At 63.1% G+C, this 114,403-nt stretch carries 103 protein-coding genes and 1 tRNA gene (2 of these 104 cut by a window edge); 49 read left to right on the forward strand and 55 right to left on the reverse strand.

The features are described 5' to 3' along the window. On the forward strand, positions 1-213 hold the final stretch of the coding sequence (locus AFIDRAFT_RS08110; RefSeq protein ID WP_009338711.1) for an enoyl-CoA hydratase/isomerase family protein. Its footprint begins 573 nt before the window's first position; the window shows 213 of its 786 coding nt (coding positions 574-786); its start codon lies beyond the left edge, outside the window; it ends in the stop codon at positions 211-213. A gap of 53 nt (positions 214-266) precedes the next feature. After that, on the forward strand, positions 267-749 hold the full coding sequence (locus AFIDRAFT_RS08115) for a MaoC/PaaZ C-terminal domain-containing protein (RefSeq protein WP_040298155.1): 483 nt from the start codon (positions 267-269) through the stop codon (positions 747-749). Here the strand turns inward: AFIDRAFT_RS08115 and AFIDRAFT_RS08120 are convergent. After that, a complete protein-coding gene (locus AFIDRAFT_RS08120) occupies positions 658-1,317 on the reverse strand; it encodes a UbiX family flavin prenyltransferase (protein WP_009338715.1) in 660 nt (219 codons plus the stop codon). The two genes, AFIDRAFT_RS08115 and AFIDRAFT_RS08120, sit on opposite strands and share 92 nt — an antisense overlap. A 104-nt stretch (positions 1,318-1,421) precedes the next feature. After that, positions 1,422-2,330, reverse strand: coding sequence for a LysR family transcriptional regulator (locus AFIDRAFT_RS08125; RefSeq protein ID WP_009338717.1), 909 nt, complete (start codon positions 2,328-2,330; stop codon positions 1,422-1,424). Between the two features lie 116 nt (positions 2,331-2,446). On the opposite strand from AFIDRAFT_RS08125, the gene AFIDRAFT_RS08130 reads away from it, so the two are divergent. Then, positions 2,447-3,820, forward strand: a complete 1,374-nt coding sequence (locus AFIDRAFT_RS08130) for a UbiD family decarboxylase (protein WP_009338719.1) — start codon at positions 2,447-2,449, stop codon at positions 3,818-3,820. Between the two features lie 62 nt (positions 3,821-3,882). Here AFIDRAFT_RS08130 and AFIDRAFT_RS08135 read toward each other — a convergent pair whose 3' ends face one another. Further along, positions 3,883-4,554 (reverse strand): GntR family transcriptional regulator, encoded by a 672-nt coding sequence (locus AFIDRAFT_RS08135; RefSeq protein ID WP_245258137.1) that lies wholly within the window; start codon positions 4,552-4,554, stop codon positions 3,883-3,885. A gap of 286 nt (positions 4,555-4,840) precedes the next feature. Here AFIDRAFT_RS08135 and AFIDRAFT_RS08140 point away from each other — a divergent pair, with 286 nt between their 5' ends. The 9 genes from AFIDRAFT_RS08140 to AFIDRAFT_RS08180 all read left to right on the forward strand — a co-directional run bounded on the left by AFIDRAFT_RS08140 (position 4,841) and on the right by AFIDRAFT_RS08180 (position 15,770). After that, the gene (locus tag AFIDRAFT_RS08140) at positions 4,841-5,845 is read left to right on the forward strand and encodes a zinc-binding dehydrogenase (protein ID WP_502685478.1); all 1,005 of its coding nucleotides are present in this window, start codon (positions 4,841-4,843) and stop codon (positions 5,843-5,845) included. 37 nt (positions 5,846-5,882) lie between these two features. After that, positions 5,883-6,311 (forward strand): PaaI family thioesterase, encoded by a 429-nt coding sequence (locus AFIDRAFT_RS08145; protein WP_009338727.1) that lies wholly within the window; start codon positions 5,883-5,885, stop codon positions 6,309-6,311. Between the two features lie 14 nt (positions 6,312-6,325). After that, a complete protein-coding gene (locus tag AFIDRAFT_RS08150) occupies positions 6,326-7,228 on the forward strand; it encodes a VOC family protein (RefSeq protein WP_009338730.1) in 903 nt (300 codons plus the stop codon). Then, positions 7,225-8,745 carry a class I adenylate-forming enzyme family protein gene (locus tag AFIDRAFT_RS08155; RefSeq protein ID WP_009338732.1) on the forward strand — a complete coding sequence of 507 codons (1,521 nt, stop codon included), beginning with the start codon at positions 7,225-7,227 and terminating at the stop codon, positions 8,743-8,745. Before AFIDRAFT_RS08150 ends, AFIDRAFT_RS08155 begins: the two co-directional genes overlap by 4 nt. A gap of 10 nt (positions 8,746-8,755) precedes the next feature. Beyond that, entirely contained in the window at positions 8,756-10,555 is a 1,800-nt protein-coding gene (locus tag AFIDRAFT_RS08160) for a gamma-glutamyltransferase family protein (protein WP_009338734.1), read from the forward strand. A gap of 271 nt (positions 10,556-10,826) precedes the next feature. Beyond that, positions 10,827-12,254 (forward strand): sodium:solute symporter family protein, encoded by a 1,428-nt coding sequence (locus AFIDRAFT_RS08165; protein WP_009338735.1) that lies wholly within the window; start codon positions 10,827-10,829, stop codon positions 12,252-12,254. 285 nt (positions 12,255-12,539) lie between these two features. Further along, positions 12,540-14,039, forward strand: coding sequence for an aminotransferase class V-fold PLP-dependent enzyme (locus tag AFIDRAFT_RS08170; protein ID WP_009338736.1), 1,500 nt, complete (start codon positions 12,540-12,542; stop codon positions 14,037-14,039). Positions 14,040-14,059: 20 nt separating this feature from the next. Continuing rightward, positions 14,060-14,950 (forward strand): MBL fold metallo-hydrolase, encoded by an 891-nt coding sequence (locus tag AFIDRAFT_RS08175; RefSeq protein ID WP_009338737.1) that lies wholly within the window; start codon positions 14,060-14,062, stop codon positions 14,948-14,950. A 37-nt stretch (positions 14,951-14,987) separates the two neighbouring features. Then, the gene (locus AFIDRAFT_RS08180) at positions 14,988-15,770 is read left to right on the forward strand and encodes a sulfite exporter TauE/SafE family protein (RefSeq protein WP_009338738.1); all 783 of its coding nucleotides are present in this window, start codon (positions 14,988-14,990) and stop codon (positions 15,768-15,770) included. Positions 15,771-15,773: 3 nt separating this feature from the next. On the opposite strand, the gene AFIDRAFT_RS08185 is transcribed toward AFIDRAFT_RS08180, so the two are convergent. After that, positions 15,774-16,250 (reverse strand): Lrp/AsnC family transcriptional regulator, encoded by a 477-nt coding sequence (locus AFIDRAFT_RS08185; protein ID WP_009338739.1) that lies wholly within the window; start codon positions 16,248-16,250, stop codon positions 15,774-15,776. A 160-nt stretch (positions 16,251-16,410) separates the two neighbouring features. Between AFIDRAFT_RS08185 and alr the strand changes: the two genes are divergently transcribed. The 5 genes from alr (at position 16,411) to AFIDRAFT_RS08210 (ending at position 21,188) form a co-directional block, all read left to right on the forward strand. Next, the gene (gene alr, locus AFIDRAFT_RS08190) at positions 16,411-17,562 is read left to right on the forward strand and encodes an alanine racemase (protein WP_009338740.1); all 1,152 of its coding nucleotides are present in this window, start codon (positions 16,411-16,413) and stop codon (positions 17,560-17,562) included. Further along, positions 17,559-18,818, forward strand: coding sequence for a D-amino acid dehydrogenase (locus AFIDRAFT_RS08195; RefSeq protein ID WP_009338741.1), 1,260 nt, complete (start codon positions 17,559-17,561; stop codon positions 18,816-18,818). The genes alr and AFIDRAFT_RS08195 overlap by 4 nt, the downstream gene beginning before the upstream one ends. Before the next feature lie 25 nt (positions 18,819-18,843). Next, complete coding sequence (locus AFIDRAFT_RS08200) at positions 18,844-19,302, forward strand: RidA family protein (protein WP_009338742.1); 459 nt, start codon at positions 18,844-18,846, stop codon at positions 19,300-19,302. Between the two features lie 170 nt (positions 19,303-19,472). After that, positions 19,473-20,657 carry a chromate efflux transporter gene (chrA, locus tag AFIDRAFT_RS08205; RefSeq protein ID WP_009338743.1) on the forward strand — a complete coding sequence of 395 codons (1,185 nt, stop codon included), beginning with the start codon at positions 19,473-19,475 and terminating at the stop codon, positions 20,655-20,657. 138 nt (positions 20,658-20,795) lie between these two features. Further along, the gene (locus AFIDRAFT_RS08210) at positions 20,796-21,188 is read left to right on the forward strand and encodes a DUF930 domain-containing protein (RefSeq protein ID WP_009338744.1); all 393 of its coding nucleotides are present in this window, start codon (positions 20,796-20,798) and stop codon (positions 21,186-21,188) included. On the opposite strand, the gene AFIDRAFT_RS08215 is transcribed toward AFIDRAFT_RS08210, so the two are convergent. Further along, complete coding sequence (locus AFIDRAFT_RS08215) at positions 21,185-21,922, reverse strand: NYN domain-containing protein (protein ID WP_009338745.1); 738 nt, start codon at positions 21,920-21,922, stop codon at positions 21,185-21,187. The two genes, AFIDRAFT_RS08210 and AFIDRAFT_RS08215, sit on opposite strands and share 4 nt — an antisense overlap. 92 nt (positions 21,923-22,014) lie before the next feature. Further along, positions 22,015-24,519: a glycogen/starch/alpha-glucan phosphorylase gene (locus tag AFIDRAFT_RS08220; protein WP_245258138.1), complete on the reverse strand. Its 2,505-nt coding sequence runs from the start codon at positions 24,517-24,519 to the stop codon at positions 22,015-22,017. A gap of 263 nt (positions 24,520-24,782) precedes the next feature. Here AFIDRAFT_RS08220 and AFIDRAFT_RS08225 point away from each other — a divergent pair, with 263 nt between their 5' ends. The 7 genes from AFIDRAFT_RS08225 (at position 24,783) to ptsN (ending at position 31,374) form a co-directional block, all read left to right on the forward strand. Continuing rightward, a complete protein-coding gene (locus AFIDRAFT_RS08225) occupies positions 24,783-25,397 on the forward strand; it encodes a ribonuclease D (protein WP_009338747.1) in 615 nt (204 codons plus the stop codon). 124 nt (positions 25,398-25,521) lie between these two features. Next, positions 25,522-26,223 carry an LPS export ABC transporter periplasmic protein LptC gene (gene lptC / locus AFIDRAFT_RS08230; protein WP_009338748.1) on the forward strand — a complete coding sequence of 234 codons (702 nt, stop codon included), beginning with the start codon at positions 25,522-25,524 and terminating at the stop codon, positions 26,221-26,223. Positions 26,224-26,254: 31 nt separating this feature from the next. After that, positions 26,255-27,007: an LptA/OstA family protein gene (locus tag AFIDRAFT_RS08235; protein WP_009338749.1), complete on the forward strand. Its 753-nt coding sequence runs from the start codon at positions 26,255-26,257 to the stop codon at positions 27,005-27,007. Positions 27,008-27,142: 135 nt separating this feature from the next. Continuing rightward, entirely contained in the window at positions 27,143-28,309 is a 1,167-nt protein-coding gene (lptB, locus tag AFIDRAFT_RS08240; protein WP_009338750.1) for an LPS export ABC transporter ATP-binding protein, read from the forward strand. A gap of 139 nt (positions 28,310-28,448) precedes the next feature. Continuing rightward, complete coding sequence (gene rpoN, locus AFIDRAFT_RS08245; RefSeq protein ID WP_009338751.1) at positions 28,449-30,074, forward strand: RNA polymerase factor sigma-54; 1,626 nt, start codon at positions 28,449-28,451, stop codon at positions 30,072-30,074. 57 nt (positions 30,075-30,131) lie between these two features. Then, positions 30,132-30,737, forward strand: a complete 606-nt coding sequence (gene hpf / locus AFIDRAFT_RS08250; protein ID WP_009338752.1) for a ribosome hibernation-promoting factor, HPF/YfiA family — start codon at positions 30,132-30,134, stop codon at positions 30,735-30,737. 175 nt (positions 30,738-30,912) lie between these two features. Further along, positions 30,913-31,374, forward strand: a complete 462-nt coding sequence (ptsN, locus tag AFIDRAFT_RS08255; RefSeq protein ID WP_009338753.1) for a PTS IIA-like nitrogen regulatory protein PtsN — start codon at positions 30,913-30,915, stop codon at positions 31,372-31,374. A gap of 75 nt (positions 31,375-31,449) precedes the next feature. Here the strand turns inward: ptsN and ilvD are convergent, their stop codons facing one another. The 5 genes from ilvD to AFIDRAFT_RS08280 all read right to left on the reverse strand — a co-directional run bounded on the left by ilvD (position 31,450) and on the right by AFIDRAFT_RS08280 (position 35,053). Beyond that, positions 31,450-33,291, reverse strand: a complete 1,842-nt coding sequence (ilvD, locus tag AFIDRAFT_RS08260; protein ID WP_009338754.1) for a dihydroxy-acid dehydratase — start codon at positions 33,289-33,291, stop codon at positions 31,450-31,452. 179 nt (positions 33,292-33,470) lie between these two features. Then, complete coding sequence (locus AFIDRAFT_RS08265) at positions 33,471-33,743, reverse strand: BQ00720 family protein (protein WP_009338755.1); 273 nt, start codon at positions 33,741-33,743, stop codon at positions 33,471-33,473. Positions 33,744-33,791: 48 nt separating this feature from the next. Then, on the reverse strand, positions 33,792-34,217 hold the full coding sequence (locus AFIDRAFT_RS20000) for an Hsp20 family protein (RefSeq protein WP_009338756.1): 426 nt from the start codon (positions 34,215-34,217) through the stop codon (positions 33,792-33,794). 218 nt (positions 34,218-34,435) lie between these two features. Continuing rightward, a tRNA-Ala gene (locus AFIDRAFT_RS08275) sits at positions 34,436-34,511 on the reverse strand. 125 nt (positions 34,512-34,636) lie between these two features. Next, a complete protein-coding gene (locus AFIDRAFT_RS08280; protein WP_009338757.1) occupies positions 34,637-35,053 on the reverse strand; it encodes a TIGR02300 family protein in 417 nt (138 codons plus the stop codon). A 152-nt stretch (positions 35,054-35,205) separates the two neighbouring features. On the opposite strand from AFIDRAFT_RS08280, the gene aroA reads away from it, so the two are divergent. The 11 genes from aroA to AFIDRAFT_RS08335 all read left to right on the forward strand — a co-directional run bounded on the left by aroA (position 35,206) and on the right by AFIDRAFT_RS08335 (position 46,592). Beyond that, positions 35,206-36,537: a 3-phosphoshikimate 1-carboxyvinyltransferase gene (gene aroA / locus AFIDRAFT_RS08285; RefSeq protein ID WP_009338758.1), complete on the forward strand. Its 1,332-nt coding sequence runs from the start codon at positions 35,206-35,208 to the stop codon at positions 36,535-36,537. Next, on the forward strand, positions 36,534-37,163 hold the full coding sequence (gene cmk, locus AFIDRAFT_RS08290; RefSeq protein WP_009338759.1) for a (d)CMP kinase: 630 nt from the start codon (positions 36,534-36,536) through the stop codon (positions 37,161-37,163). The genes aroA and cmk overlap by 4 nt, the downstream gene beginning before the upstream one ends. Before the next feature lie 405 nt (positions 37,164-37,568). Next, positions 37,569-39,269 carry a 30S ribosomal protein S1 gene (rpsA, locus tag AFIDRAFT_RS08295; protein ID WP_009338760.1) on the forward strand — a complete coding sequence of 567 codons (1,701 nt, stop codon included), beginning with the start codon at positions 37,569-37,571 and terminating at the stop codon, positions 39,267-39,269. Positions 39,270-39,516: 247 nt separating this feature from the next. Continuing rightward, complete coding sequence (gene sppA, locus AFIDRAFT_RS08300) at positions 39,517-40,497, forward strand: signal peptide peptidase SppA (protein WP_009338761.1); 981 nt, start codon at positions 39,517-39,519, stop codon at positions 40,495-40,497. 159 nt (positions 40,498-40,656) lie between these two features. Continuing rightward, positions 40,657-40,968, forward strand: a complete 312-nt coding sequence (locus AFIDRAFT_RS08305; RefSeq protein ID WP_009338762.1) for an integration host factor subunit beta — start codon at positions 40,657-40,659, stop codon at positions 40,966-40,968. Between the two features lie 55 nt (positions 40,969-41,023). Then, a complete protein-coding gene (locus AFIDRAFT_RS08310) occupies positions 41,024-41,398 on the forward strand; it encodes a LapA family protein (RefSeq protein ID WP_009338763.1) in 375 nt (124 codons plus the stop codon). 45 nt (positions 41,399-41,443) lie between these two features. After that, a complete protein-coding gene (locus tag AFIDRAFT_RS08315) occupies positions 41,444-42,121 on the forward strand; it encodes a phosphoribosylanthranilate isomerase (protein WP_009338764.1) in 678 nt (225 codons plus the stop codon). Between the two features lie 84 nt (positions 42,122-42,205). Continuing rightward, a complete protein-coding gene (trpB, locus tag AFIDRAFT_RS08320) occupies positions 42,206-43,423 on the forward strand; it encodes a tryptophan synthase subunit beta (protein WP_009338765.1) in 1,218 nt (405 codons plus the stop codon). Further along, on the forward strand, positions 43,420-44,256 hold the full coding sequence (gene trpA, locus AFIDRAFT_RS08325; RefSeq protein ID WP_009338766.1) for a tryptophan synthase subunit alpha: 837 nt from the start codon (positions 43,420-43,422) through the stop codon (positions 44,254-44,256). The genes trpB and trpA overlap by 4 nt, the downstream gene beginning before the upstream one ends. A 78-nt stretch (positions 44,257-44,334) precedes the next feature. Next, a complete protein-coding gene (accD, locus tag AFIDRAFT_RS08330; RefSeq protein ID WP_009338767.1) occupies positions 44,335-45,267 on the forward strand; it encodes an acetyl-CoA carboxylase, carboxyltransferase subunit beta in 933 nt (310 codons plus the stop codon). Further along, positions 45,264-46,592 carry a bifunctional folylpolyglutamate synthase/dihydrofolate synthase gene (locus AFIDRAFT_RS08335; protein WP_009338768.1) on the forward strand — a complete coding sequence of 443 codons (1,329 nt, stop codon included), beginning with the start codon at positions 45,264-45,266 and terminating at the stop codon, positions 46,590-46,592. Before accD ends, AFIDRAFT_RS08335 begins: the two co-directional genes overlap by 4 nt. A gap of 63 nt (positions 46,593-46,655) precedes the next feature. Here AFIDRAFT_RS08335 and trxA read toward each other — a convergent pair whose 3' ends face one another. From trxA to ubiE, 11 genes are all read right to left on the reverse strand, one after another. After that, entirely contained in the window at positions 46,656-46,976 is a 321-nt protein-coding gene (gene trxA / locus AFIDRAFT_RS08340) for a thioredoxin (RefSeq protein ID WP_002717684.1), read from the reverse strand. A gap of 157 nt (positions 46,977-47,133) precedes the next feature. Beyond that, positions 47,134-50,625 (reverse strand): double-strand break repair helicase AddA, encoded by a 3,492-nt coding sequence (gene addA, locus AFIDRAFT_RS08345; protein ID WP_009338769.1) that lies wholly within the window; start codon positions 50,623-50,625, stop codon positions 47,134-47,136. After that, complete coding sequence (gene addB / locus AFIDRAFT_RS08350) at positions 50,622-53,789, reverse strand: double-strand break repair protein AddB (protein ID WP_009338770.1); 3,168 nt, start codon at positions 53,787-53,789, stop codon at positions 50,622-50,624. The genes addA and addB overlap by 4 nt, the downstream gene beginning before the upstream one ends. Before the next feature lie 65 nt (positions 53,790-53,854). After that, the gene (locus tag AFIDRAFT_RS08355; RefSeq protein WP_009338771.1) at positions 53,855-54,577 is read right to left on the reverse strand and encodes a nucleotidyltransferase family protein; all 723 of its coding nucleotides are present in this window, start codon (positions 54,575-54,577) and stop codon (positions 53,855-53,857) included. 151 nt (positions 54,578-54,728) lie between these two features. Beyond that, the gene (locus AFIDRAFT_RS08360; RefSeq protein ID WP_009338772.1) at positions 54,729-55,061 is read right to left on the reverse strand and encodes a PilZ domain-containing protein; all 333 of its coding nucleotides are present in this window, start codon (positions 55,059-55,061) and stop codon (positions 54,729-54,731) included. 101 nt (positions 55,062-55,162) lie between these two features. Beyond that, positions 55,163-56,692, reverse strand: coding sequence for a bifunctional tRNA (adenosine(37)-N6)-threonylcarbamoyltransferase complex ATPase subunit type 1 TsaE/phosphotransferase (locus AFIDRAFT_RS08365; RefSeq protein WP_009338773.1), 1,530 nt, complete (start codon positions 56,690-56,692; stop codon positions 55,163-55,165). After that, entirely contained in the window at positions 56,689-59,193 is a 2,505-nt protein-coding gene (locus AFIDRAFT_RS08370) for a sensor histidine kinase (RefSeq protein ID WP_009338774.1), read from the reverse strand. Before AFIDRAFT_RS08370 ends, AFIDRAFT_RS08365 begins: the two co-directional genes overlap by 4 nt. Before the next feature lie 130 nt (positions 59,194-59,323). Beyond that, positions 59,324-59,782: a dUTP diphosphatase gene (dut, locus tag AFIDRAFT_RS08375; protein ID WP_009338775.1), complete on the reverse strand. Its 459-nt coding sequence runs from the start codon at positions 59,780-59,782 to the stop codon at positions 59,324-59,326. Next, entirely contained in the window at positions 59,779-61,200 is a 1,422-nt protein-coding gene (gene coaBC, locus AFIDRAFT_RS08380) for a bifunctional phosphopantothenoylcysteine decarboxylase/phosphopantothenate--cysteine ligase CoaBC (RefSeq protein WP_009338776.1), read from the reverse strand. Before coaBC ends, dut begins: the two co-directional genes overlap by 4 nt. A gap of 55 nt (positions 61,201-61,255) precedes the next feature. Further along, positions 61,256-62,809: a 2-polyprenylphenol 6-hydroxylase gene (gene ubiB, locus AFIDRAFT_RS08385; RefSeq protein ID WP_009338777.1), complete on the reverse strand. Its 1,554-nt coding sequence runs from the start codon at positions 62,807-62,809 to the stop codon at positions 61,256-61,258. A gap of 11 nt (positions 62,810-62,820) precedes the next feature. Beyond that, positions 62,821-63,585, reverse strand: coding sequence for a bifunctional demethylmenaquinone methyltransferase/2-methoxy-6-polyprenyl-1,4-benzoquinol methylase UbiE (gene ubiE / locus AFIDRAFT_RS08390; protein ID WP_009338778.1), 765 nt, complete (start codon positions 63,583-63,585; stop codon positions 62,821-62,823). A 77-nt stretch (positions 63,586-63,662) separates the two neighbouring features. Between ubiE and mutM the strand changes: the two genes are divergently transcribed. Continuing rightward, on the forward strand, positions 63,663-64,544 hold the full coding sequence (gene mutM, locus AFIDRAFT_RS08395) for a bifunctional DNA-formamidopyrimidine glycosylase/DNA-(apurinic or apyrimidinic site) lyase (RefSeq protein ID WP_009338779.1): 882 nt from the start codon (positions 63,663-63,665) through the stop codon (positions 64,542-64,544). A 12-nt stretch (positions 64,545-64,556) separates the two neighbouring features. After that, on the forward strand, positions 64,557-65,357 hold the full coding sequence (locus tag AFIDRAFT_RS08400; RefSeq protein WP_009338780.1) for a HesA/MoeB/ThiF family protein: 801 nt from the start codon (positions 64,557-64,559) through the stop codon (positions 65,355-65,357). A gap of 6 nt (positions 65,358-65,363) precedes the next feature. On the opposite strand, the gene AFIDRAFT_RS08405 is transcribed toward AFIDRAFT_RS08400, so the two are convergent. Then, positions 65,364-66,362, reverse strand: a complete 999-nt coding sequence (locus tag AFIDRAFT_RS08405; RefSeq protein WP_009338781.1) for a 2-hydroxyacid dehydrogenase — start codon at positions 66,360-66,362, stop codon at positions 65,364-65,366. Between the two features lie 297 nt (positions 66,363-66,659). Here AFIDRAFT_RS08405 and AFIDRAFT_RS08410 point away from each other — a divergent pair, with 297 nt between their 5' ends. After that, positions 66,660-67,151 (forward strand): SH3 domain-containing protein, encoded by a 492-nt coding sequence (locus tag AFIDRAFT_RS08410; protein ID WP_433994122.1) that lies wholly within the window; start codon positions 66,660-66,662, stop codon positions 67,149-67,151. A 98-nt stretch (positions 67,152-67,249) separates the two neighbouring features. Here the strand turns inward: AFIDRAFT_RS08410 and irrA are convergent, their stop codons facing one another. Continuing rightward, positions 67,250-67,744 carry an iron response transcriptional regulator IrrA gene (gene irrA / locus AFIDRAFT_RS08415; protein ID WP_009338783.1) on the reverse strand — a complete coding sequence of 165 codons (495 nt, stop codon included), beginning with the start codon at positions 67,742-67,744 and terminating at the stop codon, positions 67,250-67,252. Positions 67,745-67,956: 212 nt separating this feature from the next. Here irrA and fabA point away from each other — a divergent pair, with 212 nt between their 5' ends. The 3 genes from fabA to fabI all read left to right on the forward strand — a co-directional run bounded on the left by fabA (position 67,957) and on the right by fabI (position 70,658). After that, positions 67,957-68,487 (forward strand): 3-hydroxyacyl-[acyl-carrier-protein] dehydratase FabA, encoded by a 531-nt coding sequence (gene fabA, locus AFIDRAFT_RS08420; RefSeq protein ID WP_009338784.1) that lies wholly within the window; start codon positions 67,957-67,959, stop codon positions 68,485-68,487. An 89-nt stretch (positions 68,488-68,576) separates the two neighbouring features. Continuing rightward, positions 68,577-69,800: a beta-ketoacyl-ACP synthase I gene (fabB, locus tag AFIDRAFT_RS08425; protein ID WP_009338785.1), complete on the forward strand. Its 1,224-nt coding sequence runs from the start codon at positions 68,577-68,579 to the stop codon at positions 69,798-69,800. Positions 69,801-69,848: 48 nt separating this feature from the next. After that, complete coding sequence (gene fabI, locus AFIDRAFT_RS08430) at positions 69,849-70,658, forward strand: enoyl-ACP reductase FabI (protein WP_009338786.1); 810 nt, start codon at positions 69,849-69,851, stop codon at positions 70,656-70,658. Positions 70,659-70,661: 3 nt separating this feature from the next. Here the strand turns inward: fabI and AFIDRAFT_RS08435 are convergent, their stop codons facing one another. Then, a complete protein-coding gene (locus tag AFIDRAFT_RS08435) occupies positions 70,662-71,252 on the reverse strand; it encodes a glutathione S-transferase family protein (RefSeq protein WP_009338787.1) in 591 nt (196 codons plus the stop codon). A gap of 130 nt (positions 71,253-71,382) precedes the next feature. After that, entirely contained in the window at positions 71,383-73,572 is a 2,190-nt protein-coding gene (katG, locus tag AFIDRAFT_RS08440; protein ID WP_009338788.1) for a catalase/peroxidase HPI, read from the reverse strand. Between the two features lie 186 nt (positions 73,573-73,758). Here katG and AFIDRAFT_RS08445 point away from each other — a divergent pair, with 186 nt between their 5' ends. Next, a complete protein-coding gene (locus tag AFIDRAFT_RS08445) occupies positions 73,759-74,682 on the forward strand; it encodes a LysR substrate-binding domain-containing protein (protein WP_009338789.1) in 924 nt (307 codons plus the stop codon). A gap of 33 nt (positions 74,683-74,715) precedes the next feature. Here AFIDRAFT_RS08445 and AFIDRAFT_RS08450 read toward each other — a convergent pair whose 3' ends face one another. From AFIDRAFT_RS08450 to rimP, 9 genes are all read right to left on the reverse strand, one after another. After that, positions 74,716-75,456: a superoxide dismutase gene (locus tag AFIDRAFT_RS08450; protein WP_009338790.1), complete on the reverse strand. Its 741-nt coding sequence runs from the start codon at positions 75,454-75,456 to the stop codon at positions 74,716-74,718. Positions 75,457-75,604: 148 nt separating this feature from the next. Then, entirely contained in the window at positions 75,605-77,749 is a 2,145-nt protein-coding gene (pnp, locus tag AFIDRAFT_RS08455; RefSeq protein WP_009338791.1) for a polyribonucleotide nucleotidyltransferase, read from the reverse strand. Between the two features lie 296 nt (positions 77,750-78,045). Next, the gene (rpsO, locus tag AFIDRAFT_RS08460) at positions 78,046-78,315 is read right to left on the reverse strand and encodes a 30S ribosomal protein S15 (protein WP_009338792.1); all 270 of its coding nucleotides are present in this window, start codon (positions 78,313-78,315) and stop codon (positions 78,046-78,048) included. A gap of 12 nt (positions 78,316-78,327) precedes the next feature. Further along, positions 78,328-79,419 (reverse strand): tRNA pseudouridine(55) synthase TruB, encoded by a 1,092-nt coding sequence (truB, locus tag AFIDRAFT_RS08465; RefSeq protein ID WP_009338793.1) that lies wholly within the window; start codon positions 79,417-79,419, stop codon positions 78,328-78,330. After that, positions 79,419-79,841, reverse strand: coding sequence for a 30S ribosome-binding factor RbfA (gene rbfA, locus AFIDRAFT_RS08470; protein WP_009338794.1), 423 nt, complete (start codon positions 79,839-79,841; stop codon positions 79,419-79,421). The genes truB and rbfA overlap by 1 nt, the downstream gene beginning before the upstream one ends. 152 nt (positions 79,842-79,993) lie before the next feature. Next, entirely contained in the window at positions 79,994-82,588 is a 2,595-nt protein-coding gene (gene infB, locus AFIDRAFT_RS08475; RefSeq protein ID WP_009338795.1) for a translation initiation factor IF-2, read from the reverse strand. Positions 82,589-82,629: 41 nt separating this feature from the next. Next, complete coding sequence (locus AFIDRAFT_RS08480) at positions 82,630-83,307, reverse strand: RNA-binding protein (RefSeq protein ID WP_009338796.1); 678 nt, start codon at positions 83,305-83,307, stop codon at positions 82,630-82,632. Positions 83,308-83,322: 15 nt separating this feature from the next. Continuing rightward, on the reverse strand, positions 83,323-84,930 hold the full coding sequence (gene nusA / locus AFIDRAFT_RS08485; RefSeq protein WP_009338797.1) for a transcription termination factor NusA: 1,608 nt from the start codon (positions 84,928-84,930) through the stop codon (positions 83,323-83,325). Positions 84,931-84,933: 3 nt separating this feature from the next. After that, on the reverse strand, positions 84,934-85,728 hold the full coding sequence (gene rimP, locus AFIDRAFT_RS08490; RefSeq protein ID WP_009338798.1) for a ribosome maturation factor RimP: 795 nt from the start codon (positions 85,726-85,728) through the stop codon (positions 84,934-84,936). A 324-nt stretch (positions 85,729-86,052) separates the two neighbouring features. On the opposite strand from rimP, the gene AFIDRAFT_RS08495 reads away from it, so the two are divergent. Beyond that, positions 86,053-87,129 (forward strand): DUF2336 domain-containing protein, encoded by a 1,077-nt coding sequence (locus AFIDRAFT_RS08495; protein WP_009338799.1) that lies wholly within the window; start codon positions 86,053-86,055, stop codon positions 87,127-87,129. A gap of 18 nt (positions 87,130-87,147) precedes the next feature. On the opposite strand, the gene trmB is transcribed toward AFIDRAFT_RS08495, so the two are convergent. The 13 genes from trmB to murJ form a co-directional block, all read right to left on the reverse strand. Continuing rightward, a complete protein-coding gene (gene trmB / locus AFIDRAFT_RS08500; RefSeq protein ID WP_009338800.1) occupies positions 87,148-87,849 on the reverse strand; it encodes a tRNA (guanosine(46)-N7)-methyltransferase TrmB in 702 nt (233 codons plus the stop codon). 130 nt (positions 87,850-87,979) lie between these two features. Continuing rightward, positions 87,980-88,390 (reverse strand): helix-turn-helix domain-containing protein, encoded by a 411-nt coding sequence (locus AFIDRAFT_RS08505; RefSeq protein WP_009338801.1) that lies wholly within the window; start codon positions 88,388-88,390, stop codon positions 87,980-87,982. Between the two features lie 207 nt (positions 88,391-88,597). Continuing rightward, a complete protein-coding gene (lnt, locus tag AFIDRAFT_RS08510) occupies positions 88,598-90,202 on the reverse strand; it encodes an apolipoprotein N-acyltransferase (RefSeq protein ID WP_009338802.1) in 1,605 nt (534 codons plus the stop codon). Then, positions 90,199-91,305: a hemolysin family protein gene (locus AFIDRAFT_RS08515; RefSeq protein WP_009338803.1), complete on the reverse strand. Its 1,107-nt coding sequence runs from the start codon at positions 91,303-91,305 to the stop codon at positions 90,199-90,201. Before AFIDRAFT_RS08515 ends, lnt begins: the two co-directional genes overlap by 4 nt. Continuing rightward, a complete protein-coding gene (ybeY, locus tag AFIDRAFT_RS08520) occupies positions 91,305-91,799 on the reverse strand; it encodes an rRNA maturation RNase YbeY (RefSeq protein ID WP_009338804.1) in 495 nt (164 codons plus the stop codon). The genes AFIDRAFT_RS08515 and ybeY overlap by 1 nt, the downstream gene beginning before the upstream one ends. Positions 91,800-91,803: 4 nt before the next feature. Then, on the reverse strand, positions 91,804-92,862 hold the full coding sequence (locus AFIDRAFT_RS08525) for a PhoH family protein (RefSeq protein ID WP_009338805.1): 1,059 nt from the start codon (positions 92,860-92,862) through the stop codon (positions 91,804-91,806). Continuing rightward, complete coding sequence (gene miaB / locus AFIDRAFT_RS08530) at positions 92,855-94,285, reverse strand: tRNA (N6-isopentenyl adenosine(37)-C2)-methylthiotransferase MiaB (RefSeq protein ID WP_009338806.1); 1,431 nt, start codon at positions 94,283-94,285, stop codon at positions 92,855-92,857. The genes AFIDRAFT_RS08525 and miaB overlap by 8 nt, the downstream gene beginning before the upstream one ends. A 130-nt stretch (positions 94,286-94,415) precedes the next feature. Then, entirely contained in the window at positions 94,416-94,865 is a 450-nt protein-coding gene (locus AFIDRAFT_RS08535; RefSeq protein WP_009338807.1) for a Fur family transcriptional regulator, read from the reverse strand. A 24-nt stretch (positions 94,866-94,889) separates the two neighbouring features. Then, entirely contained in the window at positions 94,890-95,390 is a 501-nt protein-coding gene (gene rimI, locus AFIDRAFT_RS08540) for a ribosomal protein S18-alanine N-acetyltransferase (RefSeq protein WP_009338808.1), read from the reverse strand. After that, on the reverse strand, positions 95,390-96,067 hold the full coding sequence (gene tsaB / locus AFIDRAFT_RS08545; protein ID WP_009338809.1) for a tRNA (adenosine(37)-N6)-threonylcarbamoyltransferase complex dimerization subunit type 1 TsaB: 678 nt from the start codon (positions 96,065-96,067) through the stop codon (positions 95,390-95,392). The genes rimI and tsaB overlap by 1 nt, the downstream gene beginning before the upstream one ends. Positions 96,068-96,207: 140 nt before the next feature. Further along, positions 96,208-96,771: a NifU family protein gene (locus AFIDRAFT_RS08550; protein ID WP_009338811.1), complete on the reverse strand. Its 564-nt coding sequence runs from the start codon at positions 96,769-96,771 to the stop codon at positions 96,208-96,210. A 168-nt stretch (positions 96,772-96,939) separates the two neighbouring features. Further along, on the reverse strand, positions 96,940-97,977 hold the full coding sequence (gene trpS, locus AFIDRAFT_RS08555) for a tryptophan--tRNA ligase (RefSeq protein ID WP_009338813.1): 1,038 nt from the start codon (positions 97,975-97,977) through the stop codon (positions 96,940-96,942). A gap of 51 nt (positions 97,978-98,028) precedes the next feature. Continuing rightward, positions 98,029-99,588, reverse strand: coding sequence for a murein biosynthesis integral membrane protein MurJ (gene murJ, locus AFIDRAFT_RS08560; protein WP_009338815.1), 1,560 nt, complete (start codon positions 99,586-99,588; stop codon positions 98,029-98,031). Between the two features lie 161 nt (positions 99,589-99,749). On the opposite strand from murJ, the gene AFIDRAFT_RS08565 reads away from it, so the two are divergent. Together AFIDRAFT_RS08565 and AFIDRAFT_RS08570 are read left to right on the forward strand one after the other, a co-directional pair. Beyond that, positions 99,750-100,751 carry an adenosine kinase gene (locus tag AFIDRAFT_RS08565; protein ID WP_009338817.1) on the forward strand — a complete coding sequence of 334 codons (1,002 nt, stop codon included), beginning with the start codon at positions 99,750-99,752 and terminating at the stop codon, positions 100,749-100,751. 145 nt (positions 100,752-100,896) lie between these two features. After that, positions 100,897-101,226, forward strand: coding sequence for a hypothetical protein (locus AFIDRAFT_RS08570; RefSeq protein WP_009338819.1), 330 nt, complete (start codon positions 100,897-100,899; stop codon positions 101,224-101,226). A 19-nt stretch (positions 101,227-101,245) separates the two neighbouring features. Here the strand turns inward: AFIDRAFT_RS08570 and AFIDRAFT_RS08575 are convergent, their stop codons facing one another. Together AFIDRAFT_RS08575 and AFIDRAFT_RS08580 are read right to left on the reverse strand one after the other, a co-directional pair. After that, positions 101,246-102,634, reverse strand: coding sequence for a malonyl-CoA decarboxylase (locus AFIDRAFT_RS08575; protein WP_009338820.1), 1,389 nt, complete (start codon positions 102,632-102,634; stop codon positions 101,246-101,248). A gap of 37 nt (positions 102,635-102,671) precedes the next feature. After that, the gene (locus AFIDRAFT_RS08580) at positions 102,672-103,589 is read right to left on the reverse strand and encodes a pirin family protein (RefSeq protein WP_009338823.1); all 918 of its coding nucleotides are present in this window, start codon (positions 103,587-103,589) and stop codon (positions 102,672-102,674) included. A gap of 232 nt (positions 103,590-103,821) precedes the next feature. Between AFIDRAFT_RS08580 and AFIDRAFT_RS08585 the strand changes: the two genes are divergently transcribed. Beyond that, a complete protein-coding gene (locus AFIDRAFT_RS08585) occupies positions 103,822-104,565 on the forward strand; it encodes a bestrophin-like domain (RefSeq protein ID WP_009338826.1) in 744 nt (247 codons plus the stop codon). Between the two features lie 13 nt (positions 104,566-104,578). Here AFIDRAFT_RS08585 and gyrB read toward each other — a convergent pair whose 3' ends face one another. The 5 genes from gyrB to rpsT all read right to left on the reverse strand — a co-directional run bounded on the left by gyrB (position 104,579) and on the right by rpsT (position 112,755). Next, a complete protein-coding gene (gene gyrB / locus AFIDRAFT_RS08590; protein WP_009338827.1) occupies positions 104,579-107,008 on the reverse strand; it encodes a DNA topoisomerase (ATP-hydrolyzing) subunit B in 2,430 nt (809 codons plus the stop codon). Between the two features lie 238 nt (positions 107,009-107,246). Next, positions 107,247-108,386, reverse strand: a complete 1,140-nt coding sequence (recF, locus tag AFIDRAFT_RS08595) for a DNA replication/repair protein RecF (protein WP_040297923.1) — start codon at positions 108,384-108,386, stop codon at positions 107,247-107,249. Positions 108,387-108,550: 164 nt separating this feature from the next. Beyond that, positions 108,551-109,669, reverse strand: coding sequence for a DNA polymerase III subunit beta (gene dnaN / locus AFIDRAFT_RS08600; protein WP_009338831.1), 1,119 nt, complete (start codon positions 109,667-109,669; stop codon positions 108,551-108,553). Between the two features lie 172 nt (positions 109,670-109,841). Beyond that, on the reverse strand, positions 109,842-111,275 hold the full coding sequence (dnaA, locus tag AFIDRAFT_RS08605; protein ID WP_009338833.1) for a chromosomal replication initiator protein DnaA: 1,434 nt from the start codon (positions 111,273-111,275) through the stop codon (positions 109,842-109,844). Positions 111,276-112,488: 1,213 nt separating this feature from the next. Continuing rightward, positions 112,489-112,755 carry a 30S ribosomal protein S20 gene (rpsT, locus tag AFIDRAFT_RS08610; protein ID WP_009338835.1) on the reverse strand — a complete coding sequence of 89 codons (267 nt, stop codon included), beginning with the start codon at positions 112,753-112,755 and terminating at the stop codon, positions 112,489-112,491. Between the two features lie 314 nt (positions 112,756-113,069). Here rpsT and AFIDRAFT_RS08615 point away from each other — a divergent pair, with 314 nt between their 5' ends. The 3 genes from AFIDRAFT_RS08615 to AFIDRAFT_RS08625 form a co-directional block, all read left to right on the forward strand. Next, entirely contained in the window at positions 113,070-113,387 is a 318-nt protein-coding gene (locus AFIDRAFT_RS08615; RefSeq protein ID WP_009338837.1) for a hypothetical protein, read from the forward strand. A 66-nt stretch (positions 113,388-113,453) separates the two neighbouring features. Beyond that, the gene (gene msrA / locus AFIDRAFT_RS08620; protein ID WP_009338839.1) at positions 113,454-114,110 is read left to right on the forward strand and encodes a peptide-methionine (S)-S-oxide reductase MsrA; all 657 of its coding nucleotides are present in this window, start codon (positions 113,454-113,456) and stop codon (positions 114,108-114,110) included. Positions 114,111-114,232: 122 nt separating this feature from the next. Next, positions 114,233-114,403, forward strand: partial view of a polysaccharide biosynthesis/export family protein gene (locus tag AFIDRAFT_RS08625; protein ID WP_009338841.1) — the beginning only. It continues 510 nt past the right edge of the window; 171 of the gene's 681 nt are visible here — the first part of the coding sequence; it begins with the start codon at positions 114,233-114,235; the stop codon falls past the right edge of the window.

Raw genomic sequence — 114,403 nt, forward strand, 5'->3', positions numbered from 1 at the left:
GCGACTGACGCGCTGGTGAAGGAACTGGTCAGCTTCTCGCCGCTGGCGCAGCGCACCGCCAAGAAGCTGCTCAACGACACCGAGGATTCGACGCTGGCGATTGCGATCGAACTCGAAGGCCACTGCTACAGCCGATTGCGTTCGTCGGAAGATTTTGCCGAGGGCGTCAAGGCGTTCCATGAGAAGCGCGAGCCGGAGTTCAAGGGCCGCTGATGGTCTGCAAGGATGGTGCGGCTTCGGCCGCGCCATCATGTTATGTCGTGCCCATGCCCGATAAGAGCCTCGCGCCGATGACCAACCGCTACCTCGACGATCTTGCTGTCGGCGATCACTGGGTCGGTCATCCGATTCCTGTCGAGCAGGATGCCGCCATCGCCTTCGCGCGGCAGTACGATCCGCAGCCGATGCACACCGATCCCGCCGTAGCGGCACAAGGCCGGTTCAGCGGCGTGATCGCAAGCGGCTGGTACGTCGCCGCTTTGGTGATGCGCGACTACATCGAGACAAATCCGTGGGGCGGAACGCAGGCGCTCGGCATCGGCGTGGATGAATTGCGCTGGCTCTATCCGGTGCGGCCCGGCGACGTGCTGACTGCGCGCCGCGAGATCGTCGAACTCAAGGTCTCGCGCAGCAAGCCCGACCGGGGCACCGTGCGCGTCAGGACAAGCGTCTCAAATCAGGACGGCCGCGCGGTAATGGCGCTTTCGACATTGATCCAGTTGCCGACTCGTCCTGCGCAGGATCGCTAGACTCCTCCGCTTTCCAGCGGTGCACCAGCTTCGCGTCGATGTCGAACAGATCAAGCACGCGGCCAATGGTGTGATCGATCATGTTGCTCAGGGTTTGCGGGCGCGGATAAAACGCCGGCACCGGCGGGGCGATGATCGCCCCCATTTCGGAGAGTTGCGTCATCGAGCGCAGATGGCCGGTGTGCAGCGGCGTCTCGCGGGTCATCAGCACCAGGCGGCGGCGTTCTTTCAGCACCACATCGGCGGCGCGGGTCAGCAGGCCCGAAGTGGTTCCGGTCGCGATTTCTGCCATCGACTTCATCGAGCAGGGCGCCACGATCATGCCGCGCGTCTTGAACGATCCCGAGGAGATCGCAGCCCCGATGTCGCTTTGCGCATGCACATGCGCCGCCAGCGCCTTGATGTCGGCGATCTTGCGGTCGGTCTCATGGGCGATGGTCACCTCGCCCGAGCGCGACATCACCAGATGCGTCTCGATGCCGAGATCGCGCAGCACCTCCAAGAGGCGGATGCCGTAAATGACGCCCGAGGCGCCCGATATGCCGATGATCAGTGGAAGTCCGGTCATGTTCTATCCGCCATGCTGGACGCCCGGCGTATATCGCCGCGCCGATGCAGACAGGCTAAAGCCATTTCGCAGCGGCGTCGAATAAGCTCATGTTATCGGCAATATCATCCGCCGTGATCGCCGCGCGCGACGGCCTTGCCGACATGGTTGCGAAACCGCTCGAGGAATGCATCGGCGGCGGGCGTCAAAGGGTGGCGGGGATGGTGGATGATCGCGAGCTGGCGGCTCATCGGCGGATTGATGGTGCGGGACGCAAGGCGGCCATCGGCGATGCCGAGGCTGACGCCGAGGCTCGGCAGGATCGTCGCCCAGTCGCTGCGCGCCACGACCTCGCAGATGCCCTGGATCGAATCCATTTCAAGTTGCAGATTGAGCGACACGTCGCGCGCCCCGAAATGCCGCTCCAGTTCGGCCCGCAGGCCGTGCCGCTGCGAGGGCAGGATCAGTTTGGCCTGCTGCAGTTCGGTAATATCGATCGGCCCCTTTGGCTGTTTGCGCGTGGCGGCGGTCACGTAAACCATCCGTTCTTCGACCAGCGGCTCGACGGTCAATCCCAGCCGGCGCGGAGGCTTGTTGATCACCGCGAAATCGAGCGCGCCTTGATTGACGAGATCGATGAAGGTCGAACTATAGCCGTCGATGACCACGACCTCGACCTCGGGATAGTCGTGCGCAAAGGCGATTAGCATGTCGGGCACGAAACTGACGGCAAGCGATGACAGCATGCCGATGGTAATGCGCCCCGATGTCACGCCGGACAGTTTCGCCATGTGGCCGCGCGCCAGCGTCAGGCTGTGCAGCACCGGCACGACCAGCCGGTAGAGCGTGCGCCCGGCGACCGTCGGAACCATCGCCTTGGACATCCGCTCGAACAGCTTGTGGTCGAGATCCCGCTCCAGCTTGGCGATCTGCATCGATACCGCCGGCTGAACCACGTTCAGCCGTTGCGCCGCGCGCGTCACGCTGCCTTCCTCGTACAGCGCAACGAAATAGCTGATCTGGCGGAAATCCATGTGCGCACCTTGCGATCATGACTGCTGATAATGCGCATCATGATTTCTTACTTCTCTTTATAACACCGGCGCTTAGAGTGCGGCAAACACTTCAATAAAAGTCGGGAGGGCCGCCAATGGATTACCCAAATCATGCGCTGTCGTTACGCGAGTGGCTCGATCATCTGCAACGGACGGATCGGCTCGCGGTCGCGAAACCTGGCCTGTCGCTGCGTCATGAGATCGCGGGCATCGCCAACCGGATGGATGGCCGCAAGGCGACGCTTTTCCCCAAGGTCGGCGGTCAGGGTGGCACGGTCGTGTCCGGCATTGTATCGGATCGCAGCTGGATGGCCGAGGCGCTGGGTATCGCGCCGGGCGAACTGGTGTTCCGTTTCGGCAAGGCGTCGGCTGCGCCGCTCGCCTGGAAGGAAGTGAAAAGCGCGCCCTGTCAGGAGGTCGTTCATCGCGACGTCGATATCCTGAAGCAGCTGCCCGTGCCGACCCATAACGAGCACGACAGCGGCGCTTACATCACCGCCGGCATTCTGGTCAGCCGCGATCCGGAAAGCGGAATCCAGAACGTCACGATTCATCGCTGCCAGATCAGCGGACCCAATCGCATCGGTGTTCTGCTGTTGCCGCGCCACACCCATCATTACTATCGCAAGGCCGAGAAGGCCGGAAAGCCGCTGGAAATCGCAATCGCGGTCGGCGTCGAGCCGGCCTGCCTGCTGGCGAGCCAGGCGATCGTGCCGATTGATCATGATGAACTGGAAATTGCCGGCGCCCTGAAAGGCGCGCCGCTCGATGTTGTCAAATGCGTCACCAACAACGTGCGCGTGCCGGCCGATGCGGAAGTCGTGCTCGAAGGACGCATCCTGCCCAAGACGCGCGAACTGGAAGGACCGTTCGGCGAGTTTCCGCAATATTACGGCGAGCGCGCGGAACGGCATGTCATCGAGATCGATGCGATCACGCATCGCCGTGATCCGCTGTTCCACACCATCGTCGGCGGCGGGCTTGAGCATCTGCTGCTCGGCGCGATCCCGCGCGAGGCGACCATCATGGCGGCGATGCAAGCGAGTTTCCCCGGCGTCAGGGACGTGCATCTCGCACTGGGCGGCGTCGGCCGCTATCACCTCTATGTCAAGCTCGACAAGACGCAGGAGGGCGAAGGCAAGAACGTGCTGCTCGCTGCGTTCGCGGCTCACTACGACATCAAGCATGCGGTGGTGGTGGATATGGATGTCGACATCCACAATCCGCGTGAGGTGGAGTGGGCGATCGCGACGCGCTTTCAGGCGGATCGTGATCTTGTCATCGTTCCCAACAGCCAGGGCTCGAAGCTCGATCCGTCAACCGACAATGGCGTTGGCGCAAAGATGGGCCTCGATGCCACCATCCCGGTCAATTCACCGGAGATGAAGTTCAAGCGCATCCGGGTGCCCGGCGAGCAGGAGATTGATCTTGACGCGGTGCTCGATCCGCAGGCGCGCGTGAAACTTTGACGAGGCGATGCGAGCGCGGCCGGACGCTTCGGCAGGGATGCCGGCTGTCCTGCGGTGGCCTTTTAGGCGAGCGGACTTTCGTGATCGACGCCGATCTTCACATCGAGCAGCGACGTGCTCGACAGCAGCGCGTCCAGAACCATCGCGCGGGAGGATCTGACCTGATCAACAGTCACGCGCTCGGCGGTTTCGGCGTCGCCTTCGGCCAATGCATCGATGATCGACTTGTGCTCGGAGTGCATTTCGCTGCCACGGTCGCGCAGCGACAGGCCGAAGTGAAACATCCGCTCAAGCTCCATCAGGGTCTGCTTCAGGACGGAGACGAGCCGGTCATTGCCGGTCGCGGCTGCGATGCTCATGTGAAAATCGCTGTTCCGCTGCAGAAAATTTGCTTCGCTTTCCTTATTGCCGGGCTGATAGTCGGCGCGGCACAGCCGGTCCAGGCGATGAAGATCGGCGGAATCGACACGCCCCGCAGCAAGCCTGACGCAGGCCACTTCGACGATTTCGCGAAGCTGGAACAGGTCGTTCAGGTCGCGCAGGGTGATCGGCTTGACGCGATAGCCCTGACGGCGCACCGGCTGGAGCAGGCCAATCAGCGACAGGCGGTCGACAGCGGCCCGGGCGGCCGCGCGGCCAAAATTGAACTGATTGGCGAGATCGACCTCGGTGACGATCGATCCCGGCATCAGCTCGCAGCGCACGATGGCCTTGCGGATGGCGTCGAACGCCATGTCACTTTGCCTGGCGCTGGCCTTGGGTTTTTTGGGCGACTCAGCCGGAAGAGAAACAACATGTCCCATGAGATTCTTCCTAGTTAGATTCAGAGGTTTTTGCAAGGCTTTAGAAATGTCAAAGAATGACATGGCGGGGTTATCAGTATCAAATTCTGAGACGAAACGCCCAGAGATAACGTGTTTGTCGCACCAAGATGCCGTTGTACAGTAGACATCTATTCTTTAGACATCTATTAAACTGAATTTGAACATATCAACGGGAGGTTATTTGATGTCTGCAACTATGCGCGCCCTGGTCCTCGACGCCCACGGCACCTTGGACAACCTGAAGATCGTCAACGACAAGCCGATTCCGAAGGCTGCGGCGGGCCATGTCGTCATCCGCGTCAAGGCATCGTCGTTCAACTATCACGACGTTTTCACCGTGCGCGGCATGCCGGGCATCAAGGTCCCGCTCCCGGTCGTGATCGGCCTCGATATGGCGGGCGAAATCACCGAAATCGGCGACGGCGTCAGCGGCTGGAAAAAGGGCGACCGCGTTCTCGTCAATCCGCTCAACAAGAAGAAGGGGCTTCTCGGCGAGATGATGGATGGCGGCATGGCCGAATACTGCATGGTCGATGCCGATCAGCTGATCCATATGCCGGATGGCGTGTCCTACGAGGACGCAGCGTCGCTGCCGGTGGCTTACGGCACCGCGCACCGCATGATCGTCACCCACAACACCGTCAAGAAGGGCGACCGCGTTCTGGTGCTGGGCGCGTCTGGCGGCGTCGGCACCGGCTGCGTGTTGCTGGCCAAGCATCTCGGCGCTGAAGTCATTGCCTGCGCTGGCGGCGCGGACAAGATGCAGCGTCTGCGCGATCTCGGCGCCGACGAAGTGATCAACTACAAGGATGTCGATTTCTCCAAATGGGCGATCGAGAAGTACGGCAAGCCGCAGCGCCGGAATTATGAAGGCGGCGTCGATGTCGTCGTGAACTTCACCGGCGGCGACACCTGGGTCCCGTCGCTGCGTTGTCTCAAGCGCGGCGGCAAGCTGCTGGTTTGCGGCGCGACCGCCGGCCACGATCCGAAGGAAGACTTACGTTACGTCTGGAGCTTCGAGTTGCAGATCATCGGCTCGAACAGCTTCTACGACGACAACCTCGCCGACCTCATGAAGCTGATCGCGGAAAAGAAGCTGAGCCCGGTCGTGGACAAGGTTCTGCCGCTCGACAAGGCGGTCGAAGGCCTGCGGCTGATCGAAAACCGCGAAGTGATGGGCAAGGTTGTCATCACGCCTTGATCCCAATCACCACAGGAAACGCAAAGGATAAGAAAAAATGGCAGAAAAACTGACGCCGGCCGCCGTCGAGGCGATGCTCACCAAGGGTCCCTTCCATCAGTGGCTGGGCATCAAGGTTCAGAAGGTCGATGAAGAAGGCATCGAGCTGACCGCGACGTGGCGCGAAGAGTGGGTGGTAAACCCTGAGCGCCGCTACACGCATGGCGGCATCCTCGCCGCCCTCGTCGATCTCACCGCGGACTGGGCTCTCGTCTCTCATACGGGTCGCGGCGTGCCGACGATCGACATGCGGGTCGACTATCACCGCGCGGCGATGCCGGGCGATCTCACGGCCAAGGGCCGCATCGTCAAGATGGGCGGTCAGTTCTCCGTCGCCGAGGCGAACGTCTACGACAAGGACGGCAAGCTCTTGGCCAGTGGCCGCGGCGTCTACATGACGGCTCCTCCGCCTCCACCCAAGGGTTGAGTGGGGAGGCCATCATGGCGGCTCCCGTCAATGAAGGCAGGGCTGGCGATGCGGCGGTTTCCACCGCCGCATCGCCGCGCGAGGGAATGTTCGATCACGCCGTTCTCAACCTGCATTACGATCTCGACTCTGGCGAGGCGTTGTTCAGGGCGCTCGGGTTCAACGTCACGCCGAGGAGTTTCCATACGCTCGGTTCGATGAACAACCTGATGGTGTTCGGCACCAACTACCTTGAGCTGGTCGGTATCGATCCGTCGAATCCGAATCCGCGCAAGGAATTGTTGGACTGGCCGGTTGGGCTCAACGGGCTTGTGTACGGAAGCGACGACATCGAGCTGACTGCGGCGCGGCTGCGGTCTGCTCGGCTTCCGATGCTCAAGCCCAAAGCGTTCAGCCGCGAGGTGGTGATCGAAGGCGTGACCGACGAGGCGCGCTTTCGCACGGTCCATCTCGCTCCGGATTATTTCCCCGCCTCGCGGCTTTACTTCTGCGAGCACCAGACGCCTCATCTGGTCTGGCATCCTGCCTTCATGTCGCATCCGAACTCCGCGCGTTGTCTGAAGCGTCTCACCATCGTCGCCGACGATTTCGAGACGCAGGCTCAGTCCTTCACGCGGATGTTGGGGCTGCGGCCGGACCCCGATGCGCGGGTCTGGAGCCGGGGCACGCGGATCGATTTCGTGTCACGCAAGCGGCTGGCCAATCTCTATCACGGTCATGCAGATCCGGGACCGGGCAAACCGAAAGTCGCTGTGATGAGCATCGGCGTGGCCTCCATTGCCATGTTGAAGGCTGTCATGGAGCCGCGGCTCGCGCAAAAGCTGATCGACATCGACAAGTCTTGTTTGCTGCTCCCCGCATCGGAATGCTTCGGGGTCGCGATCGAATTTCTAGCAACGAATATGAGTTTGGTATGACACTGTCGCCTAATCTGGGATCGTTGGTCGACCGCTCGCGTGCGATGGACAAGATCGCCATCATCGATTTCGACGGCACCAAGAGCCGGGACGTCACCTATGCGCAACTCGATGAGCTCGCCGACGGCATCGCCCGCGCTTTGACGAAACGCGGATACAAGCGCGGAGACCGGATCGCGATCCTGTCCGCCAACAGTTCGGATTGCCTCGCGGCGCATTTCGGCATCATGCGGGCCGGGTTCGTCTCGGTGCCGATCAACCATCGCCTGCCGCGCAAGACCGTCGATTACATCATCCAGGACTCAGGGGCCCCGCTGGTGTTCTGCGACAACGAGCGCCGCGCCGTCATTCCCGACGGAATCGAGGTGGTGAATTTCGACACGCCGGATTACGCCGCGTTCGTCGATCGCGGGCCGTTCGAAGCCGTCATTCCCGAAAAGGACGAGCCTTCGACCTTCCTGTACACGTCCGGCTCCACCGGGCGCCCGAAAGGCGTGATCCTGTCTCACGACGCGCAGCGTTGGGTGGTCGAGGTACGGCTTGCGGACCGCGACGTCGAACACGAACGCGCTTTGGTCGCAGCGCCGCTCTATCATATGAACGCATTGGCGCTGTCGCATCTCGTGCTGGCCGGACATTCCAGCATGGTGCTGATGACGCAGTTCAAGGTGCAGCCTTATGTCGATGCGATCGGCTGCTTCAAATGCACATGGCTGACGTCCGTGCCGCCGATGATCGCCATGATGCTCGACGACAAGAAGGCGATGGCGACGGCCGACCTGTCGTCGGTGACAAGTCTGCGGATGGGCTCGGCACCCGCCAGTGAGACCTTGCTCGATGAAATTCGTCGCGTGATGCCGCAGGTGCGCATTCTGAACGCCTATGGCACGACCGAAGGCAGCCCGATTGTGTTCGGTCCCCATCCGGACGGCAAGCCGACGCCGACGCTCTCGCTCGGCTACAAGCATCGCGGCGTGGATCTTCGGATCGTCGATGCCAACGGCAAGGAAGCCGACGAGGGTGTTCTCGAGATCCGCTCGCCGGCGATGATGAACGGCTATCACAACCGGCCCGACATTCCGGTGCCGTTCACCAGGGACGGCTACTACCACACCGGCGACGTGTTCCGCCGCGATGCCGATGGATTCTATTATTTCATCGGCCGGGCCGACGACATGTTCGTCAGCGGCGGCGAGAATATCTTCCCCGGCGAGGTGGAGAGAATGCTCGAAACCCATCCGGATGTGATGCAGGCGTGCGTTGTGCCGATCGACGATCCACTCAAGGGCAAGAAGCCGGTCGCGTTCGTTCGTCTGGCGCCGGGTGCCAAGGTCGATGAGGCCGGCCTGAAGGCCTACGCGCTGGAGAACGGCGCGGCGTATCAGCATCCGCGCTCGATCTGGTTCATCGACGAGTTTCCGCTCGCCTCCACCAACAAGATCGACCGGGCGTTGCTTGCAAACCGTGCGCGTGACCTGTCGAATGCGGAAAAAACCGAAGGCGCTCACGCGCAATAAGGAGTCCCTGATGCCGACCTCGTTTGATACCAGCTTCACGACACGGCCCGAAATCACGGGCTCGTTCGGCGTCGTCGCGACGACGCACTGGATCGCCACCGCGGTGGGCATGGGCATCCTTGAGCGCGGCGGCAACGCCTTCGATGCGGGCGTCGCTGTCGCCTTCGTGCTGCAGGTGGTCGAGCCGCATCTGAACGGCCCCGGCGGCGACGTGCCGATCCTGGTTTACGACGTGAAAAAGAAAAAGCCGGAGGTGATCTGTGGTCAGGGTCCCGCGCCCGCCGCCGCGACCATCGCGCGCTTCCAGGAGATGGGCCTCGATATGATCCCGGGTTCGGGCCTGCTCGCCACGTGCATTCCCGGCTCGTTCGATGCCTACATGCTGCTGTTGCGCGACTACGGCACCATGTCGGTCGAGGACGTGCTTGCGCCCGCGATAAGCTACGCGCGGAACGGTTATCCGCTGGTGTCGCGGATCTGCGAAACCATCGCGACGGTCGAAAATCTGTTTCGCGAGCACTGGCACACCTCGGCGGCGCTCTATCTGCCGAATGGCGAAATTCCGAAGGCAGGAGAGATTTTCCGCAACGAGAAACTTGCCGACACTTACTCGCGCGTTCTCAGCGAGACGAAATCTTCAGGCGGCAACCGCGAGGCGCAGATCGAGCGCGCCCGCAAGATCTGGTCGCAGGGCTTCATCGCCGAATCGATCGATGCGTTCTGCCGCAACAATGAGGTGATGGATTCCTCCGGCACACCGCATCGGGGTCTGCTCACCGGGCAGGACATGGCGGGATGGAGCGCCTTCGTCGAAGCGCCGATCAGTTACGACTACCGCAACTACACGGTTTACAAGGCAGGCCCATGGACGCAGGGCCTCGTGCTGCTTCAGCAATTGGCGTTGTTGAAGGGTTACGATCTCGACAAGCTCGATCCATGCAGCGCGGAATTCATCCATCTGCAGGTGGAGTGCGCCAAGCTCGCCTTCGCTGACCGCGACGTGTTCTACGGCGATCCGAAATTCAGCGAGATACCGGTCGCGCAGTTGTTGTCGGATTCCTACAACGCCGAGCGGCGCAAGCTGATCACCGACAAGGCGTCGATGGAATTGCTGCCCGGCACGATTCCGGGTTTCGGCAAGACCATCGGGATGCGCGAAGGCAGTTCGCGCGAGGCGGTGTCTGCTTTCGGCACCGGCGAGCCGACGGTTGGAAAGATCAGCGCCGAGCGTGGCGACACCGTGCATTTCGACATCATCGATCGCGACGGCAACATGATCTCGGTGACGCCATCGGGCGGCTGGCTGCAATCGTCGCCGGTCATTCCCGAACTTGGCCTGTGTCTCGGCACGCGCGCGCAGATGTTCTGGCTCGATGAGGAGCATCCTGCTTCGCTGCAGCCGGGCAAGCGTCCGCGCTCGACTTTGTCGCCGACCTTCGCGATGCGTGACGGCAAGCCGTATCTGGCTTGGGGCACGCCCGGCGGTGATCAGCAGGATCAGTGGGCGACGCAGTTCCTGCTTCGCCACATCCATGCCGGATACAATCTGCAGCAGGCGATCGACGCGCCGGCGTGGCACACCGAACATTTCCCGGCATCGTTCTGGCCGCGTCTCGCGCGGCCCGGCGTTCTTGTTCTTGAGGGCCGCGTCGCGCCCGACGTGATCAAGGATCTGCGCGGACGCGGACATGTCGTTGAGGTTGGTGAGGATTGGTCGGAGGGGCGGCTGACCGCAGCCTCCCGTCACGAGGGTTGGCTCAGAGCCGCCGCAAATCCGCGCGGCATGCAGGCCTATGCGGCCGGACGTTAGCGCGTCCGGCACGAAGGCCCTTTGCATCGGCACGATGCAAAGAAGAGAAAGACAAAGGGGGTGACGGGACCTTCGGGCTCCGGCGCAGGCGGCATCGGTTCGCGTTACGTTTGAGCGGGCTCGTGCTGCTACCAGAAGATGTAAATAGCGTCGTTCAAAGATGTTGAAGTTAGTCCTGTTTTGTATAATAAAGAACTTTAAACATGTTTAAGATGTCGCAAGAAGCGACACAGGGGCCATCCGTCGAAATCGGGCAAGGAGGGGACTTGAGATGCACGCCAATTATGTCGCTCTAGCGATTGTTGCGGTTTACATCGTCGGACTGGGGATCGTGACATCGATCATCCAGCGCTCGGTGAAAACCGCCAATGTTTTCACTTCGGGCACGACCGGCAAGACCGGCGTTCCGGCTGTTCTTGTCGGCATGATGCTGATGTCCGAGTTCATCGGCACCTCGGCAAGCGTGGGTACCGCGCAGGAGGCCTACAAGTTCGGCATCTCCGCTGCCTGGAACATCATCGCGCTGGCGGCGGGCTTTGTGTTTTACGGCTTCTTCCTCGCCGGGCGATACAAGAGTTCAGGCCACAACACGATCTCGGCCATCCTCAACGATGTCTATGGCCGTCCCACCAAGCTTGCGACATCGCTGGTGATGATCTTCGCACTGGAGATCGTCGCGGTTGCGATCTATGCCGGCGGCGGCACGATCCTCAGCGCCTTGCTTGGCATTCATAAGACGCTGGCCATCGTGATCTGCGGCGTGGTGTCTGTGCTTTACGTGTTCATGGGCGGCATGAAGTCGGTGGTCTACACCAACATCGTGCATTCCGTCGCCAAGTATGTCGGCATCTGCGTCGCGCTTTATTTCGGCCTCACCAATGTCGGCGGCTGGTCGGAGCTTCATGCCAAACTGCCGCCAGAGATGTTCTCATGGCATAATGTCGGCTTCGGCAAAATCTTTGCCTGGTTCATTGCCGGCATGGGCGCGACCTTCTCCACCCAATACGTGATCCAGGCGATCAACACGACCAACAGCCCGCGCAGCGCAAAGATTGCGAGCTTCTCGACGGCGGTCTTCCTCGTTCCGTTCGGCATCATCTGCGCGCTGGTGGGCATGTGTTCGCTCGTGCTGTACCCGAACATCCCGTCGATCAAGGCCTTTTCGGCTCTGATCGCGCATATGGACGGGCCGATGGCCGGTGTGGTGGCTGCGGGTCTCGCAGCGTCGCTGTTCGGATCGCTGGCCGCGTTCTCGGTGGCGACCGCAACGCTTCTCTACAAGGATTTCTATATCGGCATGATCGTCGAGAATCCGAGTGAGAGAAACTCGCTGATGTTCATCCGTCTTGCGACCATCGCGATGGGCCTGTTGCCGATCATTCTTGCGATCTACACGCCGAACGTTCTGTCGATGACGTATCTCGGAAAGGCACTGCGTGCCTCGCTCTCGGTGCTGGTGCTGTTCGTCTTCTTTGCTCCGATGTTCGGCAGCAGGATTGGCGCATTCGTCAGCATCATTGCATCGCTGATCGGCACGGTGGGCTGGTTCATGATGGGCAACCCCTTCGGAATCCATAACGCCTATATCGCACTCATCGTGCCGCTCCTGGTGATGGTGGTGAGCCACATCTTCAAGGGCGCGCCCGCTGCCACCGCCGCTGTGCCCTCGACCGGAAGCTCCGCGTCAGGAAACGGATGATCGAATGCGTGCGAGCCGGACATCGCATGTGTGATGCCCGGCCCGCCCGTTAGCTGGAGTGAGAGATGAAATTGACGGGAAACAAGAAACTGCAAACGACGCGGGATCGGAATGTCGGGCCGGCTGCCGACATGTCGAGAACCGGCGCAGGACAAATCAGGGCCATGGAGCACCGAAGGAGATGGAAGGGCTGAGGCGATCGCTCGCCTGATCCACTCCCACTATCGAGGCGCGTCGCACAGAGCGTCGACAAGTAAAAAACGGCCTATTTCTCGGAGTTTCGCAATGACCATGGTTAGTCAGCACTACCTCTTTGCCCGCAAATTGCTGGATGAGTTCGGCGCGGGCCTTGGGACGCCGGATCGTCTCGAGCGGATGGCCGCCGATCTTATCGGCAAGGACGCCAATATCGTCGGGCCGTTCGGGTCGAAGCGGCTAGTCTACGCCGATTACGTCGCCTCCGGCCGCGCGTTGATGTGCGTCGAGCAGTTCGTCATGCAGAACGTGCTGCCGTACTACGCCAACAGCCACACCGAGGCGTCCTACTGCGGCGGCGCGATGACCGGATTTCGCCGCGCGGCGCGCGAGACGGTCGCGGCCTGCTGCGGAGCGACCAGTGATCATGCGGTGATCTTCACCGGCTCCGGCGCAACCTCCGGCCTCAACCGGCTTGTGAATCTGCTTGGCGTCACCGCAAGCATGAAAGCCGGCGTGCGGCCGCGCATCGTCGTCGGTCCCTATGAGCATCACTCGAACATTCTTCCCTGGCGCGAAAGCGGCGCGGAAATCGTCGAGGTCAGGGAAGCGGCAACCGGCGGGCCGGATCTCGATGATCTCGATGCGGCGCTCAGTAGCGCCGGCGAGCGTCTTGTTGTCTGCGCGCTGTCCGCCGCCTCGAATGTCACGGGCATCATTGCCGACGTTGCCGGGTTGACGAAGCGGGTGAAGGCGACCGGCGCGAAGCTGGTGTGGGATTACGCCGGCGCGGGCCCCTATATGTCGATTGCGATGGAGCCTGCGCCCGGTGCGCTGATCGATGCAGTGGCGGTGTCGCCGCACAAGTTCATCGGTGGTCCCGCGGCGACAGGCATCCTGATCGTGCGTCACGACGCGGTCGATACGGTGAAGCCGACATGGCCCGGCGGCGGCACGGTGAAATTCGTCACGCCCACGGAACACGATTACAGCGACAGCCTCGAGGTGCGCGAGGAAAGCGGAACGCCCAACGTGGTTGGCGACATCCGCGCGGCGCTGGCCTTCCTCGTCAAGAAGGCCATCGGTGCGGAAACCATGGCGAAGCGCAACGCCGAGGTGCGCGCGCGCGCCCTGACGGCGTGGAGCGGGATCGAGCGTCTTGAGCTTCTCGGCAACATGCAGGCTGAAAGCCTGCCGATCTTCTCGTTCCGTGTGAAGGACGGAAAGGGCGGATACATCCATCAGCAACTGGTGACGCGGATGTTGAGCGACCGCTTCGGCATTCAGGCGCGCGGCGGCTGCGCCTGCGCGGGACCTTATGTTCATCGCCTGCTGCTGATCGACGAAGACGAGTCGACTGTGTTGCGCCGGCTGATCGCCGAAGGCGATGAGATTCGCAAGCCGGGATTCACGCGGCTGAACTTCAGCGTGCTGCTGCCGGACGACAAGGTGGATTTCATTCTGAAGTCGGTCGCCCAGCTCGCAAGTGATGCCGCCGCGTTCACGGATCGCTATGCGGTCGATGTCGGCCGGGCGATTTTCTTTCCCCGCCAGGGGCCCGGCGCGCCGGTCCTGTCGGCTGCAAGCTGACGAGAAATCGAGATTGATCCATGACCATCGCCCATTCCGGCAAGCCTGACGTCAAAGGCTTCTTCGATCCGCGCACGTGGAGCATCCAGTACGTGGTGTCGGACCCGCGCAGCAAGGAATGCGTGATCATCGATCCCGTTCTCGACTACGACGAGAAGTCGGGCTCGGTCGCGACAAACAGCGCCGACGCGATCCTGGCCTATATCGCTGAGCGCGGACTGAAACTGACGGCGATCCTCGATACCCATCCTCATGCCGATCATTTTTCCGCCGCGCAATATCTGAAGAAAGCCACCGGCGCGCCCACGGCGATCGGCGAGCGCATTGTCGATGTACAGCGGTTGTGGCAGGTCATCTACAATTTCCACGGCCTCGCGACCGACGGCTCGCAATGGGATCGCCTGTTTGCCGATGGTGATCGCTTCAAGGTCGGCGACATCGAAGGCCGCGTGCTGTTCTCGCCGGGGCACACGCTTGCGTCCGTCACTTACGTGATCGGCGATGCGGCTTTTGTGCATGATACGCTGTTCATGCCCGACAGCGGCACGGCGCGCGCGGACTTCCCCGGCGGCAGCGCCGTGAAGCTGTGGTCTTCGATCCAGCAGATTTTGGCGTTGCCCGACGACACCCGGATTTTTCCGGGCCACGATTACCAGCCGGGCGGCCGCGCGCCGCGGTGGGAAAGCACGGTGGCGGAGCAGAAGGCACACAATCCGCATGTCGCCGGAATGAATGAAGCTGATTACGTCGCTCTGCGCGAAGCACGCGACAAAACGCTGCCGATGCCGAAGCTGATCCTGCATGCGCTGCAGGTCAATATTCGCGGCGGACGGCTCCCTGAACCGGAATCCAATGGCAATCGCTATCTGAAGATTCCGCTCGATGCCTTCGGACAGGTGTCATGGGGCTGATGGGACGCGGCACGGAAAGTTTCGAGGCGGCCGAGGCATGATGCAGATCGCATTCGTGCCGGCCCTTGCGTCAGGCGGCGCGGTCGGTTTTTCTCTGGGGTTGATCGGAGGCGGCGGCTCGATTCTGGCGACGCCGCTGCTGCTTTATGTCGTTGGCGTGGCGCAGCCGCATGTCGCGATTGGCACCGGCGCGCTCGCCGTCGCGGTCAACGCATTCGTTGCGTTCGCAGGGCACGCGCGCGCCGGCAATGTACGCTGGCTGTTTGCAGGCATCTTCGCGGCGGCTGGCACGCTCGGCGCCTTTGCAGGCTCCAGCATCGGCAAGGTGATCGACGGCCAGCACCTGCTGTTCTTCTTCGGCCTTGCGATGGTGGCGGTGGGTTTGGCTATGCTGCGTCCGACCCCGCCGGACGGCACATGCGAACGTGAGACCGATCTCAAGACCTGCTCGGGTGTGATCGCGGTTGCCTTTATCGTCGGCGCGGCCTCGGGCTTTTTCGGCATCGGCGGCGGTTTTCTGATCGTGCCGGGTCTCGTGCTTGCGACCGGCATTCCGATGATCCACGCGGTCGGGTCGTCATTGTTCGCTGTCGGTTGTTTCGGTCTCGCCACTGCTCTGAATTATGCGTGGTCGGGATTCATCGACGGGCCGGTGGCTGGCACTTTCATTATCGGCGGCGTCGCGGGCGGATTGCTCGGCATGCTGCTGGCCAATCATCTGTCGCGCGGAAAGAATCTGCTGCGCTATGTGTTCTCCGCCATCGTGCTGATCGTCGCGGCGTATGTGCTGTATCGCAGCGGACACGCCATGATGGGTTGACCGTCAGCCGTTCAGGACAGCAGGCGAGACGCTGCGCTGGACCACGGCGCGCATCGCGAAACTCGAATGCAGGCGGGCGACGCCGGGCATGCGCGACAGATGCTGCTTGTGGATGCGCTCATAGTCCGCCATGTCGCGGGCCTGCACCTGAACCAGATAATCGTCGCTGCCCGACATCAGGTGGCACGCCACCACCTCATGGCATTCCGTGACCTCTTTTTCGAATCGCGCCAGCGCGTCCTCGCTCTGGCGGTCGAGCGTGATGTGAACCAGCACCGTCATCATGAAGCCGAGACCGGCGGCATCGATATTGGCGGAGTAACCGCGGATCACGCCGGACTGTTCGAGCTGCTGGAGGCGGCGCGCGCAGGCGGTCGGAGACAGGCCCACTTTTTCGGAAAGCAGGACGTGGCTGATCCGCGCATCCTTGACCAGTTCACGCATGATTTTCCGATCCATATCAGTGGGTTCGATGGTCATGCGTCTCTCCTGCCGTTATTCGCGCTCGACTATAGCGAAACTATCTCAGTATAAGCATTTATCCTGCGTTATTGCGACACTTTCTATCTGAATAAGCCGAGTTCCGCCAACTTGACGCTGATACCTTGCTTGAAAGCACCATGATGCGGCGAGGCGGTTGATGGAGAAGAACGGGCGGTTCAGGGGAGGGACGCTGGCGGTCGATCTGCGGGCCGTCCGTTCGAATTATCGCCTTCTGCGCTCCAGGCTGAGAGCCTCAACCCTTTGCGCGGGTGTGGTGAAAGCCGACGGCTATGGGCTCGGCGCCACTTACGTGTCGCGCGCGCTGTTCGCGGAAGGGTGCCGGCACTTCTTCGTCGCCCATCTCGATGAAGGGCTGGCGCTGCGGCCTTATCTGCCGCGTTCGGCCGCGATTTTCATTTTGAATGGTTTGCCGCGCGGCGCGGAGAGAGAGTGCGCGGCGGCAGGGCTCGTCCCCGTGCTCAATTCGCCGGAGCAGGCCGGGGCCTGGGCTGGTTGCGCGCGGACACGCGGACAGCGTTTGCCTGCCGTGCTCCAGGTCGATTCCGGCATGAACCGACTCGGCCTCACAGCCGGTGAGGCCGCGCGCTTCGCGGAAACGCCCGCGCGATCCGGCGTCGTCGATCTGCGCTACATCATGAGCCATCTCGCATGCGCTGACACGCCTGCGCATGAAGCCAACGCGATGCAGCTCGCAACATTCAGGCAGCTCGCAGGGTTGTTTCCCGACGTGCCGCGCTCGCTGGCGAATTCGTCGGGCATTTTTCTCGGGCCCGATTATCATTTCAGTCTCGTGCGCCCGGGGTCTGCGCTGTACGGCGTCAACCCCGATCCCGCCGCCACCAATCCGATGCAGAGCGTGGTGCGGCTGACGGCGAAAGTGATTCAGTTGCGCAACGTGATGCCGGGCGATTGTGTCGGTTATGGTTGGGACGCGCGCGCGCGCGGCGAAGCGCGGCTCGCCACGCTGTCGCTTGGATATGCCGACGGCTTTCATCGCGCATGGGGCAAAGGCGGCGCGGTGTTTTTCGAAGGCCTGCGATTGCCGGTGGTGGGGCGCGTGTCGATGGACAGCATCGTGATCGATGCGAGCGCCATCGCGCCCGGGCGTCTGGGTCCGGACTCCGAGGTCGAAGTGATCGGCGACGATCAGCCGCTGGATGATCTCGCCTCGGTTGCGGGCACTATCGGTTACGAAGTCCTGACCGGGCTCGGTTCCCGCTATCAGCGCATTTATCTCGGAGCGGAGGAGAGCGTGCCGTCCGCGATGCTTGAGGACAGCCTGCAATGAAAGTTCTGGTACTGGGCGCCGGCGTCATCGGCGTCACGACATCCTATTATCTTGCGAAAGCCGATTGCGAGGTGACGGTGCTGGACCGCCAGCCCGGACCCGGACTCGAAACCAGCTTCAGCAATGCCGGAGAGATTTCTCCGGGCTATGCGTCGCCATGGGCAGGGCCGGGCGTTCCGCTCAAGGCGGTGCGCTGGCTGATGGACAAATACGGTCCGCTCGTCGTCCGCCCGCAATGGGATCCGGCGATGTGGCGTTGGATGCTGCAGATGCTGCGCAACTGCACCTCTGCGCGCTACGCCGTCAACAAATCGCGCATGGTCGGCATTGCCGAATACAGCCGCGATTGCCTGCGCATCCTGCGCCGCGACGAAGGCCTTGCCTACGACGAACGCGGCCAGGGTACGCTGCAGCTGTTCCGCAAGCAGTCGCAGCTCGATGCCATCGGCGGCGACGTCGAAGTTCTGAAGCAATATGGCGTGCCTTACGAGATTCTCGATCCCGCGGGTTGCGTGAAGGTCGAGCCGGGACTGGCGCGCGCCCATACATCTTTTGTCGGCGGATTACGATTGCCGGACGATGAAACTGGCGACTGCTACATGTTCACCGACGGCCTTGCGAAGATCGCAGCCGGTCTTGGCGTGAAGACGGTGTATGACACCACGATCAAGTCCATCGACGTGACCGGCGGACGTGTTGCGCAGGTCACGACCGACAAGGGCGTATTCAGCGCCGATACGTATGTCGTCGCGCTCGGCAGTTTTTCGCCGCTGTTGCTGCGTCCGCTCGGTATCGACATTCCGGTCTATCCGGTGAAGGGCTATTCGCTCACCGTTCCCATCGTGGACGCAAGCGCCGCGCCGGAATCGACCGTGATGGATGAGAGCTACAAGGTTGCGATCACCCGGCTTGGTGATCGCATCCGCGTCGGCGGCACCGCCGAGGTTGGCAGTTATCAGGTGAAGCTGCGGCCGGAACGCCGCCTGCCGCTCGACCGTTCGCTGGGCGATCTGTTTCCCGAGGGTGGCGACGTCAACCGCGCGCATTTCTGGAGCGGGCTGCGGCCGATGACGCCCGACGGTCCGCCGGTGATCGGCCCGACGCAATTGGGCAATCTCATGCTCAACACCGGACACGGCACGCTTGGATGGACCATGGCGTGCGGTGCAGGGAAGGTGGTTGCCGACCAGATCGTGGGTATCAAGCCGGATATTCCGGTCGAAGGATTATCGCATCTGCGCTACGCGCATGCTTAAGCACTATGTTTTCAGGGAGAGAGTGATGAGTGAAGTCGAACGTAAATTGCAGGAACGCGGCCTGAATGTGCCCGCCGCGGCCAAAAGCCTTGCCGATTATGTGCCGGTGAATCGCGCAGGCAATCTTGTTTTCGTGTCGGGGCAACTGCCGGTGCAGGACGGCAAGCTCGCTTTCGAGGGCATCGTCGGCAAGGATATCGACACCGAGACCGCCAAGAAGGCGGCTGTTCTCTGTGCGCTCAACATCATAGGCCAGCTCAAGGCTGCCGTGCCTTCACTCGACAGCCTGCGCTGCATTCGTCTCGGCGGCTTCGTGCAGAGCGCGGCCGGATTCAGGGATCATGCGGCCGTGGTCAACGGTGCGTCCGAGCTGATCGTCCATGCCTTCGGCGAGAAGGGGCGGCATGCCCGCGCCGCGGTCGGTTGCAGTTCGCTGCCGCTCGGCGCTCCCGTCGAAGTCGAGGCGATCTTCGAGATCGACTAGCCGAAAGCCTCAGGCCTTCGAGCTGAAAGAAGTGTCTGGCTGGTTCAAAGCCCGTGCGTCAACCAGCGCGCGGGCTTTGGCTTTTGAGCCCGACGATCAATAATTCTTTTGTCTGGCGATTTGCCTCTGATACCAATCTGGCAGGTAAGCTTGGAAGCTGGCGGGGAGCGATGAGCAATCGGGCGGACGGAGGCAATCCTGCCGAAATATTTTCAGCTTTTCTGAAACTGGGGCTCACCTCATTTGGCGGCCCGGTCGCGCATCTCGGCTATTTCCGGTTCGAGTTCGTCGAGCGGCGGAAGTGGTTGAGCGAAGAGAGCTACGCCGACCTCGTGGCGCTCTGCCAGTTTCTTCCCGGTCCTGCATCGAGCCAGGTCGGAATCTCAATCGGTCTGTTGCGCGGCGGCTATCTCGGCGCCCTCGCCGCATGGATTGCGTTCACGCTGCCGTCCGCACTCGCGCTCGTGCTTTTCGCGTATGGGCTCGCAGCCTTCGAGAACAGTTTCGGCGGCGGCTGGCTGCACGGGTTGAAGGTTGCCGCCGTCGCTGTCGTGGCGCTGGCTATTCTCGGCATGGCCAGAACGCTGACGCCTGATCGTCTCAGGGTGACGCTTGCAATTGCCGCAATGGCGGTGGCGCTCATGCTGCCGTCGGCGTGGGGACAGATCGCGGGCATTGTGCTCGGCGGGTGTGTCGGCTGGTTCTGCATCAAGGGAAAATCTTCCACCGATCAGGCCGTGCTGCCGCTTCCGATCAGCCGGAGGGTCGGCGTCGCGATGCTTGTTGCGTTCGCCGTTCTGCTGGCAGGCCTGCCTCTCGCCGCAGCGGCAACCGACAGCCCATCACTGAAGCTGTTCGACATCTTTTATCGCGTTGGATCGCTGGTGTTCGGCGGCGGCCATGTCGTTCTGCCGCTGCTCAAGGCGGAAGTCGTCCCGGCCCTTGTGAGCAGCGACAATTTCCTTGCGGGCTACGGCGCCGCGCAGGCCGTTCCGGGTCCGCTGTTCACGTTCGCCGCTTATCTCGGCACGGTCATGGGCGGATGGACAATCGCAGTCGTTTGTCTTGTCGGCATCTTCCTGCCGTCATTTCTGCTCGTCATCGGCGTGCTGCCGTTCTGGGATGTGCTGCGAAGAAAACCGGCGGCGCAAGCCGTGCTGGCGGGAGTGAACGCGGCAGTGGTCGGATTGCTGCTCGCCGCTTTCTACGATCCGGTTTGGACCGCGGGCATCACCAACAGCTATGACTACGCGCTCGGGTTGGGCGCATTCGTGCTGCTGTTCGTATGGAAGGCACCGCCGTGGCTTGTGGTGGTCCTCTGCGGGGCGGCGGAGCAATGGCTCTCCTATTGGTGAACTGGCCGGGGTTGCGGAGATTCTGTTCAGCGGCTACAGAGCCTCACCGCCGCTGATTGCGGGCCATCTCAACGCGTGTTGTTGGGGCCGCGATTTCAGCAAGCACATTACTGTAAGAGAATCTTCCAGGAGTGGCTTTTGAAATACGCGCTTCTTGTTCTGGCCGCCGTGCCTGCGCTCTGGGTTGCTCCGGCCGCTGCCGTCGATGCCCGGTTTTATAACAGCCTGAAGCGGCTCGATCCCGACACGAGACTCGAGCAGGTCTGCGACATCGAGGCGATGAACCGGATCGATCGTGATCCCACGCCCTATCATCCCGACCGCGCCAAGAGCGACGTGCTGAGCACGCCGCGCCACATCGGCGACACGGTGAAGGGCAATGGTGGCGCCTTCCGCAGCAAGGGCAAGTGGTACTCGTATTCCTTCGTCTGCAAGGGATCGCCGGATCATTACAAGGTGCTGTCGTTCAGCTACAAGATCGGCGGGCCGATTCCCGAAACCAAGTGGGCGTCGTACGGGCTCTGGCGCTAACGCGACGGCGATTTCCGCTCCGGCTTGGCGCGCATATGGATGTGGCCGCCCTCGACCTTCTCGACTTCAAAGGCTCCGGTTTTCCGGATGAGATCGCTGAGTTTGGAACAACCATAGGTTCGCACGTCAAAATCCGAAAACAGATTTGAGATGTGCTGGCCGACAGGGCCGAGCATCACCCAGCCATCCTCACTTTCGATTTGCGAAATCGCCTTCATCAGAATTGGGATGGCCGCGCTCAGAGGTTCACGCGGTTTCGATTTCGTAGAATCGCCTGGCGATGTGGGCGTAGGTAGTAGATTTTCCGTGTAGACAAATCTGCGGCAGGCTTGGCGGAAGCTCTCGGGCGTTTTCTGCGTGCCGAAGCCGTAAACGTCCGCGCCTTGTTCGCGCAAGCGCGAGGCGAGGCGAGTGAAGTCGCTATCGGATGATACCAGGCAAAATCCATCGAAGCGTCCACTGTGCAGAAGGTCCATGGCATCGATCACCAGCGCGATGTCGGAGGCATTCTTGCCTTTCGTGTAGGCGAATTGCTGGTACGGGTCGATAGCGTGACGTTGCAAGATGTCAGCCCATGATTTGAGTCGCGAGCTGGAAAAGTCACCATAAATACGCCGCACGCTGGCTTCGCCGAATTTCGCGATCTCCTCGAACAGGCCTTCAGTGATTTGCGGAGAGGTATTGTCCGCGTCGATCAGAACCGCAAAGCGCGGTGGCCGGGATTCGGCGGGCATGAAAACTCCTTTGGTGAAAAGCGGTAGGATTCAAAAGAACAGACTCTCAGGATAGTCCGTTGTGGCTGTGGGTCCAGATCGGAGCCACGAATTTAGACTTTCCAGATGTCGTCGGCGTAGTCGCGGATCGTCCGGTCCGCCGAGAACCATCCCATCCGCGCGGTGTTGAGGATTGCCGATGTCTCCCACGCGGCATGTCCCCAGCGCGCGTCCACCAGCGCCTGGGTGCGGTGGTAATCGTCGAAATCTGCCGACACCATGTAGTGGTCGAGATAACGCAGGCTGTGCGCGATCGGCGCGAAGCGCGCCGGATCTTCGGGCGAGAAAGTGCCGCGGTCGATGGTCTCGATCACGCGCGCCAGCATCGGCGAGGCCGCGATGGCGTCGGATGCATCGAGCCCCGCGCGCCGCCGCTCCATGACCTGATCGGCGGTCATGCCGAAGATGAAGATGTTGTCCGCGCCGACCTGATCGCGGATTTCAATATTGGCGCCGTCGAGCGTGCCGATGGTGAGCGCGCCGTTGAGCGCGAGCTTCATGTTGCCGGTGCCGGAGGCTTCCATGCCCGCGGTCGAAATCTGCTCGGACAGATCGCAGGCCGGCACCATCACCTCCGCCGCACTGACATTGTAGTTCGGCACGAACGCCACTTTCAGCAGGCCGCGGATCGTCGCGTCGTGGTTTACCGCGTCGGCGATGTCGTTGATGAGCTTGATGATCAGCTTGGCCTGATGGTAGCTCGGCGCGGCCTTGCCTGCGAAAATCTTCACCCGCGGCACCCAGTCGGCGTTCGGATTGTCGCGGATCGCGAGATAGCGCGCGATGGTGTCGAGCGCGTTGAGGAGCTGGCGTTTGTATTCGTGGATGCGCTTGATCTGGATGTCGAACAGGGCCGCCGGATCGAGCCGCAGCGACATCGTGCGCTCGATCATGCCCGCGAGCGCGACCTTGTTGTGCTGCTTGATGGCGCGGAAGCGTTCCTGAAAGATCGGATCATTGGCATAGGGCTCAAGCCCAGCCAGCGCCGAGGGGTCGTCGAGCACGCGGTCGCCGCAGACCTCGCGCAACAGCGCGGTCAATCCCGGATTGCACTGATACAGCCAGCGCCGGAAGGTGATGCCGTTGGTCTTGTTGGTGATGCGGTCGGGATAGAGCGTGTTGAGGTCGGCGAACACCGTATGCTTCATCAGCTCCGAATGCATCGCCGAGACGCCGTTGATGCGGTGCGAGCCGATGAAGGCGAGGTGGCCCATGCGCACGCGGCGCCCGCCGGTCTCGTCGATCAGCGAGGTCGCCGCGCGAAAACGGATGTCGCCGGGCCTTTGCCGCTCGGCGGCGGCGAGGTTGTCGGCGTTCAGCCGGTAGATGATGTCGAGGTGGCGCGGCAGCAGCCGCTCGAACAGTTCGACCGGCCAGTTCTCCAGCGCCTCCGGCAGCAGCGTGTGGTTGGTGTAGGCGATGGTCTGCGACACGATCCGGCGCGCCTGTGGCCATGGCACATAATGATGATCGATCAGAAGCCGCAGCAGTTCCGGTACCGCGAGACTCGGATGCGTGTCATTGAGCTGGATCGCGGCATATGACGCCAGCGTGCGGATGTTGCCCTGCTCGCGCAGGTGCCGCGCGACGATGTCCTGCAGCGATGCGGAGACGAAGAAATATTCCTGCCGCAGCCGCAATTCCTTGCCGGCGGCGGTCTCGTCGCTCGGATAGAGAAATTTCGAGATCGCTTCCGCGCGCGTTCTCTGTTCCGAGGCGCCCGCATAGTCGCCGTGGTTGAAGACATCGAGGTGGAGCGGCGTGATCGGCCGCGCCGACCACAGCCGCAGCGTGTTGATGTGCGCGCCGCGCCAGCCCACGATCGGCGTATCGAATGCCGCCGCCCGCACCGTCTCGCCGGGAATCCAGGCGATGGCGTCGCCCTGCGGCGTGGGATGATGCTCGATGCGTCCGCCGAAATGGATATCGTAGGACACCTCAAACCGTTCGAATTCCCACGGATTGCCGCCCTCGAGCCAGTGCTCGGGAAATTCCTGCTGCCAGCCATGCGAGATTGCCTGACGGAACAGGCCGTGCTCGTAGCGAATGCCGTAACCGATGGCGGGGATCGCAAGGCTCGCCATGCTCTCCATGAAGCAGGCGGCGAGGCGGCCAAGTCCGCCATTGCCGAGTGCCGCATCCGGCTCGATGTCCTTCACGTCACCGAAATCCACGCCGAGGTCGCGCAGCGCGCGGACGTAAGTTTCCATCAATTGCAGATTGCTCAGCGCATCGGTGAACAGGCGGCCGATCAGGAATTCCAGCGACAGATAATAGACGCGCTTTCTTCCCTCAATGCGTGTCTCGCGCACGTCCGGCAGCCAGCGCGCGGCGATGCGCTCTCGCAGGCTCAGCGCCGCGGCGAGGTACCAGTCGTGCAGCGTTGCGCGCTCGATCTCATGGCCCAGCACGCGCGTGATCTTGGCTCTGATCTCGTCGCGAACGGCCGCCTCATCGTAGTCGCTCGGCCGCTCCCGCGCGGGCGCGCCCTTGGGGAGCGCAGTCTTGGCAATATTCAAGCCGCCACCCTCACTCTCGGTGCGTGATCGCAAACTCATCCCGCGCAACAAACCGGAGAGCCACGCGATGGGTTCCAGCAGAGTCAAAGATTAAGGCCATAGGCTGACATCGGACCCAGTGAGGGGAAGAAAGCTGTGGGCGGAAAACTTAATCAAGTTATTGATAATTATGAATTATTTTAAAATTCCGCGCGGATAGCCGCTAAAATTTGCTTTCTTCGTCCAATTGGGATTTTTCAGCTTCAGGATTTTTCAGGGTTGGCGCGCTAGCCTGCCCGCCATTGGATTTGGAACAAAGCATCATGACCATCCGGCTGCATCGCGGCGATTTGCCTGACCTTTCGCGCTACACGCACTCCGTCGCGATCGACACCGAAACACTCGGCCTCAATCCGCATCGCGACCGGCTCTGCGTGGTGCAGCTTTCGAACGGCGACGGCAGCGCCGATGTCGTGCAGATTCCGGCGGGTCACACCGACGCCCCGAACCTGAAGAAGCTGCTCGGCGATCCTGCGATCACCAAGCTGTTTCACTTCGCCCGGTTCGACATTGCCGTGCTGTACCATGCCTTCGGCGTGATGGCGCAGCCGGTCTACTGCACCAAGATCGCCTCGAAGCTGGTGCGCACCTACACCGACCGGCACGGCCTGAAGGATCTGGTGCGCGAGATGCTCGGCGTCGAAATCTCCAAGCAGCAGCAGTCGAGCGATTGGGGTGCGGCGTCGCTGTCGGAAGCGCAGTTGAGCTACGCCGCCTCCGACGTGCTGCATCTGCATGCGCTGCGCGACAAGCTCGATGCCATGCTCGCGCGCGAGGACCGCGAGCCTCTGGCGAAGGCCTGCTTCGAATTCCTGCCGACGCGCGCGAGGCTCGATCTGCAGGGCTGGGAAGAAACCGATATTTTCGCGCATTCGTAAAGAGCGCGCATCGTCCGAAAGTCGCGATGTCCGAAAGTTATGGGCAGGGGTCCTGCGCGGCAGAGCGCGGCCCTTATATTGTCGCGATAGAGCGTAAGCTTGATGGCGTAACCCGGGAACCAAGGTGGCCACACAGACGCCGGCATATCAGGGAGACGATCCCCGCTTCGTGCGCGCCGCACGCCACAGCCGCCGCGTGCGCTGGCTGCGCCGCGCCGTGCCCGCGGTGGTGATCCTGTCGCTGGCACTCATCATCGGCGCGTCGGTGTTCAATCCGTTCCGCTTCCTCAAGAAGCTTCCGATCGATCTCAGCAAGCTGTCGGTCTCGGGCACCAAGATCACGATGGATGCGCCCCATCTTGCGGGTTATCTGCCCGATCGGCGGCCTTATGAAGTGTGGGCGAAGGCGGCGACGCAGGACGTCACTGACCCGACCAAGGTGGACATGCTCGACATCCGCGCGCAGGTGCAGATGCAGGACAAGTCGACGCTGCGGGTGGATGCGCAGAACGGCCATTTCGATACCAAGACGCAACTGCTCGATCTCACCAACCAGATTCTGTTGCAGACCACGACCGGCTATCAGGCGCAGCTCACGCAGGCGCGCGTCGATCTTGCGACCGGCATCATCAGCTCGGATCAGCCGGTGGCAGTGAAGCTCACCAACGGCACGCTGAACTCGCAGAATTTGCGGATCACCGATCATGGCGCGTCGGCGGTGTTTGGCGGCGGCGTGACGATGCTGCTCGATCCGCCTGCGGACAAGACCAATGCCGACGCCACGGCCGGGAGCGTGCCTGCCGATGCGCCGGCGGAATCCCAGTGAGGCGACGATTGAAATCGGATATGGATGCACGATGCGAGTAATGGAACACAATCTGTCAGGCGGTCGGAAGGTGCGCGCGGTGTGCGGTCGCGCGACGCTCGGCCTGTCTGCGCTTTTTGCGTTCGCTGTGTGTGTGTCCGCCGCGCAGGCGCAGACCAGCACGGTGTCGGGCGTGCCGAACGCGGTGCAGGGTTTCTCGAAAAATCGCGGCCAGCCGATCCAGATCGATGCGCTGTCGCTCGAAGTGCGCGACAAGGACAAGATCGCGACCTTCTCCGGCAATGTGAAGGTGGTGCAGGGCGACACCACGATGCGCTCGAAGACGCTCGTGGTGTTCTACGATCAGGACAAGGCGGGCGCGAAGCCCGGCATGAAGACGGCGCAGCCGGGACCGGGTGGCAATTCGAGCGTGCGGCGGCTGGAAGCGCGCGGCGGCGTCGTCGTCACGCAGAACGATCAGACCGTGACGGGCGAGACCGGCATCTTCGACATGAAGACCAACACCGTGACGATGACCGGCGGCGTGGTGCTGACCAAGGACAAGAACGTGCTGAAGGGCGACCGGCTGGTGGTGGACATGACGACGGGCGTCTCGCGCGTCGAATCCAGCGGCGGGCGTGGCGTCTCCGGGCTGTTCAATTCCACTTCGCCGAACAAGAATGGCGGCGGGCTCAGCCTCGTGCCCGGCTCGGGACCCAAGACGGAAACCGCGCCGTCCACGCGTACTCCCGGAAAGCCGATGAAACTCAATAACTTGCAAAGCCGCACGGGATCGCGCGGTTGAACCTTGGCCCGCGAGCCTATATCAAGGGCCGGGGACGGATTCTGACAGGCGGGCGTGCAGGCGGGGTGCCGGCGCGCCGATTCCGCCGCGGGGTCGCAAGCTGGCAAGCCAGCCTTTGAAAGGCCGATCGAGCGGATGGTGGATCTCCTGCGCATGTTTCGCCGCCGTGCCCCTTCGCGGGGCAAGCAGGGCTTTGCCCGCTCCGGCGGCGACATCACCTCGTTCAGCGCCCGCATGGGCGACATGTTCAAGAGCGCGAAGGGCGAGGTGCCCGTGCAGCCGCAGCCTGCATCGCGGCAGCCGTTTCAGTTGACCGAACAACAGCAGCAATGGGCCTCTTACAGCGAGATGGCCGTGATGCTGGCGGACGATGGTGCGACATCGTTCGAACGTTCATCGCCGATTCCGCGCGGCGAGCCGCAGCGTGTGCCGGGCGAGGAGCGCCGCGCGCCGCCAAGACAGACAGAGTTAAGACAGGCAGAGTCAAGGCAGGCGGAGCCGGGACCAACCCAGCAACGGCAAACGCAACAACGTTCGACACAGCAAAGCAGGCCCGCGCCGCAGCGTTCGCAACCGCGCGCGGGCTACCTTGCCGTGCACGGCATCGAGAAAAGTTTCGGCACCCGCAAGGTCGTGCGCGGCATCAACATCTATGTGCGCCGGGGCGAAGCGGTTGGCCTTTTGGGCCCGAACGGCGCGGGCAAGACCACGGCGTTCTACATGATCACCGGCCTGATCAAGGCCGACAAGGGACGCATCGAACTCGACGGCTACGATGTCACCAGCCTGCCGATGTATCAGCGCGCGCGGCTCGGCATCGGCTATCTGCCGCAGGAAGCCTCGATCTTTCGCGGCCTTTCCGTGGAGGACAACATCCGCGCCGTGCTCGAGGTGGCGGAGCCCGACCGGCGCAAGCGCGAATACGAGCTGGATTCGCTCTTAGAGGAATTCAACATCGTGCGGTTGCGCAAATCGCCGTCGATCGCATTGTCGGGCGGCGAACGCCGCCGCGTTGAAATCGCGCGCGCACTGGCGACCAAGCCGAACTACATGCTGCTCGACGAACCGTTCGCGGGCATCGACCCGATCGCGGTCGGCGACATCCAGCAGTTGGTGCGTCATCTCACCAACCGCGGCATCGGCGTGCTGATCACGGACCACAATGTGCGTGAAACGCTCGGCCTCACCGACCGCGCCTACATCGTCTATGCCGGCGAGGTGCTGACCGAGGGCCAGCCCGAGGAGATCGTCAACGATCCCGATGTGCGCCGCCTCTACCTCGGCGAGGAATTCCGCCTCTAGCTCTGGCGGTACCGCCCTGCGGGCATGCGGCTGTCCGTTGCGGGCAAAAACTCAGTCCCGTCAAGTCGTATACAGGGGCATCTAAAAGAGCTAAGCAAGAATTGGACCAATTGGGGCGAATCTCGAGCTGGATGCCATTATGGCGCTGACGCAACGCCTGGAATTTCGCCAATCGCAAGCGCTGGTGATGACGCCGCAGCTCATGCAGGCGATCAAGCTGCTGCAATTGTCCAATCTCGATCTGGTGGCATTCGTCGAGGGTGAGCTTGAGCGCAACCCGCTCCTGGAGCGCGGCAGCGAGGACGACGCACCGGTGCGCGGCGAAGGCGCGTCGGCGGAACAGGATTTTCCCGGCGGGGATGACGGCGCGGACAGCGGCGCAGGCGGCGAGGGCGTTCGCGGCAATGGCGAGCCGTCCGACGACTGGATGTCGCGCGAACTCGGCAGCCGCGCCGAGATCGAACAGACTTTCGACACCAGCATGGACAACGTCTTCACCGAGGAACCCTCGGAAACGGCGACCCGTGCGGCGCAGGATGCCGCGCCGACCTCCTACACCGAATGGGGCGGCGGCGCGTCCAGCGATGAAGATTACAATCTGGAGGCCTTCGTCGCCGCCGAGACCTCGCTGCAGGATCATCTGGCCGAACAGCTCGCGGTCGCGCTGACCGACGCCTCGCAGCGCATGACCGGGCAATATCTGATCGACCTCGTCGATGAGGCAGGCTATCTGCCGCCGGATCTCGGCGAGGCCGCCGACAAGCTCGGCACCACGCAGGAAGCCGTCGACGCCGTGCTCGCGGTGTTGCAGACGTTCGATCCGCCGGGCATCTGCGCGCGCAATCTGAGCGAGTGCCTGGCGATCCAGTTGCGCGAGCGCGACCGCTTTGATCCGGCGATGCGTGCGCTGGTCGAGAATCTCGATCTGCTCGCCAAACGAGATATTGCGGGTCTGAAAAAAATCTGCGGCGTCGATGACGACGACATCGCCGACATGATCGGCGAGATTCGTCATCTCGATCCCAAGCCCGGACTGAAATTCGCGACCGGACGAACACAGACCGTGGTGCCCGATGTCTATGTGCGCCCGGGACCTGATGGCGGCTGGCTCGTGGAACTCAACAGCGACACGCTGCCGAAGGTGCTCGTCAACCAGTCCTATTACGCAACCCTCACCAAAACGCTGCGCAAGGACGAGGACAAATCCTATTTCGCTGACTGCCTGCAGAACGCAACCTGGCTGGTGCGGGCGCTCGACCAGCGCGCGCGCACGATATTAAAAGTTGCAACCGAGATCGTCCGCCAGCAGGACGGATTCTTCACGCGCGGCGTGGCGCATTTGCGTCCGCTCAACCTCAGGGCGGTGTCGGACGCGATCCAGATGCATGAATCGACGGTGTCGCGCGTCACCGCCAACAAATACATGGCGACGAATCGCGGTATTTTTGAATTGAAATATTTCTTCACCGCGTCGATCGCCTCCGCCGACGGCGGCGAGGCGCATTCGGCCGAATCCGTGCGGCACCGCATCAAGCAGATGATCGATGCCGAAGAGGCAAACGACGTTCTGTCCGACGACACGCTGGTGGAACGTCTTCGCGCCGAAGGCGTTGATATTGCCCGGCGCACCGTCGCGAAGTACCGGGAGGCTCTGCGGATACCGTCTTCCGTCCAGCGCCGTCGCGAAAAACGGTACGCGCTTGGCCATTCGGGTGGTGCAATATCTTCTTCCAACGACCGATCACGCGACATAGCTCCCGCTTGACGGCTTGCGGGGCTTTGGCATTGTGGTGGTGTTGTAACAAGACGACGAGGTGCGTCCATGACGCTTCGAGTTTCCGGCAAAAGCATCAACATCGGTGAAGCCATTCGCGGTCGTGTCGCGGGTCGAACGGAAGAGGTGTTACGAAAATATTTCGACGGGAATTATTCGGGGCATTTCACTTTCAGCAAGGACGGTTTCGGTTTCAAGGCGGACTGCGCGCTGCATCTGGATTCCGGCGTGACGCTGGAGGCCGACGCGATGGCCGCCGATGCGTATGCCAGCGCGGATCAGGCGCTGATCCAGATCGAGAAGCGGCTGCGTCGCTACAAGAGCAGACTCAAGGATCGTTCTGCGCGCAAGGCGCATGCGGAATCCGAAGCGATGGCCGCGATCGCCTTGGATGGCATCGATGCGTCGAGCTACGTGCTCGAAGGCCCTTCCTACGATGAAGACGATGACGAGATCACCGCGTTCAATCCGGTGGTGATCGCGGAATCGACTCACACGCTGCGGCGCTTTTCGGTCAGCGAAGCGGTGATGGAGCTCGACATGACGGGCGCGCCCGTCATCGTATTTCAGCATGGTTCAAGCGGACGGGTGAACATCATTTATCGGCGCTCCGACGGCAATGTGGGCTGGATCGATCCGCCCGCGGCGAAGTAATCGTGGTCGGGATTCCGGGCCGAAATAGCCCGAGGAAGACCTTGACGCCCTCCTTGGCCCTCCCTATGGTCCGCCGCCTCGACGGACCAGGGGCGGGCAAGCTCGGTCCATGCCCTCAATCGGCTTCACGCCTTTTAACGGCTTACGGTTTCACCCTTCACTCTCGGACAGCTCCATGACGATCACCGATCTGGTTGCGCCGGAGGCGATCCTTCCCGCGCTCAAGGTCAACAGCAAGAAGCAGGCGCTGCAGGAACTGGCGGCGCGTGCGGCTGAGCTGACCGGACAGAACGAGCGCGCGATCTTTGAAGTGTTGCTTCAGCGCGAGAAGCTCGGCACCACGGCTGTCGGTTACGGCATCGCCATTCCGCACGGCAAGCTGCCGAAGCTTGAGAAGCTGTTCGGCCTGTTCGCGCGGCTCGAGCGGCCGATCGATTTCGAGGCGATGGACGGCGCGCCGGTCGATCTGTTGTTCCTGCTGCTCGCGCCGGAAGGCGCGGGCGCTGATCACCTCAAGGCGCTGGCGCGGGTCGCGCGGCTGTTGCGCGATCAGGAAGTCGCCAAGAAGCTGCGCGCCTCAAGCGATGCGCAGGCGCTTTATTCGGTGCTGGCGCTGCCGCCGGCCACCGCCGCATAAAAAAACCGCCGCGGATCGCGCGGCGGGCTTTTTCTTTTTCATTGCAATGTCTGGATTGGCCGCAAGCGGCTTCGCTCAGTCGCGCACGCGCCGGACCGCGCCGAGCGCCGCGCTGGTGGTGAGCGCGGCATAAGCCTTGAGCGCGGTGGTGACGCGGCGCTTGCGTGGCGCGGGCCTCCACGCCTCGTTGCCGCGCGCGTCCATCGCCTTGCGGCGGCGGTCGAGTTCGGCATCGTCAACCGCGACATTCACCGTGCGGTTGGGGATGTTGATCCTGATGATGTCGCCTTCCTCCACGAGACCAATGGCGCCGCCTTCCGCCGCTTCCGGCGAGACGTGGCCGATCGACAGGCCCGACGAGCCGCCGGAGAAGCGGCCATCGGTGATCAGCGCGCAGGCTTTGCCAAGCCCCTTCGATTTCAGGTAGCTCGTCGGATACAGCATTTCCTGCATGCCGGGTCCGCCGCGCGGGCCCTCGTAGCGGATCAGCACGACATCGCCGGCCTTGATCTTGCCGCCGAGGATTGCGTCCACCGCCGCGTCCTGACTTTCGAAGATGCGCGCGGGGCCTTCAAACTTCAGAATGCTGGTGTCGACGCCCGCGGTTTTCACGATGCAGCCGTCGCGTGCGATGTTGCCGAACAGCACGGCGAGACCGCCATCCTTGAGGAAGGCATGTTCGGCATCGCGGATGCAGCCTTTGGCGCGGTCGGTGTCGAGTGCGTCGTAACGGCGTTCCTGACTGAACGCGACCTGCGTCGGCACGCCGCCTGGCGCAGCACGATAGAAGGTGCGGACGCTGTCGCTCTTGGTGCGCATCACGTCCCAGCGCTCCAGCGCGTCCTTCAGGCTCTTGCTGTGAACGCTCGGCAGGCTGGTATCGATCAGCCCGGCGCGGTCGAGTTCACCCAGAATGGCCATGATGCCGCCGGCACGATGCACGTCCTCGAGATGCACGTCGGCGACCGCAGGCGCGACCTTGCACAGCACCGGCACGCGGCGCGACAGCCGATCGATGTCGGCCATCGTGAACGGCACTTCGCCTTCATAGGCAGCGGCGAGCAGATGCAGCACGGTGTTGGTCGAGCCGCCCATCGAGATGTCGAGCGTCATCGCGTTTTCGAACGCCTTGAAGCTCGCGATGTTGCGCGGCAGCGTCGTCTCGTCGTCCTGCTCGTAGTAGCGCCGCGCGAGATCGACGATCAGATGCCCGGCCTCGACGAACAGACCCTTGCGGTCGGCGTGGGTGGCGAGCACCGACCCGTTGCCCGGAAGCGCCAGGCCGAGTGCCTCGGTGAGGCAGTTCATCGAATTGGCGGTGAACATGCCCGAGCATGAGCCGCAGGTCGGGCAGGCCGACCGCTCGATGCTTTCCACTTCGGCGTCGGTCACGGTGTCGTCGGCGGCAGCGACCATCGCGTCAATCAGGTCAACGGAGCGCTTCTCGCCCTTGATGACGACCTTGCCGGATTCCATCGGCCCGCCGGAGACGAACACGGTGGGGATGTTGAGGCGCAGCGAGGCCATCAGCATGCCGGGCGTGATCTTGTCGCAGTTCGAGATGCACACCATGGCGTCGGCGCAGTGCGCGTTGACCATGTATTCGACGCTGTCGGCGATGATCTCGCGCGAGGGCAGGCTGTAGAGCATGCCGTCATGGCCCATCGCGATGCCGTCATCCACCGCGATGGTGTTGAACTCCTTGGCGACGCCGCCGGCCTTCTCGATTTCGCGCGCGACAAGCTGCCCGAGATCCTTGAGGTGGACGTGGCCCGGCACGAACTGCGTGAAGGAGTTCACCACCGCGATGATCGGCTTGCCGAAATCCTCGGTCTTCATGCCGGTGGCGCGCCACAGGCCGCGCGCGCCGGCCATGTTGCGGCCGTGGGTGGATGTGCGGGAACGATAGGGAGGCATTTTGGAATTCCTCAAGGACAATTGATTGGTTCCATACTCGCCTGCCGGAGGGAAGCCAATAAGAAGTCCGTATGGCAGCCATACGCGGAAGGCCGCGAGGAGACCGGACAAGCAAAAAGCGGCAACGCTTTCGCGCTGCCGCTTCGTGGTCTGTCAGCAGGCCGTTCAGCCGAACGGGGTCAGTGCAGGCTGACGGTCTGAAGCTCGTTGCTCCAGGCGTTGGCGATCGCAGCCTCGCGGCTGTCGGTCAGCATAATAGGGGTGCCATCGGCGGCGTGCAGCGCGAACAGCGTCACGCCCGGCGCGATCTCGGGTGCCTGCGGGAACAGGCCCGGCACATCCTCGGAACGGATTTGCTTGACGTAGGCGAGATGACCCTCGCCCAGCGCGGCCAGCGCCTCCAGCGAAACCGGTGATTGGTCTCTTGGCTCATGGTGCAGAATAGTAGCCATGTCCTCGACTCCTTCTAAGTCAGACAGCGGTCGAGTCCGCCCATTGCATTATTCGTGTTCATTGATGGCTATCGTCTTAACGATCCGCTCGGGTTCTGGTCTTGCGAGGTCGACCGACAGCAGCCCGTTCTTCAAGTCCGCGCCAAGCACGTACATCCCCTCCGCCAGCACGAAGGTGCGCTGGAAGTGGCGAGCGGCGATGCCGCGATGGATGTATTGCCGGGTCTTGTCGTCCTGCTGGCGACCGCGGATGACGAGTTGATTTTCCTCAATAGTTACATCGAGTTGGTCGCGGGTGAAGCCCGCCACAGCCAGCGTGATGCGCAGCCTTTCGGGCTGGCCGCTACAGCGCTCGCATCGCTCGATGTTGTAGGGAGGATACCCGTCGGCGCCTTTCACGACGCGGTCGAGCGCACGCTCGATCTCGTCGAATCCCAGAAGGAACGGACTGGATAACGAAGGAACACGCGACATTCCAAAGTCCTCTCGAAGCGACTTTGCTCGGCTTCCGGCCCGGATGGACCTTCCGCCAAGGGCCCTTTCGGCGCCCTTCGCCGGAGGAGCGTTCCCGCCCGCCCAGCTTTCACCGATATGGCGATGTTTGGACGGTTGTTCAAGGCCATGGCTGCCCGCGGGACAGGCCATGCACCACAAGCTGCTTGATGGAGAGATGGTGATGGGAAAGGGGCGGTTGGTGGAGCCAGGCGGGATCGAACCGCCGACCTCTTGCATGCCATGCAAGCGCTCTCCCAGCTGAGCTATGGCCCCTTAGTCAAACCGCGTTCGGATGGGTCCGATGCGTCTGCCGATCGGAACCGGCCGTCTGGCCGTGCCCGTGAATCGTCAGGACCGACCTGAAACCACGTTTCAGGTCGTATCTCAAGTCTCTTGTCTCAGGATTCCTCGTCGCCGGAGACGTCGCCGATGATGTCGGTCACGTCTTCGTCTTCTTCCTCTTCATCGGGGATGAAGGTGGAATCGTCATCGTCGTCATCGATGGTGTCGTCGACCTCGATGTCGTCCTCGGATTCCGGCACCACGGCCTTGACCTTGCCGGTATTCTCCTCGGCGTCGGCCTCTTCCAGCGAGACCAATTCCTCCTCGTTCTCCGCAACCTCGGTTTCCTGCGAGGCTGTGGTGGCGGCGGCGCGTGCGGCGGCGTCATTGCGCGCACCACGGGGCGGTGCAACCGGCGCGATCGGCACGATTTCGCCCGTGTAGGGCGAGATCACCGGCGTCTTGTTGAGGTCGTAGAATTTTTTGCCCGTCACGGGGCAGGTGCGTTTGGTTCCGAGATCGGCTTTGGCCACGGGCGAAGATCCTGGGAATTTCGAAAAAAGCGGTGCTTCACTTGGGCGGTTGCGAGCGCTCTGTCAATAGTGCTCTGGGCGGCCCGCGCAGGGCGGGTGACGTATCCCGGCACCCATGGTAGGAGCCGTTCAAATTGTACAGGAATTCCGCCGTGAGCCAGTCCGTTGAGCCGACCCCCTTGGAAGCGCGAGGCGCCAGCCCGCTGACCGGAAAGGTCCGGGTGCCGGGCGACAAGTCGATCTCCCATCGGGCCCTGATCCTTGGCGCGCTCGCCGTCGGCGAAACGAAGATCACCGGCCTGTTAGAGGGCGAGGACGTCCTCAACACCGCCAAGGCGATGGCGGCGCTCGGTGCGAAGGTCGAGCGGACCGGCGAGGGCGCGTGGTCCGTGCACGGCGTCGGCGTCGGCGGTTTCAAGGCTCCTGACGGACCGCTCGATTTCGGCAACAGCGGCACCGGCTGCCGGCTGGCGATGGGCGCGGTCGCGGGCTCGCCGATTGCGGCGACCTTCGACGGCGACGCCTCGCTGCGTTCTCGACCGATGCGGCGGATTCTCGACCCATTAGAACTGATGGGCGCGGTTGTATCGGGTGGCGACGGCAAGCGGTTGCCGCTGACGCTGACCGGCGCGCGCGATCCGATCCCGATGGCTTACCGCACGCCGGTGGCGTCGGCGCAGATCAAATCCGCCGTGCTGCTGGCTGGCCTGTCGGCGCCCGGCGTGACCACGGTGATGGAGACGGAAGCGAGCCGCGACCATACCGAATTGATGCTGAAACAATTCGGCGCCGAGATCAGCGTCGAAAAGGAAGGCGAACACGGCCGCCGCATCACGCTCACCGGCCAGCCCGAGCTGCACGGCGCAAACGTCGCGGTACCGGCCGATCCGTCCTCGGCGGCGTTTCCGCTGGTCGCGGCACTGATCGTGCCGGACTCGGATTTGACCCTCACCGATGTGATGACAAACCCCTTGCGGACCGGGCTTTTCACGACACTCAGGGAAATGGGCGCCTCGATCGAGGAGAGCGATGTGCGTGACGCCGGCGAGCCGATGGCGAACCTGCGCGTGCGCGCCTCAAAACTGCGCGGCGTCACCGTGCCGCCGGAGCGCGCGCCGTCGATGATCGACGAATATCTGGTGCTCGCGGTCGCCGCCGCGTTCGCGGAGGGCACAACGCGGATGCGCGGTCTGCAGGAATTGCGCGTCAAGGAATCCGACCGGCTGGAAGCGACCGCCGACATGCTGCGCGTCAACGGCGTCAAGGTCGAGATTTCCGGCGACGATCTGATCGTGCATGGCGAAGGTTTCGTGCCCGGCGGCGGGCTCGTCAAAACCCACATGGATCACCGCATCGCGATGTCGGCGCTGGTGATGGGCTGCGCGTCGGAAGCGCCGGTCAAAGTGGACGACACCGCGTTCATCGCCACGAGCTTCCCGGATTTCATTCCGATGATGCGCAGACTGGGAGCGGATTTCGCATGATCATCGCCATCGACGGCCCCGCGGCATCGGGCAAGGGGACGCTCGGCAAACGGCTCGCGCACCATTACGGCTTCCGCCATCTCGACACCGGCGTGATCTATCGCGCGGTGGCGCAGGCGCTCTTGGAATCGGGCGCGGCGCTGACCGACGAGGCCGCGGCGGTCACGGCGGCGATGGAACTCGACCCGGAAAAATTCGGCAATCCCGTGCTCAAGACCCAGACAGTCGGCGATGCCGCATCCGTGGTGTCCGCGATCCCGAAGGTGCGCGAGGTGCTGCTCAATTTCCAGCGCCAGTTCGCCGCCGGCCCGCCCGGCGCGGTGCTCGACGGCCGCGACATCGGCACCGTGATCTGTCCCGATGCCGACGTGAAAATTTTCGTCGTCGCTGACCCAAAAGTGCGCGCGCATCGCCGCACGCTGGAGGCGCGCGGACGCGGCGAGGCCGCCGACGAGGCGCTGGTGCTCGCCGACATCCTCAAGCGCGACGAGCGCGACAAGAACCGCGCCACGGCGCCGCTGAAATGCGCGCCCGACGCCCATGTGCTGGACAATTCCAACCTCGACATCGAAGGCGGCGTGCGCGCCGCGATCGCGATCATCGAAAAGGTCCGCACCGCGCGGTAAGACGGTTCCCTCCGCTAGGGGCTGCACAGGGCCAAAACAGCCCGAAACTGCGCTCAAAAGGCCGTTTCCGGGTCATCCGCGGCGATTCCGGCCTTGCCCCAAAAGGCGTGGAGGGCTATATCGCCCCGGTTCGGGTTGCTCGACAGGATCGAGGCCATTCCCGAGCGGGCCGGCACGGTTGATCCCTGCCGTCATTGGAGGACAGCCCGCTCTGAAGGTCTTTGAGGTCGAATTTTTTTAAGACCCGCGACAAAAATCATCGCATCGCTCGTGCAGGCACCGGCCGGCCCGTTCTCGTGAACCGTGAAGGTTGGCGAGGCGGTCGTCAAAGGTCGTGGAACCTTTGGCCCTTCATGCGCAATGCGTTCATCAACCCACTGTCGGCCAACCGCATCTGGAGAATCCATGGCTTCGACTGCATCTTCCTATAACCCGAGCCGCGACGATTTCGCGGCGATGCTCGATGAATCCTTTTCGGGCGGCAACCTTCAGGAAAGCTCTGTCATCAAGGGCAAGGTTGTGGCGATCGAGAAGGACATGGCCGTCATCGACGTCGGCCTGAAGACCGAAGGTCGCGTGGCGCTTCGCGAATTCAACGGCCCCGGCCGTGAGAACACCCTCAAGGTCGGCGACGAAGTCGAAGTCTTCCTGGACCGGATCGAAAACGCTCTCGGCGAAGCCGTGCTGTCGCGCGACAAGGCGCGCCGCGAAGAAAGCTGGGGCAAGCTCGAGAAGGCGTTCAACGCCAACGAGAAGGTTCACGGTGTCATCTTCAATCAGGTCAAGGGCGGCTTCACGGTCGACCTCGACGGCGCCGTGGCGTTCCTGCCGCGCTCGCAGGTCGATATCCGTCCGATCCGCGACGTCGCGCCGCTGATGAACAACCCGCAGCCGTTCCAGATCCTCAAGATGGATCGCCGCCGCGGCAACATCGTCGTCTCCCGCCGCACGGTTCTCGAAGAGACCCGCGCCGAGCAGCGCCAGGAGCTGGTGCAGAACCTCGAAGAGGGTCAGGTGATCGACGGCGTCGTCAAGAACATCACCGATTACGGTGCGTTCGTTGACCTCGGCGGCATCGACGGCCTGCTGCACGTCACCGACATCGCGTGGCGCCGCGTCAACCATCCGACCGAGGTTCTCACCATCGGCCAGACGGTGAAGGTCAAGATCATCAAGATTAACCACGAGACCCACCGCATCTCGCTCGGCATGAAGCAGTTGCTGGACGATCCGTGGCAGGGCATCGAGGCGAAGTATCCGCTCAACGCCCGCGTCACCGGCCGCGTCACCAACATCACCGACTACGGCGCGTTCGTCGAACTGGAGCCGGGCATCGAAGGCCTGATCCACGTCTCGGAGATGTCGTGGACCAAGAAGAACATGCACCCCGGCAAGATCGTTTCGACCTCGCAGGAAGTCGAAGTGCAGGTGCTGGAAGTGGATTCGGCCAAGCGCCGCATCTCGCTCGGTCTCAAGCAGACCATGCGCAATCCGTGGGAAGTGTTCGTCGAGAAGTTCCCGGTCGGCTCGACCGTGGAAGGCGAGGTCAAGAACAAGACCGAGTTCGGTCTGTTTCTGGGTCTCGACGGCGACGTCGACGGCATGGTGCATCTGTCCGACCTCGACTGGAAGCAGCCGGGCGAGCAGGTGATCGACAACTTCAAGAAGGGCGACATGGTCAAGGCCGTGGTGCTCGATGTCGATGTCGAGAAGGAGCGTATCTCGCTCGGCGTGAAGCAGCTCGAAGGCGACCCCTTCGCCGAGCCGGGCGACGTCAAGAAGGGCGCGGTCGTGACCTGCGAGATTCTCGACGTCAAGGATGCCGGCATCGACGTGCAGATCGCCGGTACCGACTTCACCACCTTCATCAAGCGCTCCGAGCTTGCTCGCGACCGCAACGACCAGCGCGCCGAACGTTTCGCCGTCGGTGAGAAGGTCGATGCCCGCGTCATCCAGTTCGACAAGAAGGCCCGCAAGGTCCAGGTGTCGATCAAGGCGCTCGAAGTGGCCGAGGAGAAGGAAGCCATTGCGCAGTACGGGTCTTCGGATTCGGGTGCGACGCTCGGCGACATTCTCGGCAACGCGCTGAAGAAGCGCGAGAAGTAAGCCTGTTTCAGGCGTTTCTTCCATCAGCTGCAAAGGGCCCCGGTTTCCGGGGCCCTTTTTGTTTGAGTGATTGGGTGCGGCACCGTGGCTGAAGGTGACTGTGGCCGGATCGGGACAAGTCCGGTGATGACACATCGAGAGATCGCGGGCGGCCTCAATACCTTCAAATTACCCGGCAATTGATGTATCGAAGTCACTCAATCGCAAGCATTGAGCGGGGATAACGCGCCGCCCACCGGAGAACCGCATGTCGTTCGAGTCCGACCTGATCGTTGACCGCCGCCGCATTCGCCGCAAGCTGACGTTCTGGCGCGTGGTGAGCGGCCTGCTCGTCATCCTGGCGGTGGTTGGCGGCGGAATGCTGCTCACGCCTGCCGGACGTCAGGCGCTGACCGGCAAAAGCGCCATCGCGCGGGTCAAAATCGAAGGGCTGATCCGCAGCAACGACGAGCGCGTCGCAGCACTGGAGCGGCTGGAGAAGTCGGACGCCGCCGCCGTCATCGTGCACATCAATTCGCCCGGCGGCACCACGGCGGGCTCCGAGCAATTGTTCGACGCGCTGACGCGGCTGAAAGCGAAGAAGCCGCTGGTCGTCGTGATCGAGGGGCTTGGCGCGTCGGGGGCCTACATCACCGCGCTGGCGTCGGATCACATCATCGCGCAGCAGACCTCGCTGGTCGGCTCGATCGGCGTGCTGTTTCAGTTCCCGAACTTCACCGATCTGTTGAAGACCGTCGGCGTCAAGGTCGAGGAGGTGAAGTCGGCGCCGCTGAAGGCCGCGCCGAACGGCTACGAGCCGACTTCGCCGGAAGCGCGCGCCGCGCTCGACGCGCTGGTGAAGGATTCCTTCGCGTGGTTCAAGGATCTGGTGAAGACGCGGCGGCACATGGACGATGCCACGCTTCAGACCGTCTCCGACGGGCGCGTATTCACCGGCAGGCAAGCGATGGGGCTGAAGCTGGTCGACGAACTCGGCGACGAGAAGACCGCGGTGAAATGGCTGCAAGCCCAGAACAAGATCAAGGGCGACCTGCCGGTGCGCGATTACAAGCTCTCACCGCGCTTTTCCGACATGACATTCCTGCGCGCGGCGGCGGCTACGACGCTTGAATCGCTCGGGCTGCCCACGGTGGCGCGGTTTGTCGGCGGAAATGGCGCCGCCAGCCTCAGTGAGCAGTTGCAACTCGAAGGCATGCTGGCATTGTGGCGGCCAGCAGGCACGAATTGAATGTCTGAATCGTGTTTCATCGCTCCGGCGGCCTGTGTGCCGGGGCGAATGCTTTCAATTGTCACGCAAAATCGCTCTCGTCTTGGGCGTTATGCGACTTGACAGTTCAAGGCTTTTTCAAGGAAATGTCACCCGCAACGACCGCGAGCCCCCGAACCGATGATCAAATCAGAACTCGTTCAGCGCATTGCCGAGCATAATCCGCACCTCTACCAGAGAGACGTGGAGAACATCGTCAACGCGATCCTCGAGGAAATTGTCTCGGCGCTATCGCGTGGTGATCGTGTCGAGTTGCGAGGTTTCGGCGCATTTTCGGTGAAGCACCGCCCGGCGCGCGCGGGCCGCAATCCGCGCACCGGCGAGCATGTCCCCGTCGAGCAGAAGAGCGTGCCGTTCTTCAAGACCGGCAAGGAAATGCGCGAACGGCTGAACCGCAACGGCCACGACGAGGAAGCCGCGGCGTCCTCCTGATCGTTCGCGCGGCGTTCTCGCGCGCTGATACGCCGGACCATTCGGAAAGGGCGGGATGCGTAAGATCGTCAACACCGTGGTGATCGTACCGCTCGCGCTGGTGTTGCTCGCCTTCGCGCTCGCCAACCGCCGTTTCGTCACCCTGTCGTTCAACCCCTTCGACCCCAGCGATCCCGCGCTGGCGCTGACCCTGCCGCTGTTCGTCGTCATTATCGCCTCGGTGATGCTGGGCGTGCTGGCGGGTGGTCTCGCGGTCTGGTTCGGGCAGCGCCGCCACCGCAAGGCGGTCCGCCGGCTGGAGGCGGAGGCCGCGCAGACCCGCGCCGAGCTTGCGGAACTGCGGCGAAATGCGGCTTTTCCGGCCCCCGCACCCCGGCCCGGCGTCCCGCCGCTGGCCATTGCACAAGACAAGCAGCACGCGACGTTGTAGAACGCGCCTTCACTGCTTGGATCGCTTAAAATCAGCTCAAACCCCATGTCCCTGATCGTGAAAATCTGCGGCCTGTCCGAACCGGAGACGCTTGAGGCGGCTCTGGATGCGGGTGCCGAAATGGTCGGGCTGGTGTTCTTTGCGCCTTCGCCCCGCAATGTCGATCTGGCGCACGCGGCGGAGTTGGCAGCGCGGGCGCGCGGGCGCGCGGAGATCGCGGCGCTCACCGTCGATGCCGACGCCAGGCTCATGGACGCGATCGCGGAGCAGGTTCGCCCCGACTGGTTTCAGTTGCATGGCGCTGAGACGCCCGAGGCCGCGGCGGCGATCCGCGAGACGTACGATACGCGGGTGATGAAGGCGATTGCGGTGGCAGCCCGCGCCGATCTCGGCAAGGTGGCGCCCTATGCGTCCGTCGTGGACCGCATCCTGTTCGATGCCCGCGCGCCGAAGGACGCCACGCGCCCCGGCGGGCTTGGCGTGCCGTTCGACTGGAACATTCTCGAGGGGCTCGATCTGGCCAAGCCGTTTGTGCTGTCGGGCGGACTGAACATGGGCAATCTCGCGCAGGCCGTCCGGATCGCGCGGCCGCACGGCGTCGACGTGTCCTCCGGTGTCGAGCGCGCGCTCGGCGTCAAGGACGCCAACATGATCCGCGCCTTCATCGGCGCGGCACGCGGGGCTGAGGCCAGCTTACGCACGGCAACCGCCAATGCGGGATAATTTCGCGGCCTCGACACCGGTCGGGGCTTACAACAAGTAGAACGTGGATGACCGGAACGGGTTCGGTCATCGCCAAGGATAGTCATGAGTCTTCCAAAACCAAATTCCTTCCGTTCCGGCCCGGACGAGCGCGGCCATTTCGGCACTTTCGGCGGCCGCTTCGTCGCCGAAACGCTGATGCCGCTGATCCTCGATCTGGAAAAGGCCTATGCGCAGGCCAAGGCCGACCCGGCGTTTCAGAAGGAGATGAACGCCTATCTGAAGGACTATGTCGGCCGTCCGTCGCCTTTGTATTTCGCCGAACGGCTCACCGAACATCTCGGCGGCGCGAAAATCTATTTGAAGCGCGAGGAGCTGAACCACACCGGCTCGCACAAGGTCAACAACGTGCTCGGCCAGATCATGGTCGCGCGCCGCATGGGCAAGAAGCGCATCATCGCTGAGACCGGCGCGGGCCAGCACGGCGTTGCCACTGCAACGCTGTGCGCGCGGTTCGGACTTGAGTGCATCGTCTACATGGGCGCGGTCGACGTCGAGCGGCAGCAGCCGAACGTGATCCGCATGGAAATGCTTGGCGCCAAGGTGGTGCCGGTGCAGTCCGGCACCCGCACGCTGAAGGATGCGATGAACGATGCGCTGCGCGACTGGGTGACCAATGTCGCCACCACGTTCTATTGCATCGGTACGGTTGCGGGGCCGCATCCCTATCCAATGATGGTGCGCGACTTTCAGTCGGTGATCGGCGTTGAGACCCGCGCGCAGATGATGGAAGCCGAAGGCCGCCTGCCGGATTCGCTGGTAGCCTGCATCGGCGGCGGCTCCAACGCGATGGGGTTGTTTCATCCGTTCCTCGACGATCCCGGCGTCGAGATTTTCGGCGTCGAGGCGGCAGGCCATGGCCTCACCAATCTGCATGCGGCCTCGCTTGCGGGTGGCCGCCCCGGCGTGCTGCACGGCAACCGGACGTATCTTTTGATGGACGAGGACGGTCAGATTCAGGACGCGCACTCGATCTCGGCGGGCCTCGATTATCCCGGCATCGGCCCCGAGCATGCATGGCTGTACGAGACCGGCCGCGTCACCTATCTGTCCGCGACCGACGAGGAGGCGCTGGCCGCGTTCCAGTTGCTGTCGCGGCTGGAAGGCATCATTCCGGCGCTGGAATCCGCGCACGCCATCGCCAAGCTCTCGGAGCTTGCGCCGAAACGGCCACGCGATCATCTGATGGTCGTCAATCTCTCCGGACGCGGCGACAAGGACGTGCCGCAGGTCGGCGATATTCTGCGGGGGCGCAAGTCATGACCACGCGCCTCGACACCCGTTTCGCCGAACTGAAGAAAGAGGGCCGCGCCGCGCTCGTCACTTTCGTGATGTGCGGCGATCCGGACCTTGCCACCTCGCTCGAAATTCTCAAGGCGCTGCCGAAAGCGGGCGCCGACGTGATCGAGATCGGCATGCCATTTACCGATCCGATGGCGGACGGCCCCGCGATTCAGGCGGCGGGCCTGCGCGCGCTGAAGGCCGGCACCACGCTGAAGAAGACGTTGCGGGTCGTGCGCGAATTCCGCGCGACCGAGCCCGCGACGCCCGTCGTGCTGATGGGCTATTACAATCCGATCTTCATCTATGGCGTCGACAAGTTTCTGGTGGATGCAAAAGCCGCTGGCGTCGATGGCTTGATCGTGGTCGATCTGCCGCCGGAGGAAGACGAAGAGCTTTGCATTCCGGCGCTGAAGGCTGGCGTGAACTTCATCCGTCTCGCGACGCCGACGACCGATGACAAGCGCCTGCCTGCGGTGCTCACCAACACCTCGGGCTTTGTCTATTACGTCTCGATCACCGGCATCACCGGCTCGGCCTCCGCCGACGACAAGCAGGTCGGCGAGGCGGTGGCGCGGATCAAGCGCCATACCAAGCTGCCGGTCTGCGTCGGCTTCGGCATCCGCACGCCCGAGGCTGCGGCGCGCATCGCGTACCACTGTGAAGGCGCGGTGGTCGGCTCCGCGCTGATCGATGCGCTGCGCGGAACACTCGACGCCGACGGCAAGGCGAGCGCGAAGACGGTACCTGCGGTCACGGACCTCGTGGCGGCGCTGGCTGCCGGCGTGCGCGGGTTTAAGGCCGCCGCGCAATAGATTTATTTGAAAATGTTCGGGTTGCCCGGCCCGCGCCGGGCGTCCATATATCGGCTGAATTGAAGCGGGAGCCCGCCCATGAACTGGTTGACCGACGTCGTCCGTCCGAAAATCCGCAACATGATCCGTCGCGAGACGCCGGAGAATCTCTGGATCAAGTGTCCGGATTCAGGTCAACTCGTGTTCTACAAGGATGTCGAGGCGAACCAGTTCGTCATTCCCGGCTCGAACTATCACATGCGCATGGGTGCGACCGCGCGGCTGAAGTCGGTGTTCGACAACGAGACGTGGTTCGATGTGGCGCTGCCGGATGTCGCGGCCGATCCGCTGAAGTTTCGCGATGAGCGCAAATATGCCGACCGCATCAAGGACGCCCGTGCCAAGACCGGCATGAACGACGCGGTGAAGGTCGGTTATGGCCGGATCGAAAGTACGCCCGCCGTGGTCGCGGTGCAGGATTTCGATTTCATGGGCGGCTCGCTCGGCATGGCGGCGGGCGAGGCGATCGTCAAGGGATTGCAGCTCGCGGTCGAGAAGCATGCGCCCTTCATCATGTTCGCAGCCTCCGGCGGCGCGCGGATGCAGGAAGGCATTCTGTCGCTGATGCAGATGCCGCGCACGACGGTCGCCATTCAATTGCTGCGCGAAGCCAAGCTGCCCTACATCGTGGTGCTGACCAACCCGACCACCGGCGGCGTTACCGCGTCCTACGCGATGCTGGGCGATGTGCAGCTCGCCGAGCCGGGCGCGCTGATAGGCTTCGCCGGCGCGCGCGTGATCGAGCAGACCATCCGCGAGAAATTGCCGGAGGGCTTCCAGCGGGCCGAATATCTCAAGGACCACGGCATGGTCGACATGGTGGTGCACCGCCATGATATGCGCGCCACGCTGGCGCGGCTGTGCCGCCTCCTGATGAAGGCGCCCGCGCCGCAGGCCGATCAGGCCGCCGCGCCGCGGCTGCCGGATGTCGAAGTGCTGCCGCCGGATACGGCGGTGCCGTCATCAGCGTGAGCGCCGCCGCACCTGCGCGCCGCGAGCTCGACAATCTCCTGACGCGGCTGACGGCGCTGCATCCCAAGCGCATCGATCTCGATCTGTCGCGTATCCAGCGCATCCTCGCGGCGCTGGATCATCCCGAGCGCCGCTTGCCGCCGGTGATCCATGTCGCGGGCACCAACGGTAAGGGCTCGACGGTCGCGTTCCTGCGCGCGATCTGTGAGGCGGCGGGCCTGCGTGTCCACGTCTACACCTCGCCGCATCTGGTGCGCATCAACGAGCGCTTTCGCATCGCGGGCGTGCTTGCGACCGACGCGCAGCTCGAGGATGCGTTTGCCCAGTGCGAGCGCGCCAATGGCGGCGCGCCGATCACGCTGTTTGAAATCGAGACCGCCGCAGCCTTCGTGCTGTTCTCGCAGCACATCGCGGATCTGCTCCTGCTCGAGGTCGGACTCGGCGGCAGGCTGGACGCGACCAATGTTGTCGATGAGCCGCTGGCGAGTGTGATTACGCCCATCGGCATGGATCATCCCGAATTCCTCGGCGATACGCTGATCAAGATCGCGGGCGAGAAGGCAGGCATCATCAAGCGCGGCGTGCCGGTGATCTCGGCCGAGCAGCAGGCTGAAGCGCAGGCCGTGATCGAGCAGACCGCGCGGAAGATGCGCGCGCCGCTACTTTCCGCGACACAGGAATGGCATGTCGGCGTCGAGCACGGGCGGCTTGTCTATCACGATGAGCGCGGCCTGCTCGATCTCGCGGCTCCCCGCCTGTTCGGCCGCCACCAGTTCGACAATGCCGGGCTTGCGATTGCCACGCTGCGCGCCATCGCATCCTTGACCATCGAGCCTGCGGCGTTCGAGCAGGGCATTGCGCGCGCCGAGTGGCCCGCACGAATGCAGCGGCTGCCCTCAGGCGCGTTGTTCGCGCACGCGCCGGAAGGCTGCGAGTTGTGGCTCGACGGCGGCCACAACGCCGATGGCGGGCGCGTCACGGCGGCGGCGCTGGCCGACCTCGGCGAGCGCATCGAGCGTCCCGTGGTGCTGATTGTCGGTATGATGGCCAACAAGGACGCGCGGGCCTTTCTCGCGAACTTCTCGGGCTTGACCCGTCATGTGGTCGCGGTGCCCATTCCTGAGAATGACAATGCGATGGAGCCGGAGGAACTCGCGGCCGTCGCGCGCGCGCAGGAAATGCGCGCCGATGTCGCGCCCGGCGTGGCCGAGGCATTGAGTTTCATTGCCTCGATGGCCTACGAGACCCCGCCGCGCATCCTCATCACCGGCTCGCTCTATCTCGCGGGCCATGTGCTGGCGGAGAACGGCACGCTACCGACCTAAATCGCAAAACAAAACGGCCGGTGAAATCACCGGCCGTTGTTTTAATCCGTATATGCGCGCGGCTTACACCGCAGCGGTGATCCACTGCTGCAGCTTCTGCTTCGGCGCGGCGCCGACCTGACGGGAGGCCATCTCGCCGCCCTTGAAGATCATCAGGGTCGGAATCGACATCACGCCATACTTCGACGCGGTCTTCGGGCTCTCGTCCACGTTGAGCTTGACGATCTTGACCTTGTCGCCCATCGCGCCTGCGATTTCGTCGAGCGCCGGAGCGATCATGCGGCAGGGGCCGCACCACTCCGCCCAGAAATCCACCACGACCGGACCTTCCGCCTTGAGAACTTCAGCCTCGAAGTCGGTATCCGAAACTTTGCCTACGCCCATGATCTGCCTCGTTGATGAAGGCGCCGAATTGAGAATCGGCGCCCGTTTGATTGGCGCAAACGTATGAATGCCCTTCAACCCGGTCAAGGCTGGCAAAGCGTCCGTGTTGCTGCTATGCCGAATCGCCGGGCGTAATATTGTGTAATGATATCAATGGCTAGGTTGTATCCCCGGACAAGGCCGCCGCCAGCCCTGAGTCCAACGTCGCAGACGGGACCTCGACCATCCGCGCGGTTTCCGTCCACAGCAGCGCGCCGCGAATGGTCCTGTCGGGATAGAGTTTCGCGAGCACCGCGCGGTACAGCGCGAGCTGGCGGACATAATGCGGCGGTGTTTCCGCGCGCGGTGCGGGGCCGGTCTTGTAATCGACGATGATAATATCGTGTGGCGTAATCACGAGACGGTCGATCTGCCCTGACACCCGCGCGATCTTGTTCCCGATATTGATCCGGCCCGCGATCGAGACTTCCGCGCGGCTGCCCGGCGCAAACAGCGCGGCAAATTGCGGCTCTCCGATCAGATCGACGACCTGTTGCGCGAGCTGATTGAGGTCGTCCTGGTTAAATCCATCCTGCGCATGGCGGGCGAGAAAACGCTCCGCCGCCGCCTTGCGCTGATCGGGCGCGATGTCCGGCAGCGATTGCAGCAGCCGATGCACCCACTGGCCGCGCAGTCGTGCGCGCTGGCGCAGGAGCGCCGCTTCGGGTGCCAGCGTGGGCAGGGACACATCGTCGCTCGCATCGGATGGCGCGATTGATCGTTCGCGCGGAATCTCCAGCGGCGCACTCGCACGCAGCCAGTCCGGCAGTGGCGCGGGCGCGGCGGGCTTTGCCGCCACGTCCTCTGCGACCTTGGGCTCGACATCGCCCGCGCGGGTGTAGCGCCTGACGGGACCGAAGGGCGTTTCGATTTCCGTCATGACAAGGGGCGAGGCGCCAAGCCCTTTGTCGATCAGATCGTACCATGACAGCTCGCGCACATTGTTGCGATTGCCGGGCTTGCAGCCGCCGACGATCAGCCGTTCGGCGGCGCGCGTCATCGCGACATAGAGCAGGCGGCGGTATTCGTGCTCGGTGTCGTCGCGCATCGCGGCGCGCGCCTGCGCTACGGCTTCTGTGTCGTCGCGCTTCGCGCCAGCCCACAATACGACGTCGCCAGGCCCGGCATTGCCGTGCGCCATGCGGATCAGCTTCAGGCGCTGCGTATCCGAAGGCGAGGTGGTGGTATCGACCAGAAACACCACGGAAGCCTCGAGGCCCTTCGCGCCGTGCACGGTCATGACGCGAACCTCGTCGCGCAGGATCTCCATGTCGCGCTTCACTTCGGTGTCGGCGGCGCGCAGCCACGCGATGAAGCCCTGCAGCGAGGCCGCGGCCTTGCGTTCATAGCTCAGCGCGAGTTCGAGAAATTCGTCGAGCGCATCGTTCGCCTCCGGCCCGAGCCTGCGCAAAATGCGCGCCCGCCCGCCGCTGCCGCCGCCTTCGCCGCCGAGCAGCCATGCGAAAAATGCGAATGGTGTGACGCGCGCGAAACGCTTCTCGCATTGCATGAGGAAATCGTTTACCGATTTCAATTTCGGCAATGTGTCCGCATGCGCCTGCAATGCCGCGCGCAGAGAGCCGGTGCGGGCAGGCGCGATGGCGAGGAGGTCATCGTCATCGAGCCCGAACAACGGGCTTTTCAGTGCCACCGCCAGCGCGAGATCATCTTGTGGGAGCAACAGCGCATCGGCGAGATGCATCAGGTCGATCACCGCGATGTGCTCGGTGAGTTTGAGCCGATCCGCGCCCGCGACCGGGATGCCCGCATGCTTGAGCGCCTGAATGACCGCATCGAAGGTCGTGCCGCGCCGACGGACCAGAACCATCACGTCGCCATAACGCAATTTGCGGCGGTGGCCCGTAGTGCCGGTCATGGTGCCTGCGTCGATCAGCGCCTTGATCTCGGCGGTCACGCGGCGCGCGAGCTTCACATCTGGGCTCGTGGTGGAGATCGTATCGAACGGTGCATCCCAGCCCTCGATCTCCTCGCGCGTATCCGGTTCTTCCAGATTCCATAATTCGACCATCGCGGGTGCGGCGTCGGGCAGCGCGTCGTGGACCGGATAGGCGTCGTCATTATGGATGCTTTTGTAGATCGCCTGCTCCCGGAACACGTAATCGACCGAGTCGAGGATCGCGGCACCCGAGCGGAACGAATGCTTGAACGACACCGATTCGAAGGCAAGTTTCGCGTGGGCGTGGCGCGTCATCATCGCGCGGCGGCGCAAATCGAATTCGCGCGGAGCCGCGCCCTGAAACGAGAAGATCGACTGCTTCTCGTCGCCGACCGCGAACACGGTACGACGAATGTCGCGCGCACCCGCGCCCGCGGTGAATTCGGAGACGAAGCTCTCGATGATGTCCCATTGCCGCGGGCTTGTGTCCTGCGCCTCGTCGATCAGCACGTGGTCGATACCTCGGTCGAGCTTGAAATGCACCCAGGAGGCGTAGCCGCCGGTCAGCATCGTGTGGGTCTTGTCGATCAGATCGTCATAATCCAAGAGGCCGCGCGCCTGCTTCTCGCGGCGGTAGTGCGCCGCGACCGCGCTTGCGATCACCAGGAGTGCATGGGTGCGGTCGCGCTGGATCACGGCGCGGCGCTGTTCGTCGAGTTGAAGGAGGCGCGGCTGTTCCTGCATGAGCGCGGCGGCCAGCGCACCTTGCGTGGCGGCGAGCGCCTTGGTCATCAGCGTTTTGCGGGCGCCGCCTTCGCCTGTGATGAACAGGCTGAGATATTCATCAAGCTGCGCTTCGCCTGACAAAGCTGCTGCGGCTCGCAGGCGGGCGCCTTGCGTGGCGTCGCTCTTGCCGCCTTGCTCGAAGGCCTCAGCCGCCGCGAGCCAGCGGCGGCGCGGCAGATGCGGGCCATCGACCATCTCGCGCTCGATGGCGTCAAGCTGCGCGTCGGAGGTGACACCGAGCGCGCGGCAGACCTGAATCATCGCGGCATCGATGCTGCCCGCGCCGTCCGCCCACGCCATGAAATGCTCGCGGCTCAGGCATGCCTCGTGCACCACCTCCTTGAAGGTGATGTCGGCGGCCTGCGCCATGGCGAAGGCGAGCGCGCGGCCGAGCGCGCCGTCCGGTGTGCGCGCGGCCTCCAGCAGAACCGCGAGATTGGCGCGCTCCATCATGTCGGTCTGGTCGCGCTCGTCGAGCACCGCGAAGTGCGCGGGCACGTTGGCCTCGAACGGAAACTGCTGCAGCAGGCGGGTACAGAGCGCATGGATGGTCTGCACCTTCAGCCCGCCCGGCGTCTCCAGCGCGCAGGCGAACAGTTTGCGTGCTCGCGCGCGCACGTCGCGCGTGACCTGTGCGCCGGAATTGCGGATCGCGGCGTCCAGCTCATCGTCGGAGAGAGCGACCCATTTCCCTAAGGTGTCAAACACGCGCTGCGCCATGTTGGCGGCGGCGGCCTTGGTGAAGGTGATACAGAGAATCTTTTCCGGCGCGACATCGTCGAGCAGCAGGCGGATCACGCGGTTGACGAGCACGTAAGTTTTGCCCGACCCCGCATTGGCGGCGACGAAGGCGGAGGATTGCGGGTGCGAGGCGCGCAACTGCGCTTCGCGGACGGCTTCCGGAATATTGGCGCGCGGCTTGCTCATTCGCCACCTCCGCCGAGATGGCCCGCGACCGACCATTCCTTGATGCGCGCGAGGTCGTCATAGGTGCCGTAGCGGTTCGACCACATCGCAAGGTCGAGCGAGGTGTAGGCCTGTTCGGGGTTCTCGAATTTTTTGATCAGCGCCGTCAGCTTCGCGAGCGCCTCGTCGGCGGCATCGTCCGGCAATTGCGGTTCGTTGCCACGCGCGATGCGCAGATCGACGATCTTCTCTTCGCCCGCCGGGTTGTTGCCGTTGAGCCGGACGTAGACAAGTTCACTGACGCTGGCGCGAGCCGGGAACGGTTTGAATCCCCCGCCGCGCAGGATCGCGGCCTCCAGCGTGAGCTGCGGCGCGAGACCAAGCCGCACCTGCTTGCCGCTCGGCGGCGTGCCCGTCTTGTAATCGACGATTGCGAAGGTGCGATCACTGCGATACTCGATGCGATCGGCGCGTGCGCTCAGAATGAAGCGGCGTCCGTTCGCGAGCGGAATCGGAATCTCGCCGCGCAACTCGGCGGCGATCTCGGTGATGTCCTCGCGGCGTTTGATTTCCCATCCGGCAAACCATTCCGCGATGCGCAGGAAGCGCGGCCACCACAGCGCCCGGGCCTCGGGATGCTCCATCAGCGCCGCGAAATGCCGTTCCCCGAAAGACCGCAGTTCTGCCGCAATATTGCCCGGCAGGTTTTTGCTGTGCGCTTCGGTGAAATCCCCGAGTGCATTATGGATCGCGGAGCCGCGATCCGCAGCGGTCAGAGGAAGATCGATCGGATCGAGTGGCGTGAGTTTCAAAATGCGCTTGGCGAAGATCGTATAAGGATCGCGCAGCCAGTCCTCGATCTCCGTCACCGACATCTGCAACGGTCGCAGCGTCACCGGCGGCTTTGGCGCAGGCTGTGCAATCGGCTGAATACTATCGGGATGATCGAGCGCTTCGGCGTAGCGGATATAACGCGCGCCCCGTTCAAGCGCTGCGTCCCACGCCTCCGGCTTTGCAATTGCCTTCATCCGGTGGAGGAAACGCGAGGCGACCGATGGCGCGCCGCCAGCCTTGGCGGCGTGAGTGAGGATCACATCCTCCGCGCCGAGCAGTTGCGCGAAATCGTGCGCGGTGAGGCCGATGCGCCGTTCCGGCAGATCGAGGCCGAGATCGTGGCGCATCGGCCGCGATAGCCACGGATCGATGCGCGGTGCAGGTGGCCACACGCCTTCAACAAGGCCGCCGAGAATCACGCGGTCGCATTGCGTGAGGCGCGCTTCCAAGAGGCCGTAAATCCGCAACGATGCATCTTCGTTTTGCGGCCGCCGCACCATGCCACTGGCAAAAGCGGTCGCGAACAAATCGGGATAATCTGCAATCTCAAGCGCGATGTGCGTTTGCGCGGGGGAAGTCGCGTCGCCGCTGGGCAGAAGCAGTTCGTCGAAAGCTTGCGCAAGTTGCTGGCCGTCATGGCCGCCGAAGACAGCGATGCGGCCATCGTCAGACGTGGACAGACGGATCAGCGTTTCGCGATGGAGCTGCGCCAGTGTCGCGAGGTCATGCGCGCCACGCGCGATGTTTTCCAGCGGCGTGAGTGCTTCCGTAAGCGCAACGAGAAGGCGCGCAATGCCATCGATGTCGCCCTGTGTCAGCCGGCAGCGCGGCTCGGAGCGATGAAGCGCGGAGTGCTCCTTGCGTCGTGCTTTGCCCCATTCATCAACGAACCACGCAAAGGCCGCCTGCAATCCTTCGCAGCCGGGCGCCGGACGGGTGCCGCGCAGCACCGCCAGTTCGAGATCGTGGACCGTTTTGGTCCATGCGCCTTCCGCCTGCCCCAGCCGCAGCAGCGGATGTTTGAGCAAGGCGAGCAGCGTCGGCGGCGACAGCCCGGTTGTGATCGTCTCCGCCGCAATGCGCGCGAAGATGCCGGCCGGCGTATCCATCAGCGAGTCGCCGCCGGAATCGTCGAACGCCAGTTTCCAGCGGCCGAGCGCGGCCATCACGCGGCGTGCCAGCGCGCGATCCGGCGTCACCAGCGCAGCCGTTTTGTTTTTCTGCCGCGCTTCCCGCATCGCGACCGCGATGGCGAGCGCTTCCATTTCCGGATTGGCGGCCTCGATGACGGTGAGAGTTTCAAAACCGCTTGCGATGCGCGCGGCAACGTCCTGCTCGGCAAGGCGATCATGCCATTGCGCGGTCTCGGCGGCGGGCCGCATCGCTTCGGAGGCGAGCAACTCGCGGCCATGCGAGGCAGGTTCGGCGAGTGGGATCACGTCGCGCCGTTCCAGTCCGAGCAACTCCAGCAGGCCATGCAGCGCATACTGCGGATGGCTCGACAAGGGATGTTCGGTGAAGCGTCCCTCGGAATCGCGTATGCCGCCAATTGCGCGCCATGACTCGCTGTCGAGATCGATGTCGAGTCCCGGCAGCACGACAGCACCCTGCGGATGTTTCGCGATGGCATGCAGGAATTTCGCGGTGGACGGCATCGAGCCGGTCGAGCCTGCGGCAATGAACGGGCCGGGTAATGTCGCGATCCGCGCGGCTTCCGTCTCAATCAAAAGATCGCGGCGGCGCGCTGGCTCAATGAGGTTCTGTTCACCGAGATAAGCAGGCCACGCGTCCTTGGCGATCTTGAGGAAGTCGAGCGTGAGTTGCCAATACCGGTCGAGATCGTCCGGCACGAGATTGTCGAGCGCGCTCCAGTCGACGCCGCGCGTGGTCATGTCGTCGATCAGACGTGCAAGATCGTCGGCCAAAGCGAGCGTCGATGCAGGTCCGCCCGCGACCAGAGGTGCGGCTGCAAGCTCACGCGAGCCGAGCCGCTTGGCCCACGCATCCACAAGGCGCATCAGCACCAGCCGGCGCGGCAGGCCATCCAGCGCTTCCGGCACGGCGAGCGAGAAGAATTCGACGGCCTCACCTCGCGCGAAGTCGAGTTCGTCTTCGTCGACATGGCCGAGGGCGACAATGCGCGGCAGCAGCACGGCATCCTGTCCCATGACGTCGAGAAAAATCTCGCGCGCCATGCGGCAGGCGCGCTGGGTCGGCAGATAGAGCGTTGCCTGTGCCAGACGCTCGGGTGCTTCACGCGCGCGAAAGCCATCGATCAGGCGACCGTCGACCAGCGCGCTCAAAAGCGTGCGCAGAAATGGTGCCGATGAGGGAATGTTGGAAACGCGCATGAAGGATTCCACTGACGGCCAAGCGGATCACGGCCGGGCAGGGTTTGTCGAGAGAATATAGGAAATCAGGCCGCGCTGGCCAGAAACGCTTTTTCCGCCGCCGCGATGGCGTCCGGCGTGCCGACATGCATCCACACGCCCTCCAGCCGCAGGCCGAACAGCCGCTCCTGCGCCGCCGCTTCATCGAACAGCTTTGTGAGCGAGAATTCGCCTTGTGGCGCGCCCTTGAAGATCGTGGGCGAGAGGATCGCGACACCCGCATAGACGAACGGCACCACATGCTGCTCCCTGCGCCGTTGCAGGCGGCCATCCGTCAGCATGGTGAAATCGCCAGCCCCGTCATAACCGATGCTGCCGGTGGTCGGCGCCATCAGCAGCAGAATATCCATCCGCGCGGGATCGAAGGCATCGGCGAGGCGCTGGAGATTCGGGGTGACGCTGTCGATCCACAACGTGTCGGCGTTGAGATGGAAGAACGGATCGGTGCCGAGCAGCGGCAGTGCTTTGACCACGCCACCGCCGGTGCCGAGCACTTCGTTGCGCTCATCGGAGATGACCACCTTCGGCTTTTGCCGCGCGGCGGTGTGCGCGATGATCTGCTCGCCGAGATAGTGCACGTTGATGACGGTTTTATCGACACCAGCCTCGCCAAGGCGGTCCAGCACGTGATCGAGCAGCGGCTTGCCCGCGACCTCGACCAGCGGCTTTGGCTTGTGGTCGGTCAGCGGCCGCATCCTTGTGCCGAAACCAGCGGCAAGCACCATGGCGGTATGAGGCTGAAAAGGCATCGTCGTCTCTCAAGCGAATCGCCGGATGATCTGGGCGAAGCCTAGAGCATCGCAGCGCGGCCTGTCATCACCAGGCGTGACGCAGGGCGTTGAACCGCTGTAATTCGCTTCTGTGACGGCAATACGACTCCTGCGCGGAGGATGCGCAGGATCAGATTTCGACGACCTGATTGCTGTTGCTGTTCTTGCGCGTGGTGGCGCCGCGGCGCTTCGGGTCCTGCTTGAGGAACTGCACGCCGATCTGTTCGCCGTTCACCCAGCAGAGTTCGCAACGACGATAGGCAAGGCCGGTCGAAGACAACAGCAGGAAGAATTCCTTCAGCGCCAGTCCTTCCACGTTGCCTTGCACCGTGAGCTTTGCACCGGATTCGGAAATATCCTCGACGAGGCAGCTTCGGCGCCATGTGCCGTCGATGCCCATCATATGAGCTGCAAAGCCGCGTTCGAAAACGACTCGCTCGCCTTTGCGTCGTTCTGTTGCCATTCGGGGTCTCCGCCCGTTGTGTCTTGCGGCCGGTATGACAGCAGCAAGACGATGCCGCCAAAAATACCGTCAGGCGACCTAATGGCGCGTAAATTTTCGTTTCAAATGCGATCGATAGGGGGCGGGACGTTCGCCGTAAACCAATCCTTAAGGCTGTTCAGGGCGGGGTGAGCGAAAGCCCGCTGTAGATAGCCCCATATCCGGGGCTGATGCCGCAGATATTGCGGTTTGCCGTCACGGCGGTTGAGCCGTGCGAAGGTGCCGAGCAGGCGCGTATTCCGTTGCGCGGACATGATGGCGTACTGCTCGGCGAAGCTTGCGGCGTCGAATGCCGGATTTGTCTGACGCCGTGCGGCGACGTAGCGGCCGAGCAGCGGAATTTCCACGGTATCGGGCACGTCGATCCGCGCATCCTGCAGCAGCGACACGAGATCATAGGCTTCCGGCCCCATCACCGCGTCCTGGAAGTCGAGCAGGCCGACGCGACTGGTGTCCTTGCGTCCGCTCAGCCAGATCAGGTTCGGCGAGTGGAAATCGCGTAGCATCCAGGTCTTGCGCGTCGTATCAAATCGGCCGAGCAGGTCCTTCCAGATCACGAGGAAGTCGGCATGCATCATGCCGCTCAGCGTCACACCGTGATCGGGGAGATACCAGTCCAGCATCAATCCGACTTCGACCATCATCGCCTCGAAGTCGAACTGCGGGATCCGATAAGTGATCTTGGGTGCGAGCGGCAGCGTGTCGGGCAGGTCGATGCCGTGAAGTGCGGCCAGCATCGTGGCGGCGGCCTGATAACGTTCGACTATGGGGGCGGGCGGTTCGCCCTGCACGAAGGTCGCGCCACCGAGGTCCTCGAGCAGCAGAAAACCCGCGTCGAGATCGGCGTGATACACCGCGGGCGCGGAGAAACCCTGACGGCGAAGGCCGTTGGCGAGCGCGACGAAGGGACGGACATCTTCGGCGAGATGCACGGCGGCGCTGTAGGATTTGCCGTTGTGGATCGCGGGGCCGTCGGGGCGCGGCGGCGAATTCATCAGTACCAGCGAGCCCTGGTCGCCAATCACGCGCGCATAAGAGCGTGTCGAGGCATCGCCCGCCATGCGCTGCCGGTCAGAGGTGGCATGGCCGGATAGATTGAGGAAACGCCTCAGCGCGGCGAGGCGCGCGACCTTGGCGATGGCCTCGCCGTGCCCGGTGATCTCGGCGGCACGCGCCGACGAGCCGAGCGAAGGCCTGTGGCTGAAGGCGATGTCGATGCGGTTGTCCGGCATCGCTTCGGGAGCGCGTTCGGGCCATTCGATCAGCGCCAGAGTGCCTTCAGGCAGCGGCGACAGGCCGATCTCCTCCAGCTCTGTCGCGTCGGCGATGCGATAGAGATCCGCATGCAGTACGGGATAGGGCGGCAGATCGTAGGTTTGCGTCAGCGTGAAGGTCGGGCTCGGGACTTCATAGGCCTCGTCGCCCGCCAGATAGCGGATCATCGCGCGCGCCGCGGTCGTCTTGCCCGCGCCAAGATCGCCGGACAGCGTGATGGTGTCGCCGGGGCCGACCAGCAGCGCGAGATCGGCCATCAGGTGGGCCGTCGCGATCTCATTGGGAAGGGCAACCGAGAAGGATGATGGTTCGTTCATTCGGCAGCGCTGCGATGGGCGGTCTGGTCGGCGGGAAATTCGCACGTCACCGTAGTGCCTTCACCCACCACCGAGTCAACCCTCACCCGGCCGCCATGCAGTTCGACAAAGGAGCGCACCAGCGACAGGCCAAGCCCTGCGCCACGGTGACGCGAGCCGTTGGCGCGGCTCTCGAACCAGTCGAACACCTTGTCGCGCACGTCATCCGGAATGCCGGGACCAGCGTCGGCGACGGCGCAGCAGATGAGGCCGTTCTCACGCCATGCGTTGAGGCGGACTGTGCCATTGGTGGGCGAAAAACCGATCGCGTTGGCGAGCAGGTTGTAGAAAATCTGCACGATGCGCCGCTCATCGGCGATGAAGCCTGCGGCGGAGGGATCGATATCAATCACGAGCCGGATGTTGTCGTGCACCAGGCGATCCTGCAGCCCGGCGGTCGCTTCCTCGACGGTCTTGCGCAGATCGACTGGCCCGAGGTCGAGTGTCATCGCGCCCGCATTGATAGTGGCGAGATCGAGGATGTTGTTGATGATCGCGAGCAGCGCGTTGGTCGAGGTGGTAATGTAGTTGAGATACTCGCTCTGCTTCACCGTCATCGGCCCGGTCGCGGGGTCGCTGAGGAAGTGGGCGAAGCCGATGATGGTGGTCAGCGGCGAGCGCAGTTCGTAAGAAACGTGGTGGACGAAATCCACCTTCATCTGGTCGGCGGCCTCCAGCGCATCGTTACGTTCACGCAACGCGCGCTCCACGTTCACGCTGTCGGTGACGTCCTGGAAGGCCAGCATGGTGGCGCCGTCAGGCAGCGGAATCGTGGTGCAGTCGAGCACGCTGCCGTCCTTGCGCTCGATCCGGGTTTGCAGCGCGGTGCGGCTGTCGATGCCGGTGATAGCGGCGCGGATGGCTTGCCAGGTTGCGGCATCCTCGAACAGCGGCCTGCACCATTGCTCGATGGTCTCGATGTGAGGCTGCTGCTGAAGCGCTTCGGTTGAGAGTTTCCAGAGCTGCGCGAATGGCGGGTTGAACAACTGCGCGCGGCCATTGCCGCCGAACACCGCCACCGCTTCGGACAAATTGTCTAGCGTTTCGCGCTGGACGCGCAGCAGCCCGTCGTGCTGGCGCTGCAGCTTGAGGCTCTCGGTGACATCATCGAACAGGTAGGTCACGCCGCCTTCGGGATTGGGCGTGGTGACGATGCTGACCGCGCGCCCGTCCGGCAAGTACCAGGTTTCCTTGGCGGGTTCGATGGCGCGGTAGGCTTCGTGCAGGCGAGCCTTCCAGGCGCGGAAATCCGGCTGCTCGGGAATCTTGCGCTCGGCACGCAGCTTTTCCAGTACACTGGAATCGCTCGGGTTGGAATCGAGGAACGCGCGGTCGAGATCCCACAGCCTGCGATAGGAATCGTTGTAGAAGGCGAGGCGTTTGTCGGCATCGAACACGGCGACGCCGGACGACAATTGATCGAGCATCCGCCGGTGCGCATCCGCCATGCGCATCAGTGCGTCCTTGAACGCGACGGTCTCGCTGCAATCGATCGCCACGCCGACGCTGCCATCGGTGACGTTGTAGGCGAACACATCGAAGATGCGCCGCTCGCCGCCGATTGCGACCGGCAGACGCGCGCGATAAGGCTTGCCCTCGGCAAGCGCGTGGCGCATCGCGGCGCGGTCCTCGCTGTCGAGTAGTTCGACACCGCGCTCAATGGCGTCGGAGGGGTTTGCTGCTTCCGCCGCTCGGGCGTAGGCGGCATTCGCATAGCGCAGCGTGCCGTTGGCGCGCCGCGCCCACAGAGGTTGCGGGATTTCGGCGGCGAAGGCGCGCAATGCGTCGGTTTCTTCGATGAGATGCAGATGGCGCTGCGTCATCTCCGCGAGTTCGAGCCGCACGCCACTCAATTCGCGAATGCGCACGATGGCCTGTCCGCCGACCGCACGCCCTATCGCCTCGATGGCGCGGCCGTTCGAGGCCGACATTGTCAGCAGGAAGCTTTCGCCGCGCTCGCGCAGAGCATCGACGGCATGATCCATCGCAAGCGCCTGCTCGGGCAAAAGCCAGGTGCCGAACGCCAGAACGCGCTGAGCGGACGTAGCCTGGCCCTGTGGCATCAGCAGCGCGATGTCGCCGGTGATGTCGGGCCGCTCGTCGCCGGCGGACCATGCGATCAGCACCTGCGGCTCGGCAAACAGCAAGGCGCGCAGGCGATCGGATTCATGCTGCAGCGATTGATTGTCGGCGCGCAGTTGCGCCTCCATCGCTTCCGCGCGCAGCCGCGTACGCATCAAAAGGATCGCTGACACCACCGAGAAGCAGAGCACGGAGGCGGACAGCGCGAGCCCCGTAATTTCAGGCCGGTTCAGGTTGCCGAGGATGGCGAGTGTGGTGTCGATGGCGCCATTCCCCGCGGCATGTGCAGGCAGCGTTCCTGCGAGGATGGCGAAGCCGCCCTGCACGATCGACGTGCATGACAACAAGCTTCGACGCATCGTCCGGAGGACGCCTGACATTCTTGATTCTCAACCACCGCCCGCGAATCAAAACACAATAACCTCCCGGGGACTCGGGGGGTAAGAGTCCAGACCGTGAACGTGGGGAAGGAACGGCAATAAGGCGTGCGGCGGGGATGAAAACCGCGAATCAGCGGCCCGTGGAGCCGAAACCGCCCGCGCCTCGCGCGCTCGGCGGAAGTTCCCCGACAGATTCAAACGCCACCTGTACCACCGGTGCCACCACCATCTGCGCGATGCGTTCGCCGCGTCGGATCGTGAAGGTTCCGCGGCCATGATTGATGAGCGGCACGCCGATCTCACCGCGATAGTCGGCATCGATGGTGCCGGGCGAGTTCAGAACGGTCAGGCCATGTTTGATGGCAAGGCCGGAGCGCGGGCGCACCTGCGCTTCATAGCCCGCAGGCAGCGCGATCGCGAGACCCGTCGGAACCAACACGCGGTCGCCGGGCGCAAGCTGGATTGGCTTGTCTTCCGGCACGGCGGCAAGCAGATCGAGACCGGCGGCGTGCTCGGTCTGGTAGGCGGGCAAGGCAAGGCCTTCGCCATGCGGGAGTTGGGTGACGGCGATCCGCAGCGGCTCGGTCATGGGCGTGCAATGCTTTCCGTGGGTGAGAATGTGTCCGCGATCCGGGCGATCAGGCGCGTTGCGACATCGTCCTTGCTCATGGCGGGCCAGCTTTCCGGCGCGGCCCGGTCCTTCATGAAAATCTGTACAGCGTTGCTGTCGCCGCCCATGATACCGGTTGCGGGTGACACGTCGTTGGCGACGATCCAGTCGCAGCCTTTGCGCGCGAGTTTCGCAGCGGCGTTTTCCGCGACATGCTCGGTCTCGGCGGCGAAGCCGATCACCAGTGGCGGCCGGTTCGATGTCCGTTTGGCGACGGTGGCGAGGATGTCGGGATTCTCCACCATTTCGAGCGGCGGCATGCCGTGCGCGGTTTTCTTGATCTTCTCCGCGCCTGCATTGGCAACGCGCCAGTCCGCGACGGCGGCGGCGAAGATCGCGATATCGGCGGGAAGAGCGCGTTCGACCTCGGCCAGCATGTCGCGTGCGGCTTCGACGCGAATGGTTTTGACGCCTTGCGGGTCGGGCAGGTTCACTGGGCCGGACACCAGCACCACCTCCGCGCCAGCCTCTGCGGCTGCTGCGGCAATGGCGTAGCCCTGTTTGCCGGAGGATCGGTTGGCGATGTAGCGCACCGGGTCGATCGGCTCGTGCGTGGGCCCCGCCGTGATCAGCACGCGCCGGCCCTGCAAAATTGGAGGGTGCGCAGGCTGTAGCAAAGCGAGCGCGCGCGTCGCGATCTCCACGGGCTCTGCCATCCGCCCAAGGCCTGCTTCGTTGGCTTCCGCCATCTCGCCGCGGTTCGGGCCAATGAGGATGCGGCCGTCGCGGACAAGCTGGGCGACATTGCGCTGTGTGGCGGCGTTGTTCCACATCGCCGGATTCATCGCGGGCGCGAGCAGCACCGGCTTGCTGGTTGCAAGCAGAATGGCGCTGGCGAGATCGTCGGCCAGGCCCTGCGCCATCTTCGCCATCAGGTCAGCAGTCGCGGGTGCGACCACTACGAGATCGCAATGGCGCGCGAGGCGAATGTGCCCGGCGTCGAACTCGCTCTCGGCATCGAACAAGTCAGTGTAGCAGCGATTGTTCGCGAGTGCGCTGGCACTCAATGCGGTGACGAATTTTTCCGCCGCCCGCGTCAGCACGCAACGGACCTCACAGCCGCGCTCCTTCAGGCGGCGGATCAGGTCGAGCGCCTTGTAGGCGGCAATGCCGCCGCCGATGATGAGGGTGACGCGGTGGCGTGCCTGTCCCGGCTCAGGGTGCGGGACTTCCAAAACAGATGAGTTGGGTCGTACCGGCAAAGCCTCGCCTTGCGCCGCGGCTTGCCGCAGGATCACCCGAACCTCGTCCTCAACCGAACGGCCGCTCTGGGCCGCGCGCAGCTTCAGCGCGGTCTTGATGTCGTCGTCGAGCTTGCGGACGGTGAGGCTGGCCATGCGTCAGCCTAGCATGTGATTGCAATGCAATCAAATTTTTCTAGAGTGATTGCATCTAGAAGGAAATCCAGAGAAATCCAAGCAGACTCAACGCAATAATCCAGAGCGCCACTGTCTCCCAATGCCGCCCGCGCCGCTCCGATCGCCCCAAGGCGGCTATCGTATCTGGCGACAGCACCAGTCCATCGCGGGTCATGGCCTCGAATTGCTCCAGCGCGGCGACCGAGCGCGCGGCAATGGCGGGCAGACCGAAGAGAATGCGGCCAAGGTCACCCGCGCCGCTCGCGGCCTGCTGGATACGGCCAAGCGGGCCGAGGTTGCGCTCGATCCACTCACGCACCACGGGTTCGGCGGTCTTCCAGATGTCGAGTTTGGGGTCGTAGGAGCGCGCGACGCCCTCCACCACCACCATGGTCTTTTGCAGCAGGATCAGTTCAGGCCGCGTCCGCATGTCGAACAGGCCGGTGACTTCGAGCAGCAGTGTGAGCAATTTCGCCATCGAGATTTCGTCGGCGGCGCGGTTGTGGATCGGCTCGCCGATGGCGCGAATGGCTTGTGCGAAATTCTCCACCGAATGATGCGAGGGCACGTAACCCGCCTCGAAATGTACTTCCGCGACCCGGCGATAATTGCGGGTGATGAAGCCGTAGAGAATTTCGGCGAGGAACTGCCGCTCCTTCAGTCCGAGCCGGCCCATGATGCCGAAATCGACGGCTACGAGTCGTTCGTTGCTGTCGACGAACAGGTTGCCCGGATGCATGTCGGCGTGAAAGAAGCCGTCGCGCAGCGCGTGACGGAGGAAATTCTGGATCACCTTGCGACCGAGCGCGGGCAGGTCGAGATTTGCGGCCTCTAACCGGGCGCGGTCGTTGAGCGCGATGCCCTCGATCCACTCCATCGTCAGGACATGATGGCTGGTGCGGTCCCAATCGACGGTTGGCACGCGGAAGTCGGAATCCTCGCGCGTGTTTTCCGCCATCTCCGAGAGCGCCGCTGCCTCGATGCGCAGATCCATTTCCATGGCGACCGAGCGCGCCAGCGTCTCGATGATCTCGGTCAGGCGCAGCCGCCGCGCTTCGGATGAAACGCCCTCCGCCTTGCGCGCGGCGTAGCGGAATGCATTGAGGTCATGGTTGAAGCGCGCGCCGACATTGGGGCGCAGAATCTTGACGGCGACGGGGCGCGTGCCGTTGATGTCCGAAACCTCGGCGCGATGCACCTGTGCGATGGAAGCGGCAGCAACGGATTCGCCGAAATGCGAAAATACTGATGTAATGGGCTTTTCCAAGCCCATCTCGACCACGGCGATGGCCTGGTCCTGCGGAAACGGCGGCAGACGATCCTGAAGACTCTCGAGGTCGCGCGCCATCGCGACGCCGACGACGTCGGGGCGTGTTGCGAGAAATTGTCCGAGCTTGACGTAAGTGGGACCTAATCGCGTCAACGCGTGCGACAGTCGCGCGCTGGATTTCGTACCCCGGCGTTCGATCAGGCGCGCGGCGCGGATCGCGGCCTGCGCGGGTGGAGGCAAGGGCGAGGGGTCGACGACGCCGAACACGCCTTCGCGCGCGAACACGAAAGCGGCGTGCGCAAGCCGGGTGATGTGCATGAGCGAAGAAATCACAGACGCCAGCCTGAATGCAGCGCGACGATGCCGCCTGAAAAAATCTCATGGGCCACGCGCGAGAACCCGGCATCGCGGATCATCTCCGCGAAGGTGTCGGGCTTCGGAAACTGGCGAATCGATTCGACCAGATAGCGATAGGATTCGGCATCGCCCGTCACGGCCTTGCCGATCTGAGGAATGATGTTGAACGAGAAGATGTCGTAGATCTTGTCGAGGCCCGGCATGGTGACCGAGGAGAATTCGAGGCAGAGAAAGCGCGAGCCGGGCTTCAGCACGCGCCAGGCCTCGCGTAGCGCCAGCGGAATCTGCGGCACGTTACGGATGCCGAACGCGATGGTGTAGGCATCGAAGCTTCTGTCAGCGAAGGCGAGCGCCTCGGCGTTGCCCTCGACGAAATCGACGCGATCATCCAGTACCTGGGCCTGTGCCCGCTCGCGGCCTACCGCCAGCATGTCAGTGTTGATGTCGCAGACGGTGGAATGGAAGTTGGGGCCTGCCGCCTTGGCCGCGCGGAAGGAAATGTCGCCAGTGCCGCCCGCGACATCGAGCATTCTGAAGGGGGCTTCCCCGCGCGGCGGATTGAGCGTTTCCACCATCAGGTTCTTCCAGACCCGGTGCAGCCCGCCCGACATCAGGTCGTTCATCAGATCGTAGCGCTTCGCGACGTTGTGGAAGACCTCGTTGACGAGGCCCTGCTTTTCGCCGGGCGAAACCTCCCGATAGCCGAAATGTGTCGAATTATCTGGCGCTTGGCTCATGTTGGGCTCTCCGGCGGGCACCATAGCGTGGCGGGCGCAATGGCGCTATCACCTTGGGCGCTCAAGGTGAATCCGAAATGCCCGAATTACCCGAGGTTGAAACGGTCCGCCGCGGTCTGATCCCGGCCATGGAGGGCGTGCGAATCGCTCGCGTCACGGCCCATCGCGGTGACCTGCGCTTTCCGCTGCAAAAGGATTTTGCGGCCCGCCTGGCCGGCCACGTCATTACCGGGCTTGGCCGCCGCGCCAAATATCTTTTGGCTGACCTCGATTCCGGCGATGTGCTGTTGATGCATCTGGGCATGTCGGGCTCGTTTCGCGTCATGCAGGGTGACAACGGCAAGATACCGGCCGTGTTTCATCATCCGCGCAGCGAGAACCGCACCCACGACCACGTCGTGTTCGAGATGGGCAACGGCGCGGTGATCTCGTTCAACGATCCGCGCCGCTTTGGCTACATGAAGATCGTGCCGCGCGCGGATCTTGAGGGCGAACCATTCCTCAGGGCGCTCGGCCCGGAGCCGCTCGGCAATGCGTTCGACGCGGCCATGCTGGCGCAGGCTTGCGCGGGCAAGAAGACATCTTTGAAGGCCGCGCTGCTCGACCAGCGCGTTGTCGCGGGGCTTGGCAATATCTATGTCTGCGAGGCGCTGTTTCGCGCGCATCTGTCGCCAAAGCGTCAGGCGTCCACGCTCGCAACGAAAAGCGGCGCGCCGACCGATCATGCCGTGCGGCTTGTTGCTGCGATTCGCGCGGTGCTGAACGCAGCCATTGAAGCAGGCGGCTCGTCGCTGCGTGATCACCGCCAGACTTCGGGCGAACTCGGTTATTTCCAGCACTCGTTTCAAGTCTACGATCGCGAGGGCGAGCCATGCCGCACGCGAGGTTGCCGTGGCACCGTGAAACGCTTTACTCAGAACGGCCGCTCGACCTTCTGGTGTCCGAGCTGTCAGAAGTAGGTTCCCGATATCATGCTGACCTCCGAAGAACTTGAACGCTATGCCCGCCACATCGTCCTGCGCGAAGTCGGCGGGCAGGGGCAGGCCGCGCTCAAGGCCGCGAAGGTTCTGGTGATCGGCGCGGGCGGGCTTGGCGCACCGGCCCTGATGTATCTGGCCGCCGCCGGTATCGGCACGCTCGGCGTCGTCGACGACGACACCGTGACGCTGTCGAATTTGCAGCGTCAGATCATTCACGCCACGTCCGATGTCGGCCGCCTGAAAACGCAGAGCGCTGCTGATAGCGTTCGCGCGCTCAATCCGCATGTCGCGTTCGTTACGCATGAGACGCGGCTTGATGCTTCCAATGCGATGGAGATCATCGGCGGCTATGACATCGTCGTCGATGGCTCCGACAATTTTACCACGCGCTATCTCGTCTCGGATGCCTGCTACCTTGCTGGAAAGACGCTGATTGCAGGCGCGCTCGGGATTTTCGACGCCTCGCTGACGACGATCCGCGCGCATGAGAAGAATGCGGATGGTGAGTTCAATCCGACCTATCGCTGCCTGTTTCCGGAAGCGCCGCCGCCGGGCACGATCCCGACCTGCGAGGAAGCGGGACTTGTCGGTGCGTTCGCGGGCGTGCTGGGTTCGATGATGGCGCTGGAAGCAATTCGCGAGATCGTCGGCTTCGGCGAAGGGTTGGTCGGCCGCCTATTGATGATCGATGCGCGCGCGATGCGCTTTGAGACGCTGCGCTATGCGCGCGATCCCGCCAACCCGCTCAACGGCGATCATCCGACGATCAGGGATTTGTCGGCGCACCGCTGAGGTGGATCATAGCATGTTCGGCAGCACGCGATCCGGCGGCTTGTGGCCGTCGAGGAAGGTGCGGATGTTGATGATGACCTTCTCGCCCATGTCGACGCGGCCCTCGATCGTGGCCGAGCCCATATGCGGCAGCAGCACGACCTTGTTGGCCTTGGCAAGGCGCGCCAGCTTGGGGTGCACGGCGGGTTCGTGTTCGAACACGTCAAGCGCGGCACCGGCGATCTCGCCGTCCTCGATCAGCTTCACCAGCGTCGCCTCGTCGATGATCTCGCCGCGCGCGGTGTTGATGATGTAGGCGTCCTTGCGGATGAGCTTGAGGCGCCGGGCCGAAAGCAGGTGGTAGGTCGCGGGCGTGTGCGGACAGTTCACCGAGATGAAGTCCATCCGCGCCAGCATCTGGTCGAGGCTTTCCCAGTAGGTCGCGCCGAGTTCTTCCTCGATCGCCGGGCTGACGGGACGGCGGTTGTGGTAGTGGATCTGCATGCCAAAAGCGTGTGCGCGCCGCGCCAGCGCCTGACCGATGCGGCCCATGCCGATGATGCCGAGCCGCTTGCCGCCGATCCGATGGCCGAGCATCCAGGTCGGCGACCAGCCGGCCCAGTCGCCACTCGTGAGGATGGCCGCGCCTTCGATCAGTCGCCGCGGCACGGCGAGGATCAGCGCCATGGTCATGTCGGCGGTGTCTTCGGTGAGCACCTTCGGCGTGTTGGTGACTGTGATGCCGCGCGCGACGGCGGCGGCGACATCGAGATTGTCCACGCCGTTGCCGAAATGAGCGATCAGGCGCAGCTTGCCGTTGGCATGGCTGAGAATGTCGGCGTCGATCTCATCACTGACGGTCGGCACCAGCACGTCCGCGTTTTGGACCGCGTCGATCAACTGGGCCTTCGTCATCGGGACATCGTCGATGTTGAGCCGGGTGTCGAACAGTTCGCGCATGCGCGTTTCGGTGCTGTCCGGCAATTTGCGCGTGACGACGATCAGCGGCTTTTTCTTACCCGACATTGCTCATCCTTAAGACCGGATTGTCCGGCGTTCAGTCCGCATTAACCGGCGTGTTCGAATGTACGAATTGGACTCCGGCTGCAAGGTTTCCCGTTCCTGTGCCCAAGGTGTCCCGCGTTGAAGGCTTCGGTCCTCTCTATCAGAAGGCCGGATCAAGACAAGAACCAGGATGGCCCGGCGAAGGCAGTTGCGGCGGGATATGGCCCGCGTCTCGTCCGAACGTCTAAGGCCATGGTGCTGCGGTTAAATTACGGAATGCGGATGATGGAATTACGGTCTTCGATCTGGGCAATGCTGATGGCGCTCGCAACCTGGGGAATGACGGGCGGAACCGGGCATGCGGCCAAGGATGTGCAGACCACGAGCGGGTTGCCGGTGCCGCGTTACGTCAGCCTGAAGTCCGATCACGTCAATGTCCGGGTTGGCCCGACCAAGGATCAGGACGTGAGCTGGATCTACACCCGTGCGGGGCTGCCGGTGGAAGTGACGGCGGAATTCGAGAACTGGCGGCGCGTCCGCGATTCCGAAGGCTCGGAAGGCTGGGTGTATCACTCGCTATTGTCCGGCCGCCGTACTGCGGTCGTCACCATGAAGACAAAGGGCGAGCTTGCTGCGCTGCGGGATGATCCGAGCGAGGACAGCGCGGTGTCGGCGCGCCTGCAGGCCGGTGTGATCGCGCAGGTGAAGCGCTGCACCGGGAAGTGGTGCCGTATCACCGGCGAAGGATTTGACGGCTGGATCGAGCAGCAGCGGCTGTGGGGTGTCTACGCCGACGAGAAGGTGAACTGACTGACCGCCAGTAAATAAATAATCAGGCGCAAAAAAAGCCGGCCGGATCATCCGGCCGGCGTTTTTTTGAAAATTGTCGATGCGGCGCAGCGCGCCGTTCAGCGCTTCTTGCGCAACCGCACGACCATATCGACGCGGCTGATTTCGTAGCCTTCCGGCACATCCGGCATCTGCTGCAGCATCAGGTTCTGGTCGGGAATGTCGACCAGCTCGTGATTGCCTTCGAGATAGAAGTGGTGGTGCGCGGTGACGTTGGTGTCGAAATAAGTCTTGGTGCCGTCGACGCTGACCTGACGCAACAGGCCGGCTTCGGTAAGCTGATTCAGCGTGTTGTAGACGGTTGCGAGCGATACCGGGACCTTGGCAAGCGTCGCTTCCTCGTACAGCATTTCCGCGGTCAGGTGGCGGTCACCCTTGCCGAACAAAAGCCAGCCGAGCGCCATGCGCTGGCGGGTGGGGCGCAGTCCGACGGATTGCAACATTTCGTTGACGTCATGCCACGGGCAGCCGGTGAGCACCGGCGCATGGCCATGAACGTATCCATGGACGTGACCGGCATCGGTATGCCCCTCGGTGCTGTCGATCTCGCTCACTTTTCGGACCTCTGAAATACGCAACGCTTGGAAACTAAGTTTCCAAAGATATGCCATATCGTAGCGAAGGATGCAACTACATGCAAGTTTTTCGCAACTGGATCAAAGACTTTGATCGAGGGTTCCGGAAAACCAATCGCTGCTTTGCCTGGCTGAAATGGCTATGTTAGGACCGGTTCGCAACCGGCATCGGGCCGATTGGGGGAGATTCGATGCGCGAGCGGCAAAACAGCTATAATTACGAGGACTTGCTGGCTTGTGGCCGCGGCGAATTGTTCGGCCCCGGCAATGCCCAATTGCCCTTGCCGCCGATGCTGATGTTCGACCGAATTACCGAGATCTCGGACACCGGGGGCGAATTCGGCAAGGGGGTCATCCGGGCGGAGCTCGACGTTAAGCCCGACCTGTGGTTTTTCGGCTGCCACTTCAAAGGCGACCCCGTGATGCCGGGCTGCCTCGGCCTCGATGCGCTGTGGCAGATGGTCGGTTTTTTCCTTGGCTGGACTGGCGGTGCCGGACGCGGGCGCGCACTTGGCCTTGGCGATCTGAAGTTTTCCGGTCAGGTGCTGCCAAACGTCACCAAGGTTCAGTACCACATCGATATGAAGCGTGTGATGCGCTCCAAGCTCGTGCTCGGCGTGGCCGATGGCTGGCTTTCGACCGATGGCGAGATTATCTATCGCGCAAGCGATCTGAAGGTCGGGCTTTTTCAACAGGACGCGCCGGCACAGGCCGGAAAGTAATTCAGTGCGGGAGGTGCCTGGATTAAACTTCCAGGGCCGGTGAACGGCCGGACACAAGGCCACAACACGGAATCGAGTGAGGCAAAATCATGCGACGAGTTGTCGTCACGGGGATGGGGATCGTCTCGTCCATCGGAAACAACACTCAGGAAGTTCTGGCGAGTCTGCATGAGGCGAAGCCGGGCATCACGCGCGCGGAGGAATATGCCAAGCTTGGATTCCGTTCGCAGGTGCAGGGCGCGCCGACTCTGAATCCGGCCGAGGTGGTGGACCGCCGCGCAATGCGTTTTCTCGCGGAAGGGGCGGCGTGGAATCATGTCGCGATGGAACAGGCGATCCGCGATTCCGGCCTTGAGGAATCCGATGTGTCCAACGTGCGCACCGGCATCATCATGGGATCGGGCGGGCCTTCCGCGCGCACCATCGTCGAAGCCGCCGACACCACGCGTACCAAGGGACCGAAGCGCGTCGGCCCGTTTGCGGTGCCCAAGGCGATGTCCTCGACCGCGTCCGCAACGCTGGCGACCTGGTTCAAGATCAAGGGCGTGAACTATTCGATCTCCTCGGCCTGCGCGACCTCGAACCATTGCATCGGCAATGCCTACGAGATGATTCAGTACGGCAAGCAGGACGTGATGTTCGCGGGCGGCTGCGAAGAACTCCACTGGTCGCTCTCGGTGCTGTTCGATGCGATGGGCGCGATGTCCTCGAAATACAATGACACGCCGTCCACCGCTTCGCGGGCCTACGATGTGAATCGCGATGGTTTCGTCATCGCCGGCGGCGCCGGCGTCGTGGTGCTGGAAGAACTGGAGCACGCCAAGGCGCGCGGCGCGAGGATTTACGGCGAGATCGTCGGCTACGGCGCGACGTCTGATGGTTACGACATGGTCGCGCCCTCAGGCGAAGGCGCGGAGCGCTGCATGCGCATGGCGCTGTCCACCGTGAAGGGGCAGATCGATTACATCAATCCGCACGCGACCTCGACGCCCGCGGGTGATCCGCCGGAAATCAATGCCATCCGCAAGGTGTTCGGCGTGGGCGACAAGTGCCCGCCGATCTCCGCCACCAAATCGCTGACCGGACATTCCCTGGGTGCGACGGGCGTGCAGGAAGCGATCTATTCGCTCTTGATGATGAACAACGGTTTCATCTGCGAGAGTGCCAACATTCAGGAACTCGATCCGGTGTTCGCCGACATGCCGATCGTGCGCAAGCGCATCGACAATGCTAAGGTCGGCACCGTGCTGTCGAACTCGTTCGGCTTCGGCGGCACCAACGCCACGCTGGTGTTCAAGCGACTGGATGCCTGATCTTCAACCCGTCCGCCCGGACGGGTTTTCATTTGCTAGGACGAACCGATGTCGGGATTGATGCATGGCAAGCGCGGGCTCATCATGGGCGTCGCCAACGATCACTCCATTGCCTGGGGAATTGCTAAAACCCTTGCCGCGCATGGCGCGGAGCTAGCCTTCACCTATCAGGGCGAGGCGCTTGGCAAGCGGGTGAAACCGCTCGCGGAATCGCTCGGCGCCAAGCTCGTTCTGCCTTGCGATGTCGAGGATATCGCCAGCGTTGACGCCACGTTCGATGCGATCAAGAACGCATGGAGCAAGATGGACTTTGTCGTCCATGCCATCGGCTTCTCGGACAAGAACGAGTTGAAGGGCCGTTACGTCGACACCACGCGCGCGAATTTTTCGCGCACCATGGTGATCTCCTGCTTCTCCTTCACCGAAGTCGCGGCACGTGCGGCGAAGCTGATGCCCGATGGCGGCGCGATGGTGACGCTGACATTCGGCGGCTCGACCCGCGTGATGCCGAATTACAATGTAATGGGCGTCGCCAAGGCGGCGTTGGAGGCCTCGACTCGTTATCTCGCCGCCGATTTCGGCCGCGATGGCATTCGCGTCAACGCGATTTCGGCGGGGCCGGTCCGCACGCTGGCGGGCGCCGGCATTGGCGATTCGCGCGCGATGTTTGCGTTCCAGCAAAGGCATTCGCCGCTCGGCCGCGGCGTCACGCTCGACGAATTGGGCGGCACGGCGTTGTATCTGTTGTCGGATCTGTCGGGTGGTGTCACCGGCGAGACGCATTTCGTCGACGCCGGTTACAACATCATCTCGATGCCGCACCCCGATGCGCTGAAGGATAACGGCAACGCCGACTAGGCCTCAGGCCGTCAGCTTCGCAGCGGTCTGGAATGCGAGCCGCGCGGCGCACGCATCGAGATAGCGGTCGAAATTCGGCCGTGTCGGAACCATCTTGAACATGCGGATGGCGTAATTGATGCCCGCGCCGATGGCGACATCGGCAGCGGAGAAATCGTCGCCCAGCAACCACGGTCCCTTCTCCAAAGCCTGATCCAGAACGTCGAAGGTTTGCGTCGTGCTGCCCCATGCAGCGCTGACAGCGGGGATTTCGAGCTTGAGGTAGGCCTGCAGGATGGCAGGCTCGATGCAACTCGGCGCAAAGAACATCCATTGCAGATATTTGGCGCGGCGCGGATCGCCGATGGGTGGCGCAAGCTTCGCCTGCGGATAACGGTCCGCGACATAGGTGCAGATCGCGGCTGATTCCGCCATCACGGCATCGCCATCGGCCAGCGCAGGCACCTTGCCCATCGGGTTGATCGCAAGATAGTCCGGCGTCTTGTTCGCGCCGGTGGAGATGTCGGTCAGTACGCGTTCGTAGGGCTCGCCGGTTTCCTCCATCAGCCAGAGCGTGGTGAAGGAGCGTGAGCGCGGCGACCAATAGAGCTTCATGCGAACCTCCCGAAGCAAAATTTGGCGACTGCTTTGAGGCAATCGTCCCAAAAGGGCAAGAGCGAGGGTGAAAATAAAAAACCTCCGCGAAAATCGCGGAGGTTTGTTTTTGATCGGTCTGCTGCCGAGTTTATTCGGCGGCCTGCAGCGTCTGCGGCCGGTCCGCGAGATCGAAGCGGTCGGCGTTCATCACCTTGGCCCATGCCTTGACGAAGTCTTTCACGAACTTCTCCTTGGCATCCGCGCTTCCATAGACTTCCGCCAGAGCGCGAAGCTGCGAGTGTGCGCCGAAGACGAGATCGATGCGCGTCGCGGTCCACTTCACGGCCTTGGTCTTGCGGTCGCGGCCTTCATAGGTGTCACCGGCCGGTTGCCATTCCGTGCCCATGTCGAGCAGGTTGACGAAGAAGTCGTTGGTCAGCGTGCCGGGCTTTTGCGTGAAGACGCCATGCTTGGAATCGCCAAAATTGGCGCCGAGCACGCGGAGTCCGCCGATGAGCGCCGTCATCTCCGGAGCCGTCAGCGTCAGCAGTTGAGCCCGGTCCACCAGAGCTTCCTCGGGACGCATGAACTGATGCGTCTTGCCGATGTAGTTGCGGAAGCCATCGGCACGCGGCTCAAGCGGCCCGAAGGAGGCTACATCCGTCTGCTCCTGCGTGGCGTCCATCCGGCCCGGCGCGAACGGCACGGTGACGGATACGCCGGCATCCTTTGCCGCCTTCTCCACACCGGCATTGCCAGCCAGCACGATCAGGTCGGCGAGCGAGATCTTGTTGCCGCTCTCCTTTTGAATCGCTTCAAGCTTGGCGAGTACCGTTGCAAGCTGCTTCGGCTGGTTGACCTCCCAGTCCTTCTGCGGCGCAAGGCGAATGCGCGCGCCGTTGGCGCCGCCGCGCTTGTCGGAGGTGCGGAACGTCGAAGCCGACGCCCATGCCGTCGAGACAAGCTGCGGCACGGTGAGGCCGGAGGCGAGAATCTTAGCCTTCAGGTCGGCGATGTCCTTGCTGCCGAGCGCCGCGCGATCGTTGGCCGGAATCGGGTCCTGCCAGATCAGGATTTCCTTCGGCACCAGCTTTCCACGATAGCGGACGCGCGGGCCCATGTCGCGGTGGGTGAGCTTGAACCAGGCGCGGGCGAACGCGTCCGCGAACTGATCCGGATTCTCAAGGAAGCGGCGCGAAATCTTCTCGTAGATCGGGTCGAAGCGCAGCGACAGGTCGGTGGTGAGCATGGTCGGCACATGCTTCTTCGACGGGTCGTGAGCGTCCGGCGTAATGGCGGGAGCGTTCTTCGCCTGCCACTGGTGCGCACCAGCCGGGCTCTTGGTTAGCTCCCACTCAAACTTGAACAGGGTCTCGAAGAAGTTGTTGTCCCACTTCGTCGGCGTCTGGGTCCAGGTGACTTCGAGACCGCTACCGATTGCGTCACTACCCTTGCCAGTGCCAAACCTGCTTTTCCAGCCAAGGCCCTGATCCTCGATTGCGGCGGCTTCCGGCGCGGGACCCACCAGTGACGCATCGCCCGCGCCATGGGTCTTGCCGAAAGTGTGGCCGCCGGCGATCAGCGCGACGGTTTCTTCGTCGTTCATCGCCATGCGGAAGAAGGTTTCGCGAATGTCCTTGGCTGCCGCCAGTGGGTCCGGCTTGCCGTTCGGGCCTTCCGGGTTGACGTAGATCAGACCCATCTGCACAGCGGCGAGCGGCTCGGAGAGTTGGCGCTCGCCGCTGTAGCGTTCATCGCCAAGCCACGTTCCTTCGGGACCCCAATAGAGTTCTTCCGGCTCCCACACATCAGCGCGGCCGCCTGCAAATCCAAACGTCTTGAAGCCCATCGATTCCAGCGCGACGTTGCCTGTGAGGACGATGAGATCGGCCCACGAAATCTTGCGGCCGTATTTCTGCTTGATCGGCCAGAGCAACCGGCGCGCCCGGTCGAGCAGCACGTTGTCCGGCCACGAGTTCAGCGGTGCGAAACGCTGCTGCCCGGCACCCGCGCCGCCGCGGCCGTCAGTGATGCGATAGGTGCCCGCCGAATGCCACGCCATGCGGACCATCAGGCCGCCGTAGTGGCCGAAGTCGGCCGGCCACCAGTCCTGGCTGTCGGTCATCAGAGCATGCAGGTCCTTGATGACGGCATCGAGATCGAGGCTCTCGAATTCCTTGATGTAGTCAAAGCCCTCGCCCATCGGATCGGCGGCGGGCGTATGGCCGTGCAGAATGCTCAGATCGAGATGCTCCGGCCACCAGTCACGGTTGCTGCGGCCCTTGCTGTGCATCACGGGGCATTTGCCCGCGGCTTTGTCGTCGGTTTTGGCGTCCATGGATTCTCTCCGATTGCTTTGTGATTTTGATTGTCCGCCGCGCTGCCCGGCTGCGATCCGTGCCGCAGCCTCCGCGCTTTGACCCAAGGGTCAGTCTGGCGAGTGGATGTGACCGGAGTTTGGATTTATTCCAACATCAGGTCTAGTCGAATTGCCTTTGGCCTCCGATAAGATAATCTGATCGACATGATCACCCTGAAACAACTGCGATATTTGGCTGCCTTGGCGCAGCACGAGCATTTTGGCCGTGCGGCGGAGGCGTGTGCGGTGACGCAGCCCGCGCTCTCGATGCAGATCCGCGATCTAGAGGGCGAACTGGGGCTGGCGCTGGTGGAGCGCCGCCCGGGGGCGGTGACGCTGACCGATGCCGGACGGGACATCGCGAGACGGGGCGAGGACGTGCTGGCGAAGGCGCGCGACCTCGTGGATTTCGCGCACCATCGCGCACAACCGCTGGCCGGTCGGCTCACGCTCGGCATGATTCCGTCGCTCGCGCCTTATGCGCTGCCGAAATTCCTGCCACTCCTCCAGGCGCGGTTCCCCGACCTGCAACTCGAATTGCGTGAGACGCAGACGCGGCAAATGCTGAATGAGGTAAAAAGCGGGGCGCTCGATGCCGCCATGCTGGCGTTGCCGGTGCAGGAGAACGACATCGACAGCATTGCCCTGTTCGACGATGCCTTCCTGCTGGCGGTGCCGGCGAACGATCCGCGCGACGAGACAAAGCGCGTCGTGGCAGGCGATATCGAGCAGGAGCGCTTGATCCTGCTCGAAGACGGCCATTGCCTGCGCGATCAGGCGCTGGCGTTTTGTGCCACCGCTTCCGGCGGCCGCAATGCGGGCGGCATGACATTCGGCGCGAGCAGCCTTGCGACGGTGATGCAGATGGTCGCGAGCGGCTATGGCATCACGCTCATTCCGCAAATCGCCGCCGATGTCGAATTGCGGGACGAGCGCGTGAAGATTTTGCGGTTCAAGGAGCCGCAGCCGGGGCGCAGCATCGGCCTGGTGTTTCGCCGCACCTCGCCGCGCAAGCAGGACTTTCAGGTTCTCAGCGATCTGGTGAAGGAATGCTTCGCGCCTCGCCGCGACAAAAGAAAAGGCGGCTGAACTCAGCCGCCTTTTGGAATGTGACGTAACGCTTCAGAGCGTCAGCGTCCCGGCCTTCGCGGCGGCATAGCGTTCGCCGATCCTCTGCCAGTTCACCACGTTCCACCACGCCTTGAGATAGTCGGCGCGGCGGTTCTGGTAGTTCAGATAATAGGCGTGCTCCCACACGTCGTTGCCGAGTAGTACGCGCTTGCCGTACATCAGCGGCGTGTCCTGATTGGGCAGCGCCTCGATGCTGAGCTTGCCCTCTTTGTTGACGGTGACGAACACCCAGCCGGAGCCGAACTGGCCGGCGCCTGCGGTGTTGAACGCCGTCTTCATCTTGTCGAGATCGCCGAAGTCGCGGTTGATCGCCGCAAGAACCTCGCCCTCCGGTGCGCCGCCATTCGCCCCCATGATTTCCCAGAACATCGTGTGGTTGGCGTGGCCGCCGAGATTGTTGCGGACGCCGACGCGGATGCCGTCCGGCACGTTGACGAGGTTGGCGAGGATGGTCTCGATCGGCGTCTGGCCGAGCTGCGGCGCGGTCTTGGCGAAATTGTTCATGTTGGCGACATAAGCGCCGTGATGCTTGTCATGGTGGATTTCCATGGTCTTCGCATCGATATGCGGCTCAAGCACGTTGGTCGCGTAAGACAGCGGCGGCAGTTTGAAGGGGCCCTCGGCTGCGGCCGGTGCGGTGGGAGCCTGTGCGAGCGTGATGCGGGGCAATGCGGCTGTGGCGATAAGGCCGGCAGCCCCGGTGAACAGATGGCGGCGGGAAAGGCTGATCATACGAACGTCTCCCTGATGGGTCGTGCGCGAGTCGTCGCGCGATTGCTGAGGCTACGCCAGCGCTGCTGCGGGCGTCGCGCTATCCCAACAAAAAAGAGGCGGCAAAATGCCGCCTCTTCGCAAACTTTTGATTGGTCGCTTGACCGCCTTACTCGGCGGCGGGGGCGTTCTCGGCCTTCTGCTTGGCCTCGAGGTCCTCGCCAGTCTCCTGGTTGACCGCTTTCATCGACAGGCGGACCTTGCCGCGATCGTCGAGGCCGAGCAGCTTGACCTTGACCTTGTCGCCTTCCTTGACGACGTCGGAGGTCTTCTGCACGCGGTTCGCCGCGAGCTGGCTGATGTGAACGAGGCCGTCCTTCGGGCCGAAGAAGTTCACGAACGCCCCGAACTCCATCACCTTGACGACAGTGCCGTCGTAGATCTGGCCGACTTCCGGCTCCGAGGTGATCGACTTGATCCACTTGATCGCCGCGCGGATCGATTCGCCATTGGCGGAAGCGACCTTCACGGTGCCATCGTCCTCGATGTTGATCTTGGCGCCGGTCTTTTCGACGATCTCGCGGATCACCTTGCCGCCGGTGCCGATCACGTCGCGGATCTTGTCGGTCGGGATCTGCAGCACTTCGATGCGCGGCGCATGTTCGCCAAGCTCCGCACGCGCGGCGGTGAGGGCCTTCGCCATCTCGCCGAGGATGTGGATGCGGCCGTCCTTGGCCTGCGTCAAAGCGATCTTCATGATCTCTTCGGTGATGCCGGCGATCTTGATGTCCATCTGCAGCGAAGTGACACCCTTGTCGGTGCCTGCCACCTTGAAGTCCATGTCGCCGAGATGATCCTCGTCGCCGAGGATGTCGGAGAGAACCGCGAAACGCGAGCCTTCGAGGATCAGGCCCATCGCGATGCCCGCGGTCGGCCGCTTCAGCGGCACGCCGGCGTCCATCAGCGCGAGCGAGGAGCCGCACACCGTCGCCATCGAGGACGAGCCGTTCGACTCGGTGATCTCCGAGACCACGCGCAGCGTGTACGGAAACTCGTGGTGCGCCGGCAGGACCGGATGAATCGCGCGCCAAGCCAGCTTGCCGTGGCCGATTTCGCGGCGGCCCGGCGAGCCGATGCGGCCCGTTTCACCGACCGAGAAGGGCGGGAAGTTGTAATGCAGCAGGAAGGTTTCCTTGTACGTGCCCGAGAGCGCGTCGATGTACTGCTCGTCCTCGCCGGTGCCGAGCGTGGTCACGACCAGCGCCTGGGTCTCGCCGCGGGTGAACAGCGCCGAACCGTGGGCGCGCGGCAGCACGCCGACTTCCGCCACGATCGGGCGGACGGTCTTGACGTCGCGGCCGTCGATGCGGAGGCCCGTGTCGAGGATGTTGTTGCGGACGACGTCCGCTTCCAGCTCCTTGAACACGCCGGCGATGCGCAGCTTGTCGAACTTCGGCTCCTGACCTTCGGGGAAGAAGTGGTCCATGACCTTCTTCTTCACCGCGCCGACCGCCGCATAGCGATCCTGCTTCACCGGAATCGCGTAGGCCTTGCGCAGTTCGGCTTCGCCGACGGCGCGCATGTCCTTTTCGATTTCGGAATTGTCGATCGTCTCGATCTCGCGCGGCTCTTTGGCGGCCTTCTCGGCGAGGTCGATGATCGCCTTGATCACCGGCTGGAAGTGGCGATGACCGAACATCACGGCGCCAAGCATCACCTCTTCAGGCAATTCCTTGGCTTCGGATTCGACCATGAGCACGGCGTCGGCAGTGCCAGCAACGACGAGGTCGAGCTGGGTGTCGGCCATCTCATCCAGCGTCGGATTGAGAATGAACTCGTTGTTGACGAAGGCGACGCGGGCCGCACCGATCGGGCCCATGAACGGCACGCCGGAGAGCGTCAGCGCGGCGGAGGCCGCGACCATCGCAACGATGTCCGGATCGTTTTCCATGTCGTGCGACAGGGTGGTGACGATCACCTGGGTGTCGCAGCGATAGCCCTTGATGAACAGCGGGCGGATCGGACGGTCGATCAGGCGGGAAACCAGCGTTTCCTTCTCGGAGGGACGGCCCTCGCGCTTGAAGTAGCCGCCGGGAATGCGGCCGGCTGCAAAGGTCTTTTCCTGGTAGTTCACGGTGAGCGGCAGGAAGTCGATGCCTTCCTTCGGGGTCTTCGCGGAGACGACAGTCGCGATGACGACGGTTTCGCCATAGGTGGCGATTACGGCGCCGTCGGCCTGACGCGCGACTTTGCCGGTTTCGAGCTTGAGCGGGCGTCCGCCCCAGTCGAGTTCGACGGAATGGGTATTAAACATTCGAGTGTTCTTTCATCGTTTTCGGAAAATCAGGCTGGCCGGAAAATGCAAAAGCCATGCGCAAGATTGCGAGACGTTGAGCGCGAGGGCTTCAGCGTCCGGCGATCCTGCCATGGCTTCTGAATTTTGCGATGGCTGCCATCCTTCCGATGGTGCGGGCACCTTGCCCGTCGTGCCCAGCCGCCGGATTGCTGCTGGGTTTCACGCAAGCAAGCCATGCTTTGCGTGTTCGTACAGTGTCGGCCGTCGCCGGATGCGAATCCATGTTCGCGCCGGTGGCGGCCGGGAGCGCGGCTTTAGCGGCGGATGTTGTGCTTCTCAAGCAGCGCCTTGTAGCGCGCCTCGTCCTTCTTCTTCACATAATCGAGAAGCGAACGGCGCGTGGAGACGAGCTTCAGGAGGCCACGGCGGGAATGGTTGTCCTTGCTGTGGGTCTTGAAATGCTCGGTGAGGTTGGCGATGCGCTCGGAGAGGATCGCAACCTGGACTTCCGGCGAACCCGTGTCGCCGGCCTTCTTGGCATTGGTCTTGATGACTTCCGCTTTACGTTCTGCGGTAATCGACATCGTCAAATATCCTTAACTGCGGTCCGGGTTCGCAACGAGCCCGGTGAGGTTGAACACACGCTTGGGGATGAGTTCGCCATTGCCAAGCTCGGCGAGGGCCAGAAGCCTTCCTCCGACGGTGACATAGACTGTGCCGTTTAGAATTGGCGCATCCCGTCCGCGCAACAAAACCGCCTGGCCTCTTGCAAGCCTTGCGGCATCCGCCCGAGTGACGGCCAGTGCCGGGATGTCGTCCAGCGCGGTCTCAACGGGCAAAAGCGCGTCGGCGAGGCTGCCCTCGCCAGACGCGGCTCTATCGCACAAAGCCTCCAATTCCGCCAGCGGAATCATGTCGTCCTCAGTGAACGGGCCGCACTGGGTGCGCCGGAGTGCCGAAATATGCCCGTAGCAGCCCAGAAGGCGGCCCATATCGCGGGCCAGCGCCCGGACATAGGTTCCCTTGCCGCATTCGGTCTCGAACACCGAATGATCCTTATCCGATTGTTCCGTAAGGATTAATTCGTGAATCTCGACCTCGCGGGGCTGCAGGACGACGGTTTCGCCGTCACGGGCAAGATCATAGGCCCGCTCGCCCTGGATCTTGATGGCCGAGAACTGCGGCGGGGTCTGCTGGATCACGCCTGTGAAGCGGGGCAGGATCGTCCGGATGTCCCCGGCTGTGGGCCGGGCATCGGAGGTCTGGGTTGGCCGGCCCTCGACGTCATCGGTGTCGCGTTCCTCGCCCCAGCGGACCGTGAAGCGATAGCGCTTGCGGCCATCCATCACGAAGGGAACGGTCTTGGTGGCTTCGCCCAGCGCAATCGGTAGCCCGCCGGAGGCGAGCGGATCGAGCGTGCCGGCGTGACCGACGCGCTTGGCGTTGAACAGCCGCTTCAGCACCGCGACCGCATGGGTTGAGGTCATGCCGACAGGCTTGTCGAGGATGACCCAGCCGTGCACGTCGCGGCGGTCGCGCTTGAACTGCTGTTTCTTCTGGCGCGGGCGATTCCCGCCTGCATCAGTGCGATCATGAGCAGGCGTATCCGCCAAAATATTTTTTTCAGAAGCCGCATGAGAATCGCCATGCGGCGTCTCGCGCGTGCCCTGAGCGGGTGTTGCAGTCATCAAGTGTCATCCGAATCATGGTTGAGATCTTTTTGGACCGCAGGCGTTCGCAATAATTTCTCGATCCGTTCCGCTTCGTCGAATCGCTCGTCGGCGCGGAAGCGAAGATCAGGTGCGAATTTCAGGTTAACGCGGTGCGCAACCTCGCCACGCAGGAATTTCTTGTTGTGCGCAAGTGCTGCGATCACAGCATCCGTATCGTGCCCACCGAGTGGCATCACATAAACCGTCGCAAGCTTGAGATCGGGCGACATCCGCACTTCGGGCACGGTGATGATGTGACCGCTCAGCGTGTCGTCATGCACACCGCCCTGAGAGAGGATGTCGGAGATCGCATGCCGGATCAGTTCGCCGACGCGCAACTGACGCTGCGAACCGCCGGCCGGTCCCGATGATGAATTGCCGCGCTGATGACGGGGCATGAGCTGAATTCCTGATATGAGAAGCGTCATGCCCGGGCTTGACCCGGGCATCCATCTTCTCCGTTTAAGTGCCGCTTTTCAGGCAATGGATTGCCGGGTCAAGCCCGGCAATGACAGCCTCTTTTATTCCAGCGCGCCCGTAAGGTTTGGACTTACAGGGAGCGCTGAATGGTCTCCACGCGATAACATTCGATCACGTCGCCAGGGCGCATGTCTTGATAGTTCTCGAACGACATGCCGCATTCCTGACCGGCGACGACTTCCTTGGCGTCATCCTTGAAGCGCTTGAGCTGTGACAGCTTGCCCTCGTGGATCACGACGTTGTCGCGGATCAGGCGGACGTTGGCGCCGCGCTCGACGGTGCCGTCGGTCACGCGGCAACCGGCGATCTTACCGACCTTGGAGATGTGGAAGACTTCGAGCACCTGCGCGTTGCCGAGCATGGTTTCGCGCAAGGTCGGCGCGAGCAGGCCGGACATTGCCTTCTTCACGTCGTCCACGAGGTCGTAGATGATGTTGTAGTAGCGGATTTCGATGCCGTCGCGCTTGGCGAGCGCCGCCGCTTCCTTGTTGGCGCGGACGGAGAAGCCGATGATCGCGGCGTTGAAGCCTTCCGCGAGCGTGACGTCCGATTCCGAGATGCCGCCGACGCCCGCATGCAGGATGCGCGCGGCGACTTCCTCGGTGCCGAGCTTGTCGAGCGAGCCGATGATGGCTTCCAGCGAGCCCTGCACGTCGGCCTTCACCACCAGCGGGAAGTCCTTGCGGCCCGAGGTCTTGAGCTGGCTCATCATCTGTTCGAGCGAGCCGCGCATGCCGGCGGAGGTGGCCGCCGACTTCTCGCGCTTCTGGTGGGCGCGATATTCGGTGACCTGACGGGCGCGCGCTTCGTTCTCGACCACGGCGAGACGGTCGCCGGCTTCCGGCGGGCCGTTGAAGCCAAGGACTTCCACCGGCATCGAAGGACCGGCTTCCTGAATGGTCTGGCCCTGATCGTTGATCAGCGCACGGACACGACCCATTTCCGCGCCCGCGACGATGATGTCGCCGACGCGCAGGGTGCCGCGCTGCACGAGCACGGTCGCGACCGGACCGCGGCCGCGATCGAGCTTGGCTTCGATCACGGTGCCTTCGGCCGGACGATCCGGGTTGGTCTTGAGTTCGAGCAGTTCGGCCTGCAGCGCGATCATCTCGAGCAGCTTGTCGAGGTTGGTCTTGTTCTTGGCCGAGACTTCGACATCGACGACATCGCCGCCGAAGGATTCGACCTGCACTTCGTGCTGCAAGAGTTCGGTGCGCACGCGCTCGGGCTTGGCATCCGGCTTGTCGATCTTGTTGATCGCCACGATCATCGGAACCTTCGCCGCCTTGGCGTGGTTGATGGCCTCGATGGTCTGCGGCATCACGCCGTCATCGGCAGCGACGACGAGGATGACGATGTCGGTGACCTTGGCGCCGCGCGCGCGCATCGCGGTGAACGCGGCGTGGCCGGGCGTGTCGATAAAGGTGATCTTGGCGCCCGAAGGCGAGGTCACCTGATAGGCACCGATGTGCTGGGTGATGCCGCCGGCTTCGCCGCTCACCACGTTGGCGTGACGCAGCGCGTCGAGCAGCGACGTCTTGCCGTGGTCGACGTGACCCATCACGGTGACGACCGGCGCGCGCGGCGTGGTGTCGGAGGCGCGATCCTCGGCGACATCGAACAGGCCTTCTTCCACGTCAGACGCAGCGACACGCTTGACGGTGTGGCCCATTTCTTCCGCGATGAGCTGCGCGGTATCGGCGTCGATGGTGTCGGTGATCTTGACGAGCTGACCCTGCTTCATCAGCAGCTTGACGAGATCGACCGAGCGTTCCGCCATGCGGTTCGCCAGTTCCTGCAGCGTGATCGCTTCCGGAATGATGACTTCGCGGACGAGCTTTTCCTTCGGTTCGTTCGACTGGTGGCCCTTGGTCAGGCGCTGGGTGCGGCGTCGGAACGAGGCGATCGAACGCTCGCGTACGTCGTCGGCATTCAGAGCGGTGGTCAGCGTCAGGCGGCCGCGCTGCTTGGCAGGGCCGGGCTTCTGTGTGGTCTTCGGTGGCGTAACGGCGCGGATCGCACCGCCGGGTCCGCGACGGACGCGCGGCGCCTCGTCTTCATCGGAGCCATCGGCGGCGACAGGCGCGCGCGCGGCCGGCGTACTGGCGCGTGCGGCGGGAGCCGCAGCGGTCGCCGGCTTGGCTTCAGCTTCGCCGAACCGCTTCTTGGCTTCGCGCTCGGCCTTGGCCTTGGCCTCGGCTTCGACGCGATGGCGTTCTTCCTCAGCTTTGCGGCGTGCCTCGGCGGCCTCGCGCTCCTGCTGTTCCTTGTATTCCTTGGTGTTGCGGCGGGCGGCTTCTGCTTCCGCGGCGCGGCGTTCTTCTTCCTCGCGGACGCGCGCATCGGCGAGCGCGCTCGCACGCGCGCTCTGCTCGTCTTCGGTCAACGTGCGCAATACCATCCCGGAAGGGCGGGCCGGGGCCTTCGGCGCGGGCGCGCGCGGCGCGGCAGGAGCGGCTGCCGGAGCGGCAGGTGCTTCGGCTGCGGGAGCCGGCGCGGGATCGCCCGCGAGACGCCGCTTGGTCTTCTTCTCGACCACTACCGATTTGCTGCGGCCGTGGCTGAAGCTCTGGCGCACCACGCCGGTCTCTGTGCGCGGTTTCAGCGACAGAGTTTTCGAACCGACGCTCAGCGGCTTGTCGCCAGGATTTTTCGTATCAGGCATTCAACAGTCCAATCTCGTTCGGTGCGCCGCGACGCGGCCCGTTAGTTGCTACCCGTCTTGCTGTCCATCGCGCCGTCCGAAGTGCGGAAACGGTCGAGGGTTCGCCAGCGGGAAAGGAAGGTTTTCGTCGCAGGCCCTGAAAGCAGGGCTGCATGTACCACATTTGACCGCCCAAGGGCCAAATCCAATTCATCGGTTTTGAAGCCCTGAATCCTAGGTGAATCCGCCATTTGCGGGTTTTTCCCCGCAGCGGAGGCCCATTTTGCGTCGAGTTTGCGGATTCCGTCGTCGGCGCCGTCGCTGGCATGGATCAGCGCCACGGCTTCGCCGGCCGCGATCGCGTCGTCGACCTTGCCGAAACCACAGACGATTTCGCCGGCCTTGCCCACCATCGCGAGCGCATCGAGCACGCTGCGCGCCAGCAGGATATCGGTCTGCGCCGCCAGATCGGGCGGCAGCATCACGGCGCGCCTGAAGGCCTTGGCGAACAGGCCGCGCTTCGCGGCCTCGGCGACCATGGTCCGCGACAGCGACACCCACAGGCCCCGGCCCGGCAGCTTGCGCCGCACGTCCGGGACCACCTCGCCCGCAGGCGAGAGCACGAAGCGGATCAGCTCATCGGTGCCCTTCACCTGCCGCGAGACGACGCACGTCCGCGCGCTCCCGGGCTTGGCCCGGGGACCGCGATCGAGGTCCGTTGTCTCGGAGGTGGCAAACATCGATGGGCATGTCCTTTATGCCGGATGATCTTCGGACGCGGCTTCTTCCGCTTCCGCAGGTTTGGCGAGATCGGCTTCGGTGATCCAGCCAGCCGCAAGACGCGCCTGCATGATGATCGCCTCCGCTTCGTCGCGCGAGGTTTCGCTCGCATCGAGGAAGCCCGCATGCTTGACGGTTTCGCCGTCCTTGCGCTCCACCCAGCCGACCAGATCGTCGGTGGCGCAGCCGGCCAGATCCTCGACCGTCTTGACGTCGTTCTCGCCGAATTTGACCAGCATCTTGCCGGTCACGCCCGGAATATCCTTCAGAGCATCGTCCACGCCGAGTTCTTTCCGCTTCGCTTCCAACTCGGCATCGAGCTGTTCGAGATATTCGCGCGCCCGGCTCTGCAGCTCGTTAGCGGTTTCCTCGTCGAAGCCCTCAATGCCCGCGAGTTCGCGGACATCGACCAGGGCGAGTTCCTCGACCGAGGAGAAGCCTTCCGACGCCAGCAACTGGCCGACCACCTCGTCGACGTTGAGCGCTTCCATGAACACGCGCGTGGAATTCTCGAAATCCGCCTGGCGGCGTTCCGATTCTTCCTGCTCGGTCAGGATGTCGATGTCCCAGCCCGTAAGCTGCGATGCGAGGCGCACGTTCTGGCCGCGGCGTCCGATCGCAAGGGATAATTGGGTATCCGGCACCACGACTTCAATGCGCTCGCGGTCTTCGTCGATGACGACCTTGGCGACTTCGGCCGGCGCCAGCGCGTTGACGACGAAGGTCGCGATATCGGGCGACCACGGAATGATGTCGATCTTCTCACCCTGCAGTTCGTTCACCACCGCCTGCACGCGCGAACCGCGCATGCCGACGCAGGCGCCGACCGGATCGACCGAGGAATCGCGGGAGATCACGCCGATCTTGGCGCGCGAACCCGGATCGCGGGCAACCGCCTTGATCTCGACGATGCCGTCGTAGATTTCCGGCACTTCCTGCGCGAACAGCTTCGCCATGAACTGCGGATGGGTGCGGGACAGGAAGATCTGCGGACCACGGGTTTCGCGGCGCACGTCGAAGATGTAGGCGCGGATGCGGTCGCCGTTGCGCAGCGCTTCGCGCGGCAGCATTTCGTCGCGGCGCACGATGGCTTCGCCGCGTCCGAGATCGACGATGACGCTACCGTATTCGACACGCTTGACGATGCCGTTAACGATCTCGCCGATGCGATCCTTGAATTCCTGATACTGCCGGTCGCGCTCGGCCTCGCGCACCTTCTGCACGATCACCTGCTTGGCGGACTGCGCGGCGATGCGGCCATATTCCAGCGGTGGCAGGGTGTCGGCGATGGTGTCGCCGATCTGTGCGGTCGGATTGGCGCGCTGCGCGTCCTTCAGCGAAATCTGGTTGGCGGCGTTCTCGACCGTCTCCACCACCAGCATGTGGCGCGACAGACGAAGCTCGCCCTTCTTGGCGTCGATCTCCGCATGTACGTCGGTTTCGGAACCGTAACGGGCTCGTGCCGCTTTCGCGATGGCGTCTTCCATCGCGGCGATCACGATCGAACGGTCGATCGACTTCTCGCGTGCGACGGCATCGGCGATTTGCAGCAGTTCCAGTTTGTTGGCGCTGACAGCGGCCATGGCTTACTCTCCTTCGTGGGAATCGGATTCGGCTGCGCGCCGTTTGGCGTCGGCGGCAAGCCTGTGAGTTTTGGTGTTCTTGGGCAAGGGTTTCTTTGGTTTCGGTTGGCGGGGCTTCGCCTTGTCTCGCATTTCGCGCGCTTTCTTGGCGTGCGGCGGAGGAGGCGGTAGCACGCCTGCATTCTCAAGCTGCTCGCGTTCGGCGTCACGACCGCGGCGCATGGATTCGGCGATCAGTTCGTTGGTCAGAACGAGATTTGCGCTTGCGATGTCCGCGAGCGGCAATTGCACATCCGCTTCCTGCGCGCCCTTGTGTTCCTTCACGTCATCTCGCGTGATGCGCACGAGTCCGTTTTCGATGCCCTCCAGCGTGCCGCGAAAGCGCTTGCGGCCATCGTGCGGCACGGACATTTCGATCTTCACAAGGTGGCCGGTATAGCGTTCGAAATCCGACTGCCGCACCAGCGGCCGGTCGATGCCGGGAGAGGAAATCTCAAGCCGGTAAGCGCGCTGGATCGGGTCGGCGACATCCATCACCGGCGACAGCGCCTTGGAGATCGCTTCGCAATCGTCAATCAGCATGGTGCCATCCGGCCGTTCGGCCATGATCTGCACGGTGCAGCCGGCTTCTCCGGAAATCTTGATGCGCACCAGTTGGTAGCCGAGCCCTTCGAGCACTGGCTCGGCGATCGCCGCCACCCGCGCCGCGACACCCGGCTCGACGACCAGGCGGCGTTCGACCGCAGGCGTGGTCTCAGCAGGCATGTCGGTCTCGGCAATGGAAGCGGGTTCGGTCATGTCGGGCGTCAGCGGGTCCGTCTCTATAGTTAAGAAAAGGTTCCGTTACGCTGCCGGAGCAGCGCCGGTTTGTCGCGGCAGGAGCATCGTTTCTCCTGCGGCTCAGGCGACCGCGCCGGGTAACAAAAAAGAGCGGGTCCGGAAGGGGCCCACTCTCCTACGCGATCGTATGAGATGATTATTGTGTGGGGATATACTCCGTTTCCGCCCCCCCGGCAAGGGCCGACCGGGAACTCGGCGGAAATGAATGATCGGCTAAACCCTTCATTCATGAGCGGTCTCTAGATTGGGGACCGCGCTCGAACCCCGCGCGGACCCGATTTGATGGCAGTTACGTCCCTGATCCCTGAACTCGACGCGATCGCAAAAAGCGGCTCTGCGGAAAAGCGCGCGACCGCGATCACGAAGCTTGCCGAACTGTTCGTGCAGGGCGCTCCGATTTTTGGTCCGCAGCACGTCGAACTGTTCGACGGCATCCTGATCGGTCTCGTGCCTGCGGCCGAGCCTGCGGCCCGCGCTGGCGTGGCTGCGCGTTTTGCGAGCCTGTCCAATGCACCGCCCGGCGTCGTCAATTATCTCGCGCGGGAAGACGAAATCCGTATCGCGGGCCCGATCCTGAGCCGCTCGCCCTTGATCGACGAAGATCTGCTGATGGAAATCGCGCGCGCCAAGGGTCAGGCGCATCTGGCGGCGATCTCCGAACGCGACACGCTTGCGGCGCCGCTGACCGATGTGATCCTGCGCCGCGCCGATCGCGAAGTGGTGCGTGTGCTGGCGAAAAATTCAGGCGCTACGTTTTCCACGGCGGGATATTCGGGCTTGATCAATCGCGCGGTCGATGACGGCGTGCTGGCGCTGTCACTCGGGCAGCGTGAAGACATCTCGCCCGATGGCTTGAAGGAGTTGCTGTCGAGGTCGGTGGACATCGTGCGCCGCCGGATGTTCGAGACGGCGAAGCCGAAGCAGCGGCTTGCGATCAATCAGGCGATGCTGGAGATTTCCTCGGCACCGCGCGCGCGGCTCGTGAAGCGCGACTTCGCGCCGGCGCAGCGGCTCATTCTGGCGTTGCATCAGTCCGGCGGTTTGAACGAGGCGGCGCTGCTCAACTTCGCCAAGGAACACAAATACGAAGAGGCCGTCGCCGCACTGTCGGCGATGTCCGGCGTACGGCTTGCGACGGTCGATCAGTTGATCCTCGGCGACCGCTACGATCCGATCCTCCTGATCGCACGCGCGATCGGTCTGGAATGGGCGACGGCGCGCGCACTGATCGTGTTGCGTCTGGGGCCGGGCAAGATGCCCTCGCCGCCGGATATCGAGGAAGCGCGCCTCAACTATGAGCGGCTTTCGACCGCCACCGCGCAGCGCGTGCTGGTGTTCTGGCGGGCGCGCGAAAAGTAAGCCTCTACCAAGGCTCAATCAAATCCGCTGAAAACGTAAGTAAGATGCCTTGCGGCCTTCCCGCGTGGCCTTCGCACCGTAGCGCGTCATGGTGTAGCCCGGCCACGGCGAGCGCCAGTCGTCGGCGCGTTCCGCAAGCCAGAGAAAATCCTCTGCGCCCTGCATGTGCCACAGCGTCCATGACGTGTAGTCGTCGATGTCGCAGACGAAACGGAATTCGCCGTGCGCGGTCAGCGCGCGAGCCATCGCCGCAATCGTGGCGTCCTGCACGAAGCGGCGCTTCCAGTGCCGCCGCTTCGGCCACGGGTCGGGATGAATCAGATCGATCCGTGCCAGCGATTGCGGCGGCACCCATGCGAGCAATTCAGCAGCGTCGCCCGCGAACAGACGGATATTGGAAAGACCGCGCGCTTCGATTTGCGCGAGAATCTTGGCCATGCCGTTGACGTAGGGCTCGCAGCCGATGAAGCCGATGTCGGGGAATGCCGCGGCTTCGGCAAGCAGATGCTCGCCCCCGCCAAAGCCGATCTCGATGCGAACGGCATTCGTGCCTGCCGGAAACAGCGCGGTCAAAGTTGCAGGGGCCGGCGTGCCGGTGTCGAGCGCAAGGCGTGGCAGTAAGTCCTCGATCAGCGAGGCATGATGCGGGCGCAGCTTGTGGCCTTTGCGGCGTCCGAAGAAGGATCGCGAGGGAGCGTCATGGTTATGGTTGTCCGGCATATCGGAGAGAGCCTTGATAGGAAGAGGACGCAAAAGAACCCTGCGTCAGGTTCGCTCGCAATAAAAGGCTCGAAGCAAAAAGGGAAATCCAAAAATCGCAAGCCAAGCCTATTGCAAGCCTGGCCTGTGGTTAGGACGGATTCTGTGTTCCGGCGATCTGCTCGACGAGGTCGACGATGCTGCGGCGGAGCTTCGCGTCCGTGATCTTCGTGAATGCACGCGTCAGCGCCAGTCCCTCGGACGTCGCGAGAAAGTCCGAGACATAAGCCGGAGAGGGGGCTTCGCCGAGGCCCTCGACGCTGGTGTTGCTGGTCGGTCCGCCCTCGAACAGAAACGAGACCGGTACCTGCAGGATATCGGCGATCTGGTGCAGGCGGCTCGCGCCGATGCGGTTGGTGCCTTTTTCGTATTTCTGGATTTGCTGAAAGGTCAGTCCGAGCGCGTCGCCGAGCTTCTCCTGGCTCAGTCCCAGCATGATGCGACGCATCCGCACGCGGCTGCCAACATATTTGTCGACCGGGTTTGGCGTTTTCGCCGACATTCAAGTGCCCCTGACGGACCGTGAGAAGAGTACGGATATTCCTCCGACTAAGCTACTTTTTCGAGCTTCGTCAAATTTCCGCTCTGACCCATATGGTCGCAATGGCGAGCTGTGGCGAAGATAGAGCCATTCACGCGAATAAAACGGGTTAAATGGAGGCGGTTTTCAGCACTGTCTCACTATTTGATATCGTTCTTGCGCGGGCGATCAGGCTTCGCGGCGGCGCCGCACCAGGACGACAAGTGCCGAGAGCACGACCATGATAGCGAGCGGCATATGTCGCCAGTGCGAGAAAACCGTCGGCGGTAATGCTACGGGCAATGCGGAATCCAGAACAGCTTCTTGACCAAGCGCAAGGTGGCCGAGTTCACGCCCGACGGGGTCGATCACCCCGGAAATTCCGGTATTGGCGCTGCGCACGATCGGCAGCCCCTCCTCGATGGCGCGCAAGCGTGCCATCTGAAGATGCTGATAGGGGCCTGTGCTGTTTCCGAACCAGCCGTCATTGGTCAGGTTGACGATCCAGCCCGGCCGCTCACCCGTGGGCACGATGGCATCGGAGAAGGCGACCTCGTAGCAGATCAGCGGGAGGACGCGCGGCGCGCCGGGAATGGCCATGGTGCGCCGGCGGGCGCCAGGAATGAAGCCGCCTTGCACCTTGGTGAGTTGCTGGAAGCCGAGTTTTTCAAGCGTGCTTTGAAACGGCAAATATTCGCCGAACGGAACCAGATGCAGCTTGTCGTAGATCGAGAGAATGTCGCCGTCGTGATTGATGACGTAGATCGAGTTGTAGGCCTTGGTCGGCCGCACCGCCGGCGACAGATTGGGCGCGCGCACCGCGCCGGTGATGAGCGTGGTCTGCGGCGGCAGGAAGTTCGCGATCTTGGCAAGCTCGGCTGGTTCGCGCGTCAGGAAGAACGGAAACGCCGATTCCGGCCAGATCAGGATCGTGGCGTCGCGCACGCCGCTGGTCTGCGGGCCAGTGGCGCGGTCCGACAGCGCCATGTATCTCGCGAGCACGTCGTCCTTGGCGGAGTAGTTGAACTTCACGTCCTGCTGCAGGTTCGGCTGCATCAGCCGCAGCTTCACGCCGCTCACGAATTGCGTCGGGTGACGGTCGAGCCGCCATGCGCCATAGCCGCCACTGGCGGCGAGCAGGACAAGAGAGAGGGCGAACGGCAGCCACGGCCGTTTCGTGCGGGCGCGGTCGTCGATCAGGGTCGCGGGGCTGGCAAAGATCGCGATCGCGAGGAAACTCACGCCCCAGATACCGATCAATGATGCGGCCTGCGCCATCGCCAATGGCTCGGCGAGTGCGTAGCCGAACAGGTTCCACGGAAAGCCGGACAGGATATGGCCGCGCAGCCATTCGCTGACGGTGAGCGCGACTGCCAGCGAGAGTAGACGTGACCAGTCCTTCGTCCAGATCAGCCGCGCCAGCGCGCAGCCCGCAGCCATGAACAGCGCGAGCAGCGCTGGCAGACCAAGGATCGCAAGCGGCAGTAGCCAGGCGAAGGTTTCGGCATCGACAAGAAACGCGTTGCCGATCCAGTACAGTCCGGCGACGAAATAGCCGAGACCGAACCACCATCCGGCGATGGCGGCACTGACCACGCCGCGCCGGCCGGGGCCGGTCCCATCGATCAGCCAGACCAGCACTGGGAAAGTGATGAACAGAACAGGCCATGCGTTGAAAGGTGCCATCGCCAGCGCGGAGCTGGCGCCTGCGACAAGCGCGATGGCCGCGCGCCGCCAGCCCCAGCTCAGGATCGTGGCGCGTGCGGGTGAGTGTAGGGCGGTGGCCACGCTCATGTATTCGTCTCTCCACCCGACGGCGGCTTTGTCGGCGCCTGTTCGGCGGATGGTTCGCGGCGGCGTCCGTCGCGCGGCGGGCGGCCGCTGGCTTCTTCCTTGCGGATGCCGATGCGCACGCGCTTGACGCGACGCGGATCGGCGTCGAGCACCTCGATCTCGAATTCGCCGGGGCCTGGAATGATTTCACCGCGCACCGGGAAGCGGCCGACCTGATTGACGATGTAGCCGCCGAGCGTATCGACTTCCTCACCGGCCTCGCCGGTGTTGAACGTGTCGCCGACCACGGATTGTACGTCCTCGAGGCTGGCGCGCCCGTCGGCGATGAAGGAGTTGTCAGCCTGGCGCACCACGGAAGGCGTTTCGTCGCTGTCGTGTTCGTCGTCGATTTCTCCGACGATCTGCTCGACAATGTCCTCGATCGAAACGAGGCCGTCGGTGCCACCATATTCGTCGACAACCAATGCAAGATGAATGCGGGTCGCCTGCATCTGCGCCAGCAGATCAATCGCGGGCATCGACGGCGGCACGTACAAAAGCTCGCGCATGATGGCGGTGTCCGCGAGCTGAATGGCGAGATTGACGGATTTCAGATCGAGGCCGGCCGGAAACGGCTTCTTGCGCTTGGCGTTCACCTCGGGATCCACCTTGGCCTTAGAGGTGATGAAGGCGACGAGATCGCGGATGTGGACGATGCCCTCGGGTTCGTCGAGCGTGTCGTTGTAGACGACGAGGCGGGAGTGGCCCGCGCTCTCGAACAGCGACATCAGTTCAGCCAATGAAATGTCGCGGCGCACGGCGACGATGTCGGCGCGCGGCACCATGACGTCGGCGATGCGGCGATCGTGCAGCGACAGGATGTTGCGCAGCATAGTGCGCTCGACCGCGGTGAAGCTGGTCTCGTCGTCGGGCGCGGTCGCGTCGAGCACGACCTGAATGTCGGCGCGCGCGGAGCCGGCCTTCCAGCCGAACAATGAACGGATCGCGCGCGAGAGCCAGGATTCGGCGGCCGGGCGCAGCACTTCGCCCTGCTGCACCGGCACGGGCAGCGTGGTGGCAGAGGGGGTAGGCGTTGTTGCGCTATGGTCGGAGTCGTTCGTCACTACTTTGCCTGGTCGCTGGTGAGATAGGGGTCGGCGATGCCGAGCTTCGCCAGAATGTCCCGCTCCAGTCCCTCCATCTCCTCGGCCTCGTCATCGTCGAGATGGTCGTAGCCGAGCAGGTGCAGGAAGCCATGAATGGCGAGATGACTCAAATGGTTTTGGAATGGCTTGCCTTCCGTCTCCGCCTCAAAGCGCGTCGTCTCATAGGCGATGGCGATGTCGCCCAGCATCAAGGGCTGCGGCGTTGCGCCGGGCGGCTGTGCAGCCGGAAAGGACAGCACGTTGGTCGCCTTGTCCTGGTCGCGCCATTCCTTATTCAGTTCGCGAATGCGCGCGTCGTCCGTCAGCATCACCGCGACTTCGGTGTCCTCTGCGGGCAATTCAACGAATGAGGCGGCGGCGGCGATGGCGCGCTGGATGACGGCTTCGGCATCAGCCTGCGCCTGCCAGCAATCGGCGGCAATCAGGACATCGGCGGTGGGAGGACGCGGCATCGTCTCAGGCAGGCTTGGCCGGAGAGGCGGGGCGCGGCCCGCCTTCATAGGCAGCGACAATGCGCGCAACCAGTTCGTGACGGATCACGTCTTCGGCGGCGAACGTCACCTGCGCGATGCCTTCCACGCCGGACAGCAACCGTGAGGCTTCCGCGAGGCCGGATTGCTGGCCGTTCGGCAGATCGACCTGGCTCGGGTCGCCGGTGATGATCATGCGACTGTTTTCGCCAAGGCGCGTCAGAAACATCTTCATCTGCATCGACGTCGTGTTCTGCGCTTCGTCGAGAATGATCGCGGCGTTGGTCAGCGTGCGTCCGCGCATGAAGGCGAGCGGCGCGATTTCGATCTCTCCGCTTTGCAGTGCGCGCTCGACCACGCGCGAATCCATCAGGTCGTAAAGCGCGTCGTAAATCGGGCGCAGATATGGGTCGACCTTCTCGCGCATGTCGCCGGGCAGGAAGCCGAGCCGTTCGCCCGCCTCCACCGCAGGCCGCGACAGGATAATGCGATCGACTTCCTTGCGTTCGAACAGCTGGCAGGCCTGCGCCACCGCGAGCCAGGTCTTGCCGGTGCCGGCGGGGCCGATCCCGAACACGAGTTCGTTGCGCTTCAGCGCGCGGATATAGGCGTCCTGCGCGGCGGTACGGGCGCGGACCGGGCGCTTGCGCAGATTGATTTCCTCGAACGAAGTTTTCCCCGTGCGCGTCTCGAAATCGAACAGCGAGCCCTGCGCGAGGATGGCGCGGATCGCGCCCTCGACATCGCCATGGCTGATATCTGTCGCGGCGAGCGCCTGCTTGTAGAGCGTTTCGAGCACGCGCCGCGCCGCATCGCAGCCATCGCGTGAGCCCGCGATGGTGACGTGGTTGCCGCGTGAATCAGCGACCACGCCGAGGCGGCGTTCGATCAGCGCAAGGTGCTGGCCATAAGGTCCCACCAGCGCAGAGGCCGCACGGTTGTCGTCGAAGGCGACGACGATCTGTGTTTCCGGTGAGGAGGAGGGGTCGCGATCGGATTTGCGGCCGGGAGCGAGTGAAGGTGAATCCGCTGCGCTTTTAGGCAAAGGTTTCAGGCTCCGTTGCAGGGATTGAAATGGGTGCGCGGGGTGTATCCGTCGCATGCGTGGACGCAAGCCTGCCCTTGAGGCTGTAGCGCTCCAGACTGTCGATGGTGACCGGCAAAACCTGGCCGATGATGTCTGCCGGTGCCATCACATGCGCCGGTTGCAGATAAGCGGTGCGGCCGACGATCTGGCCCGGCTCGCGCGCCGCGCGTTCGAACAGCACCTCGACCGTCTGGCCGATGGCAGCCCTGTTGAAGCTCGCCTGCTGGGCGTCGATCAAGCCCTGGAGTCGTGCCAGGCGCTCGTCCATCACCGCTGCTGGAACCGCCAAGGCCGTGTCCGTCTCCTGCATGTCCGCCGCCGGAGTGCCCGGGCGGGGCGAATACTTGAACGAATAGGCGCCAGCGTAGCTGATTTGTGTGACGAGCGCGAGGGTGTCGGAAAAATCCTGTTCGGTTTCACCCGGAAATCCGACGATGAAATCCGATGAGAACGCGATCTTCGGGGACGCCTTTCGGAACCGCTCGATGGTGCGGATATAGTCAGCCGCGGCGTGTTTGCGGTTCATCGCCGCCAGAATCCGGTCGGAGCCGGATTGCACCGGCAAATGCACGAACGGCATCACGGCGGGAATGTCGCGGTGGGCCTCGATCAGTGAATCGTCCACATCGCGCGGGTGGCTGGTCGAATAACGCAGCCGCACGATGCCCGGAACGCTAGCGAGATGATGCAGCAGGCGGCCGAGCGACCATGCCTGTCCGCTCGCGCCTTCGCCGTGATAGGCGTTGACGTTCTGGCCGATCAGCGTGATCTCGCGCACGCCATTGTCCGCGAGGCGCTTCACGTCATCGACGATGGCGGCGACCGGCCGCGACACTTCCATGCCGCGCGTATAGGGCACGACGCAGAAGGTGCAGAATTTGTCGCAGCCTTCCTGCACCGTGACGAAGGACGAGATGCCGCGCGCGCGGATCGCCGCAGGCTTTGGCGCGGGGAGCGATGAGAATTTGTCTTGAATAGGAAATTCGGTTTCGATCGTGGGTGCGCCGGTGCGCGCCTTGGCCAGGAGTTTCGGCAGGTTGTGATAGCTCTGCGGACCGACCACCACGTCAACGGTCGAGGCGCGGCGGGTGATCTCCGCACCCTCGGCCTGCGCCACGCATCCGGCGACCGCGATCTTCATCTCGCGTCCCTCGCGCGCGGCCTCTTCCTTCATCACGCGCAGACGGCCGAGTTCGGAGAACACTTTCTCCGAGGCCTTCTCGCGAATGTGACAGGTGTTGAGGATGACGAGGTCGGCTTCATTGGCGTCCGCCGTCTCCACGAATCCCTCCGGCGCCAGCGTGTCCACCATGCGTTGCGCATCGTAGACGTTCATCTGGCAGCCGTAGGATTTGATGTGCAGCTTGCGCGGCGGCGTCATGAAAACCGGGTTGGTTGCGGCGGTGGCGGAAGGAGCAGGGCTCCTTTCGCGGCAAGCGCTTCAAATATAGCGGATCGGGACCCGAATCCAGCGATGAGAAGCCGCAAAACCTGCTGAAATTGATGGAAATTCAGCTTTTGTCGTCGTCGAGCGGGACGCAATATAGTTCCAGGCGGTGGTCCACCAGCCTGTAGCCGAGTTTCCGGGCGATCTCGGTCTGCAGCGTTTCGATCTGTTCGGACGTGAACTCGATCACCTTGCCGTCACGCAGGTTGATGAGATGGTCGTGATGGTTGTCCGGCACCTGCTCGTAGCGCGCGCGGCCCTCGCGGAAATCGTGACGTTCGATGATGCCGGCATCCTCGAACAGCTTGACGGTGCGGTACACCGTCGAGATCGAGATCTTGTCGTCGACCGCGACGCAGCGCCGGTACAATTCTTCCACGTCGGGGTGGTCGTTGGACTCCGCCAGGACGCGCGCGATCACGCGGCGCTGCTCGGTCATGCGCATGCCGGTTGCGGCACAGCGCGACTCGATGTCGGTCGATGTCGAAGCGGAAACGGGTTTCGCGATGGGCATGGACGCTATTTTGCCATTGTGGGGCTACGACGACAAGTCGCGACGCATCACGATGGCATTTAATTGAGCGCCGCTGTCATCTTTATAATAGCGCTCACGCCGGCCCACGGTGCCAAAACCTGCCCTCGCATACAGCGCACGCGCGGGCAGGTTGTTTTCCTCGACTTCGAGAAAAACTGTCCGGATACCGGTGCCCGCGAGGTAGCCGAGATGGGTCTGGACGAGCGGGCCGGACAGGCCGCGTCCGCGCATGTTGGGCGCAATCGCGACCGACAGAATTTCCGCCTCGTCCGCCGCCATGCGCGAGAGGATGAAGCCTGCAATGGTGCGGCCCATCCGCAGCCTGTGTGCGAGCACGCTGCGGTCGGCCAGCAACTGCTCGAACTCACCGACATCCCATCCACGATGAAAGGATGCCTTGTGCAGCCGCGCCAAGGCGGGCGCGTCGCGCAAATTTGCGGGCTCAACCGCTGCATCGCCGCGCGATAGAAAAAGCGACAGGAATTTTGAGACGAGGCCCGGCATCAGCGTTGCGCCAGTTCGGCCTTGGTCTTGGCGTCGGGCGCACGCAGGTAATAAGGCCGTGGCGGCGCTTCATCGGGGTCCACGCTGGCGCCGAGCCATGCGACCCATGCGATGTCCGGCGCAGCCTGCCGGTCGACTGATGCGGGCGGCTCGAATTCCGGGGGCCATTGCGCCGCGATCATGTCGGCCGCATCGCCGACAATATGCGCAGGACCGAAGCGCGCAGCGCGGAAAACGTCCTCAAGAGGCATGATGGCGGGTTTGATGAGGCTCGTGCCTTCGCCGGAAAAGACCTGGGCGTAGACATGGCCATGGCGGGCATCGATCGCCGCGATTACCGGCGTTTCGCTTTCCCCGTCGATCAGCGGCGCGGCATAGGCAGCGAGCGTGGTGATGCCGACCACGGGGCGGTTGGCCGCAAGGCCAAGCCCGCGACCTGCTGAAATGCCGACCCGAAGCCCGGTGAAGCTGCCGGGGCCGACCGTGACCGCGATCCGGTCGAGCGCGGAATAAGAAAGGCTGGCCGCCTTCATCACCTCGTCGATCATCGGCATCAGCGCTTCGGCGTGGCCACGCTTCATCGGCAGGCTCTGCCGCGCGCGGAAGGCTTCCGCATCGGTGTCGAGCACCGCGGCAGCGCAGGATTCCAGCGCGGTATCGATGGCGAGAACGAGCATGATCGGCGAATAAGGTTTTCGTGAAAGGGCGAAATCGCAGGCTTCAAAGCCTGCCGGGGTACGCAAGCATTCAGAAAAATAAATGGCCGGGTCAAGCCCGGCCATCGTCAAATCGTCACTCTCGCGCGTGCGAGGAAGACTTACATCGGCCTCACTTCGACAACGTCGGGCACGTAGTGCTTGAGCAGGTTCTGGATGCCGTGCTTCAGCGTCGCGGTCGAGGAGGGGCATCCCGAGCAGGAGCCCTTCATGTCGAGGAAAACGATGCCGTCCTTGAAGCCGCGGAAGGTGATGTCGCCGCCGTCGCTGGCGACCGCCGGGCGAACGCGGGTTTCCAGAATGTCCTTGATGATGCCGACAGTCTCGGCGTCGGCCTCGTTGAAGAATTCCTCGGCATGCGGTCCGGCATCCGGCTGCGCGCCGTCGGCAAGGATCGGCCCACCGGACATGTAGTGTTCCATGATGGTGCCGAGGATGGCGGGCTTGAGATGCTGCCAGTCGCCGTCGTCCTTGGTGACGGTGACGAAATCGGAACCGTAGAACACGCCGGTGACGCCGGGAATCTCGAACAGTTTCACCGCCAGTGGCGAGCGCGCGGCGCTGTCGCGGCTGGTGAATTCCATTGTGCCGCTGTCGAGCACGGTGCGGCCGGGCAGAAACTTCAGCGTGGCGGGATTGGGGGTAGTTTCGGTCTGGATAAACATGGGTGTCTCCAACGCATCGCCGGTTCAAGGCCGGCGCGATCGGGTTGCGGTGCCCTCTCCTAACAGATGGCGTTGTAAAAAGCACGATCAAGACGGCAACGCAGATGGCCGCCTTGAAATAAGGTCAGGAAGACAGGGGATTAGCGCCGAAATGCCGCAGTATTCGGGCTATTTCGGCTGCACGAAGCCGACGATGTCCTTCACGGCCTTCATGGTCTCGAAGGCGATGGCGCGCGCCCGTTCGGCGCCCTTCACCAGCACGGCATCGACGTGACCGGGGTCCTGCATCAGCCGCTTCATTTCCGCGCCGATCGGGCCGAGCTTGTCGACGGACAGATCGACCAGCGTCGACTTGAAGCCGGAGAATTGTCCGCCGCCGAATTCGCGCAGCACGTCGGCCTTGGTGCGGCCGGAGAGCGCAGCGTAGATGCCGACGAGATTGTCGGCTTCGGGACGCGACTTCAAACCGTCTTCCTCGGACGGCAGCGGCTCGGGATCGGTCTTGGCCTTGCGGATTTTCTGCGCGATGGCGTCGGCATCGTCGGTGAGGTTGATGCGCGAGTAATCCGACGGATCGGATTTCGACATTTTCTTCGAGCCGTCGCGCAGGCTCATCACGCGCGTCGCCGGGCCGGTGATCAGCGGCTCTGGTTGCGGGAAGAACTTCGGATCATAGCCCTTGGCGGCAATCGATTCCGAGAAATCGTTGTTGAACTTCTGCGCGATGTCGCGCGCCAGTTCGAGGTGCTGCTTCTGGTCCTCGCCGACCGGCACATGGGTCGCGCGATAGACGAGAATGTCCGCCGCCATCAGGTTCGGATAGGCGTACAGGCCGACGGATGCGTTCTCGCGGTCCTTGCCGGCCTTTTCCTTGAACTGGGTCATGCGGTTCAGCCAGCCGAGGCGGGCGACGCAATTGAGCACCCACGCCAGTTCGGCGTGTTCGGCCACCTGGCTCTGGTTGAAGACGATATGCTTGTCGGGATCGATGCCGCTGGCGAGAAACGCCGCCGTCACTTCGCGGATGTTGTGCGTCAGCTCAACCGGGTTCTGCCATACGGTGATCGCGTGCAGGTCCACCACGCAATAGATGCAGTTGTGGGTCTGCTGCAACTTCACGAAATTGACGATGGCGCCGAGATAGTTGCCGAGGTGCAGATTGCCCGTCGGCTGGACGCCCGAAAAAACCCGCTGAATCGCTGTCATGATATCGTTCCCGTGGAAGCGCCGCCTGAAGCCGCCGGCTGCTTCCGCCGCTCACTTGCCACGCGAGCCCCGGTCGCGCAAGTCGCCGAAAGCCTCGCCCCAGCTCACGACATCGAACAGGTCGAGCAGCAGGCCATAGAAAGAAATGCCGGCCGCGACCATGCCGCCAAGAATGGTGAGGCGGGGGAAGAACGGTGCATTCTCCGTCAGAGGTGCTACGAAATATTGCGAGGTGAAAAGCGTCAGTCCCATGACGGCGGCGCAGAGAGCGATGCGCGGCAGCCGCCTGCGCGCATCGTCATCAATGGAGAAGCCGAACGAGGATGCGCCGCGCCAGGTCAGGATCAGGGCGCAAACCCAGGCGCCGAGCGAGATGCTCGCGGCGATGCCGGAGACGCCGAAGCGATGATCGACGAGAAGACCCGCGATCACCGCGCTCGAGATGCCTGCGAGCGTTGCGAGAAGCGGCGTGCGCGTGTCCTCGCGCGCGAAAAAGGCCGGCGCCAAAACCTTCACCAGCACGTAGGCGGGAAGCCCTAGCGCCAGCACCGACAGCGCCTGCGCGGTCGCCACGGTGTCAGCGGCCGTGAACGCGCCGTGCTGGAACAGGATGCCGATGATCGGCTCGCTCAACAGGATCAGGCCAAGCGTGGCGGGCAGCACCAGCCCGACGGCGAGTTCGAGGCCGCGCGATTGCGCATGGGTGAGGGCAGAGCGGTCGTTGTTCTGGATCGCATGGGTGAACTCCGGCATCAGCACGGTGCCCATGGCGACGCCGACCATGCCGAGCGGCAGTTCGATCAGGCGGTTGGCGAAATAGAGCCACGATACCGCAGCAGGTGAACTGGATGCGATGATCGCGCCCGCGACGATCAGGAATTGCGGACCGGAATTGGCGATCATGCCAGGCACTGCCTTGCGGTAGAAGGCGCGGATCTGCGGATTGAAGGAGACGCGGATGGGTGCGGCAAGGCCGCTGCGCCATGGGCGGCGCTGGATCAGCACCAGCATCTGGAAGCATCCGGCGACACCGACCGCGCCTGCGATGATCGTGGCGGATGTCTGCGCATCATGATGCCATGCAAGCAGGGACAGGATGATGGCGATCATCATGATGTTGAACAGCACCGGCGAGAATGCGGTGAGCAGGAAACGCCGTTCGGCGTTGAGCACGCCCATCATCACCGTGATCGGACCGACGAAGGCGAAGTAAGGCATCATCAGCCGCGCATCGTCGATCGCGAGCTGCATGGTCTGGTGTCCGATGAAGCCCGGCGCCATCACCGCAATCACGATCGGCATCAACCCGGTGAACACCACGGCGATTCCGATCAGGATCAGGCAGAGGCTGCCCATGACTTGCCCCGCGAAAGCGGTGGCGGCGATCGCGCCCTCGCTGTCGCGCAGCCGCAGATAGATCGGCACCAGCGCAGCATTCAGCGAGCCCTCGGAGAGCGCGCGGCGAGCGACATTGATGAATTGCAGCGCGACCAGGAAGGCATCCGCCACCGGCCCCGCGCCAAGCAGAGCGGCGATCAGCGTGTCGCGGAGAAAGCCCAAGACCCGCGAGATCAGCGTTCCGGCGGAAACCGTGAGGATGTGGCGGATCATCGGTGTTTTGGCAAGGCTGGCTTGGAATGGGTCGAAGGTTCGGCTGCTTGCTGGCAGAGGGTTTGTCGTGATAGGTCGCGCTGGCGTTCAAACCGCCGCGAATACCCCCGCGTCTTACCAGCTTTAGCCGGTTTCGGCCTCATTCCGCAGGATTAATCTTAATGAACAGCGCCAAATACGATGTTCTTGGCATCGGCAACGCCCTTTTCGACATCCTGGTGCGGGTGGACGACAAGTTCCTGACCGACCACGGCATGACCAAGGGGGCGATGGCGCTGATCGACGAGGCCCGCGCTGCATCGATCTATGCGGACATGGGCCCAGCCACGGAGGTTTCCGGCGGCTCGGCGGCCAACACCATTGTCGGCATCGCCCAGCTTGGTGCGCGCGCGGCCTATGTCGGCAAGATCAAGGACGACCAGATCGGCCAGCTCTATGCGCACGACATCCGCAGCGCGGGTGTGGCGTTCGATACGGCGGCCGCAAAGGACGGACCAGCCACCGGCTGTTCCTACATTCTGGTCACGCCCGACGGTGAGCGCACCATGAACACCTATCTCGGCGCGGCGCAGGATTTGTCGGCGGCCGACATCGTCGAGGATGAGATAGCGGCGGCGTCCATCGTCTATCTCGAAGGCTATCTGTGGGACCCGAAGGACGCCAAGGATGCGTTCGTCAAGGCGTCGCAGATCGCGCACAAGCACGGCCGCAAGGTTGCGCTCACTCTTTCGGACGCGTTCTGCGTCGGCCGCTATCGCGACGAGTTCATCGGCCTGATGCGCGACAAGACGGTCGATCTGATTTTCGCCAACGAAGCGGAATTGCAATCGCTCTACGACACGCAAGATTTCGACGCGGCGCTCGCGCAGCTGCGCAACGATGCCGCGCTCGGTGTCGTCACGCGCAGCGAAAAGGGTTGCGTGGTCGCCGCCAAGGAAGGAGTCATCGCAGTCTCGGCTTTCCCCGCGAGGAATGTGGTCGACACTACCGGTGCGGGCGATCTGTTCGCCGCAGGCTTCCTGTTCGGGCTTGTTCGCGAGGCCGGCTATGAGCAGGCGGGACGGCTAGGCGCAATGGCAGCGGCGGAAGTGATCCAGCACATCGGCGCGCGGTCGCAGACGTCGCTGAAAGAACTCGCGCACAAGCACGGATTACCCGTGTAAGGGGGAACTTTTCTCTGATCACAAAAGCGCGAGTTCTTGAACAAAGTTCCCGCGACAACCATATCCGGAACGAATCGAACCTGGCGGACGTTGAACCGCGCTAATCGATACTGACCTGTTTTGAATTAACCTTTCCGAGGCGACGATGATTACCACTTGGGGCGAATGGAAGCGCTATCCGACGGCAGCGCGCGGTGACAAGCTTGAGGCACCGATCGGCCCCGGAATTTACGAAGTGCGCGTGGCTGCGACCGGCGCTTTGTTTGCTTTCGGCGCGGTAGATAACGTCGCCGAGGCGCTGGCGCGCGTGGGAATTCCTTCCCGCTCGTTGAAATCGTTTTTCATCCGGCGCGACACGATCGTGCTGCCGAATCTCGAATATCGCATCTGTGCGACCGACACCAAAGAAGCCGCGAAGATTGCGGCGGAGCGCATGATCGGTCGTCGCGAGGCCTATCTGTCGGGCGCCGCGTGAGCGCCTGACACGCACTGGGTCATGCCGCGCCGCTCAAACCGGAGTTGAAGCCGGTCTTGGCATGCAGCCTTTTGCGCACGACGGCTGACGCCGCGATCACGCCCTTCTCGACAAACGCTTCGTGATTGTCCTCGATGTCATCGAGGTCGTAGCAATAATTCACCATCAGCCCGTACGATTGCTTGAGACCCTTGGCTGATGTGTCGCCGAGATAATCGAGCTTCTCCAGCCGCGCGCCGTTGCCGAGATGGAAGCGCGCCACCGGATCGGCGACGCGGCCGCGCTTGTCCTTGGCTTCCAGAAAATAATAGGCCGCCGCCGCGAGCAGCACCGGCTTCACGCGCTCGGCAATTGCAGGATCGTTGATCCAGCCAGGCTGGTCGATGGCGGTGAGCACTTCCTTGTCGGCGGCGTCGAGCGCTGCCGAATTGTCCGCAGCTCGCTCGCGGGCGAGCCATGACGCGAAACCCGGCACCGGCGAGAGCGTCACGAAGGTGTTGAGGTTCGGCCACTCGCGCTTGAGATCTTCGACCACCTGCTTGATCAGGAAGTTGCCGAAGGAAATGCCGCCGAGACCGCGCTGGGTGTTCGAGATCGAATAGAACACGGCGGTGGTCGCCTGCTGCGGGTCGATCGGCGCGCGGGCTTCCTCGAGCAGCGGAGCGATGGCGCCGGGAATTTCCTTCGTCAGCGCGACCTCGACGAAGATCAGCGGTTCATCGACAAGCCGGGGGTGGAAGAAGCCATAGCAGCGCCGGTCCGGCGGTGCGAGACGGTTGCGCAGATCGTCCCAGTTCTTGATTGCGTGCACCGCCTCGTAGCGGATGATCTTTTCCAGGATGTTGGCGGGTGTGGTCCAGTCGATCCGGTGCAGCACCAGGAAGCCGCGATTGAACCATGATGCGAACAGATGGACAAAATCATTGTCGACGGGGCGCAGTTGCGGATGTTCGGCAAGATGCGTCAGGAGTTCCTCTCGCATCCGCACCAGCGCGGCGGTGCCGCCGGGCGCGAGGTTGAGGCGGCGGATCAATTCCTGCCGCCGGGGCTCGGCTGCGTCATGCAGGTCGCTGACGGCAGCGGGGCTCATGCCTTCGGCGCGGACCTTTTCGATCGCGCGCTCGATGGCCTCGCGCTCGGGACCGAACAGATCGGCCAGCGCATCGAGAAAGGCGAGACGCTGCTCGGGTGTCGCCGCTTCATAACCGGCGAGCAATGCCTGGGCGAGCGCGACGCCGGTTGCTTCGCCGCGGCGGGACAGCAAGGTTTCACCAAGCTCGGCGAGCTCGCCATCCGCGATGCGGTGCGGCGATGCTTGCGTCAACCCACGGATCAGGTCGCGTCCGCGATCGGTCAGGGTGCCGAGCAGGTTCGTAAGAAAGGCGCGGTCGAATGTCAGGCTTGGCATCGGTCAGACGTCTCCGCTCATGGGACTACAGGGATATTCATTCCGGCAGCGGAATGAATTCGGTCTCCTCGGGAACGTGCGCGAAACGGCCTGTCTTCCAGTCCTGCTTGGCCTGTTCGATCCGTTCTCGGTTCGAGGAGACGAAATTCCACCAGATGTAACGCGGCCCCTCCAGCGCGGTGCCACCCAGAAACATCATTTTTGTGGGCGTCACCGCCGTAATGGTGATGCAGTCGCCGGGGCGGAAGATCAGAAGCCGCGGCGCCTCATAATGCTCATTCGCGATCTCCACCTCGCCTTCGACGAGATAGACCGCGCGTTCCTCGTGGTCGGCGTCGAGCGGCGCGCGCGCTCCGGCATCGAGATTGACCTCGGCGTAAAACCACTCAGACGTCTGATCGACCGGCGACGCCGCACCAAACGCCTTGCCCGCGATGATGCGGGCTTTGAGCCCGGTGTCGCTGACGAGGGGCAGGCTGTCGGCGCTGTAATGCTGGAAAGACGGCGCGATTTCCTCGCGATCCATCGGCAGCGCGATCCAGCTTTGCAGGCCAAGCATTCTTTGCCCATTGGCGCGCGGCACGTCCGGCGTGCGTTCGGAGTGAGCAATGCCGCGGCCCGCGGTCATCAGGTTCATGGCGCCGGGCTTGATCTCCTGAATATTGCCCTCGCTGTCGCGGTGCATGATGCTGCCGTCGAACAAATAGGTGACGGTGGCAAGTCCGATATGCGGATGCGGACGTACATCCATGCCCTGGCCTGCGATGAATTGCACCGGGCCGAAATGATCGAAGAAGATGAAGGGGCCAACCATCTGCCGCTTGCCGTGCGGCAGCGCGCGGCGAACGGCAAAACCATCGCCGAGGTCGCGGGTGCGCGGCACGATCACGAGTTCGAGCGCATCGCAGGATTGCGGGTCGCCGAGGATCGGATCGTTGGACGGCATCCAACTCATCGTGGATCTCCCTGGACAAGGAAGTGCGATTATACATCGATCAGAACGAGGCGCGAGAGCGCGGCGGTTAGACTAAAGCCCGTACTGCCGACATCGCCATATCGTGAGGTCACGCAGGCACTTGTCGTGGCGAGGCAGGTAACTTGACCCGCCGCTCACGAGGCTGCTTGACATCGCACGGGCCGCCGCGGATCGTTCCATTTTTGCACATTCGTCCTTCTGAGGTGGCTCGATGTTCACCGGCGCGGGGTTTGTCGCTTTCTGCTGTATTTCCGGAGCCAGTCTGGCAGGTTTGTTGCTAAGCAAGAAATTGCCCGAGCGTTATCTCTCCGAACCGACGCACAAGACGGTCCAGCACACGATGGGTGCCGTCGGTCTCATGGCCGCACTTGTCATTGGATTTCTGGTCACGAATGCCAAGACCGATCTCGACAACAGCAGAAGGGCGATCGAGCAGTTCAGCACGAGCCTCAGATTGCTCGATTGCGAGGCGGTTCATTTCGGCTCGGAGGCTAAGCCGGTGCGCGAATTGCTGCGGGCCTTCACGGCAGCAAAAATTGTGCAGATATGGACGGCGGTCTCGCCGGATCATTCACGCAGCGTAACGACGCTGAACGAGATTCAGGATCGGCTGCGCAGCCTCGCGCCACAGGACGACGTCGGCCGGGAAGCCCGTGCGAGCGGTCTGCGCATGATCGAAGATCTGAAACAAAACAGCCGGCTGCTGGCCATTCAAATGGGCGCGCGCACTCCGCATTTTTTCCTGATCGTCGTGACATTCTGGTTGAGCGTGCTGTTTTTCAGCTACGCGGTCTACGCGCCACCAAATGCTGTCGTAGTCATCGCCTTTGCCGTTGCGGCATTCTCCATCGCGATGGCGGTCAACCTGATCGTCGATATGGAGCATCCGTTCGCGGGATACATCAAGGTTTCACCGGCGCCGATGTACGAGGCGCTGGAACAGATGAAGCCTTGATCCCGGTGGCGAATTAAACGTCCACGTTGGCGTCGAGCGAGTTGTCCTGAATGAACTCGCGGCGCGGCTCGACGATATCGCCCATCAGCTTGGTGAAGATGTCGTCGGCGGCATCCACCTCGCGGATTTTCACCTGCAGCAGCGAACGCGCGTTGGTATCGAGCGTGGTTTCCCATAACTGGTTGGGATTCATCTCGCCGAGGCCTTTATAGCGCTGGTAAGTGACGCCCTTGCGCCCTGCGTCGGTGACGGCCTCGAACAGGCTGACCGGGCCGTGGATCGCCGTTTCGGAATCCTTGCGGCGAAGCATGGCGCTGCGCGGATAGGCTTCCTGCAGCGAAGCCGCCAGATCGTCGATCCTGCGGGCTTCGGCGGAGGACAGAAGCGCGTCGTCGAGCACGGCAACTTCCTTGACGCCGCGCACCATACGCTCGAACGTGAAACCTTGGCCCTCGGTGAAGGTGCCGCTCCAGCCACGCTCGACTTCGTCCGCCAGCGCATCGAGGCGCTTGGCGATGTAGTCAGCGGCGGCGTTGGCGGTCTGCGGGTCGGCGGTGACGCGCGGGTTCAGTACGCCCGCGATCGCGGCCTGTTCGACGACGGCGCGATTGTAGCGCGAGTGGATGTTAGCGAGCAGCCCGCGGATGGTGCGGGCATCCTCCACCAGCGTTTGCAGGTCGCGGCCCTTGCGCTCCTCGCCTGTGGCGAGCTTGAGGATGCAATCGTCAAGGCCCGTCTCGATCAGATAATCCTCGAGCGCGCGCTCGTCCTTGAGATACTGCTCGGATTTGCCGCGCGTCACCTTGTAGAGCGGTGGCTGGGCGATGTAGAGATGCCCGCCCTCGATCAGCGACGGCATCTGGCGGAAAAAGAACGTCAGGAGCAGCGTGCGGATGTGGGCACCGTCGACGTCGGCGTCCGTCATCACGATGATCTTGTGATAGCGAAGCTTCGACAGGTCGAAATCGTCGCGGCCGATGCCGGTGCCGAGCGCGGTGATCAGCGTGCCGATCTGCTCGGAGGAGAGCATCTTGTCGAAGCGCGCGCGCTCGACGTTGAGGATCTTGCCGCGCAAGGGAAGAACAGCCTGGAATTCGCGGTTGCGGCCCTGCTTGGCGGAGCCACCGGCGGAATCGCCCTCGACGATGAACAGTTCGGACTTCGCCGGATCGCGCTCCTGGCAGTCGGCAAGCTTGCCAGGCAGCGAGGCGATGTCGAGCGCACCCTTGCGGCGGGTGAGATCGCGCGCCTTGCGCGCGGCTTCGCGCGCGGCGGCGGCTTCGATCACCTTGCCGACGATGGTCTTGGCCTCGGTGGGATGTTCCTCGAGCCAGGCGGAGAGCGAGGCGTTGAGCACGTTCTCGACCACCGGGCGAACTTCGGAGGAGACGAGCTTGTCCTTGGTCTGCGAGGAGAACTTAGGGTCCGGCACTTTCACCGACAGCACGGCGGTCAGGCCCTCGCGGCAATCGTCGCCGGTGAGCGAGATTTTTTCCTTCTTCGCCATGCCCTCGGCGTAGCCGGTGATCTGGCGCGTCAGCGCGCCGCGGAAACCGGCGAGATGCGTACCGCCGTCGCGCTGGGGGATGTTGTTGGTGAAGCAGAGCACGTTCTCGTGGTAGCTGTCGTTCCACCACATCGCGACTTCGACGCTGATGCCGTTCTGTTCGGCGCGCATCACGATCGGGGTGTCGACCACGGCCTTCTTGTTGCGGTCGAGGAATTTCACGAAGGCTTCGACGCCGCCCTCGTAATGCAACTCCTCGCGCCGCTCGACGGCGTGACGTTTGTCCGACAGCAGGATGTGGACACCGGAATTGAGGAAGGCGAGCTCGCGCAGGCGATGCTCCAGGGTGTCGAAATCGTAATCGGTGTGGGTGAAGGTCTCGGTCGATGCAAGGAACGTGACTTCCGTGCCGCGCTTGCCATTGGCATCGCCGACCACCACGAGCGGCGCCACCGCATCGCCGTGCTTGAACTCGATGTAGTGTTCCTTGTCGTTGCGCCAGATGCGCAAAGCGAGCTTGCTTGACAGCGCGTTGACAACCGAGACGCCGACGCCGTGCAAGCCGCCGGACACCTTGTAGGAGTTCTGGTCGAATTTTCCGCCTGCATGTAGCTGGGTCATGATGACCTCGGCTGCCGAGATGCCTTCGCCCTTGTGGATGTCGGTTGGGATGCCGCGGCCGTCATCGTACACGGTCACCGAATTGTCGGGGTTCAAAGTGACTTCGACGCGCGTAGCGTGACCGGCGAGCACTTCGTCGATGCCGTTGTCGACGACTTCGTAGACCATGTGATGCAGGCCGGAGCCGTCATCGGTGTCGCCGATATACATGCCGGGGCGTTTGCGGACCGCGTCGAGACCCTTCAGGACCCGGATCGATTCGGCGCCGTATTCGGCAGCCGGTTCGGAGGTCGACTTGCGGGCAGGTTCGCTCATGAGAAGCCTTTGCGGGATAAAGGATGCGCGCCTGAAAACTGAGGCTGCGAGCTGTTGATTTGTGGCACGAAACCGGGTCTGCGCCTAGGACAAAGTAGGTGCAACCAAGCTATTGAAAAAATAATGTTTTTTGACTGTTTTTCAAGGCTGCCGGCGGGCTTTTCGAGGGCTCGCAAAAAGCCTGATTCGCGCCCCTTTGAGAGGCTGTTTCGGAGGCGCAGAGAGACCGAAAACAGATCTACCGGGCTGGCTTGATCGCGCCATCCTCGACTTCGAATCGGTCTGCGCGTGTGCCTGCTTCCGTGAATGCGGCAGGGTCCGCGCCGGTCATCCAGACCTGCGCGCCGAGCGTTGCGAGTTCGTCGAACAGAGCGGCGCGGCGGCGCGGGTCGAGATGCGCCACAACTTCGTCGAGGAGAAGCAGCGGCACGATGCCGGTCATCTCGGCGACGAGGCTAGCGTGCGCGAGGATCAGGCCGATCAGCAGCGCCTTCTGTTCGCCGGTGGAGGCCTCCTTCGCGGGCATCTCTTTCGGCGCGTAGATCACATGCAGGTCGGTGAGGTGTGGTCCGTTCAGCGTGCGTCCGGCGGCAGCATCGAGCAGGCGGCTCTTGCGCAGGATATCGCGGTAGTGGTCCTCCACCGCTGTCGCCGGTTCGCTCATCAGCGCGTTTTCCATCCAGCCATCGAGTGTAATGCGCGCAGAAGGAAACGCCGAGGTCGCGCCGCGCGCGGCGAGCATCGCGGAGAGTCGTTGCAATGTGTGGCCGCGCTGGGCGGCGACGGCGACGGCAAGCTCGGCGGTTTCGCGCTCGATCGCCTCGCACCAGTGCGCATCGAAATTGCGGTCCTCCAAAAGGCGATTGCGCGAGCGCAACGAGCGCTCCAGCGCGGAAACGCGGCTGGAATGGTCCTTGTCGATCGCGAGCACGAGGCGGTCGAAGAGGCGCCTCCGTTCCGAGGCGGGGCCGGTGAACAGCCCGTCCATCGACGGCGTCAGCCACACCATGCGCAGATGCTCGCCGAAGGCGCTGGCGGAAGAAACCGCCTCGCGGTCGATGCGGATGCGGCGTTTGGCGCTCCCGTCTTCGCCCGTGGGCGCGTCGATCCCGGTGCCGAGTGTCGCAAGGCCGCCCGCGCCTTCGACTTCCGCCGACACGGCCCATGAGCCGTCGCCCGCGCGGTTGGCGATGTCCTCGAAGCGGGCGCGGCGCAGGCCGCGTCCTGGCGCCAGCAGCGAGATCGCCTCGAGGCAATTGGTTTTGCCCGCGCCGTTCGGCCCCACCAGCACCACGAGATCGCCACGCGTTGTCACGCTTGCCGCGCGATAGCTGCGGAATTGCGTGAGGCTGAGGCGCAGGATGCGGGAGGAGGTCATGAGGAATGTCATACGCGGGCTTGGCCCGCGTATCCATCGTCCGCGTTAGCGGACAATTCAGGATGCCCGGAGTTTCAAGCAATGGATTGCCGGGCGTAGGCGAGTGGAACGACGCCGTTCTTCAAACGGCTATGCCCGGCAATGACAGTCTGAAGTAAGGGACGTCACACCCGCATTGGCATCAGCACATAGAGCGCGTCGCGGTTGGCTTTGTCTTGCACCAGCGTCGGTGAGCCGGGGTCGGCGAGCTTGAGCACCGCGGCGTCGCCTTGGATCTGGGCGGCGATGTCGAGCAGGTAGCGCGAGTTGAAGCCGATATCGAGGGGATCGGAGGCATATTCGACTTCCAGTTCCTCGGTGGCGCTGCCGGAATCGGGATTGACGACCGACAGCACCAGCTTGCCTGCCGAGAGCGCGAGCTTCACGGCGCGGCCGCGCTCGCTTGAAATCGTGGAGACGCGATCGACGGCTGCCTCGAAATCGCGCTTGTCGACGATGAGTTCCTTCTCATTGTTCTGCGGAATGACGCGGCCGTAATCGGGAAAGGTGCCGTCGATCAGCTTCGAGGTCAGCACCACATTGGCAAGGGTGAAGCGGATCTTGCCCTGAGACAGTTCGATCGAAATTTCAGCCTCGTTGTCCTCGATCAGGCGCTGCACTTCGCCGACCGTCTTGCGCGGCACGATGACGCCGGGCATGCCGACGGCACTTTTCGGTAGCGGCAGGTCGAATTGCGCGAGGCGATGGCCATCGGTTGCGACCGCGCGCAACGTCTGTTCCTTGCCGGAGCCCGCGGCATGCAGATAGATGCCGTTGAGATAGTAGCGGGTTTCTTCCGTCGAGATCGCGAACTGGGTGCGGTCGATCAGGCGCTTCATGTCGGCGGCGGACAGCGTGAACGAATGGGTCATCTCGCCTGCGGCGAGGTCGGGGAAGTCGCTTTCCGGCAGGGTCTGCAAGGTGAAGCGCGAGCGTCCGGCGCGGATCGCGAGCACCGCGCGTTCGCCGTCGCTCTCCAGCACGATCTGCGAGCCGTCCGGCAATTTGCGCACGATGTCGTAGAACATGTGCGCGGGCACGGTGGTGGAGCCGCCGGTGGCGATCTCCGCTGGCAGGGTTTCGGTGACTTCGAGATCTAGGTCGGTCGCCTTCAGGCTCAGCCGGGCGTTGTCGGCGCGGATCAGGACGTTGCCGAGGATCGGGATTGTGTTGCGGCGTTCAACCACGCGATGGACGTGGCCCAGAGACTTCAACAGTTGCGCGCGCTCGACCGTAACTTTCATGACACTCCGCCTGCCATCGATCGTTGGGAAACCGGGCAGCCGCGAAGGCGCGCCGGTCATGACACCACGAAGGGGCAGGCGAGGCGCCCGGCCCCGTCGCGGGGCCGCTAAGGTGCCGTGATTGGGGGCGTTGTGCAAGAGAGGACAGGCCGTTTAACGGCCTGTTTCCTCGTTATTCCTGCAATTGCCGCTTGAGGAGTTCGACCTCGTCGGACAGCGCTACGTCCTTGGAGACGAGCGACTCGATCTTACGCACCGCATGCAGCACGGTGGTGTGGTCGCGGCCTCCAAACCGGCGTCCGATCTCCGGCAGCGAGCGCAGCGTCAGCGTTTTGGCGAGGTACATCGCCACTTGGCGCGGGCGCACCACATTGGCGGTGCGGCGCGAGGACAACAGGTCCGAGCGGCTGACATTGTACTGCCGCGCGACGACGCGCTGGATGTCCTCGATCTTGACCCGGCGCGGCTCCTGCGGACGGATCAGGTCGCGGACTTCACGCTCCGCCATCTCCAGCGTCACCGGCGTGGAGTTCAGCTTGGAGTGGGCGAGCAGGCGATTGATCGCGCCTTCGAGGTCGCGGCCGTTATGGGTGATAGCTTTGGCGAGATAATCGAGCACCGGCAGCGGTACATCGAAGCTCGCGTGATGGGCACGGGCGGCGGAGACGCGCGACTTGAGGATTTCGAGGCGCAATTCTTCGCCCAGTGCGCCCATCTCGACCACTAAGCCGCCTGCGAGGCGCGAGCGGACACGGTCGTCGAGGCTCTCCAGATCGGACGGCGGGCGGTCCGCCGCGATCACCACCTGACGTCCGGCGTCGATCAGCGCGTTGAGGGTGTGACAGAACTCGGCCTGGGTCGATTTGCCCTGCAAGAACTGCAGGTCGTCGATCACCAGCACGTCGATGCCGCGCAGCGCTTCCTTGAAGGCCAGCGCGGTCTGCGTTTTCAGCGCTGCGACAAAGCCGTACATGAATTTTTCCGCGGTCAGGTACAGCACCTTGCGGTCGGCTGAGTTGCCGGCCCAGGTCACCGCCTGCAGCAGATGGGTTTTGCCGAGGCCTACGCCCGCGTGGATGTAGAGCGGGTTGAACATCACGTTGTCGCCACGGCGGCCTTCGGCGACTTGACGCGCGGCGGCGAGCGCCAGCGTGTTGGAGCGGCCGCCGACGAAGGTCGCAAACGTCAGGCGCGGATCGAGCGGCGAACCGCCGAGCGCCTCATGGCTGGCCGACACCGGCACGGTCGCAACCGAGCGTAGCTCCGAAGGGCCGCGATGCTCGTGCTCGCTCAACCGTTCCTCGACGCTGGCCTTGGCATCCTTGGCCACGACGGGAGCGCGAACCGGCGTCCGCACGGTGAGATCCACGCGGCTCACCTCCGGCAGTTCGGCCTGCCAGCAGCTCAGCACGCGGTCGGCATAATGGGTCTGGATCCAGCTCTTGAGGAAGCGTGTCGGCACCGACAGATGCACGCTTTCTCCGCCAACGCGCTCAAGATCCATGCGCGCGAACCAGCTTGAATAAACGTCCTCTCCCACCGTCGAGCGCAGCCGCCCTTTTACGCGAGTCCAACGATCCTGTTCGATGCCTTCTGCGATTGCCATTTCGTTTGCTTTTCTGTTTGAAGTTTCTGGTTGGTTTGGCGGTTAATGCGTCTCCTTCCGCATCCCGTCACAGACAGCTTCCCGTTCGGTGCAAGCGCGCCGGTACGATCATTGGTCTGAGACGAGAGCGAAAAGGTTAGCGCGGATTTGGATGCGTACTGGGAGGCCGCAACACGCGATGGCGCAGGACGCGTGTGGGATGCCTTTCAGCCGGACCGACTTGCGTTGCGGAGTCTGCCGTTGCGGAGTGAAGGCCGAGAATGTCGAAAGACGTCTCGAAAGGCATAATTCTCCCCCCTCTCGCTACGTGGGCCGCAGCGAGCTTAAGTCATTTCAATTTTTAAATCGCGGCTGCCTGGCGCCCAACGCCTTCGCCGTCTTGTGACCCGCCTGCCCGTACCGTTCCTCTACATTCCCCAGCGTCAATGAAGGAGACTGCTCTGCGTTCCGGCTTTTCTCCCGTGCCTGTGACCCGGACGGGGAAGACGAATTCCGACATAGCAAGCCATTCTCACAAACTGTGTGAGTTTCCTTCTCCATCATCGCTGAGGAAGCGTCGCTAAACCTGCACTTTGATTTGCACGTCCGCCCTTGGCCTTTCGATCAAGGGACCTTGTTTCACCAAGGGCCATTCGATCCGATCAGCCGCGATGCGCCGCGACGAACTAAGAAATACACGAGGCTAAACTTCCCGCAATGGAATGATTTTTGGCGCGTGACGAAAAAATTTGAGCGTCAGCGGCACGGTGTTGGGGAGGGTCGCGATACGCATCGCCAACTTTTTGAATCTCCGGACAGATTCGTGAACGTCAGGCGTTGTCACAAAACTTGGGTACGCCAAAATAAATTCATAAATCATTTACGATTCACCAGAGCGGTGCGGCGCTTTCAAAGTGGTCTGTCACGCTATGCCGATAAGTGATTATCGAGTCGCGCTAATTTCTGTTCGTCGCAACAGGGTAGCTTTGGGTGCGCCGATGCGTGCGTGCGGCGTGGCTATTGACAGCGCGAAACCGCGCGGTGGCGCGATGCAGCGCGCAAGAGCGGCGTGTGAGTGGTTGCTTTTTTGCGGATGCCGTTGCGTACGATGTGACGTGCCGCCGCACAAGAATGGTTACGCGCGCATGGTGCGGCGCGATCCCAAAAACAAAAGGCCCGGCATTGCCGGGCCTTCAATGCATCCTGCGGGAGCAGGGATGATGGACTTGATCGTTTACTTGGCGAGCTTGGCGATCTGCGCGGTGAGGCGCGACACCTTCCGGCTCGCATTGTTCTTGTGAATGATGTTGCGCTGAGCGGCGCGCATGAGCTGAGGCTCGGCCTGCTTCATCGCCTCGAGGGCAGCAGTGCGGTCGCCCTTCTCGATCGCAGCCTCGACCGAACGAACCGATCCGCGCATCTGGGTGCGGCGGGATTTGTTGATCGCAGTGCGGCGGGCAATCTTGCGGGTCGCCTTCTTGGCGGAGGTGGTATTGGCCATGGTCTCTTTGCGTCCTTCGGCGGCACTCCGTTTAAAGAGGCCGGGCTGGTCGTGCTCGGCCACACGGCCGATGCGATAATGATGATGTTCCGCGTCCCGGAGCCTGCGCCTGTCAGAGAATGAGGGCGCGCCTCAAAGAACAGCGGCGGCCGGATTTCTCCGCCGCCAATTGGGCCTCCTTATAAGGGGGCGGCTTTCGACCGTCAACGACTTCCCCGGCCAGGGAATGGCCCGGATTCGAGGGAAACTGGGCGGATTCGGTTGAATTTTACGGCTTTGCCCGGTATTGCCGCTTCGTCTGGCAAGGGGGACTCATGTTCCGCGGTCTGTTTCGCCTCATTGGCCTGCTGCTGCTGGCGGGGGCTTTCATCTTCCTGGTTTATGACGGCGCACGTTCGATCGCTGACCAGACCCTGCGTCTGACCCGCCTCGGCGACTTCTGGAATGACATCAATCAGGCGAGCCAGCGGGCCTTTCAGGCGAAGGTCGAGGACACCTCGATGTTCCTGTGGGACCATGTTGTGAAGGTCGTGCTGCATCAGCCGACCTGCGTGGTGCTGGGCGTCCTCGGCATCGCGCTTCTGGTGCTGTGCCGCCCGGCCAAGCCGCTGATCGGCTATGGGCGGGACTAAGCGGGCGTAACCTTTCGCGGTCGCCTGCGTAGTACCTATATCCTCGTCACAGCGCAGGAGACCGCCATGTTCTTTGCCCGCAAGCCGCTCACCGTTCCGACCACCGCCGAGGCGCTGCCTGGACGGCCCGACCCGATCCCGACCGCAAGGTCCCATTTCGTCAACGGGCATGCGTTGAAAGGGCCTTATCCCGCGGGCATGGAAACCGCCGTGTTCGGGCTTGGCTGCTTCTGGGGTGCGGAGCGCAAGTTCTGGCAACTCGGCGATGCCGTGTACGTCACTGCAGTTGGCTACGCCGGAGGTGTCACGCCCAACCCGACCTATGAGGAAGCGTGCAGCGGCCTGACCGGGCACACCGAAGCGGTGCTCGTGGTGTTCGATCCGGCCAAAATCTCCTACGAGACGCTTCTGAAGACGTTCTGGGAAAGCCACGATCCGACGCAGGGCATGCGGCAGGGCAATGACATCGGCACCCAGTATCGCTCGGCGATTTACACGACGAGCGAGGCGCAGATGAAGGCAGCCTTGGCCTCGAAGGCGGCCTACGAGAAGGCGCTTGCGGAGAAGGGCTATGCTGCGATCTCCACTGAGGTCGCGCCGCTGGAGTATTTCTATTTTGCCGAGGACTATCATCAGCAATACCTCGCCAAGAATCCGGGCGGCTATTGCGGCCTTGGCGGTACCGGCGTGTCCTGCCAGATCGGTACCGGCGTCAATGCTTGAATGAAAAGGCGCTTTCCCTGCCGGGGAAGCGCCGATCCCGCGCCACTTACCCTTTGTTAACCATAAGTGCTGCACACCGGAGCAAACCCCTTTCTTGAGAAAGGGCAAGCCCGGAGCGTTTGGTGCGGCCGTCTCGCGTGTCACTGATTGTCGTCACCCTGATTGCGCTCGCGATGTCGGGCTGCATGCGTGCCTCTGCGCCGCCTGCCGTTGCGCCGCGCGCCGATCTCGATGCGCTGATCTACAAGACCGCGTCCTGCACGGCCGAGCGCTGTGCACCCGTGGTGGTACCG

This window comes from Afipia sp. 1NLS2, from assembly GCF_000178995.1.
Taxonomy (GTDB): domain Bacteria; phylum Pseudomonadota; class Alphaproteobacteria; order Rhizobiales; family Xanthobacteraceae; genus Afipia.

Coding starts and splice junctions, on each gene's coding strand:
- AFIDRAFT_RS08115 (WP_040298155.1), top strand. CDS start 267: ATGCCCGATAAGAGCCTCGCGCCGATGACCAACCGCTACCTCGACGAT.
- AFIDRAFT_RS08120 (WP_009338715.1), bottom strand. CDS start 1,317: ATGACCGGACTTCCACTGATCATCGGCATATCGGGCGCCTCGGGCGTC.
- AFIDRAFT_RS08125 (WP_009338717.1), bottom strand. CDS start 2,330: ATGGATTTCCGCCAGATCAGCTATTTCGTTGCGCTGTACGAGGAAGGC.
- AFIDRAFT_RS08130 (WP_009338719.1), top strand. CDS start 2,447: ATGGATTACCCAAATCATGCGCTGTCGTTACGCGAGTGGCTCGATCAT.
- AFIDRAFT_RS08135 (WP_245258137.1), bottom strand. CDS start 4,554: ATGGCGTTCGACGCCATCCGCAAGGCCATCGTGCGCTGCGAGCTGATG.
- AFIDRAFT_RS08140 (WP_502685478.1), top strand. CDS start 4,841: ATGCGCGCCCTGGTCCTCGACGCCCACGGCACCTTGGACAACCTGAAG.
- AFIDRAFT_RS08145 (WP_009338727.1), top strand. CDS start 5,883: ATGGCAGAAAAACTGACGCCGGCCGCCGTCGAGGCGATGCTCACCAAG.
- AFIDRAFT_RS08150 (WP_009338730.1), top strand. CDS start 6,326: ATGGCGGCTCCCGTCAATGAAGGCAGGGCTGGCGATGCGGCGGTTTCC.
- AFIDRAFT_RS08155 (WP_009338732.1), top strand. CDS start 7,225: ATGACACTGTCGCCTAATCTGGGATCGTTGGTCGACCGCTCGCGTGCG.
- AFIDRAFT_RS08160 (WP_009338734.1), top strand. CDS start 8,756: ATGCCGACCTCGTTTGATACCAGCTTCACGACACGGCCCGAAATCACG.
- AFIDRAFT_RS08165 (WP_009338735.1), top strand. CDS start 10,827: ATGCACGCCAATTATGTCGCTCTAGCGATTGTTGCGGTTTACATCGTC.
- AFIDRAFT_RS08170 (WP_009338736.1), top strand. CDS start 12,540: ATGACCATGGTTAGTCAGCACTACCTCTTTGCCCGCAAATTGCTGGAT.
- AFIDRAFT_RS08175 (WP_009338737.1), top strand. CDS start 14,060: ATGACCATCGCCCATTCCGGCAAGCCTGACGTCAAAGGCTTCTTCGAT.
- AFIDRAFT_RS08180 (WP_009338738.1), top strand. CDS start 14,988: ATGATGCAGATCGCATTCGTGCCGGCCCTTGCGTCAGGCGGCGCGGTC.
- AFIDRAFT_RS08185 (WP_009338739.1), bottom strand. CDS start 16,250: ATGACCATCGAACCCACTGATATGGATCGGAAAATCATGCGTGAACTG.
- alr (WP_009338740.1), top strand. CDS start 16,411: ATGGAGAAGAACGGGCGGTTCAGGGGAGGGACGCTGGCGGTCGATCTG.
- AFIDRAFT_RS08195 (WP_009338741.1), top strand. CDS start 17,559: ATGAAAGTTCTGGTACTGGGCGCCGGCGTCATCGGCGTCACGACATCC.
- AFIDRAFT_RS08200 (WP_009338742.1), top strand. CDS start 18,844: ATGAGTGAAGTCGAACGTAAATTGCAGGAACGCGGCCTGAATGTGCCC.
- chrA (WP_009338743.1), top strand. CDS start 19,473: ATGAGCAATCGGGCGGACGGAGGCAATCCTGCCGAAATATTTTCAGCT.
- AFIDRAFT_RS08215 (WP_009338745.1), bottom strand. CDS start 21,922: ATGCCCGCCGAATCCCGGCCACCGCGCTTTGCGGTTCTGATCGACGCG.
- AFIDRAFT_RS08220 (WP_245258138.1), bottom strand. CDS start 24,519: ATGAGTTTGCGATCACGCACCGAGAGTGAGGGTGGCGGCTTGAATATT.
- AFIDRAFT_RS08225 (WP_009338747.1), top strand. CDS start 24,783: ATGACCATCCGGCTGCATCGCGGCGATTTGCCTGACCTTTCGCGCTAC.
- AFIDRAFT_RS08235 (WP_009338749.1), top strand. CDS start 26,255: ATGCGAGTAATGGAACACAATCTGTCAGGCGGTCGGAAGGTGCGCGCG.
- lptB (WP_009338750.1), top strand. CDS start 27,143: ATGGTGGATCTCCTGCGCATGTTTCGCCGCCGTGCCCCTTCGCGGGGC.
- rpoN (WP_009338751.1), top strand. CDS start 28,449: ATGGCGCTGACGCAACGCCTGGAATTTCGCCAATCGCAAGCGCTGGTG.
- hpf (WP_009338752.1), top strand. CDS start 30,132: ATGACGCTTCGAGTTTCCGGCAAAAGCATCAACATCGGTGAAGCCATT.
- ptsN (WP_009338753.1), top strand. CDS start 30,913: ATGACGATCACCGATCTGGTTGCGCCGGAGGCGATCCTTCCCGCGCTC.
- ilvD (WP_009338754.1), bottom strand. CDS start 33,291: ATGCCTCCCTATCGTTCCCGCACATCCACCCACGGCCGCAACATGGCC.
- AFIDRAFT_RS08265 (WP_009338755.1), bottom strand. CDS start 33,743: ATGGCTACTATTCTGCACCATGAGCCAAGAGACCAATCACCGGTTTCG.
- AFIDRAFT_RS20000 (WP_009338756.1), bottom strand. CDS start 34,217: ATGTCGCGTGTTCCTTCGTTATCCAGTCCGTTCCTTCTGGGATTCGAC.
- cmk (WP_009338759.1), top strand. CDS start 36,534: ATGATCATCGCCATCGACGGCCCCGCGGCATCGGGCAAGGGGACGCTC.
- rpsA (WP_009338760.1), top strand. CDS start 37,569: ATGGCTTCGACTGCATCTTCCTATAACCCGAGCCGCGACGATTTCGCG.
- sppA (WP_009338761.1), top strand. CDS start 39,517: ATGTCGTTCGAGTCCGACCTGATCGTTGACCGCCGCCGCATTCGCCGC.
- AFIDRAFT_RS08305 (WP_009338762.1), top strand. CDS start 40,657: ATGATCAAATCAGAACTCGTTCAGCGCATTGCCGAGCATAATCCGCAC.
- AFIDRAFT_RS08310 (WP_009338763.1), top strand. CDS start 41,024: ATGCGTAAGATCGTCAACACCGTGGTGATCGTACCGCTCGCGCTGGTG.
- AFIDRAFT_RS08315 (WP_009338764.1), top strand. CDS start 41,444: ATGTCCCTGATCGTGAAAATCTGCGGCCTGTCCGAACCGGAGACGCTT.
- trpB (WP_009338765.1), top strand. CDS start 42,206: ATGAGTCTTCCAAAACCAAATTCCTTCCGTTCCGGCCCGGACGAGCGC.
- trpA (WP_009338766.1), top strand. CDS start 43,420: ATGACCACGCGCCTCGACACCCGTTTCGCCGAACTGAAGAAAGAGGGC.
- accD (WP_009338767.1), top strand. CDS start 44,335: ATGAACTGGTTGACCGACGTCGTCCGTCCGAAAATCCGCAACATGATC.
- trxA (WP_002717684.1), bottom strand. CDS start 46,976: ATGGGCGTAGGCAAAGTTTCGGATACCGACTTCGAGGCTGAAGTTCTC.
- addA (WP_009338769.1), bottom strand. CDS start 50,625: ATGAGCAAGCCGCGCGCCAATATTCCGGAAGCCGTCCGCGAAGCGCAG.
- addB (WP_009338770.1), bottom strand. CDS start 53,789: ATGCGCGTTTCCAACATTCCCTCATCGGCACCATTTCTGCGCACGCTT.
- AFIDRAFT_RS08355 (WP_009338771.1), bottom strand. CDS start 54,577: ATGCCTTTTCAGCCTCATACCGCCATGGTGCTTGCCGCTGGTTTCGGC.
- AFIDRAFT_RS08360 (WP_009338772.1), bottom strand. CDS start 55,061: ATGGCAACAGAACGACGCAAAGGCGAGCGAGTCGTTTTCGAACGCGGC.
- AFIDRAFT_RS08365 (WP_009338773.1), bottom strand. CDS start 56,692: ATGAACGAACCATCATCCTTCTCGGTTGCCCTTCCCAATGAGATCGCG.
- AFIDRAFT_RS08370 (WP_009338774.1), bottom strand. CDS start 59,193: ATGTCAGGCGTCCTCCGGACGATGCGTCGAAGCTTGTTGTCATGCACG.
- dut (WP_009338775.1), bottom strand. CDS start 59,782: ATGACCGAGCCGCTGCGGATCGCCGTCACCCAACTCCCGCATGGCGAA.
- coaBC (WP_009338776.1), bottom strand. CDS start 61,200: ATGGCCAGCCTCACCGTCCGCAAGCTCGACGACGACATCAAGACCGCG.
- ubiB (WP_009338777.1), bottom strand. CDS start 62,809: ATGCACATCACCCGGCTTGCGCACGCCGCTTTCGTGTTCGCGCGCGAA.
- ubiE (WP_009338778.1), bottom strand. CDS start 63,585: ATGAGCCAAGCGCCAGATAATTCGACACATTTCGGCTATCGGGAGGTT.
- mutM (WP_009338779.1), top strand. CDS start 63,663: ATGCCCGAATTACCCGAGGTTGAAACGGTCCGCCGCGGTCTGATCCCG.
- AFIDRAFT_RS08400 (WP_009338780.1), top strand. CDS start 64,557: ATGCTGACCTCCGAAGAACTTGAACGCTATGCCCGCCACATCGTCCTG.
- AFIDRAFT_RS08405 (WP_009338781.1), bottom strand. CDS start 66,362: ATGTCGGGTAAGAAAAAGCCGCTGATCGTCGTCACGCGCAAATTGCCG.
- AFIDRAFT_RS08410 (WP_433994122.1), top strand. CDS start 66,660: ATGGCGCTCGCAACCTGGGGAATGACGGGCGGAACCGGGCATGCGGCC.
- fabA (WP_009338784.1), top strand. CDS start 67,957: ATGCGCGAGCGGCAAAACAGCTATAATTACGAGGACTTGCTGGCTTGT.
- fabB (WP_009338785.1), top strand. CDS start 68,577: ATGCGACGAGTTGTCGTCACGGGGATGGGGATCGTCTCGTCCATCGGA.
- fabI (WP_009338786.1), top strand. CDS start 69,849: ATGTCGGGATTGATGCATGGCAAGCGCGGGCTCATCATGGGCGTCGCC.
- AFIDRAFT_RS08435 (WP_009338787.1), bottom strand. CDS start 71,252: ATGAAGCTCTATTGGTCGCCGCGCTCACGCTCCTTCACCACGCTCTGG.
- katG (WP_009338788.1), bottom strand. CDS start 73,572: ATGGACGCCAAAACCGACGACAAAGCCGCGGGCAAATGCCCCGTGATG.
- AFIDRAFT_RS08445 (WP_009338789.1), top strand. CDS start 73,759: ATGATCACCCTGAAACAACTGCGATATTTGGCTGCCTTGGCGCAGCAC.
- AFIDRAFT_RS08450 (WP_009338790.1), bottom strand. CDS start 75,456: ATGATCAGCCTTTCCCGCCGCCATCTGTTCACCGGGGCTGCCGGCCTT.
- pnp (WP_009338791.1), bottom strand. CDS start 77,749: ATGTTTAATACCCATTCCGTCGAACTCGACTGGGGCGGACGCCCGCTC.
- rpsO (WP_009338792.1), bottom strand. CDS start 78,315: ATGTCGATTACCGCAGAACGTAAAGCGGAAGTCATCAAGACCAATGCC.
- truB (WP_009338793.1), bottom strand. CDS start 79,419: ATGACTGCAACACCCGCTCAGGGCACGCGCGAGACGCCGCATGGCGAT.
- rbfA (WP_009338794.1), bottom strand. CDS start 79,841: ATGCCCCGTCATCAGCGCGGCAATTCATCATCGGGACCGGCCGGCGGT.
- infB (WP_009338795.1), bottom strand. CDS start 82,588: ATGCCTGATACGAAAAATCCTGGCGACAAGCCGCTGAGCGTCGGTTCG.
- AFIDRAFT_RS08480 (WP_009338796.1), bottom strand. CDS start 83,307: ATGTTTGCCACCTCCGAGACAACGGACCTCGATCGCGGTCCCCGGGCC.
- nusA (WP_009338797.1), bottom strand. CDS start 84,930: ATGGCCGCTGTCAGCGCCAACAAACTGGAACTGCTGCAAATCGCCGAT.
- rimP (WP_009338798.1), bottom strand. CDS start 85,728: ATGACCGAACCCGCTTCCATTGCCGAGACCGACATGCCTGCTGAGACC.
- AFIDRAFT_RS08495 (WP_009338799.1), top strand. CDS start 86,053: ATGGCAGTTACGTCCCTGATCCCTGAACTCGACGCGATCGCAAAAAGC.
- trmB (WP_009338800.1), bottom strand. CDS start 87,849: ATGCCGGACAACCATAACCATGACGCTCCCTCGCGATCCTTCTTCGGA.
- AFIDRAFT_RS08505 (WP_009338801.1), bottom strand. CDS start 88,390: ATGTCGGCGAAAACGCCAAACCCGGTCGACAAATATGTTGGCAGCCGC.
- lnt (WP_009338802.1), bottom strand. CDS start 90,202: ATGAGCGTGGCCACCGCCCTACACTCACCCGCACGCGCCACGATCCTG.
- ybeY (WP_009338804.1), bottom strand. CDS start 91,799: ATGCCGCGTCCTCCCACCGCCGATGTCCTGATTGCCGCCGATTGCTGG.
- miaB (WP_009338806.1), bottom strand. CDS start 94,285: ATGACGCCGCCGCGCAAGCTGCACATCAAATCCTACGGCTGCCAGATG.
- AFIDRAFT_RS08535 (WP_009338807.1), bottom strand. CDS start 94,865: ATGCCCATCGCGAAACCCGTTTCCGCTTCGACATCGACCGACATCGAG.
- rimI (WP_009338808.1), bottom strand. CDS start 95,390: ATGCCGGGCCTCGTCTCAAAATTCCTGTCGCTTTTTCTATCGCGCGGC.
- tsaB (WP_009338809.1), bottom strand. CDS start 96,067: ATGCTCGTTCTCGCCATCGATACCGCGCTGGAATCCTGCGCTGCCGCG.
- AFIDRAFT_RS08550 (WP_009338811.1), bottom strand. CDS start 96,771: ATGTTTATCCAGACCGAAACTACCCCCAATCCCGCCACGCTGAAGTTT.
- trpS (WP_009338813.1), bottom strand. CDS start 97,977: ATGACAGCGATTCAGCGGGTTTTTTCGGGCGTCCAGCCGACGGGCAAT.
- murJ (WP_009338815.1), bottom strand. CDS start 99,588: ATGATCCGCCACATCCTCACGGTTTCCGCCGGAACGCTGATCTCGCGG.
- AFIDRAFT_RS08565 (WP_009338817.1), top strand. CDS start 99,750: ATGAACAGCGCCAAATACGATGTTCTTGGCATCGGCAACGCCCTTTTC.
- AFIDRAFT_RS08570 (WP_009338819.1), top strand. CDS start 100,897: ATGATTACCACTTGGGGCGAATGGAAGCGCTATCCGACGGCAGCGCGC.
- AFIDRAFT_RS08575 (WP_009338820.1), bottom strand. CDS start 102,634: ATGCCAAGCCTGACATTCGACCGCGCCTTTCTTACGAACCTGCTCGGC.
- AFIDRAFT_RS08580 (WP_009338823.1), bottom strand. CDS start 103,589: ATGAGTTGGATGCCGTCCAACGATCCGATCCTCGGCGACCCGCAATCC.
- AFIDRAFT_RS08585 (WP_009338826.1), top strand. CDS start 103,822: ATGTTCACCGGCGCGGGGTTTGTCGCTTTCTGCTGTATTTCCGGAGCC.
- gyrB (WP_009338827.1), bottom strand. CDS start 107,008: ATGAGCGAACCTGCCCGCAAGTCGACCTCCGAACCGGCTGCCGAATAC.
- recF (WP_040297923.1), bottom strand. CDS start 108,386: ATGACCTCCTCCCGCATCCTGCGCCTCAGCCTCACGCAATTCCGCAGC.
- dnaN (WP_009338831.1), bottom strand. CDS start 109,669: ATGAAAGTTACGGTCGAGCGCGCGCAACTGTTGAAGTCTCTGGGCCAC.
- dnaA (WP_009338833.1), bottom strand. CDS start 111,275: ATGGCAATCGCAGAAGGCATCGAACAGGATCGTTGGACTCGCGTAAAA.
- rpsT (WP_009338835.1), bottom strand. CDS start 112,755: ATGGCCAATACCACCTCCGCCAAGAAGGCGACCCGCAAGATTGCCCGC.
- AFIDRAFT_RS08615 (WP_009338837.1), top strand. CDS start 113,070: ATGTTCCGCGGTCTGTTTCGCCTCATTGGCCTGCTGCTGCTGGCGGGG.
- msrA (WP_009338839.1), top strand. CDS start 113,454: ATGTTCTTTGCCCGCAAGCCGCTCACCGTTCCGACCACCGCCGAGGCG.